The organism is Yoonia sp. SDW83-1 (assembly GCF_046762885.1).
Taxonomy (GTDB): domain Bacteria; phylum Pseudomonadota; class Alphaproteobacteria; order Rhodobacterales; family Rhodobacteraceae; genus Yoonia.
In genome coordinates this window covers 53,091-166,535 of record NZ_JBKQXO010000004.1, presented here as the reverse complement: position 1 = coordinate 166,535, position 113,445 = coordinate 53,091, and the positions used below count along the sequence as shown (strand labels likewise).

General features: G+C 59.0%; 108 protein-coding genes, 2 tRNA genes, 1 other RNA gene and 1 pseudogene (2 of these 112 running past the window's edge). 55 read left to right on the top strand and 57 right to left on the bottom strand.

The annotated features are described in order from the left end of the window. The 6 genes from ACFWW4_RS06805 to ACFWW4_RS06780 form a co-directional block, all read left to right on the top strand. On the top strand, nt 1-2,374 hold the 3' portion of the coding sequence (locus ACFWW4_RS06805) for an HWE histidine kinase domain-containing protein (RefSeq protein WP_411890148.1). Its footprint begins 206 nt before the window's first position; the window shows 2,374 of its 2,580 coding nt (coding positions 207-2,580); its start codon lies beyond the left edge, outside the window; the stop codon is at nt 2,372-2,374. Between the two features lie 217 nt (nt 2,375-2,591). Further along, complete coding sequence (locus tag ACFWW4_RS06800; RefSeq protein ID WP_411890147.1) at nt 2,592-3,191, top strand: TetR/AcrR family transcriptional regulator; 600 nt, start codon at nt 2,592-2,594, stop codon at nt 3,189-3,191. A gap of 101 nt (nt 3,192-3,292) precedes the next feature. Further along, entirely contained in the window at nt 3,293-3,973 is a 681-nt protein-coding gene (locus tag ACFWW4_RS06795; protein WP_411890146.1) for a PspA/IM30 family protein, read from the top strand. A 41-nt stretch (nt 3,974-4,014) separates the two neighbouring features. Beyond that, the gene (locus ACFWW4_RS06790) at nt 4,015-4,296 is read left to right on the top strand and encodes a hypothetical protein (protein WP_393930584.1); all 282 of its coding nucleotides are present in this window, start codon (nt 4,015-4,017) and stop codon (nt 4,294-4,296) included. 88 nt (nt 4,297-4,384) lie between these two features. Further along, entirely contained in the window at nt 4,385-5,026 is a 642-nt protein-coding gene (locus ACFWW4_RS06785; protein WP_411890145.1) for a lysophospholipid acyltransferase family protein, read from the top strand. Further along, on the top strand, nt 5,023-5,964 hold the full coding sequence (locus ACFWW4_RS06780) for a phosphatidate cytidylyltransferase (protein ID WP_411890144.1): 942 nt from the start codon (nt 5,023-5,025) through the stop codon (nt 5,962-5,964). The genes ACFWW4_RS06785 and ACFWW4_RS06780 overlap by 4 nt, the downstream gene beginning before the upstream one ends. On the opposite strand, the gene ACFWW4_RS06775 is transcribed toward ACFWW4_RS06780, so the two are convergent. The 7 genes from ACFWW4_RS06775 to ACFWW4_RS06745 are packed head-to-tail and all read right to left on the bottom strand — an operon-like array spanning nt 5,955 to nt 12,454. Continuing rightward, a complete protein-coding gene (locus tag ACFWW4_RS06775; protein ID WP_411890143.1) occupies nt 5,955-6,713 on the bottom strand; it encodes a glycosyltransferase family 2 protein in 759 nt (252 codons plus the stop codon). The two genes, ACFWW4_RS06780 and ACFWW4_RS06775, sit on opposite strands and share 10 nt — an antisense overlap. Next, entirely contained in the window at nt 6,710-7,609 is a 900-nt protein-coding gene (locus ACFWW4_RS06770) for a glycosyltransferase family 2 protein (protein WP_411890142.1), read from the bottom strand. Before ACFWW4_RS06770 ends, ACFWW4_RS06775 begins: the two co-directional genes overlap by 4 nt. Further along, nucleotides 7,606-8,148: an acetyltransferase gene (locus ACFWW4_RS06765; RefSeq protein ID WP_411890141.1), complete on the bottom strand. Its 543-nt coding sequence runs from the start codon at nt 8,146-8,148 to the stop codon at nt 7,606-7,608. The genes ACFWW4_RS06770 and ACFWW4_RS06765 overlap by 4 nt, the downstream gene beginning before the upstream one ends. After that, on the bottom strand, nt 8,145-9,281 hold the full coding sequence (locus ACFWW4_RS06760; protein WP_411890140.1) for a glycosyltransferase: 1,137 nt from the start codon (nt 9,279-9,281) through the stop codon (nt 8,145-8,147). Before ACFWW4_RS06760 ends, ACFWW4_RS06765 begins: the two co-directional genes overlap by 4 nt. After that, complete coding sequence (locus ACFWW4_RS06755) at nt 9,278-9,865, bottom strand: acyltransferase (RefSeq protein WP_411890139.1); 588 nt, start codon at nt 9,863-9,865, stop codon at nt 9,278-9,280. Before ACFWW4_RS06755 ends, ACFWW4_RS06760 begins: the two co-directional genes overlap by 4 nt. Then, the gene (locus tag ACFWW4_RS06750) at nt 9,855-11,201 is read right to left on the bottom strand and encodes an oligosaccharide repeat unit polymerase (RefSeq protein ID WP_411890138.1); all 1,347 of its coding nucleotides are present in this window, start codon (nt 11,199-11,201) and stop codon (nt 9,855-9,857) included. Before ACFWW4_RS06750 ends, ACFWW4_RS06755 begins: the two co-directional genes overlap by 11 nt. Then, nucleotides 11,198-12,454: a hypothetical protein gene (locus ACFWW4_RS06745; RefSeq protein ID WP_411890137.1), complete on the bottom strand. Its 1,257-nt coding sequence runs from the start codon at nt 12,452-12,454 to the stop codon at nt 11,198-11,200. The genes ACFWW4_RS06750 and ACFWW4_RS06745 overlap by 4 nt, the downstream gene beginning before the upstream one ends. A 131-nt stretch (nt 12,455-12,585) precedes the next feature. Here ACFWW4_RS06745 and ACFWW4_RS06740 point away from each other — a divergent pair, with 131 nt between their 5' ends. Beyond that, nucleotides 12,586-14,613, top strand: a complete 2,028-nt coding sequence (locus ACFWW4_RS06740; RefSeq protein ID WP_411890136.1) for an AAA family ATPase — start codon at nt 12,586-12,588, stop codon at nt 14,611-14,613. Nucleotides 14,614-14,670: 57 nt separating this feature from the next. Here the strand turns inward: ACFWW4_RS06740 and ACFWW4_RS06735 are convergent, their stop codons facing one another. The 8 genes from ACFWW4_RS06735 to ACFWW4_RS06700 all read right to left on the bottom strand — a co-directional run bounded on the left by ACFWW4_RS06735 (nt 14,671) and on the right by ACFWW4_RS06700 (nt 22,587). Then, nucleotides 14,671-16,287: a hypothetical protein gene (locus ACFWW4_RS06735; RefSeq protein ID WP_411890135.1), complete on the bottom strand. Its 1,617-nt coding sequence runs from the start codon at nt 16,285-16,287 to the stop codon at nt 14,671-14,673. A 3-nt stretch (nt 16,288-16,290) separates the two neighbouring features. Continuing rightward, nucleotides 16,291-16,548: a hypothetical protein gene (locus ACFWW4_RS06730; protein WP_393930560.1), complete on the bottom strand. Its 258-nt coding sequence runs from the start codon at nt 16,546-16,548 to the stop codon at nt 16,291-16,293. Between the two features lie 163 nt (nt 16,549-16,711). After that, nucleotides 16,712-16,918 (bottom strand): hypothetical protein, encoded by a 207-nt coding sequence (locus tag ACFWW4_RS06725; RefSeq protein WP_411890134.1) that lies wholly within the window; start codon nt 16,916-16,918, stop codon nt 16,712-16,714. A gap of 26 nt (nt 16,919-16,944) precedes the next feature. Beyond that, nucleotides 16,945-17,604, bottom strand: coding sequence for a sugar transferase (locus ACFWW4_RS06720; protein WP_411890133.1), 660 nt, complete (start codon nt 17,602-17,604; stop codon nt 16,945-16,947). A 368-nt stretch (nt 17,605-17,972) separates the two neighbouring features. Further along, the gene (locus ACFWW4_RS06715; RefSeq protein ID WP_411890132.1) at nt 17,973-19,319 is read right to left on the bottom strand and encodes an SLBB domain-containing protein; all 1,347 of its coding nucleotides are present in this window, start codon (nt 19,317-19,319) and stop codon (nt 17,973-17,975) included. 137 nt (nt 19,320-19,456) lie between these two features. Further along, complete coding sequence (locus ACFWW4_RS06710) at nt 19,457-19,672, bottom strand: hypothetical protein (protein ID WP_411890131.1); 216 nt, start codon at nt 19,670-19,672, stop codon at nt 19,457-19,459. Between the two features lie 123 nt (nt 19,673-19,795). Then, complete coding sequence (locus ACFWW4_RS06705; protein ID WP_411890130.1) at nt 19,796-20,431, bottom strand: YjbF family lipoprotein; 636 nt, start codon at nt 20,429-20,431, stop codon at nt 19,796-19,798. Further along, nucleotides 20,428-22,587, bottom strand: a complete 2,160-nt coding sequence (locus ACFWW4_RS06700) for a YjbH domain-containing protein (RefSeq protein WP_411890129.1) — start codon at nt 22,585-22,587, stop codon at nt 20,428-20,430. The genes ACFWW4_RS06705 and ACFWW4_RS06700 overlap by 4 nt, the downstream gene beginning before the upstream one ends. Nucleotides 22,588-22,735: 148 nt before the next feature. On the opposite strand from ACFWW4_RS06700, the gene ACFWW4_RS06695 reads away from it, so the two are divergent. Further along, nucleotides 22,736-23,551 (top strand): metallophosphoesterase family protein, encoded by an 816-nt coding sequence (locus ACFWW4_RS06695; RefSeq protein WP_411890128.1) that lies wholly within the window; start codon nt 22,736-22,738, stop codon nt 23,549-23,551. 18 nt (nt 23,552-23,569) lie between these two features. On the opposite strand, the gene ACFWW4_RS06690 is transcribed toward ACFWW4_RS06695, so the two are convergent. Then, entirely contained in the window at nt 23,570-25,441 is a 1,872-nt protein-coding gene (locus tag ACFWW4_RS06690) for a polysaccharide biosynthesis protein (protein ID WP_411890127.1), read from the bottom strand. A gap of 187 nt (nt 25,442-25,628) precedes the next feature. Between ACFWW4_RS06690 and ACFWW4_RS06685 the strand changes: the two genes are divergently transcribed. After that, complete coding sequence (locus ACFWW4_RS06685; protein ID WP_411890126.1) at nt 25,629-27,758, top strand: polysaccharide biosynthesis tyrosine autokinase; 2,130 nt, start codon at nt 25,629-25,631, stop codon at nt 27,756-27,758. Nucleotides 27,759-28,220: 462 nt separating this feature from the next. Here ACFWW4_RS06685 and ACFWW4_RS06680 read toward each other — a convergent pair. After that, a tRNA-Leu gene (locus tag ACFWW4_RS06680) sits at nt 28,221-28,307 on the bottom strand. 94 nt (nt 28,308-28,401) lie between these two features. On the opposite strand from ACFWW4_RS06680, the pseudogene lipB reads away from it, so the two are divergent. Beyond that, nucleotides 28,402-29,058, top strand: a pseudogene (gene lipB / locus ACFWW4_RS06675) (lipoyl(octanoyl) transferase LipB); the annotation flags it as partial. Nucleotides 29,059-29,075: 17 nt separating this feature from the next. Here lipB and ACFWW4_RS06670 read toward each other — a convergent pair. Continuing rightward, nucleotides 29,076-30,821 (bottom strand): ATP-dependent nuclease, encoded by a 1,746-nt coding sequence (locus tag ACFWW4_RS06670; protein ID WP_411890125.1) that lies wholly within the window; start codon nt 30,819-30,821, stop codon nt 29,076-29,078. A 41-nt stretch (nt 30,822-30,862) separates the two neighbouring features. Then, nucleotides 30,863-31,027: a hypothetical protein gene (locus ACFWW4_RS06665; RefSeq protein ID WP_411890124.1), complete on the bottom strand. Its 165-nt coding sequence runs from the start codon at nt 31,025-31,027 to the stop codon at nt 30,863-30,865. Between ACFWW4_RS06665 and uvrB the strand changes: the two genes are divergently transcribed. The 4 genes from uvrB to ACFWW4_RS06645 all read left to right on the top strand — a co-directional run bounded on the left by uvrB (nt 31,026) and on the right by ACFWW4_RS06645 (nt 35,207). Beyond that, nucleotides 31,026-33,212: an excinuclease ABC subunit UvrB gene (gene uvrB / locus ACFWW4_RS06660; RefSeq protein ID WP_411890123.1), complete on the top strand. Its 2,187-nt coding sequence runs from the start codon at nt 31,026-31,028 to the stop codon at nt 33,210-33,212. The genes ACFWW4_RS06665 and uvrB overlap by 2 nt on opposite strands. 709 nt (nt 33,213-33,921) lie before the next feature. Continuing rightward, nucleotides 33,922-34,263 (top strand): hypothetical protein, encoded by a 342-nt coding sequence (locus tag ACFWW4_RS06655; protein ID WP_411890122.1) that lies wholly within the window; start codon nt 33,922-33,924, stop codon nt 34,261-34,263. Between the two features lie 13 nt (nt 34,264-34,276). Then, nucleotides 34,277-34,738, top strand: coding sequence for an excinuclease ABC subunit B (locus ACFWW4_RS06650; RefSeq protein WP_411890121.1), 462 nt, complete (start codon nt 34,277-34,279; stop codon nt 34,736-34,738). A gap of 1 nt (nt 34,739) precedes the next feature. Continuing rightward, nucleotides 34,740-35,207 carry a HugZ family protein gene (locus ACFWW4_RS06645; protein WP_411890120.1) on the top strand — a complete coding sequence of 156 codons (468 nt, stop codon included), beginning with the start codon at nt 34,740-34,742 and terminating at the stop codon, nt 35,205-35,207. On the opposite strand, the gene ACFWW4_RS06640 is transcribed toward ACFWW4_RS06645, so the two are convergent. The 10 genes from ACFWW4_RS06640 to ACFWW4_RS06595 form a co-directional block, all read right to left on the bottom strand. Beyond that, nucleotides 35,208-36,230, bottom strand: coding sequence for a hypothetical protein (locus ACFWW4_RS06640; RefSeq protein ID WP_411890119.1), 1,023 nt, complete (start codon nt 36,228-36,230; stop codon nt 35,208-35,210). Nucleotides 36,231-36,402: 172 nt separating this feature from the next. Next, nucleotides 36,403-36,549: a hypothetical protein gene (locus ACFWW4_RS06635; RefSeq protein WP_411890118.1), complete on the bottom strand. Its 147-nt coding sequence runs from the start codon at nt 36,547-36,549 to the stop codon at nt 36,403-36,405. Between the two features lie 70 nt (nt 36,550-36,619). Next, nucleotides 36,620-36,895 (bottom strand): DUF427 domain-containing protein, encoded by a 276-nt coding sequence (locus ACFWW4_RS06630; protein WP_411890117.1) that lies wholly within the window; start codon nt 36,893-36,895, stop codon nt 36,620-36,622. Further along, nucleotides 36,876-37,109 carry a zf-TFIIB domain-containing protein gene (locus ACFWW4_RS06625; protein WP_411890116.1) on the bottom strand — a complete coding sequence of 78 codons (234 nt, stop codon included), beginning with the start codon at nt 37,107-37,109 and terminating at the stop codon, nt 36,876-36,878. The genes ACFWW4_RS06630 and ACFWW4_RS06625 overlap by 20 nt, the downstream gene beginning before the upstream one ends. A gap of 250 nt (nt 37,110-37,359) precedes the next feature. Beyond that, nucleotides 37,360-37,977, bottom strand: a complete 618-nt coding sequence (locus ACFWW4_RS06620; RefSeq protein ID WP_411890115.1) for an NYN domain-containing protein — start codon at nt 37,975-37,977, stop codon at nt 37,360-37,362. A 75-nt stretch (nt 37,978-38,052) separates the two neighbouring features. Further along, nucleotides 38,053-38,439 (bottom strand): Cu(I)-responsive transcriptional regulator, encoded by a 387-nt coding sequence (gene cueR, locus ACFWW4_RS06615; RefSeq protein ID WP_393926645.1) that lies wholly within the window; start codon nt 38,437-38,439, stop codon nt 38,053-38,055. Then, the gene (locus ACFWW4_RS06610; protein ID WP_411890114.1) at nt 38,436-40,862 is read right to left on the bottom strand and encodes a heavy metal translocating P-type ATPase; all 2,427 of its coding nucleotides are present in this window, start codon (nt 40,860-40,862) and stop codon (nt 38,436-38,438) included. The genes cueR and ACFWW4_RS06610 overlap by 4 nt, the downstream gene beginning before the upstream one ends. A gap of 131 nt (nt 40,863-40,993) precedes the next feature. Next, nucleotides 40,994-42,226 carry an ABC transporter permease subunit gene (locus ACFWW4_RS06605; protein ID WP_411890294.1) on the bottom strand — a complete coding sequence of 411 codons (1,233 nt, stop codon included), beginning with the start codon at nt 42,224-42,226 and terminating at the stop codon, nt 40,994-40,996. A 101-nt stretch (nt 42,227-42,327) separates the two neighbouring features. Then, a complete protein-coding gene (locus ACFWW4_RS06600) occupies nt 42,328-43,131 on the bottom strand; it encodes a taurine ABC transporter ATP-binding protein (RefSeq protein ID WP_393926647.1) in 804 nt (267 codons plus the stop codon). A gap of 129 nt (nt 43,132-43,260) precedes the next feature. Continuing rightward, on the bottom strand, nt 43,261-44,268 hold the full coding sequence (locus ACFWW4_RS06595; RefSeq protein WP_411890113.1) for an ABC transporter substrate-binding protein: 1,008 nt from the start codon (nt 44,266-44,268) through the stop codon (nt 43,261-43,263). A 484-nt stretch (nt 44,269-44,752) separates the two neighbouring features. Here ACFWW4_RS06595 and ACFWW4_RS06590 point away from each other — a divergent pair, with 484 nt between their 5' ends. Both ACFWW4_RS06590 and ACFWW4_RS06585 read left to right on the top strand, forming a co-directional pair. Then, nucleotides 44,753-46,135, top strand: a complete 1,383-nt coding sequence (locus tag ACFWW4_RS06590; RefSeq protein WP_411890112.1) for an aspartate aminotransferase family protein — start codon at nt 44,753-44,755, stop codon at nt 46,133-46,135. A gap of 186 nt (nt 46,136-46,321) precedes the next feature. Then, nucleotides 46,322-46,948: an FMN-binding negative transcriptional regulator gene (locus tag ACFWW4_RS06585; RefSeq protein ID WP_411890111.1), complete on the top strand. Its 627-nt coding sequence runs from the start codon at nt 46,322-46,324 to the stop codon at nt 46,946-46,948. On the opposite strand, the gene ACFWW4_RS06580 is transcribed toward ACFWW4_RS06585, so the two are convergent. The 3 genes from ACFWW4_RS06580 to ACFWW4_RS06570 all read right to left on the bottom strand — a co-directional run bounded on the left by ACFWW4_RS06580 (nt 46,945) and on the right by ACFWW4_RS06570 (nt 48,138). Further along, on the bottom strand, nt 46,945-47,109 hold the full coding sequence (locus tag ACFWW4_RS06580; RefSeq protein WP_411890110.1) for a hypothetical protein: 165 nt from the start codon (nt 47,107-47,109) through the stop codon (nt 46,945-46,947). The genes ACFWW4_RS06585 and ACFWW4_RS06580 overlap by 4 nt on opposite strands. A 75-nt stretch (nt 47,110-47,184) precedes the next feature. Continuing rightward, nucleotides 47,185-47,598, bottom strand: a complete 414-nt coding sequence (locus ACFWW4_RS06575; protein WP_411890109.1) for a hypothetical protein — start codon at nt 47,596-47,598, stop codon at nt 47,185-47,187. Nucleotides 47,599-47,712: 114 nt separating this feature from the next. After that, nucleotides 47,713-48,138, bottom strand: coding sequence for a hypothetical protein (locus ACFWW4_RS06570; protein WP_411890108.1), 426 nt, complete (start codon nt 48,136-48,138; stop codon nt 47,713-47,715). A 184-nt stretch (nt 48,139-48,322) separates the two neighbouring features. Between ACFWW4_RS06570 and ACFWW4_RS06565 the strand changes: the two genes are divergently transcribed. The 10 genes from ACFWW4_RS06565 to ACFWW4_RS06520 all read left to right on the top strand — a co-directional run bounded on the left by ACFWW4_RS06565 (nt 48,323) and on the right by ACFWW4_RS06520 (nt 60,209). Continuing rightward, nucleotides 48,323-49,780, top strand: coding sequence for a PLP-dependent aminotransferase family protein (locus ACFWW4_RS06565; RefSeq protein ID WP_411890107.1), 1,458 nt, complete (start codon nt 48,323-48,325; stop codon nt 49,778-49,780). A gap of 159 nt (nt 49,781-49,939) precedes the next feature. Continuing rightward, the gene (gene xsc / locus ACFWW4_RS06560) at nt 49,940-51,712 is read left to right on the top strand and encodes a sulfoacetaldehyde acetyltransferase (protein WP_411890106.1); all 1,773 of its coding nucleotides are present in this window, start codon (nt 49,940-49,942) and stop codon (nt 51,710-51,712) included. A 3-nt stretch (nt 51,713-51,715) separates the two neighbouring features. Continuing rightward, nucleotides 51,716-52,462, top strand: coding sequence for a sulfite exporter TauE/SafE family protein (locus ACFWW4_RS06555; protein WP_411890105.1), 747 nt, complete (start codon nt 51,716-51,718; stop codon nt 52,460-52,462). 1 nt (nt 52,463) lies between these two features. Next, nucleotides 52,464-53,399 (top strand): phosphate acyltransferase, encoded by a 936-nt coding sequence (locus ACFWW4_RS06550; RefSeq protein WP_411890104.1) that lies wholly within the window; start codon nt 52,464-52,466, stop codon nt 53,397-53,399. Beyond that, nucleotides 53,396-54,460 (top strand): acetate/propionate family kinase, encoded by a 1,065-nt coding sequence (locus ACFWW4_RS06545; RefSeq protein WP_411890103.1) that lies wholly within the window; start codon nt 53,396-53,398, stop codon nt 54,458-54,460. Before ACFWW4_RS06550 ends, ACFWW4_RS06545 begins: the two co-directional genes overlap by 4 nt. Before the next feature lie 3 nt (nt 54,461-54,463). Next, nucleotides 54,464-55,225 carry a TSUP family transporter gene (locus ACFWW4_RS06540; RefSeq protein WP_411890102.1) on the top strand — a complete coding sequence of 254 codons (762 nt, stop codon included), beginning with the start codon at nt 54,464-54,466 and terminating at the stop codon, nt 55,223-55,225. A gap of 12 nt (nt 55,226-55,237) precedes the next feature. Then, complete coding sequence (locus ACFWW4_RS06535) at nt 55,238-58,063, top strand: molybdopterin oxidoreductase family protein (RefSeq protein ID WP_411890101.1); 2,826 nt, start codon at nt 55,238-55,240, stop codon at nt 58,061-58,063. Further along, on the top strand, nt 58,060-58,425 hold the full coding sequence (locus ACFWW4_RS06530) for a hypothetical protein (RefSeq protein WP_411890100.1): 366 nt from the start codon (nt 58,060-58,062) through the stop codon (nt 58,423-58,425). The genes ACFWW4_RS06535 and ACFWW4_RS06530 overlap by 4 nt, the downstream gene beginning before the upstream one ends. Before the next feature lie 150 nt (nt 58,426-58,575). Further along, nucleotides 58,576-59,337, top strand: a complete 762-nt coding sequence (locus ACFWW4_RS06525) for a 4Fe-4S dicluster domain-containing protein (protein ID WP_411890099.1) — start codon at nt 58,576-58,578, stop codon at nt 59,335-59,337. Beyond that, nucleotides 59,337-60,209 (top strand): dimethyl sulfoxide reductase anchor subunit family protein, encoded by an 873-nt coding sequence (locus ACFWW4_RS06520; RefSeq protein ID WP_411890098.1) that lies wholly within the window; start codon nt 59,337-59,339, stop codon nt 60,207-60,209. Before ACFWW4_RS06525 ends, ACFWW4_RS06520 begins: the two co-directional genes overlap by 1 nt. Nucleotides 60,210-60,242: 33 nt before the next feature. Here the strand turns inward: ACFWW4_RS06520 and ACFWW4_RS06515 are convergent, their stop codons facing one another. The 3 genes from ACFWW4_RS06515 to ACFWW4_RS06505 form a co-directional block, all read right to left on the bottom strand. Next, nucleotides 60,243-61,454 (bottom strand): threonine ammonia-lyase, encoded by a 1,212-nt coding sequence (locus ACFWW4_RS06515; RefSeq protein ID WP_411890097.1) that lies wholly within the window; start codon nt 61,452-61,454, stop codon nt 60,243-60,245. An 88-nt stretch (nt 61,455-61,542) separates the two neighbouring features. Continuing rightward, nucleotides 61,543-62,604 (bottom strand): ABC transporter ATP-binding protein, encoded by a 1,062-nt coding sequence (locus ACFWW4_RS06510; RefSeq protein WP_393926667.1) that lies wholly within the window; start codon nt 62,602-62,604, stop codon nt 61,543-61,545. A gap of 3 nt (nt 62,605-62,607) precedes the next feature. Next, entirely contained in the window at nt 62,608-63,402 is a 795-nt protein-coding gene (locus ACFWW4_RS06505) for an IclR family transcriptional regulator (protein WP_411890293.1), read from the bottom strand. A 171-nt stretch (nt 63,403-63,573) separates the two neighbouring features. On the opposite strand from ACFWW4_RS06505, the gene ACFWW4_RS06500 reads away from it, so the two are divergent. The 10 genes from ACFWW4_RS06500 to ACFWW4_RS06455 all read left to right on the top strand — a co-directional run bounded on the left by ACFWW4_RS06500 (nt 63,574) and on the right by ACFWW4_RS06455 (nt 74,800). Continuing rightward, nucleotides 63,574-64,839: an ABC transporter substrate-binding protein gene (locus tag ACFWW4_RS06500; protein ID WP_393926668.1), complete on the top strand. Its 1,266-nt coding sequence runs from the start codon at nt 63,574-63,576 to the stop codon at nt 64,837-64,839. 101 nt (nt 64,840-64,940) lie between these two features. Then, entirely contained in the window at nt 64,941-65,897 is a 957-nt protein-coding gene (locus tag ACFWW4_RS06495; protein WP_411890096.1) for a carbohydrate ABC transporter permease, read from the top strand. Next, nucleotides 65,897-66,745: a carbohydrate ABC transporter permease gene (locus ACFWW4_RS06490; protein ID WP_393926670.1), complete on the top strand. Its 849-nt coding sequence runs from the start codon at nt 65,897-65,899 to the stop codon at nt 66,743-66,745. Before ACFWW4_RS06495 ends, ACFWW4_RS06490 begins: the two co-directional genes overlap by 1 nt. Nucleotides 66,746-66,752: 7 nt before the next feature. Next, on the top strand, nt 66,753-68,834 hold the full coding sequence (locus ACFWW4_RS06485; RefSeq protein WP_411890095.1) for an alpha-galactosidase: 2,082 nt from the start codon (nt 66,753-66,755) through the stop codon (nt 68,832-68,834). After that, complete coding sequence (locus tag ACFWW4_RS06480) at nt 68,831-69,589, top strand: SDR family NAD(P)-dependent oxidoreductase (protein ID WP_411890094.1); 759 nt, start codon at nt 68,831-68,833, stop codon at nt 69,587-69,589. The genes ACFWW4_RS06485 and ACFWW4_RS06480 overlap by 4 nt, the downstream gene beginning before the upstream one ends. Continuing rightward, a complete protein-coding gene (locus ACFWW4_RS06475; RefSeq protein WP_411890093.1) occupies nt 69,586-70,485 on the top strand; it encodes a 2-dehydro-3-deoxygalactonokinase in 900 nt (299 codons plus the stop codon). Before ACFWW4_RS06480 ends, ACFWW4_RS06475 begins: the two co-directional genes overlap by 4 nt. A 3-nt stretch (nt 70,486-70,488) precedes the next feature. Beyond that, nucleotides 70,489-71,094, top strand: a complete 606-nt coding sequence (locus ACFWW4_RS06470) for a 2-dehydro-3-deoxy-6-phosphogalactonate aldolase (protein ID WP_411890092.1) — start codon at nt 70,489-70,491, stop codon at nt 71,092-71,094. Further along, a complete protein-coding gene (locus tag ACFWW4_RS06465) occupies nt 71,091-71,912 on the top strand; it encodes an SMP-30/gluconolactonase/LRE family protein (RefSeq protein ID WP_411890091.1) in 822 nt (273 codons plus the stop codon). The genes ACFWW4_RS06470 and ACFWW4_RS06465 overlap by 4 nt, the downstream gene beginning before the upstream one ends. Before the next feature lie 24 nt (nt 71,913-71,936). Beyond that, on the top strand, nt 71,937-73,838 hold the full coding sequence (locus ACFWW4_RS06460; protein ID WP_411890090.1) for a beta-galactosidase: 1,902 nt from the start codon (nt 71,937-71,939) through the stop codon (nt 73,836-73,838). After that, on the top strand, nt 73,835-74,800 hold the full coding sequence (locus ACFWW4_RS06455; protein WP_411890089.1) for an aldose epimerase family protein: 966 nt from the start codon (nt 73,835-73,837) through the stop codon (nt 74,798-74,800). The genes ACFWW4_RS06460 and ACFWW4_RS06455 overlap by 4 nt, the downstream gene beginning before the upstream one ends. A 15-nt stretch (nt 74,801-74,815) precedes the next feature. On the opposite strand, the gene uraH is transcribed toward ACFWW4_RS06455, so the two are convergent. Then, the gene (gene uraH, locus ACFWW4_RS06450; protein ID WP_411890088.1) at nt 74,816-75,160 is read right to left on the bottom strand and encodes a hydroxyisourate hydrolase; all 345 of its coding nucleotides are present in this window, start codon (nt 75,158-75,160) and stop codon (nt 74,816-74,818) included. A gap of 191 nt (nt 75,161-75,351) precedes the next feature. On the opposite strand from uraH, the gene ACFWW4_RS06445 reads away from it, so the two are divergent. The 4 genes from ACFWW4_RS06445 (at nt 75,352) to ACFWW4_RS06430 (ending at nt 79,567) form a co-directional block, all read left to right on the top strand. Continuing rightward, nucleotides 75,352-76,740, top strand: coding sequence for a cytochrome ubiquinol oxidase subunit I (locus ACFWW4_RS06445; protein ID WP_411890087.1), 1,389 nt, complete (start codon nt 75,352-75,354; stop codon nt 76,738-76,740). Nucleotides 76,741-76,745: 5 nt separating this feature from the next. Continuing rightward, nucleotides 76,746-77,756 carry a cytochrome d ubiquinol oxidase subunit II gene (locus ACFWW4_RS06440; RefSeq protein WP_411890086.1) on the top strand — a complete coding sequence of 337 codons (1,011 nt, stop codon included), beginning with the start codon at nt 76,746-76,748 and terminating at the stop codon, nt 77,754-77,756. Between the two features lie 115 nt (nt 77,757-77,871). Then, nucleotides 77,872-77,948, top strand: a tRNA-Met gene (locus ACFWW4_RS06435). Nucleotides 77,949-78,154: 206 nt separating this feature from the next. Continuing rightward, the gene (locus ACFWW4_RS06430; protein ID WP_411890085.1) at nt 78,155-79,567 is read left to right on the top strand and encodes an FAD-binding oxidoreductase; all 1,413 of its coding nucleotides are present in this window, start codon (nt 78,155-78,157) and stop codon (nt 79,565-79,567) included. 73 nt (nt 79,568-79,640) lie between these two features. Here ACFWW4_RS06430 and hemC read toward each other — a convergent pair whose 3' ends face one another. Continuing rightward, on the bottom strand, nt 79,641-80,576 hold the full coding sequence (gene hemC / locus ACFWW4_RS06425) for a hydroxymethylbilane synthase (protein WP_411890084.1): 936 nt from the start codon (nt 80,574-80,576) through the stop codon (nt 79,641-79,643). An 81-nt stretch (nt 80,577-80,657) separates the two neighbouring features. Here hemC and hemE point away from each other — a divergent pair, with 81 nt between their 5' ends. After that, a complete protein-coding gene (hemE, locus tag ACFWW4_RS06420; RefSeq protein WP_411890083.1) occupies nt 80,658-81,692 on the top strand; it encodes a uroporphyrinogen decarboxylase in 1,035 nt (344 codons plus the stop codon). 49 nt (nt 81,693-81,741) lie between these two features. Further along, complete coding sequence (locus ACFWW4_RS06415; RefSeq protein ID WP_411890082.1) at nt 81,742-82,131, top strand: hypothetical protein; 390 nt, start codon at nt 81,742-81,744, stop codon at nt 82,129-82,131. Nucleotides 82,132-82,143: 12 nt separating this feature from the next. Here the strand turns inward: ACFWW4_RS06415 and hemF are convergent, their stop codons facing one another. Next, nucleotides 82,144-83,022, bottom strand: coding sequence for an oxygen-dependent coproporphyrinogen oxidase (gene hemF, locus ACFWW4_RS06410; protein ID WP_411890081.1), 879 nt, complete (start codon nt 83,020-83,022; stop codon nt 82,144-82,146). A gap of 116 nt (nt 83,023-83,138) precedes the next feature. Between hemF and ACFWW4_RS06405 the strand changes: the two genes are divergently transcribed. Together ACFWW4_RS06405 and ACFWW4_RS06400 are read left to right on the top strand one after the other, a co-directional pair. Further along, nucleotides 83,139-83,525, top strand: a complete 387-nt coding sequence (locus ACFWW4_RS06405; protein WP_393926685.1) for a hypothetical protein — start codon at nt 83,139-83,141, stop codon at nt 83,523-83,525. Between the two features lie 223 nt (nt 83,526-83,748). Further along, nucleotides 83,749-84,138: a hypothetical protein gene (locus tag ACFWW4_RS06400; RefSeq protein WP_393926686.1), complete on the top strand. Its 390-nt coding sequence runs from the start codon at nt 83,749-83,751 to the stop codon at nt 84,136-84,138. On the opposite strand, the gene ACFWW4_RS06395 is transcribed toward ACFWW4_RS06400, so the two are convergent. From ACFWW4_RS06395 to clpS, 3 genes are read right to left on the bottom strand one after another with little or no spacing between them, the layout of a single operon-like run. Next, nucleotides 84,139-84,942, bottom strand: a complete 804-nt coding sequence (locus tag ACFWW4_RS06395) for an SDR family NAD(P)-dependent oxidoreductase (RefSeq protein WP_393926687.1) — start codon at nt 84,940-84,942, stop codon at nt 84,139-84,141. Between the two features lie 21 nt (nt 84,943-84,963). Further along, on the bottom strand, nt 84,964-85,935 hold the full coding sequence (locus ACFWW4_RS06390; RefSeq protein ID WP_411890080.1) for a class I SAM-dependent methyltransferase: 972 nt from the start codon (nt 85,933-85,935) through the stop codon (nt 84,964-84,966). 24 nt (nt 85,936-85,959) lie between these two features. Next, nucleotides 85,960-86,301 (bottom strand): ATP-dependent Clp protease adapter ClpS, encoded by a 342-nt coding sequence (gene clpS, locus ACFWW4_RS06385; RefSeq protein WP_393926689.1) that lies wholly within the window; start codon nt 86,299-86,301, stop codon nt 85,960-85,962. 338 nt (nt 86,302-86,639) lie between these two features. Between clpS and ACFWW4_RS06380 the strand changes: the two genes are divergently transcribed. Further along, on the top strand, nt 86,640-88,088 hold the full coding sequence (locus tag ACFWW4_RS06380; protein WP_393926690.1) for a D-alanyl-D-alanine carboxypeptidase family protein: 1,449 nt from the start codon (nt 86,640-86,642) through the stop codon (nt 88,086-88,088). Between the two features lie 27 nt (nt 88,089-88,115). On the opposite strand, the gene ACFWW4_RS06375 is transcribed toward ACFWW4_RS06380, so the two are convergent. From ACFWW4_RS06375 to ACFWW4_RS06350, 6 genes are all read right to left on the bottom strand, one after another. Then, nucleotides 88,116-88,772 carry a hypothetical protein gene (locus tag ACFWW4_RS06375; protein ID WP_411890079.1) on the bottom strand — a complete coding sequence of 219 codons (657 nt, stop codon included), beginning with the start codon at nt 88,770-88,772 and terminating at the stop codon, nt 88,116-88,118. 120 nt (nt 88,773-88,892) lie between these two features. Continuing rightward, a complete protein-coding gene (locus tag ACFWW4_RS06370; RefSeq protein WP_411890078.1) occupies nt 88,893-90,491 on the bottom strand; it encodes an ABC transporter ATP-binding protein in 1,599 nt (532 codons plus the stop codon). Next, on the bottom strand, nt 90,488-91,687 hold the full coding sequence (locus ACFWW4_RS06365; RefSeq protein WP_393926693.1) for an ABC transporter permease: 1,200 nt from the start codon (nt 91,685-91,687) through the stop codon (nt 90,488-90,490). The genes ACFWW4_RS06370 and ACFWW4_RS06365 overlap by 4 nt, the downstream gene beginning before the upstream one ends. Continuing rightward, nucleotides 91,687-92,760: a microcin C ABC transporter permease YejB gene (locus ACFWW4_RS06360; RefSeq protein ID WP_393926694.1), complete on the bottom strand. Its 1,074-nt coding sequence runs from the start codon at nt 92,758-92,760 to the stop codon at nt 91,687-91,689. The genes ACFWW4_RS06365 and ACFWW4_RS06360 overlap by 1 nt, the downstream gene beginning before the upstream one ends. A 12-nt stretch (nt 92,761-92,772) precedes the next feature. Beyond that, a complete protein-coding gene (locus ACFWW4_RS06355; protein ID WP_411890077.1) occupies nt 92,773-94,698 on the bottom strand; it encodes an extracellular solute-binding protein in 1,926 nt (641 codons plus the stop codon). 166 nt (nt 94,699-94,864) lie between these two features. After that, nucleotides 94,865-95,380, bottom strand: a complete 516-nt coding sequence (locus ACFWW4_RS06350) for a c-type cytochrome (protein ID WP_411890076.1) — start codon at nt 95,378-95,380, stop codon at nt 94,865-94,867. 119 nt (nt 95,381-95,499) lie between these two features. Here ACFWW4_RS06350 and ACFWW4_RS06345 point away from each other — a divergent pair, with 119 nt between their 5' ends. Next, nucleotides 95,500-96,348 carry a prephenate dehydratase gene (locus tag ACFWW4_RS06345; RefSeq protein WP_411890075.1) on the top strand — a complete coding sequence of 283 codons (849 nt, stop codon included), beginning with the start codon at nt 95,500-95,502 and terminating at the stop codon, nt 96,346-96,348. A gap of 63 nt (nt 96,349-96,411) precedes the next feature. Here ACFWW4_RS06345 and ACFWW4_RS06340 read toward each other — a convergent pair whose 3' ends face one another. Next, nucleotides 96,412-96,876: an SRPBCC family protein gene (locus ACFWW4_RS06340; RefSeq protein WP_411890074.1), complete on the bottom strand. Its 465-nt coding sequence runs from the start codon at nt 96,874-96,876 to the stop codon at nt 96,412-96,414. A gap of 46 nt (nt 96,877-96,922) precedes the next feature. Further along, nucleotides 96,923-97,873: an NAD(+) diphosphatase gene (nudC, locus tag ACFWW4_RS06335; protein WP_411890073.1), complete on the bottom strand. Its 951-nt coding sequence runs from the start codon at nt 97,871-97,873 to the stop codon at nt 96,923-96,925. Between the two features lie 95 nt (nt 97,874-97,968). Here nudC and ACFWW4_RS06330 point away from each other — a divergent pair, with 95 nt between their 5' ends. Both ACFWW4_RS06330 and ffs read left to right on the top strand, forming a co-directional pair. Continuing rightward, the gene (locus ACFWW4_RS06330; RefSeq protein WP_411890072.1) at nt 97,969-99,837 is read left to right on the top strand and encodes a bifunctional 2',3'-cyclic-nucleotide 2'-phosphodiesterase/3'-nucleotidase; all 1,869 of its coding nucleotides are present in this window, start codon (nt 97,969-97,971) and stop codon (nt 99,835-99,837) included. Nucleotides 99,838-99,876: 39 nt separating this feature from the next. Continuing rightward, nucleotides 99,877-99,975, top strand: an RNA gene (gene ffs, locus ACFWW4_RS06325) — signal recognition particle sRNA small type. Nucleotides 99,976-100,312: 337 nt separating this feature from the next. On the opposite strand, the gene ACFWW4_RS06320 is transcribed toward ffs, so the two are convergent. Then, nucleotides 100,313-101,884: a hypothetical protein gene (locus tag ACFWW4_RS06320; protein WP_411890071.1), complete on the bottom strand. Its 1,572-nt coding sequence runs from the start codon at nt 101,882-101,884 to the stop codon at nt 100,313-100,315. Between the two features lie 552 nt (nt 101,885-102,436). Here ACFWW4_RS06320 and rsgA point away from each other — a divergent pair. After that, complete coding sequence (gene rsgA / locus ACFWW4_RS06315; protein WP_411890070.1) at nt 102,437-103,468, top strand: ribosome small subunit-dependent GTPase A; 1,032 nt, start codon at nt 102,437-102,439, stop codon at nt 103,466-103,468. 19 nt (nt 103,469-103,487) lie between these two features. On the opposite strand, the gene ACFWW4_RS06310 is transcribed toward rsgA, so the two are convergent. Further along, complete coding sequence (locus tag ACFWW4_RS06310; protein ID WP_411890069.1) at nt 103,488-103,802, bottom strand: DnaJ family domain-containing protein; 315 nt, start codon at nt 103,800-103,802, stop codon at nt 103,488-103,490. 262 nt (nt 103,803-104,064) lie between these two features. After that, a complete protein-coding gene (locus ACFWW4_RS06305; RefSeq protein WP_411890068.1) occupies nt 104,065-104,778 on the bottom strand; it encodes a DUF6502 family protein in 714 nt (237 codons plus the stop codon). A gap of 80 nt (nt 104,779-104,858) precedes the next feature. On the opposite strand from ACFWW4_RS06305, the gene ACFWW4_RS06300 reads away from it, so the two are divergent. Continuing rightward, nucleotides 104,859-105,587, top strand: coding sequence for a hypothetical protein (locus ACFWW4_RS06300; protein ID WP_411890067.1), 729 nt, complete (start codon nt 104,859-104,861; stop codon nt 105,585-105,587). 18 nt (nt 105,588-105,605) lie between these two features. On the opposite strand, the gene ACFWW4_RS06295 is transcribed toward ACFWW4_RS06300, so the two are convergent. Continuing rightward, on the bottom strand, nt 105,606-106,097 hold the full coding sequence (locus ACFWW4_RS06295; protein WP_411890066.1) for a protein phosphatase: 492 nt from the start codon (nt 106,095-106,097) through the stop codon (nt 105,606-105,608). Further along, the gene (locus ACFWW4_RS06290) at nt 106,084-107,619 is read right to left on the bottom strand and encodes an ankyrin repeat domain-containing protein (protein ID WP_411890065.1); all 1,536 of its coding nucleotides are present in this window, start codon (nt 107,617-107,619) and stop codon (nt 106,084-106,086) included. The genes ACFWW4_RS06295 and ACFWW4_RS06290 overlap by 14 nt, the downstream gene beginning before the upstream one ends. Nucleotides 107,620-107,804: 185 nt before the next feature. Here ACFWW4_RS06290 and ACFWW4_RS06285 point away from each other — a divergent pair, with 185 nt between their 5' ends. Both ACFWW4_RS06285 and ACFWW4_RS06280 read left to right on the top strand, forming a co-directional pair. Continuing rightward, nucleotides 107,805-108,167, top strand: a complete 363-nt coding sequence (locus ACFWW4_RS06285; protein ID WP_411890292.1) for a YidH family protein — start codon at nt 107,805-107,807, stop codon at nt 108,165-108,167. A gap of 66 nt (nt 108,168-108,233) precedes the next feature. Continuing rightward, a complete protein-coding gene (locus tag ACFWW4_RS06280) occupies nt 108,234-109,979 on the top strand; it encodes a DNA polymerase III subunit gamma/tau (RefSeq protein ID WP_411890064.1) in 1,746 nt (581 codons plus the stop codon). An 8-nt stretch (nt 109,980-109,987) separates the two neighbouring features. On the opposite strand, the gene ACFWW4_RS06275 is transcribed toward ACFWW4_RS06280, so the two are convergent. Further along, nucleotides 109,988-110,593: a histidine phosphatase family protein gene (locus tag ACFWW4_RS06275; protein WP_411890063.1), complete on the bottom strand. Its 606-nt coding sequence runs from the start codon at nt 110,591-110,593 to the stop codon at nt 109,988-109,990. Between the two features lie 130 nt (nt 110,594-110,723). Between ACFWW4_RS06275 and ACFWW4_RS06270 the strand changes: the two genes are divergently transcribed. Beyond that, nucleotides 110,724-111,068 (top strand): YbaB/EbfC family nucleoid-associated protein, encoded by a 345-nt coding sequence (locus ACFWW4_RS06270; RefSeq protein ID WP_411890062.1) that lies wholly within the window; start codon nt 110,724-110,726, stop codon nt 111,066-111,068. 75 nt (nt 111,069-111,143) lie between these two features. Beyond that, nucleotides 111,144-111,737, top strand: a complete 594-nt coding sequence (gene recR / locus ACFWW4_RS06265; RefSeq protein ID WP_393926849.1) for a recombination mediator RecR — start codon at nt 111,144-111,146, stop codon at nt 111,735-111,737. 4 nt (nt 111,738-111,741) lie between these two features. Here recR and ACFWW4_RS06260 read toward each other — a convergent pair whose 3' ends face one another. Further along, on the bottom strand, nt 111,742-112,635 hold the full coding sequence (locus ACFWW4_RS06260) for a LysR family transcriptional regulator (RefSeq protein ID WP_411890061.1): 894 nt from the start codon (nt 112,633-112,635) through the stop codon (nt 111,742-111,744). Between the two features lie 120 nt (nt 112,636-112,755). On the opposite strand from ACFWW4_RS06260, the gene ACFWW4_RS06255 reads away from it, so the two are divergent. Continuing rightward, entirely contained in the window at nt 112,756-113,370 is a 615-nt protein-coding gene (locus ACFWW4_RS06255; protein ID WP_411890060.1) for a class I SAM-dependent methyltransferase, read from the top strand. A gap of 37 nt (nt 113,371-113,407) precedes the next feature. Here the strand turns inward: ACFWW4_RS06255 and ACFWW4_RS06250 are convergent, their stop codons facing one another. Beyond that, nucleotides 113,408-113,445: the 3' end of a DUF1013 domain-containing protein gene (locus ACFWW4_RS06250; protein ID WP_411890059.1), read on the bottom strand. Its footprint extends 718 nt past the window's final position; only the last 38 of its 756 coding nucleotides appear in the window; its start codon lies off the right edge, out of view; it ends in the stop codon at nt 113,408-113,410.

Genomic DNA, 113,445 nt, shown 5'->3' with positions numbered 1-113,445 from the left:
TGACTTGCTGCCTGAGAAGACAGTTCACGATCTACGTACCAAACTGCAGTTACTGAACGTAGAGACCAGTTCGTCCCGGCTGTTTGGATACGACGCACTGGGCGACGGCAAGTTGTTCGACGTGTCGGTGCACATGTTGGATCAAACCTATGTCTTCGAATTTGAACCCAAGATTCACACCGAAAATCGCGACGAAATGAGCTTGGTCCAGCCTTTGATCGCGCGGGTAAGGCGCGCCAATGACATTAAGGCCGCTTGTGATCAGGCCGCGATGGCTGTTCAGGTCATGTCCGGTTTTGACCGTGTGATGGTCTACCAATTTGACGAAGACGGCACCGGTGAGGTCATCGCGGAAAAGCGTAAGTCGAGCATGGAGCCCTTTCTTGGGCTTCGCTATCCCGCCAGTGACATCCCGAAGCAAGCACGCGCCTTGTATTTGCGCAGCACGCTGCGACTTATTGCCGATGTCGACGGGATGGTATCGCCGATTACGCCGCCCACGAATGTGCAGGGCATCCCAATGGACCTGTCGTTGTCTGTCATGCGCGCCGTGTCGCCCATCCATCTGGAATATCTACGAAATATGGGTGTGGCAGCCTCTATGTCAGTCTCGATCATCAAAGATGGAAAGCTTTGGGGTTTGTTCGCCTGCCACCATGAAACGCCTCACCACGTCGATTTTGAGCGGCGCACTGCAATCGAGCTGTTCGCCCAGTTCTTCTCTTATGAGCTGGTTCAGAAGATCGACATAGCATCCCGCGTTCAGAGCAGCGAAGCGCGGCAGATGCATGACAATTTGATGATCCAACTCTCCGGCGGGACAAATCTTATTAATGGGTTTGAGATGATCGCGGACGAATTGCGTGGCCTCATCGCAAACGATGGTGTCGCGGTCTACTCTGATGGGCGCTATGCATCCGTTGGGAACGCACCTGACGAGGTGGAATTCAAGAAACTGGCACGATTCCTCAACACGGCTCCGACAGGTCAGGTATTTGCAACGCACAGGCTTGCGGCGCTGTACCCGGATGCTGCGGATTTTTCTGCTGATGTTGCGGGTGTCCTTGCGGTTCCGATTTCGCGCACGCCACGGGACTATATCGTGTTTTTCCGGCGTGAGGTCGCCAAATCGGTTAAATGGGCGGGTGACCCGAACAAACCGGTCGAAGTCGGCCCCAACGGGATACGTCTGACACCACGTAAAAGTTTTGATGCGTGGTCGGAAATGGTCAGGAACACGTCAGCGCGCTGGACCGATAGTGAGGTTCAAATAGGCGAGTCGTTGCGGGTGTCGCTGATCGAGATCGTGCTGAAACTGACTGATAACGCGAATGAAGCCCGCCAGAAAGCCGCTGACAAACAAGAACTTTTAATCGCAGAGCTTAACCACCGTGTCCGCAATATTCTCAATCTGATCCAAGGCTTGGTCTCTCAAAGCCGGGCGGGCGCGCAAGACGTCGCAACTTACACCAAAGTGCTGGACGGTCGCGTGCAGGCGCTGGCGCGCGCGCATGATCAACTCACACGGCATGAGTGGTCACCCAGTTCCTTAAGACAGCTGATTGACGTCGAAGTGAACGCCTTTCTGACGGACGCGAAGGATCGCGTGTCGATCACAGGGGACGCGCCTATGCTCAGGCCTGATGCGTTCTCAACGATGGCATTAGTGATCCACGAAATGGTGACAAACGCCGCCAAGTACGGCGCGCTGACGGACCGTTCTGGAAAAATTTCAATTGACCTTCGCATTCAGGATGACGGGGCGTTGCAGATCGAATGGCGCGAAATTGGTGGGCCACCGGTGCAGGCCCCATCCCGTCAGGGGTTTGGAACGACAATCATTGAAAAAACGATACCCTACGAACTCAAGGGGACAGTCAAAACGCGCTACCTGATGACCGGATTTGAAGCAGACATCATGATCCCATCCACCGCCATTTCTGATATCCAGGAGGTTGTTGCGGACGACAGCCTGAGTATCGTTGACAACAAAGAAAGCCGATCATTAAACCTGAGCGGCGACGTCCTGGTGGTTGAGGACAATATGGTGATCGCGCTGGATGCTTCTGATATTCTCAAAGACAATGGAGCGGACAGTGTTCACATGTCAGGCTCTGTCGCTGATGCGCTGGCTGTTCTTGAGGCCAACACAATCACATTCGCGCTGCTTGACGTAAATTTGGGTGACCAGACGTCTCTTCCAGTCGCGGAAGTTTTGGCGGATCGCAACATCCCCTTTGTGCTTGCGACTGGCTATGGTGACACCGAAAGTATAACGGCCAGCTATCCACCTGCGATCATCGCTAAAAAACCTTTCACTGCCGAAAGTCTTGTCGCAGCGATCAGTTCTGCTCTCTCAAGTCCAGATCATTAGAACCAGCTTTCGCCGACTGCCCTGGATCACGGTCTTCCGAAAAGTCGATGGGCAGCTTGCTCTGAACAGATCGACGCTCACCATCCGACTTCGAAAAACGGTCATTGGTTTCGCCGTAGCGAAGGTTCTTTTTGTCCCGCGAAAGCCGCCATCTACGCCACTCTTCCCATCTTGAAAATCCTCTCCTATAACTGAACTACGTTCAACTGAGGGTGACATGGCAGGTAAAGTGGCAGAGCGGCGCGCGGCGTTGCGTGAGAATTTGGTTTTGATTGCAGAGCGGACGATTGCGGACCACGGGCTGGGCGCCTTGCGCGCCCGCGATCTGGCGTCTGAGGCGGGATGTGCTGTTGGGGCCATCTACAATGTCTTTGGTGATCTGACCGATCTGGTTCTGACCGTGAACGCCCGAACCTTTCACCGCTTGGGCGCGGATGTCGCCGAAGCCCTGGCCGATGCCCCGCAGGACCCGGTGGAACAACTGGTGGTCATGGCGCAGGCCTATCATCGCTTTGCTGCGGAAAACCACCAAAGCTGGCGGGCGCTGTTTGATGTGGAACGCGCCCCGGGCGAAGCGGCGCCGGATTGGTATCTGGAAGAAATGGGGCGGCTCTTTACCTATATCTCTGACCCGCTGGCGGTGATTTTCCCGGATCGCGATTCTCAGGAACATGCGCTTTTGACCCGCGCGCTGTTCTCATCGGTGCATGGAATCGTGCTTTTGGGGCTGGATGAGGCCAGCGCTGGTGTGCCGTCTGATGATATAGACCGCATGATCGCCCTTGTTTTAAGGCAGTTGACGGCCTCTCGGAAATAATTTGAACATTGTTCAAGTTTTCTCTTGATCGGTAGATCACTAATTGCTATCTCTATTTCATGAACAGTGTTCACACACTGAAGCGAAACGGAGAGACACCAATGTTCAAGACACTCGCCACCCTGATCCATGGGCAGAATGCACGGGCCGAAGACCGCGTACGCGACGCCTTTGCGATTGAACTGATTGACCAGAAAATCCGCGAAAGCGAAAACAGCCTGCGCGCCGCCAAGGCCACACTTGCCAGCCTGATCCAGCGCCAGCGGTCAGAGCAAAAGCAGCACAGCGCGTTGAAATCGCGGATCACCGATCTGACGAAGCGCGCCAAGGAAGCGTTGGACAATGACCGCGAGGATATGGCTGCCGAGGCTGCCCGCGCCATTGCGTCGATGGAAAACGAACTGACCGTGCGGACCGAAACGCTGGACCGTCTGGACCAGAAGGTGATGCGCCTGCGGTCATCCATCGAAAGCGGCCACCGCCGGATCATCGATCTGAAACAGGGTGCTATTCAGGCCCGGGCCGTGCGCCGCGAACAGAATATCCAGATGCAGATGTCGCGCACTGGCGTCACATCGGGCAGCGTGGAAGAGGCCGAAGAGCTGATTTCCCGGGTGCTGGGCAAGGATGACCCGTTCGAGCGCAGCGAAATTCTGGCCGATATCAACCGCGACCTGAACAACGACACGCTGACCGATCGGATGGCCGATGCTGGCTTTGGCGCTGCAACCCGGTCCACTGCTGACGATGTTCTGGCCCGCCTGAAGGCCGGCAAGAAGTAACCCCACAAACCAAGACAATACGCATTAAAAGGAATAGAAAAATGGCTGTAACGAAATCCGACAACTCACTGATCATGTTCGTCAATGGCGCAGGTGTCGCCGTGGCTTACGGTATGCTCGGTATCTCTCTCTGGCTGTCGACGGAAGTGCCGCTGTCAACCAAGGGCTTTTGGGGCATGGCCGTTCTGATGCTGACGCTGGCTCTGGTCAACTTTGTCAAATACCGCTTCGACGACAAGATGTCCGAGGACCGCATCCAGCGGATCGAGGACGCCAAGAACGAAAAGCTGCTGTCGGACTATATTGGCGACGACAAAGCCTAAACAGGTCCCTCCCCCGAACCCTGCCCGTGATCGTCACGGGTGGGGTTCTCTCTTTTCAAACACCGCGCGCTTCGTCAAAGTTGATCCCATGAAGTATCTTCGCCAGTTTGCCGCCCGTATCGTTGGCCAGTCCATCCGCATCTTTGCCCGCGCGATCACGGCTGTCCGTGCAGACTGGCAGGGGATCGAACCGGTTCCGAAACAGCGGGTCTATTTTGCCAACCACACGAGTAACGGCGACATGCCCATGATCTGGGCTTGCCTGCCACCTGCCATGCGGCGGACCGTGCGGCCCGTGGCCGCGGCTGACTACTGGCTGAAAAACAAGATCCGCGCCTTTGTCGGCCCCGAAGTGTTTAACTGCGTGCTGGTCGACCGGCGGCCCGAGGTCAAGGACAAGCCGATGGACAAGATCATCGCCGCCCTTGACGAAGGATCATCCCTGATCATCTTTCCCGAGGGCAACCGCAATATGACCGACGATCTGTTGCTGCCCTTCAAGGCCGGCCTTTACAACATGGGCGTCGCACGGCCGCATGTCGATCTGGTGCCCACATGGGTGGCAAACCTGAACACGATCATGCCCAAGGGCGAGGTGATCCCCCTGCCCCTGATCTGCACCGTAACCTTCGGCGCGCCGATCCATGTGCAGGAAGGCGAAAGCAAGGATGAGTTCCTCAAACGCGCGTCCAACGCGCTCGCCGCCCTGGCACCGGAGGATCGGTCATGAATGAGACCACAAGTGATATCCTGCTGCTGGCGTTCGGAAGTTTTGGCATCCTGTTTGCCCTAACCTTTGTGGGTGAGGTCTTGCGGGCCCGCGAAGAGCCCGGGTTCAACAACCCCGTGCTGGATACCTACATGACCCGCGTGCAAAGCTGGTGGGGCATGGTCGCCTTTGTCGGAATTGCCCTGCTTTTGGGCCGTCACGGGGTGATGTTGCTGTTTGCCTTGACGTCCTTTGCAGCGCTACGCGAATTCCTGACCCTCACGACAAAGGCGCAGGCGGATCATATCTCGCTCGCGCTGGGGTTCTTTGTGGTGCTGCCGTTGCAATACATCTTTGTCGGCTTTGGCTGGGACGGGCTTTATACCGTTTTCATCCCGGTTTATGCGTTCTTGCTACTGCCCATCGTGTCGGCCTTGCGCGGCAACTCCGAACGGTTCTTGGCCCGCGTCGCCGAAACGCAATGGGGTCTGATGATTGCCGTCTTTTGCGTCAGCCATGTGCCTGCGTTGATGACGCTGGATGTTGACGGCTATCAGGATCGTGCGGTGCTGATGATCGCCTTTCTGGTCATGGTGGTGCAGTTGGGCGATTTGCTGGAGTATTTCTTTGGCCGCCGCATCGGCAAGACCCGCATTGCCCCCGGTCTGTCCCCCAAGACATGGGAAGGGGTCGCCTGCGGTGTGGTCAGCGCGATGCTGATTGGTGGGTTGCTGAACTGGATCACGCCTTTTGGCCTGCTCGGGGCCATGGCGATGGCTGGGGTCGCCTCACTGGTGGGCATGCTGGGCAGCCTTGTCTTTGCCGCGATCAAGCGCGAGCGCGGCGTCAAGGACTGGTCGCATCTGATCCCCGGTCAGGGCGGGTTTGTTGACCAACTGGACAGCGTGATCTTTGCCGCCCCGATCTTTTACCACTTCACCCGGTATTTCTATACCTGAGGCGGGCGCGCCCCGAATTGCGGCAGCTTGGACAGGTTCTTGGCCAGTAGTGTGCCCATGCCCCCGACCTTGTGCCGCCGGATCGCGCGATAATCCTCGCGGCTTTTGCGCAGCATCTGGGCGAATGATTTGTTGCTCGCCCCGCCGATCTGCATCCGCACCATGACATGGGGGATATAGCCCAGTCTGATCTGCCCGGTGGTCAGCCAGCGCAGCATCCCGTCATAATCGCCGGAAATCCGGTAGCTGGTATCGTAAAGCCCGGCCCGTTCGAAAACGGTGCGACGCAGGTAAAGCGTGGGGTGCGGTGGCATCCAGCCGCGCCTGAGCCGCGCCACCGCATATTCGCCCGCCTTCCAATAGCGGATCACCTGCCTGTGGTCGGCCCGGGCCACATATTCCAGATCACCATAGACCCCGTCGATATCCGAGTTTTTCATCGCCTCTGCCACGCGCGCCAGCACGTCGGGTGCGGCCAGATAATCATCGGCATGCAGCAGCCCGACCACGTCACCCGTGGCCCGCGAAATCCCTTTGTTGATTGCGTCATAGATCCCGGTGTCGGGGGTCGATAACAGCGCCATGTTCCGGTGTCCGTTGGCCCGCAAGTAGTCCAGCGTTCCGTCCGTCGAACCGCCGTCTTGCACCACATGTTCGATATCCAGGTGGGATTGGGATTTGAGGCTGTCCAGCGCACGCGGCAAGGCATCGCCCCCATTCATCACCGCTGTCACGACCGAGATTTTCATGCAGCCGCCTTTGCAGGGATGACCGGCGTTGGAGCGATGTCGATCCCCAGAACATCCCGGATTGCATCACGCGGTGCTGCCCCCGTATCAGCCATATGGCGGCGCACCTCACCCAGCTTGGCATCGACCAGATACCGGTACCAAAACCCTTGCAGCACATGAAAGGCCCGCGCCTGCGGCCCATCCAGCACACCAAGCCGCAAAAAATACCGGTAGGCGAAATAGGCCCCGGCCCGCGCCCCGCCCGGCAGCCGACCATAAAGATGATCCTTGATCCAGCGTTTTGCCCCCCGCTGCCGGGTTCCAGCGATCAATCCATATTCCCGGTTCAGGATATCCACCACTTCTCGGCTGGCGTAACCGTTATGCTTGGCAATCCACCAATCCAGCGGTTTGTGATTGTCGTCGACGATTTCGCCTTTCAACCGCGCAGTCGGTCCGTCAACGACGATATGTTCATCCATCCAGCGATCCTCGCACCGGCCTGCCCCGTTACGAAACAACCGCAGGATGGGCACGGGAAAGACACCACCATGGCGCACAGGCTGACCCATGAAGTGAATGCGCCGGTTCACATAAAGGCCTGTCACATCTGGCAGGCCGGTCGCGATCTGATCGGCCAGTTCGGGTGTCACATATTCATCCGCATCAAGCCGCAGCACCCAGCCCGGATCATCCGCGATCTGATCCAGCGCCCAGTTGAATTGGGCCGCATGCGTCGTCCAGGGATGCCGCAATACTTCGGCCCCTGCCCCATGCGCCAGCGTCACGGTGTCATCTGTTGACCCGCTATCCAGCACCAGCACCCGCTGCGCAAATCCACGCACCGAAGCGATAGCGCGGGTGATATGGCGCGCCTCGTCCCGGGTGAGGATGATGACGGTGATATCGGTCATGGTCGTTCCTTGATTTGCATCGGGTTGCCCAGCCCGGTTTGACCGGCTGGCAGGTCCTTCATCGCCACGGCCCGGGCGCCCAGCACAGCCCCTGCCCCGATCCGCACACCGGGACCGACAAAGGCATCGGCACAGACCCACGCATCTGCGCCTATGCTGATCGGGGAACGGACCAAGGCGCGTGCCGGGTCCGACAGTTCATGACTGCCTGCGCAAAGATGCGCGTTCTGGGACACGGTGGCGCGCGCGCCGATATGGATAAGCCCCAGTGCGTAAAGGATAGCCCGGTCACCCACCGCAGCCTGATCGTCGATGCGCAGATGCCAGGGCATCATGATCCGGACGGTGGGGTGGACATGGACACCCCTGCCGATCTGCGCGCCAAAGCACCGCAACAGCCAGACCCGCCAGGCCCAGAACGGTCTCGGGCTGAGCCGGAACAGCGGATGGCACAGGCCCCACAGGATGCGGGCGATCTGGGCGCGGTGGTCCCACTCCCGCCGCGCCCGGTTGGCGCTGACATCGACGCGCGCTGTCATGCCAGCACCGGGTCATGTGGATGGGCGGCAAGATCCCGATAAAGCTTAGCAAATGCGCTAACCATTGCATCTGTAGAGAAATCGCGGCGCATCCAATCGCGCCCGACCACCCCCATGCGGCGCAGGTCGGCGCATGCCATATCCATGATTTCCGCGGCCAGATCAGCACGATAAAGGTCAATGCATCGCCCGCAAACCTGATGATCCAGACCGTGCCAGGGCGTGCCCGTCGTGGTGAGAACAGGCAGCGCATGGGCCAGTGCTTCGGCCACGGCGATCCCGAAATTTTCGGAGTGGCTGGGCAAGACAAAGATATCGGCGGCCGCAAATGCGCCGGCCTTGGCCGCCCCTTCGACATGGCCATGCAAGGTGATGCGCCCGCCCGATTGCACAGCGCGTCTGTGCAACGTGGCGGTATAGTCGGGTGCGCCGGTGCCATAGACATCCAGCACCACATCTGTGGGCAGTTTCGCCATTGCGTCAAACAGCAGATCAAGCCCCTTCTTGGGGTGAAGCCGACCCAGATAAAGCAGCCGCAGGCGGGTGTCCGGCGGCATCGGGCGCAGGTTCAGCGCGGGGATATCCACCGCATTGGGGACAAGCGCGGTTGCGATCCCGGGCAGACGCGCAACGCTCTGCGCCGCCTCGGCGGTTGAGGTGACATGCAGCACCGTGTCGCGCGGGCGCAAGGCCTGCGCGGCCCGTTCGAACAGATGCTTGGCGCGTTTGCGCGGGGCGTCGGCCCAGTCTGCAGTGGCCTGGAGCGCACCGCGCGGGGACCAGACGACCGGGCGGCTCATGGCGCGGGCCAGTGCAAGGGTCGGCAAGGTCGGAAAACTGTAGGTGGCGGTCAGATGCACCACATCCGCCCAGGCGACAGCATCCGGCAGGCGCGCCAGCAGGCCTGGCGCAATCGCATGTCCGGCCCGTCTGCGGGCGTAATGCACCGGGTAGGGCAGATCGGCCGGACCGGTCCGATCACTCCGGTCGGGGCTCGCGGCATCGGTTGTCAGCACCCGCACTGACATACCAGGCAAACCCGCGACACCATCGCAAATCGCCTTGGTCGACCGGATCGGTCCACCCCATTTGACCGCCGGATAGAACGAGGGCACAACATGCAGGATCTTCATGCCGCCACCTCTGCCAAAAGTGGTTTTTGGCCGATGATCCGCGCCGGATTGCCCGCGACAATGGCGCCCGGCGGCACGTCATGGACTACAATGGCCCCCGCCCCGATCACGGCACCGCGCCCGATCCGGCGGCATTGCGGCATGATGATTGCGCGCATGCCGATCCAGGCATCGTCAGAAATAGTCTTGGGCATCATCTGCGGAGCCGCACGCGGATCAAGCCCGTGATCATGGGTATAGATCACCGCTCCTTCCGAAATCAGAACACCGCTGCCCAGCGTCAGCCCCCCGGTCGTGTCCAGATGCACATCTTTGTTGACCTGCACCCGGTCGCCAATGATCAGCGGTGCGTCCGCCACCTCGGCCGAGGCATTGCAGCCGCGCCAGAAATAGCATTCATCCCCGATACTGACGGTGCGGGGCTGGGCAAAACGCACCCCTGCCTGAAACCGCGACCCCGGCCCGACCGAGGCGAGCGTCGCCTGATGCAGCCGGGTCGCCGCCATCATGCCGACCCGGCGACAGATCGCACCGCAAATGCGCAATGCCCAATAAAGAGCTTTCAACAAGAGGTTAGGCAACATGAAGCAGGCTCCGGTTTCTGGTGTGGGACGGTATCCAAAGGCTGTAGCGGGCCACAAAGACCCAGATCATCACAGCCAGCAGCACAAACTGCGCCGCCGCCCCCACGATAAAGGCACTGAAAGATGATTGCAGGGTGGCCTGCACGAAGGGATAGAACAGGATCGGGTAAAGCAGGCAGGTCCCATGCCGGAACGTGCCACGGGCCGACAGCAAAAATACCTCGCCCTTGCGATAGACCCAGCCCAGTACGAACCCGATGCCAATACCAGCCCAGCCGAAATTGATAAACGCTTCGCCCGGGCCGGTGACGTTGAATGCGCCGCCGGTATGCACGCCCATAATGTCGCGCTTGAAAAACACGCCAAGGTCGATGGCAGGCTTGTCCGGCCAGATGCCGCGCGGCACCCAGCCGAATGACCACCAGGTATAGCTTTGGCCAAGCAGCAGATCGGGTGGCGTAACCCGGTCGGTGACCATGATGGCGGCATTGATGTCCAGAAAATAGGTTGAGCCGACAACCTGATCGGCGAGTGCCGCCCAAATCGGCCCGCCCCCCAGCCGCAATTGGGTCATATAGGCCGACACCCCGCCCAGCAGCATCAGGGCAAGCGCGCCGAACGCAAGAAGCCGCAGGTTCACCCGGCCAACCAGCATCATATGCACGACCAGCGCAAAGACCGTCAGTTCAACCAGTTCAAAACGGTCACCCGAGATCAGGGCGATCACGATCAGCAAAAGCCCCAACAACCCCGCCTGCACCATCACCCGGCGCTGCCGGGTGGCTATCGCACTGGCCAAAAGCAGGACAAAGGCGAATTTCGGGATGATGAAAAAGGTCTTGATCCCGGCCAGCGTCGCGCCGATTCCGTTGGCATCGACATTGATCTGCTTGGCGGTGTTCAGCGATGTCAGCAAGGCAAGGTCCAGCCCTGTCGCACCGCGTGCCCGCAGAATCACGATGATCGTCGCCAACGCGACACCCAGTGCCACAACAAACAGACTGCCCTTGCGTGTGATCCCGGCGGATACCAGCCGCGCCGCGACAATCATATCCGCCCGGCGGCTTGCCCGGCAGGCAACCCGGTAGCCCGCGCAGAGCAGCAGGATGAACAGCGCCAGATAGATGGCGCCCAATTGATCCCCCCACGGGTTTTCGACAAAGCGCCGATAGAACGCCAGTTCAGGTCTTGCCGCGTAAACCGTCACCTTGAGCAAAAAACCGAAAAAGCAGAAATAGGCCACCAGATGCATCGGCGATACCAGCCGCACCAGCCCATATCGTTGCCCCAACATGAAAGGGACTGCCGTGCAAAGAAGGGCCAGAAGGATGATCACGACAGCCTCCAACTTGCCGTGCGGGCGGTGATCAGGGCGAAAAAGGATGTGTCGATGCCCATGCGGCGCAGCACGATGACCCACAAGCCGACACTGCCCAGCGCCATGGCCATGGCATAGGCCGCCGCGTTTGTGACAGGGCTGAAGACTGGCATCAGCCCCACAAGCCCCAGATAGGCGATGATGCTGCCCAGCCGGGCGATAGCGGCGAAATGGGCCAGCCCGCATAAGGTCGCGACGGTAAAGGTCGCGGCAAATCCGACCTGGACCAATGCCCCTGCCAGCAGGATCAGGAATACCAGATCGCCCTCTGCCCCCCATACCCTCAAACCGGGGAGCTGCATGATCGCCAAACCAGCCAACGCCACCGCAGCTAAGATCAGCCCGGGGATCAGCGCGATACGGCTGCCACTGGCGCTGGCGTGCGCAAGGCAGGCCCGGTCGCCTTTGCCATGGGCCGCTGCGACGGGAACCGATGTGACCCATGTTGCCACGCTGACCGGCAAGACCACCAGATTGGTGATCCGGCGCAGCAACGCATAAAGCCCGGTCTGCCCGTCAGTCAGAAACGCGCCGCCGATGATGATATCGACCTGCGCCAGCGCCATACCCAGAACCGACGTGCCCCACAGGCCAAACGGCATACGCGCGGCACGGCCCGACGGATGGATAATCGTCGGCCATGCGGGCTGTCGCCAACACCAGATGGTGGCCAAACCTGCGACAACAGCCAGAACGACAGCGGTGATTTCAAGTATATTCATGTGGACCATTGCCAGTACCGCACCCACCCCAAGGGCCAGTTGCGGCCCCGCATCACGCAACGCCATCGACACATGGACCGAGCCAAGCGCGCGCATAATGGTGGCCAAACAACTGACCAAGTGAATGCCGAAAGCGGCCACAAAAATCGGCACCCATGGCAGCGTCGCAAACAGGGCAGGCAGCGCAATCAATCCGATCACCACCAGCACCACCGGATAGACGATCACGTGCTGCGCCAGCGCCCGGCCCGTCAACCGCCCACCATCGGACAAGGCCTGGAACAGCAAGAGCGGGGCACCAGCGGCGATGATGCTGGAGAACACCAGCGCCAGCCCCCAGATCACTGCCAGACGGCCAAAATCCGCAAGCCCAAGCAGCGCGGCCAGCCCCAGCATGACAGCGAAATTAACCGCAACGATACCGGCGCGCAGCAGCATCGCCGGGGCCGCGCTTCCTTTCGTCAATCCTTTGAAAACCGATGCGGTCATGACCCTCGAAACTCTGGATGGCGCGCTGTTAACCACGTGCCGGACCGCTTCAGTCGTCATTCATTGTGATCAATTTAAGGTTAACCCCTCTGTGGTGGATTGAGGTCAACGTAACGAAGGCAGCACCACCCATGGCAAAATTGGTCGACGACAAGACGCTGAAGATACCAAACCTGTCCGCGATCGAGATTGAGCGCATAGAACCTCTTGATATCATGGGGCTTTTGCGGTCTCTCTGGTATGGCAAAAGCCTGATCACGGGCTGCACGATCCTCGCCCTTTTGGCCGCGGCCTACTACGCTTTTGCCATCGCCCAACCACGGTTCGCTGCAGTCACAACCCTTAAGATCGAGACAACATTTTCGCCCGGGCTGGACCTGGATCAGGCCCTTGCCAATCCCCCGACCGACCAAAGCAGCCTGAATACAGAGGTCGCTGTCTTGCGGTCGCGCCACCTGCTGGAACGCATGGTGCATGAACTGGATCTGACAAATGATCCCGCCTTCAACCGGTATCTGACCCCAGTCGCGCCATGGTCGGTGACGGGCATGCGCACACGGGCGCGCAACCTGCTGAGCGGTACGGTCGCAGCACCGCCTGATAACGCCGCCATTCTGGACAAGACGGTTGATAACCTTGCCGCTGCCCTGTCGGTGGACAAGCCGCGCGACACCTATGTTTTCCGGATCACGGCCACGACAGGCGACGCAGACATGTCCGCGCGGATCGCTGACACACTGGCCCGGCTTTATCTGGCCGACCAGGTGGCCGCAAAGCAGGCGGCAACCGAAACCGCATTCAATTGGCTGTCTGAACGGGTCTACGCCCTGCAACTGGAACTGGAAGCCAAGGAAACCGCCGTCAACGATATTATCATGGCCGACCGGGCCAGTGATGCAGCCACGCTCGACACGCTCAGCCGCCAATCCATCGAAGCACAGGAACGTCTGCTGGATATCCAGCGCGCCTTGGAAGAGGCCGAGGTCAAGCTGACCAGTTTCGACGCAGCTGTCACCCCGGCCAGCCAGCCAGCCCGCCAACGTGTACTGGCCGATATCCGGCATTACACCGATCAGGCGGCGGCGCTGGAAACCTTTCAATCCGGCGTCAACAGCCAGTTGGCCACACAGTCCGCAAGCATGGTTCGGCTGCAGCAATTGCGCCGCGAGGCCGAGGCGACACGCGTGCTTTACGAGGCGTTCCTGGCGCGGCTGCAACATACGAATGTGCAACGCGGTCTCGGCCAGGCCGATAGTCGCATTCTGGCCCTTGCCGCCCCCGGCAAATACGTCGCGCCGCGCAAAATGTTGATCCTGCTGATTGCGGCGATGCTTGGCATGGCCTTGGGGGTGTCGCTAGTTCTAGGACGGCAAGCGATGCGCAAAGGGTTCAGCGGCACAGAGGCACTTGCCGATGCCACGGATGTGCCTGTGCTGGCCCAGATCCCGCGTGTCAAACTGCGCAAACCCGCCGCCCTGTTGGATTACCTGAACGCCAAACCCACATCCGCCCTGGCCAAGGCCATGCGCAACCTGCGCACATCGCTGTTGCTGGCTGATCCGGGTAAGGTGCCGCAAGTCATCCTGTCCACCTCCAGCGTGCCGGGCGAAGGCAAAACGACCCAATCCATCGCCCTCGCCCATAACCTCGCCAGCCTCGGCAAATCCGTCCTGCTGGTCGAGGCGGATATGCGGCAACCCAGCTTTCGATCACATCTGAAATGTCAGGGCGGTGATCTGGCGCAGGTTGTGACTGGGGAAATTCGGTTGGAGGACGCCATCGCCCGCGACCCGCGCTTGCCTGCCGACGTCTTGTCCAGCCATACCATGCAACAGAACCCGGCCGATCTGTTTACCAGGCCAGATTTTGCGGCTTTCTTAGATCAGGTGCGGGACCGCTATGATTTCATCGTCATTGACGCCCCACCGGTGCTGCAAGTACCCGACACGCGCCTGCTGGCGCAGCATGCGGACGCGGTGCTCTATGCAGTGCGTTGGGAAAAGACGGACAAGCGCCTTGTTCTGGCAGGGCAACGGGCCCTCGCAGACATACGTGCGCCGATCACCGGCATGGTGCTGTGTCAGGTCGATATCCGGCGCATGCGGCGCTACGGTGCGGTGCCCATGGCAGCCTACGAGCAACCCCATTATCAGAACTGAAGTGTATGCACGGTAAGAGCCGCCCGATCATCCGGGGCGGCTCAATACTGTGGTTCGTCAGGATGCCGGTTGGTCAACCCGCATCACATGACGGCTGAAAAAGCCCAGGTTATCGCCAGTGCCAATCGTCAATCCGCCACCCGCATCACCGGTGATATAGGCCTTGGCCTGCCAGTCCAGACCGCCACCGGATGTCGTCGCGTTCAGATTTGGCCGCAAGAACGCATCGAACTGGCTGACGATATTGCCGGGCACCGCCAGCGCACCAGCCTCATGCCCATAGCGCAGGGTGCCGCCATCAACATCAGCCGTCATGCCGATGCGGTCGGCACCGGCAAAGGCGATATTGGGTGGATTGATCCCTTCGTAATCGGACAGCACAACCGGAACACTGCCCGCAACCTCAACCGTCTGCGCGACAGCGCTGCGGCTTTCGCCATCCCATGCCACCATGGGCAGCATACCGGCATAGAACCATTCGAACGTAGCCGTCGCCCCCGTGCCAACCACATCAACACTGTGAAACACCGCGCCAGGTGTGACCGTGCGGTTGAGGATGCAATCGGCCAAAGGCGCTCCGGTGCCGGATTGCCACTCCGTCGTTTCGACAATGGCAACCGCACTGCCCACGCTCAGGCCATTGCCAGTCGCCTGCGGCACCCACGGCACATCATCCAATGTGATCGTGCGGCTTTGCAGGGCCTCGTTCCCATGGGTCTGGCCACCAATCTCGGTCGCGGACCCGCCGACATTGACCCGGGCGGCATATTCGCGCTCGGACGCATAGTCGATCGCCACGAATTTCGGATAGGTCGGACGATTGTCCACCCGCCAGTCCAGCGCCCCGTCAGAGGCGATGCCACCGGTATGGGTCGGGCCGGTTGTCCCGCTGATACCATTGGCCCGCGCCGAATAATAAAGGCCACCCAACTGCACCTCGTCCCCCATCTCATAGGCCGTACCGGGCTGCCAGATCGGTGGCAGAATACGCGGGTCGGCAAGGCTGGCGGAAATCGCCACAGCTTCGATCAGGATCGCATTGCCGCCGGGGGTGGCCGCACCCCCATTGCTGATCGTGATCTCATGGGCGCCGGTCAGACCAGTGGCAATCTTGACCGACTGGCGGCGCTGCAAATCGACAGACGCATAGGTGGGAAATGCCTTAAAGCCCAAGGCTGCGGGATCATCAATCTCGGTCACAAGGGTCTGGGCACCGTCAATATCCACCCGGGCATAGCCGCCATTGGTACGGCCCGTGTAATGGATCCAGACATCATAAGGCGCAGCACGGTCCACGGTCACCGATGCGGTCGCCGTCAATGACGACGTGCTGATCGCGCGATTACCGGTATAGCTGCCGGCCAGACCGGACCCTGACGATTGCAGCTGTGACCAGCCTGACGACAGTGTCAGATCGCCAACGGGATAGATATTGCGCAACTCGGCCACGAGTGTTTCGCGCCATGACCAGCGGGTCGCAACGCTGTTGGCATCCAAGCTCATCCAGGCGGCATGGCCCGGACCGATCTCGGTCCAGACCGATACGTTGTCATCGGGGCCTTGGGCAAGGGCAACATGCTGACCGGCCACGGGCACGAAAAAACTTGCCAACGGCTGTGGTTGCGCGCCTTGCCCGCCCCGCGCGGCCCCGGGGGAAAGCGTCAGACCCAGCATGGATCAGTACCACGCCACAAGCTGGGCAGTCGTGCCGGTCGCCAGAACACGGGTGGGGCGCAGAGTCAGCACAGCACCGGCAGTCACCTCATAGCTGACGCTTTCACCATCCTTGTCCTGCAAGACAGCCGTACCGGCACCGTTGACATACAAGGCCCGCGGACGCACCGGCAGATCGGCACCGTCCGATGGGATCACCACATAATGCGCCACGGCAGGCGAGGTCAGGTTCACATAGTCGGAATCAAAGGGATCAGGCATCGGGTTCTCCAAATTCGGGTTGAACCTGATAACTAGCGGGCCATGCTTACCAATCACTTGGCGCAGCGTGCGCTGGGTCGGGGCCGCGCAACAGGCATCCACCGATGGTCATGCACAGCACCCCCGTGCTACATCCGCACCCATGACATTGCTCAAATACCGGTCATTCCGCCACGGCCCGCCTTGTATCTGACGCACCGGCGATATCATCGTCGTTCTTGCGGGGGCCGACCCGGATATGCCGCTGGATGCCCAAGACGTCACCCGGGTGATCTATGGCCACACCGTTTTGCCCGAAATCCAGATCAGCGAGGGACGTGTGGGCATCGACACCGGGGCCTACGCCACCGACAGGTTTAGCGCGGTCCATGTGACGGACGGTGCGATCACATTGGTCTAGGCCCCCCGGCGGGTCAGCACAACGACAATGGTCCGCCAGACGATCCACAACTCCAACCGGAAACTGCGGGAAGTGATATAGCGCAGATCAGCATCAACCTTGCGCCGTACACCCTCCAGCCCATCGACATAGCCGACCTCGGTTTGGGCCAGACCACTGATGCCCGGCAACACATCGTGGCGGCGGCGATAACCCGGTATGGAAGTCAGATAGACCCTGGCATGGTCATAGGCATCAGGGCGCGGGCCAATCAGGCTCATCTCACCGCGCAGGACATTGATGATCTGGGGCAACTCATCCAACCGGATTTTGCGCATGAAACGGCCCAGCATCGTGATCCGCTCTGTCTCAAGCGCATCAAACGCGCCGCGATCCGGACCGCGCGGAGCGGTCATGGTACGAAACTTGATCGCGGCAAACGATTGGCACCGATAGCCCATCCGCTCCTGCACAAACCACAGGGGGCCGCGGTTAAAAAACGGATTGAGCATGATCAGCACAGCCGCAACAATGGCAAGCAGCACCAGAAGGATGATCGCAACCACCACATCCAGAAACTGCTTTGCGGCTGTGCGCGGTGGTAAATCATGCGGAGCATCAGCAAACCCCACATCCCTCGCATTAACGTCCATCAGGGACGTGTGAAAGTCCAGCATCGTCGCAACCTCTTCCCAAAAGTTAACTAAATAACAATGCCTTACGACACTGCATGGTTAACAAACCTGAAACAGTTGCAGTTAATGGGACCTTAATGATCGCTGCCCGATCGGGTGAAATTCGGGGCTGTTTTGAAGATTTCTTGCATTTCGAATTAACGAACACACGGCATGCGTGCTTCTTGAAATCGAACACACTTTTAGATGAATCTCGGCACTTCGAGGTCGCAACAGCAAGTTAATGAGTGCATCAGTTCCCGGCCCCCGAAGAATCAGGTCAATACATCACCGGTCACGGCCAACAACCCAGGTGCAGGTCGCATGGTAGCCGCATTTCATCGCACCACCATACTATGGGATCAATAAACCTAGTTACTGGCGATCGAAGCACCTGATGTGAGAAGTGATGGAACCAGCTGCTGCACAACGCGGTTCCAGCGGGTGACCGGCTGTTCCGCGACAAAGATGATATCATTGGGCGTCAATTCAAACTTCGTCGCCAGTACAAGGTTTGTCACGTTACGTGCGTCCAGATGCCATGCGGTGACGGCCCCGAATTCGGCTTCTGATCCCCTGAGAATGTAGATCTGCGCCGGGTTGCCAGTTTCGCTGGAAAAGCCGCCATCTGCATAAAGCGCATCAGCCAGTGTTGCCTGTCGTCCGAACGGCAAGGCGAACCGGCCGGGCCGCGCAACCTCACCGGTGAGATAAACGTAATCGCGGTCTACCGCATCAAGGGCGATACGTTCTTGAAAGTTGCTGCGCCCTTCGATGAGCGTCGCGCGGCGCAGTTCTACCTCTGCGGTGAGTTCGGCCAGCGCCTGAACCCGGCCCTGCTGTCGAAACTCAGCGAGGGCGATCTGCTCCTCGAAATAGGCCCTGGCCTTGTCCAGTTCGAACGCTGTATCGACAAAAACACTGTCGCCCGCAACAAGCAGTATCTTCTGCAGATCAGGTTCGCTCAGATACCGGACCAACGGAATCTGATAGAGATTTCCAGCGCGGTAAATCCGGATTGACGCAAAATCCGCATCCGCCGTGGCGATCCCGCCGGCACGGGTGATCGCTTCATCCAGGCGAAGTGGGGTAAGCGTGATCGGAACCACCGTGGGGTTCGCAACAGCGCCTCCTACAGATACCCGCTTGGAATTGAACTCCGCAATTTCGAGGCTGAATGTTGGGTCAATCTGGCTTTCCACCAGGCTCTGGAAAAGCTGTGCATCCGCTTCTTCGAGCGTCAGCCCCCCGAGGAACACGCGTCCGACATCTGGCAAGGCAATCGCCCCATCATCCTGCACGGTATAGCCTTGACGGCTGTTCTGCGCGGCAAGAAGGCCGCTGAGTTCTTCTACGGTCCCACCAGATGTCTTGGTTGCAAGCAGAACCACATCACCTACCCCGATGCGATATGGCCCAGGGGTCTGTTCAGGTGGAATGCGGGTCGACAGTGCCGCAGGCCGCCGCTGTTCCGACAAGCTGGGCGGTGGCGCCGCACCGGGCCCACGCAGGCCAGAGCCGTCCCCAGCGTTTCGAAAAAATGCATCCGGTATCTGTCTGGGTACATAATTGCTGCGGTTCGCTGCCAAGACCGTTTCGGATGTCACGGGGATGACACGCACGTTTTCGGTCTGCGTGCTAACCTGCGGCGAGATATAGGCGACACCGCAAGCGTTCAAAGAAGCTGCGGCTACAACAGCGAAAAACCACTTTAACATCGCGACCCTTCAATGCACTGTCTGGCGTGTTTCGCTACGTTTCCGTATCGCTGATCTGTCGGCACATGCGGCGCAAACCAAAAAGGGCAGGTCGAACCATCCTGCCCTAGCTTGACGATTTCCGGCGTCCAAACGAATTAGTTTGTTGTCGATGTGGCGCCCGAGGAATCATCGCTGCTTGCGATGATCGCACCAACGACAATAACGCCAGCGATAATGGTAAGTGTTTGCGTTGTCCCCAACGTACCAAGACCCTGCACCCCGGTTACCGGCTCAACCGGCTGGACTTCCTGGGCCATCACAGGTGATGACATCATAGCGGCTGCGATAGCGATTGTAGCGATACGTTTCATCATCATCTTTCCTTGTTGGTTCCATTCACTCTTTGGTTGATTATCACTATACAGTCAATGCCGAAGTTGTAAACGGTTTCGTCGGCCCGCCGGGTCCGCTTAATGGGACCAAAACCATCGGTCTTATTCAACGTGCTCTGTCAGGATCGAGCCAATCTGAGGCGACATCCACTGCCGCGAACTGCGGATTCGCCCTTGTTCATCGACGACGTAGTCATTCACAAACGAAAAATCTGACGATTGACAGGTCTCCGCAATCCGCCGGTCACCCGCTGCGGCATAGCGACACGCAAAGCTACGTATGATCAGCTGGTTTTCGCCATCAAGATAGCGATGCACACGCACCGCACGATCGGCCCGTCCCGTTACGGCAGACAGGGGCTCTGCAATATCGGCTGTCATCAGGTCGAAACCGAAGCCGCGGGTGCCAACGATCATCCCATCACGGGTGCTGATACTGATGCCGTCCGGCGTCAAATATGTGTCGACGCCATTGTTGGAGCCAATCCGCACCATCGCTGCCACGGCATTGCGAGAAGGCACTTGCGCGATCAGCACAGGCTCACCGATTTGTGCGAGCACAGCCGGGGTCAGCCCCGCTCTGAGGGCCCCGACATCCGGTGCCGCCGAGACATCATCCTCTGACGAGGTCAGCCAAGTCCAGATCTGGCTGCTGATGTTGTCATCCGCTTGGCCGGCCCCGCAACCGAACAATGCAAGCAATAGAGACAGACGTAAGCAGAAGCGGAAAAACATCATCTCCAGAACCTGCCCCAATTGCCCCGCAATGCGCTGTCATGATTGTGGCGGACGGTTTCGTAAAGCCGGTTTTCCACACTCAACCGCGCGCCCCCATCTCGCACCAGCGGCCGCAAGGTTGTGCTGTAGACTCGCCGCGTCGGCGTACCAACGAAATGTCCCAGCGGGAACGAGACGCGTAGTCCCTTGTCAAACGATCCCTCACCAAAATCGTCAAAGGACACATCAGTGAATGTGGCAAAGGCACCAATGCGCCACCCGTTATCGAATTCGCGATCAAGCGCGATTGTCGCGCCATAATCACCGGCAAGATAGCGGCCGACGTCAAGCTGTGCATGAAATGAATTGCCTAAATCGTAATACCCCGAAACATGGCCGGTTACGACGTTGTAGTCCTGAAGCCCAAAGAGCTGATCAAAGTCCCGCTTTCTGACATAGTTCAATTCAACGCCAATGCCCAAAGGGCTGTCGACCGGCTTCCACAGCAATTCGGTAGATAATCCACCATACATGCTTTCAAGATAACCAGCTGTCACTCTGCCGTAGAAATCCGTCGCCAGATTGGTTTGAAACGCTGTTGTCAAGCGGGTGATGGCCGGGTCGCCCTCCGCCGCATAGAGCTGTCCGTCAGTTCGAACCCGAGGCAGAGCAGAGGCCGATAACTGCCCGTCACCCTGATTACCGGCAAGCGGTTTGCGCAGCTCGGCGGAAAAGGTCAGGCCCGGTGCCGCATCGTAATCCGCAGATAGCGCGATACCCACATTCGCGCGCACAGGGCTGTCGGGATCAAAATATGATGTGGTAACATAGGGACCCAGACGCCACTGCAAATGCGGGTAAAGATCGGCCTGATAGGTCGGTTGCGCGTCAACCGATGCGGCGTCGCTGATATCGGCCCGCACATAGGATATCCAGGCGTTGTCTGGTTCGAACTCGAGCTGCTCGAGATCGGATCGCATGATGGTCACCGCCGCGGTTCTGATACCGCCTTCCATCGGTATGATTGTAAATGTCTCGACTGATGCAGGCATAGTTCTAGTCAGGATGCGGGCGGTCCGCCCAATCGCTTCGGCCCCTGCCATATATGTATTGTTCCGGATCAGAACAGTGACCTTTTGGGGTCTGATCGTCATGGCTTCCAGCGTCATGCCCTCAGCGGCCAATAGCCTTTTAACATTGTCGCTTAGTATCGCATTCGCGTCGGCCTGCTGCGTCCAACCCAAATCAAGAGCCGCACCGGGCGCGCGCGGCACGACAGGCGTGGGTCGCTGCCCTGTGCCGCCATAAACCGTCGGTTCCTTGGGGTTGATCGTAAAGTTGACAGACGCCCCCAACTCAGAACCATAAAGATAATAGCCCTGCATCGCCACGCTGTCCGACAATGCGTAGGACAGCCCGAAGTTCAATGACGATTTTCGTTCAAACAGATCCCGTCCGGATGCCAATTCCAGATCATAGGCGTCCGAGGAATACTCGGCCTTCAGTGTAAGCTGATCGTTCGGGTTCCAGGCGACACCACCGAAAAAGGCCGCGTCGCCGCGGAACCATCTAGCACTTTCGAATTGCCCGCCAAATCCCGTTGTACCAGTGTCACGTTCTTCGAAATCATCACCCAGAAACCGTAGTGGATTGCGAAACCCTTCATAGGATCCCAATCGTCCCCAGCCGATACCGCCGGTCAGTCCCAGTGTCGGCGTCACTTGCTTGGTCGCGACAATATACTCGCCCGAATAGATGCCAGTGCCGATAATGTCTTGCAGACCGATGGCAATGGCCGGACTGATGCGGCCTTCATCAACCAGGCGATACCGTAAATCAAACGACCGGTCATAGGTGGTGTCGCCGGTCGCGATGGCCCAATCCTCAATCCGGGAGTAGCGAAAACTGCCAGAAAGGCGCGGTGTGACCTGAAAAGTAAGCGTCGTGCGGGTGCTTCCCCCAAAGTAACCGACTGTCGCTGCCAATTCCGCATCAGCGGCGCTTTGGGCCGTAGGCACATCAATCAGCCCCGGTGTGCCGTAAAGCCCGTAGGTATAAGCAGTTGACCCAGCATCGGATTGGGCGAGCGCACCTTGAACCGAAAGGGCCACGAATACCGTGCCCAACAGCGATTCTCGCCACGGTCCGGATTTACTAATTCTTGGACCTGTGAACATGAACGCTCCAACGGGATCACAGGTTTCAACCTAACCCGCGAACGAGGGCTGCACAATGCCTTGCGGCCGATCGTGGGCATATGGCGGAATGATGCAATCATGGACGGATCAAATGTTGGCGCGCAATTGAATTTCCCGATGGAGTATGGTGAACAACCTTGATTTGGTTCCGCGGGAGAAAGCACACGTGCGACAGCTACTGAAGTTTCTGGGCGGTGAATGGCGGACTCCAGCGAACGGCGGCCAGAGCTCATCCAGTCCCAATATATTGAAGCCCACCACCCCCTTTTTCGCTATCGGAGATATCCACGGTTGCGTCGCGCTACTGAAAGACCTTCTTGCACGGATTGATCCAGACAACGACCAGAACCTGATCTTCCTTGGTGACTACGTAGATCGGGGGCCACAGTCCGCAGAAACTCTAAGCCTTCTTTTCAAGCTAAGCCGCGAACGGCCGGATCAGGTGGTTTGTCTGAAAGGCAACCATGAAAAAATGATGTGTGAATTCGTGGATGATCCACTCGACCGGGGCAAGCGATGGTTGCGCAACGGTGGGCTGGACACATTGCGAAGCTATGGCATTGACGGCTTGGGTGAACAGCCGACCCCTGACGAGGCACTCGATGCCTGCGACGCGCTTGAAAAGGCACTGCCAAAAGGCATGCTGGAATGGTTAAGAGAGTTGCCTCTGACATGGAATAGCGGCAACGTCTGGTGTGTTCATGCCGGCATGGACCCCCAAACCACCCCGCAAAGGCAACGCTCTGGCACACTGCTGTGGGGTCATCGCGACTTTATGAAATTATCGCGCGGGGACGCGATTTGCGTCGTCCATGGCCATACCATTGTCGACGCACCAGCAAATGCAAATGGCCGAGTATCAATAGACACGGGCGCCTATGTGACAGGCCGGCTCACCGCGGCACGAATTGCAGATCAGCAATGCACTTTCATTTGCACGTGACGACAACACATCGTCTTTTCAGGCCGTGACGCTTTCAAGGATCTGCTGATGATATCCATCGACCCGAATTTCGATAGTGCGCCGTAAGGCAAGCGCGTCATCATTCGAGATAGCGGTCTGCGTATCGCGCAAAAGTGAGGCCACTTCGATCTGGCTCAATGGTGTTTCCTCCGCACGAAGGATCTTGTGGTGCGGCGTAGCAGCCAGCGCGTCAGTGACCAGCAGTTCTTCATACAGTTTCTCACCCGGCCGCAGGCCTGTAAACTCGATCCCGATATCGCCTTTTCCCGTCTCCGGGTCTTTGACTTCGCGACCCGACAATTTGATCATCCGTTTGGCAATCTCGATAATCCGCTGCGGTTTTCCCATATCCAGAACGAAGACATCGCCGCCTTTGGCAAAGGCGCCCGCCAGTAACACCAGCCGTGCAGCTTCCGGTATGGTCATGAAAAACCGTGTCACCTCCGGATGTGTGACTGTCACAGGACCACCTTCCTCGATCTGTTTTTGAAACAGCGGAAGAACCGAACCCGACGACCCAAGCACATTGCCAAAGCGCACCATCGCGAACTTTGTTGCCTCAGCACGCGTCTGGATATCCTGCACAATCAGTTCCGCCATACGTTTAGTTGCCCCCATTATATTGGTGGGGCGCACGGCCTTGTCGGTAGACACAAGAATAAAGCGCTCAATGCCAGCCTTTTCAGCCACATCAGCGACAATCTTGGTGCCGATCACGTTGTTTCTTGCTCCCTCGATCTCGTTACATTCAACCAAGGGAACGTGTTTGTAGGCGGCGGCGTGCAAAATGATCTCAACGCCGTTACTTTTCACCGTTCGCTCCACGTTTGCGCGGTTTGTGACCGACCCAAGACGTGCAACCAGAGAAACACTGATTGCGCGAGCCACCGGTGCGAGTTCACGCTCGATTGAATAAAGCGCAAATTCGGATTGTTCGAACAGCACGACACAGGCTGGTCTACAGTTCATCAATTGCCGGCAAAGCTCTGACCCGATGGATCCACCGGCACCGGTGACCATAACGGTGCGCCCCGAATATGCAGCCGCTATCTCTGGCGTGTCTAGCTCGACAATGTCGCGGTCCAGCATCTCGTCAGGCTGCACTGAACGCAGCGATGTTTCGATACTGCGGCCCGACATCAGGTCGATAAAGGACGGCAGAACCTTCACTTCAACCGGGAGTGTGCGGAGCTTTGAAATAAGGGCACTGCGGCGCTGGTCCGACAGTGACGGTATCGCCAACAAAACACGGGCAACCCCGTGTCTCTTGATCAATTTCGGCAGTTCCTTCGGAGACCTGACTGGCAGACCCGCAATCATGATATTGTCTAGGTTCAAATTATCATCGACAAAGAGTACCGGGCGCGCTTCCACAGACTGGCGCAAAGCGGACGCAAGCTGAATACCTGCTGCTCCCGCGCCATAGATGATGACCGGCACGCAGGTCGCATTCCGCTGCCCAACATATCGCAATGCATAAAGCCCGAATACACGCATGGACAGCGCCAGCAGGAAGAACATCGCACCAAAGATGAGCGGTACCGAGCGCGGGCCGGACAGTTTCAACATGTAACTGACAACGATCGCAGCAAGCGCCAATGCCGCAGCGGTCAATACGATCCGCATCGTCGCCTCGCTCTCGATAGCGTGCAACTTTATGCGAGGAAGACCACAGAAAATGATGATCAGGGGTCCAACAATCATCATGACCGATAAAAGATCGAAGGATTGCCGCAACATGTCGATAGGAATCAGATTGCCGTATCGAAGCGCCACAGCAAGATAGAGGCTGACAACCATCGCCGCTGTATCTGCGGCCAGAAAGACAAGCTTCTTCTTAGACCGTGACATTTTAAGCAGTAGCTGCATCAGTCTTAAGCCCGTCCATCTTCATGGATACCCAGAACTCTCATTAAGCCCTATGTGGCGAATGAACAACCCCTTCTTTCGCGCAAGAGTAGAGCAAGGAGAGCGCCGATCTCGGTGCAGCAGTCGCAACATTGCCTTTCGATGGTTCCTGTGAGAATGAAACGATATGTTGACGCAGGATGAATGAATGACGCACGCCTCCCATAACAAGCCTGGCCAATTCGCCGTTCAAACTGACGCACCCGCAGAAGAGGTTGATCTGGCGAAGCTTTTTGGGGTGCTCTGGCGCGGCAAAATTTGGATCAGCCTGTGCGGAATTCTTGCGCTGGTAATTGGCTTTTACTATGCGTTCTTCATCGCCATCCCGTATTATACTGCAAACGCAGCGGTTGCGTTGGAAAGCCGGCAAGAGCAGGTCGTCGATATTGAGAGCGTCGTATCCGGGCTGCCGGGTGACCAGGTCGCGATCAATACCGAGTTGGAGGTCCTGAGATCGCGCCGCCTCATCGGCAAGGTGACCGCCGATCTCAACCTCGAAAATGATCCAGAGTTTAACTCCGTTCTGCGGCAAGAGTCTTGGTTTTCGCTCGGTCGCTTGGCGGGCTTCGTCAGAGAGACCGTGCTTGGTCAAGAGGCCCAGCCCGAGGTTCGGTCGGCACAGGCCGTGACCGATGCGGTCGTGGATGCTGTGCTTGCGGCTGTATCCGTATCAAACGTGCGCCAAAGTTATGTTTTTCGAATTTCAGTCGTCACCGAGGATGCCGAGAAATCGGCGGACATAGCAAACAAGCTGGCTGAATTATATATCGAAGACCAGATCGCTTTGAAGTTTGAGAAAACCGTGCAAGCCACGGAATGGCTGACCGAGAGGGTGGCCGAACTGCAGATCGAACTTGAAACGGCCGAAAACCAACTCAAGGATTTCAGCAGCAATACCGACCTGATCAGCCCGGAAGGGCTCATTGCACTGAACCGGCAACTCAAGGATTTACGGGAACGCCGCACAGATTTGACAGCCAGCAACCGTGCCGCTGATAATAGGTTGAGCGCCCTGCAGGCGGCCTTAACTTCAGAAGATGTTGCACAAATGATTGCGGCAGCCAACAGTCCTGAACTTGATCGCTTGGGATCCTCCGATAACGCGTCGCGGCCCAGTGACGCCTTTCGCAGCACCTACGGCGCCATCCTGACGCGGGCCGAACTTGAAAAGTCGCGCCTACAAGCGCAGTTGGACGCTGTTGAGATGTCAATCCGTGAGATATCCAACAGCATTGGGACGCAGTCGGACGAATTGGTCCAACTGCAACAGCTTCAGCGCGAAGCAGAAGCAAGCCGCCTCATTTACGAGTTCTTTCTGGGGCGCCTCAAGGAAACCTCGGTCCAGCAGGGGCTGCAACAGGCCGAGAGCCGCGTCCTATCCTATGCGGTTGTCCCGATCGCGCCTTCGGCGCCACGAAAGCCGATCGTATTACTGCTGTCGCTTTTGCTTGGGCTGCTGTTTGGCTCGGCCCTCATTCTGCTACGCGAGTTTTCGCAAAACACGTTTCGGGTGGCAGAGGATCTGGAAGCCAAAACCGGATACGCCGTCATCGGACAGATTCCCGTCATCCCCTCGCGCAGTCGCAAAAAGCTGCTGACCTATCTCAGAAATAAACCAAACTCCGCAGCAGCCGAAGCTATTCGTAACTTGCGGACCTCGCTCCTCTTGGCCAATCTTGACACGCCACCCAAGGTCATCATGTCAACATCGTCCATCCCGGGCGAAGGTAAAACCACACAATCCATTGCACTTGCGCAAAACCTTGCCGGGCTGGGAAAGAAGGTTCTTCTGATCGAAGGGGATATCCGCCGACGGGTGATGAACGACTATTTTGATATCCCCGAAAAACAGGGTTTTCTGAGCGTCATGCTGGGTGAGGTAGCGCTGGATCAGGCACTGACCCATCTGCCAGACGTAGGCATTGATGTGCTACTGGGTGAAAAATCGCAGACAAATGCCGCCGATATCTTTTCCTCGGACCGGTTTGCAGGTTTTATCAACGGCTTGCGGTCGGACTACGATTACATCATCATCGACACGCCGCCGGTCCTCGCCGTCACGGATGCGCGCATTATCGGGCGGTGGGTCGATACAACGATCTTTACGGTGAAGTGGGACAGCACGTCACACCGACAGGTCCTTGATGCGCTGAAGTCCTTTGAGCAAGTAAACGTAAAGATCGCTGGTCTGGTACTCGGACAGATTTCGGCCCGCGGAATGAAGCGCTATGGCTATGGTGACAGTTATGGAGCGTATCAATCCTATTATCAGAGCTGACAGAAAGCACGCGGCTTTGTGATCAAGCCGCCTATCGAAATCTTAGGGGCTATTGTCAGTCGCCACCGATTTTGGGCCGACACGCCGCCCCTTCAACGCGCCTGAATCAGGCCAAGCGATACGCGCTTTGGAAAGCGACCAGCCCTCTCCAGCCGAGCGCTGTTTTGCGGTGTAGCAAAGCAAGCTCCTTCACACCTGACGTTTCAAACGCATATTCATCAGAATGTCTGCATATCGGACAGCAAAATGACGCCCACAGGTTTCGACAAGTCCCACAAGAAGGCTTAAGCTTGGGATGCCACGCTTGAAGCCGAAGTGGCAATTCCCTGTCGAAAAGCAAGACGCAACAAGCCACGTCGCAGTCTTGATCGCCGTGCTTGACCAAGTCATGGCGGAGTTCAGACTTTGGCTCCAAACTTAGCGCGGTCATTTGACTTATTTTTAGTTACCTACATGAATTTCTGGTGCGGTCGGGGGGACTCGAACCCCCACGAGTGTTACCTCACAGCGACCTCAACGCTGCGCGTCTACCAATTCCGCCACGACCGCATGTCCATAGGCTGGTAAGTGCGGCGTACATAGACGAGGCGGTTTGCTTTTCCAATAGGGAAATCGCGCCCTTGGCAACCGGTCCACGCAGCGTTACCCAAACCCCATGGTAGACTGGATCATCAGCGACGGATTGACCGATTACGCGCATGCGCTGACGGTGATGGAAACGCGCGCCAACGCCATCGCACAAGGCACGGCGGATGAATGTATCTGGCTGCTCGAACACCCCCCGCTTTATACCGCCGGCACCTCGGCCAAGCCTGCCGACCTGATCGACCCGGACCGGTTTCCGGTGTTTGAGGCGCGGCGCGGCGGTGAATACACCTATCATGGGCCGGGGCAGCGGGTTGTCTATGTGATGCTGGACGTGGGCAAGCGCGGGCGTGACGTGCGCAAATTCGTCCAGGCTCTGGAAAACTGGGTGATCGCGACGCTGGAGACGTTCAACGTGAAAGGCGAAATCCGGGATGGCCGGGTTGGCGTCTGGGTCGAACGGCCCGACAAACCATTGCAGCCCGATGGCAGCCCAGCCGAAGACAAGGTCGCCGCCATCGGCATCCGCCTGCGCAAATGGGTGTCATTCCATGGGCTGTCGATCAATGTTGACCCGGACCTCAGCCATTTCGACGGGATCGTCCCCTGCGGGATCAGCCAGCACGGGGTGACCAGCCTTGTAGACCTCGGCCTGCCGGTAACGATGACCGATCTGGACGTGGCGCTGAAGCAGACATTCGCGAAAGTGATGTAGAGGCGGGGCAGCCTAGGCTATTTTGCTCCATCCAGCCCATTTGCCTTTTCGACCATTGCCACCAAATCGCGCACCCTAACTCTAAGGTCAAGTATGTCCAATTGGGCCTCCTTGCTGCAAACAATCCCAGCCGCACCAACCTTGTCGGCGTCAGTATAAATCGCATCCGATCCCTTCTTGCGAAAGTGAAAGGCGTGCTCATAACGGCCGATTCCCACCTGTCCGCCGTACACCCTTGGATGAAGCTGTTTTAACGCTGTATGCAACTGTTCGGGATCAACATAATTCTCGATCTCGCGGCCTTTGGTGATCCAGATCAGGCCAGCACCATCCGCCATCTCTGTCTTTAGCCGCGTCACCGCCGATTTCAGCTTCGCTCGCGGTGCGTGTTTGTCGCTGTCTACAATCATCGCCATATTCCTATTCAACTGGCGCAACCGAATAAACTGCTCCAATGCATCCTCGTCAGCGCTCAAATGGCTGATGAGGCCACCGCCGTAAAACATGATCGTGTAGTGAACGCCCTCTCTCAAATCAGGGTTCACAGAGTTCAACCAATGCCTGACATAAATCCGGTCCGAGGGTCCCTCGACCCAGATCACGGCATTTGACTGCAGTATGTCAGACGCACGACAACCCAGATCATCACAAATCTTGCGTTTGTCCCCTGCATGCACGGCAGAGGTGACATAGGTCTGCACCCCGTCATTGCGCACGTGGAACACAGAGGCGCCGGGCGTGTCGATGAAGGCTGCGGAATGGGTGGCGATGAAATACTGGTTTTTGGTATGTTGTTGCAGGTACTGGATCAACTTGCGCTGCAACACCGGATGCAAGTGAATTTCCGGCTCCTCGATACACATGATCTTCTTTTGGTGAATTGTGCAGAAAGCGGCGATCAAGATCACCTCGTGAATGCCTGTGCCGAGAGAGGACAACGGCAATACTTTGTTGTCCATATGCACCAGCAGATGCTCACGGTGGTTCGGCACCTCAAGTTTTGCGTCGGGTTTGCCTGTAACTACTCTGACGAACTCGTTGATTTGATCAAACTCATCTCTGCGGTGGCGTTCGTCGTGGTCTGGATTTTGAATCTCAGCCAAATGCGAAATCAGGCCCCTACCAGATAAATCACTAAATGAATTGGAGGTTGCATCAAGTTCTCTTTTTGCCGGTATAACAAGCCGCTGAGGTATCGTCACGACTTGCCCGCTAAATAGCCGAGCAGTGGCTGACTTAGCCAAATGCTTTGTATTTGTCATGCCGGATTTAAGTATTGCTTTGTTGATATCTCGCCATGTTCGATCATCGAACAATCGCATCAACCGCTCATAGTCCAATTCCTCGAGATATCCTAATCGCTCTGTTGCGTTCTCACGCTTTGTCCAGATGCAGCCATTCTTCTGCATCGCCTCGGTCAGACGGCCAAATACTTCTTCCGGATCGATCCCAAATCGCGTATCGACCGTTCCCATATTATTGAGGGCATTTTCTTTGAATGTTGTTGTAGCAATACCAATTGATACCAAAAATTCACCAGTCTCTGCACCGCGATATGCATCGACCGAAGTAGGCGTATGTCGCGATGTGTTCCTAACGGCATCAAAGGGCAACCGATCCTTGATCAAATTCAGAACAACCGACTTCCCGGCGTTATTCGCCCCCACAAAGAAATTCATCTCCGAAAACGGCGCGATGTATTGGGTTTCTGGTCCGATGCCCCGGTAGAACTGGACTGCGATCCCCTCCAGATATGTCGGCATATCAACCCGCCTAAAAAGTGTGGAATGAAAACTGAAAACAATCAGTGGCCGCCCAAGCCCGCCCCGTCAAGCGCCGCAATGCCCAACCCGCCGCCACTGCGCCGCGTCAACCAATCCACCCTCCTGACACCCACTGTCAGCATGCGGGGTTGAACCGGACCAAAAGAAGAACAATTATAGACCTCTGCCTCAAGGAACAGTTTCATGTCCGAAGCCGAAGTCTACCTGTCCAACCCCGCCCCCGATATCAAAACCCGCGAAAAGCTGGAAGGCGGTCGGCCATTTGTCCTGTCCACCGATTTCGACCCGGCAGGCGACCAGCCCACCGCGATCCGCGAACTGGCCCAAGGCGTCATGGACGGCGAACAAAACCAGGTCCTCTTGGGGGCTACCGGCACCGGCAAAACCTTCACCATGGCCAAGGTGATCGAGGAAACCCAGCGGCCCGCCATCATCCTCGCCCCGAACAAAACCCTTGCGGCCCAGCTCTACGGCGAATTCAAAGGCTTCTTCCCCGACAACGCCGTCGAATACTTCGTCAGCTACTACGACTACTACCAGCCCGAAGCCTATGTCGCCCGCTCCGACACCTACATCGAAAAAGAATCCCAGATCAACGAACAGATCGACCGGATGCGCCACTCCGCCACCCGCGCGCTGCTCGAACGCGACGACGTCATCATCGTCGCCTCCGTCTCCTGCATCTACGGTATCGGCTCGGTCGAAACCTACGGGGCCATGACGCAGGACCTGCATGTGGGCCGCGACTACGACCAGCGCAAGATCATGGCCGACCTCATCGCCCAGCAATACAAACGCAACGATCAAGCCTTCCAGCGCGGCAGTTTCCGGGTCCGCGGTGACAGCCTCGAGGTTTGGCCCGCCCACCTTGACGATCGCGCCTGGAAACTGTCCTTCTTCGGCGAGGAGCTCGAAAACATCACCGAATTCGACCCGCTCACCGGCGAAAAAACCGACACGTTCGAAAAAATCCGGATCTACGCCAATTCTCACTACGTGACCCCGCGCCCCACGATGCAGCAGGCGATCCAGGGCATCAAAAAGGAATTGCGCATCCGGCTCGACCAACTGGTCGCCGATGGCAAACTGCTAGAGGCCCAGCGGCTGGAACAGCGCACAAATTTTGACCTCGAAATGCTCGAGGCGACCGGCGTCTGCAACGGCATCGAAAACTACTCCCGCTACCTCACAGGCCGCGCCCCCGGTGAACCGCCCCCCACCCTGTTCGAATTCATCCCCGACCATGCCATTGTTTTCGCGGACGAATCCCACGTCAGTGTCCCGCAAATCGGCGGCATGTACAAAGGCGACTACAGGCGCAAATTCACGCTGGCCGAACACGGGTTCCGCCTGCCCTCCTGCATGGATAACCGGCCCCTGAAGTTCGAAGAATGGGACGCCATGCGCCCGCAATCCGTCTTCGTCAGCGCGACACCTGCGGCGTGGGAACTGGAACAGGCGGGCGGCGTCTTCACAGAACAGATCATCCGGCCCACCGGCCTGATCGACCCCGAAATCGAAATCCGGCCCGTGGAAATGCAAGTCGACGATCTGCTGGACGAGGTCCGCAAGGTCGCCGCCGACGGCTACCGCACGCTGGTCACCACGCTGACCAAACGTATGGCCGAGGATCTGACCGAATACATGCATGAACAGGGGATCCGCGTCCGCTACATGCATTCCGATATCGACACGATCGAGCGGATCGAGATTCTGCGCGATCTGCGCCTTGGGGCCTTCGACGTGCTGATCGGGATCAACCTGCTGCGCGAAGGGCTCGACATCCCCGAATGCGGGCTGGTCGCGATCCTTGACGCGGATAAGGAAGGGTTCCTGCGGTCCGAAACCTCGCTGGTCCAAACCGTGGGCCGCGCTGCGCGCAACGCCGATGGCCGGGTCATCATGTATGCCGACCGGATCACCGGCTCCATGGAACGGGCGATGAAGGAAACCGAGCGCCGCCGGGTCAAACAACTGGCCTATAACGAAGAACACGGGATCACCCCGCAAACGGTCAAGAAAAACGTCGAGGATATCCTCGCCGGCCTCTACAAGGGCGACGTGGACATGAACCGGGTCACCGCCAAGGTCGACAAACCAATGGCCGGGGCGAACCTGCAAGCCGTGCTCGACGGGCTACGGACCGACATGCGCAAAGCGGCCGAGAACCTCGAATTCGAAGAGGCCGCGCGCCTACGGGACGAGGTCAAACGGCTTGAAACCGTCGATCTGGTGATCCACGACGACCCGATGGCACGGCAACAAGCCGTGGATAAAGCAGTTGGAGATGCGCAGAAATCTTCGGGGCGGAGCACCGGCGGACGCGGCGGAATGCGCGGTGGAAAATCGCGGTATGGCGGGAAGCGGTAGATAGATGTCGTCCACATTCCCGCTCAACAATTTTGAATTTCCGGATGGTCTAGAAAGTCTCGTAAACCAAACTTGGACCAGCCTAGGAAGCTGGCGTGGCTGGATATTGGCGATTGACGGCAGGGATGGCATCGGAAAGTCCGTATTGGCACGGTACCTTGCCTACCGGCTCAATATGCCCGTCATTGAAACGGATAATTTCCTGCTAGGTGACGGAACTTTCGATCATAACGATTGTCTCAATTTGACCGTTCGAAAACGACATGATCGCAATAACCGACGATTGCCGAAGGGATTTTCGCTGCCAAAACTCTCGAAAAGATTGGCCTGGAAGCCGACCTACTTATACGTTGTTCGCGCAAAGACGAACTAGGCAACGATGAATGGCGTGATGACTTCATTAGATATGAAGACAATTACGAGCCAGATCTGATTTTCTGTCTCGGTCATTCGCTGCAAGTGTGAGCAACGGGAAGCGCCTCGCCCGGAGGCCTCTTTTGCAACGTCACCCTCAAAAACCACCGTCAGTCTATTGGCACACACTCCGCATCACACAACCTGCCCCGAGCGTCCTCCAAGTCGGCCGCTGCCCTCAGCCCTTCAAAAAGTAAGCCTTTCCCTACTCGCCACATCCACCACCATCTGCCACGCTCACGCCCATTGACCCGCCCCGCAGACTATAGCGGAGCTTTCCAGAATGGGCGGATACATGGTGCATATTTTATTTGGTTTCTCGTTCGCATTTCTCACGGCCATTATCGTGATTGTCGGCGACTATCTGATCAAACTGGCCGCCGATAACGGCGAGTCCTTCTGGTCGGGTTATGTCCTCGCCGGTTGCCTGATCTACGGCATCTCCGCCATCTTCTGGTTTTATGCGATGCGGCACGTCACGCTGGCGCAGGCCGGTGTCGCCTATTCCATGCTGACCTTGCTGGCGCTCTGCGGCATGGGTGTAATGTGGTTCGACGAACAGATGGCGGCCCGGGAATATCTGGGGGTCGCCTGCGCGCTGGCGGCCATGGCGCTGATGGTGCGGATCGACGCATAGGGCGACGTGCCCCTTGCTATCCCCACAAACCAGCTACCTTCCCACCATGCGCCTCGCTCTCGCCCTCACCCTCCTCGCCTCTCCCGCTGCCGCGTGGGAGTTCTCGCCCGCCCCGATCTGCACGCTAACCAACACAAGCGACGCCGGCGAAATCACAGTGACCTATGACGCGTCCCTGCCCGAATACACCATCACTCTGACCCTCGCCGACGGCCAGTGGTCAGACGCCCCGGCCTTCGGTATGGCCTTCGACGGGGGCCGGTCCGTCGCGATCCAGACCGACCGGCACACCCTCAGCCCCGATGGCCGCAGCCTGACGGTCAAGGATCGCGGCTTCGGCAATGTTCTCAACGGGTTGGAATTCAACACCATGGCGATGGGGGCGTCCGGCGACACGTTTCTCGCCATGCCGCTGGCAGGCATCGGCCCGGCGATCCAAGCCTTCCGCGACTGCCCGGCGGACCAACTGTCCTGATATGGCCAAGCGCGATCCCGTAAACCCCACCGACGACGAAGCCCGCAATCTCGCCCGTGACCTGCTGACCCAAACCCGCTTCGGCGCCCTTGCCGTCACGCTGCCAAGCGGCGCCCCTTACGTCGCTCGCGTCGCCATGCTGGCCGACCAGGGCAGCCTGCTGACGCTCATCTCCACCCTGTCAACCCACACGACAGCGCTGCAGACCAACCCCGCCTGCGCCGCCTTGATCGGTGAACCCGGCGCAAAGGGCGATCCGCTCACCCACCCACGCCTGACGCTCATGTGCACCGCGACCGAAGCCGACAAATCCGCGCAGAAAGAAAAATGGCTAAACGCCATACCAAAGGCGGGGCTTTACTACGATTTCACCGATTTCCTGATGTTCCGGCTCACCCCGATAGACATCCATCTGAACGGCGGGTTCGGCAAGGCATACCGGTTGACAGCAGACGATCTCACGCCTTGATCAGAACGTGATAGTCAGTGTGCCGCCGACAAAAAACCCACCTTTCACCGGCGTTGCAATCCCGTCAGGCGAGCCGTAAGACGGCATGTCAAAATCGCCAGCCTTGAAATCAAGCGACCCACTGACCTTCACCTTGTCCCGGTCCTTGCCGTAGTATTCCATCAGGCCCTGAATATCCTTGGCCCCCTTCTGCATTTTTGAAACATCCTTTTCGATGGCGTTGTAAAATGCGAACGGGTCGTCAAAGACATCCTTTTCCAGAAAGGCGTCATAGATCTTGTTTCCGGCCTCTTCCAACTGGGCAACAGTCCCGGCAATCTCGCGCTGTGACAGCTTTTGCGCTTTCTTCTTGGGAAACGTGATCGACAATGAATATGCGCTACTGGACACCGCCATATTCACAAAGACCTTCTTGTATTGGCCATTCAGTTGCAGGGATGTCTTGCTCTTATCAAAGTTGTGCGACACCGCACCGGACACCGAAAAATTGCCTGGGCTGTAACCATAGCCCAATGTCGCCGTCTTCTTACCGGGGTCATAGGCTGCGCTATAGACATCCTTGTTGGCTGTATGAACATCGGCCTTGATATCCTTGCCGTACTTGTAGTGCAGACCAGGATTGGCGGCTGTCCCAAGAAATGGACGAAGCACAACGCCCGATTTGGTGATCGCGATCTGCGTTTCGCCGGGGCTGATCTGAAATCCATTCGAAACGAGCTTCGCGGTTGTCTTTGCGATATCGCCAAAACCCGAGAAGTCGGCATCAGCCGGATGAAGCGGTTTCGATTTTTTTGGAAAAGTGATGCTATTGGACCCGGCCCAGGCAAGAATGGCCTTCTTCAGCTGTCCTTCGCCACATGCCTCGTCGACATCCGGAAACGCATTTTGAATTTCACGTGTCACGGCAGCCTCCGAAAGCTGCTTGACCCAGGTCTTACGGTCGGACAACCATGTTTCCAACGCCTTGGTTTCATCAGCTGTCAACGGTCGTGAATTCAGGTTGCCGCCTAGAAATTCTGACAAAGGTGATCTCCTTTTAATATCGTGGCTGTCTAATCAAAACCAATGTGTGAACTACCTACAAACCTGCTCTTCAATAGCAAGCAAACTCGTGAAAACCAATACGACGAAACGACTGACTATTGGCCGAATATTCGCTCCCGCCAGACTGCCACATCGGCTAGCTACTATATTTTTACCAACCCCGGGTTCCCGGTCCGCCTTTGACGATCCCTTCCAGGTTGGCGGTGACCCAGCCGCCATAGAAATCGCCCGGTTGAGGGATCACCTGCTCATCACCCACAAAGCAGGAATCGACCGCACCGGCGTAAAACGCAAGCATGTCGCGGATGCAGGTGAACCTGTCCGTCGGCTCCGGATAAGCCCAGGCGGCATTTCGTACTGCTCCCAGATCAAAATAAACAGCGCACCCTTTTCCATTCGCAAAAACTCGTCCGGGTAGAGCGCGACAAGGTAGTCATCATCACATCATGCGGCGGGATGTAATAGGTTGGTGCATGATGTGTTTCCAGCACCCGCCAGCCATCTGTTGTGTCAGCAATCACCCGATCCTGATTCAGCACTCGCAAGCGCGCAGTCACGCGTTCCAGCGCGGGTGGGCGTGGGTAGTCCTGCACGTTTTCAATAGGTAAGGCCACGCGAAATGACTCAGAAATCAAACAGCTCATCCAGAAAGCCGCCACGCTTTTTCTTCTTGCCGCCATAGGCGCCGTGATCGTCATAGTCGCGGGCGGGCGCGGGTGCCGCTGCCATGGAGCGTTCGATGATCTTGTCCAGCTCGCCCCGGTCCAGCCACACGCCACGACATTGCGGGCAATAGTCAATCTCGACCCCGCTGCGGTCGGAAATGACAAGGGTTGATCCGTCAATAGGGCATTTCATCGGCGCACTCTCCTGTGGGTTGCTGGTGTTTGATATGGGAATGCGCGTGGCGGTTTCAAATCTTAACGGCGTGTTTACGCTTGCGCCGTGCGGGGCGTTAAACCAGTGGTTTCGCAATTAGGGGTCCGACGCTTTGCCGACGCAAATCCGACGCGACGCCGACAGGGTGAAACCACTTGTTTTACTGCGTTAACACATGATTCGGGCTGCCCACGGTTTCCGCAGTGTTGCAGACCCCACCGAACGTTGCTCAGGCCCGGCCCAGACCCAGCAGAATGACGCTGCCTTCTTTCCAGATTCCCTTGATCAGGAACCCCTTCTCGGCCACTTTTGGAAAGCGCTGTTTCCAGTCAAGGAACCGGTCATTGGTCACCACCCGCAGCCCCTCAGAGACCGCCCGTTCCAGCAGCACCTCGTCAGCCGGTGTGCGGCTTGGGGCAAGGGTGACCTGCACCGGCGACAAGTCCAGCTTCGCGGCCAGTTCGTCGGGTTCTACGTGCCGGTCAAACAGCGCATAGCCCACATTCGCGTCGAAATAGACATGCGGTTGCAGGTCGCGTTTTTCCAATTCTTTCAAGACCTTGGACAGAACTTTCAGCGACGGCTCACCCGACCAGTGCATCACGTTTGATCCATCCACGATCACCGCCTTGCCCAACAGCGGCGATTTGGCCGCAGGCACTTGCTGGCGTGGCGCTTTCCGTCTCCAGCGCCAGACATAGCCCAGCATCAGCAGCCCGAAACTGGTAAAGACCCCTTTACCGATCCCGTCAATGATCCGAGCCTTTTCGGCATCCTCAGGCAAGATCACAGCGCAGATGACCATCAGCGCCAGCATGCCAATCACAAGCCATTCCAGAAACCGCACGGCATCACCCAAATCTGCTCAAGATGCTTGGATCACACGTAAAAATTGCAGTCTCAAGGCAGGATCAGGGTGATTTCATGGCCCCTCGAGCCCTTTCAGGATCGGACAATCCGGCCTGTCGTCGCCCGCGCAATCGCGGACCAATTCGGCCAGTGTGTCGCGCATGGCAACCAACCCTTTGATTTTGCTTTCGATATCGTCCAGATGCCCCTTGGCGATGGCGCGGACATCGGCGCTGGCGCGGTTCCGATCCTCCCACAGGGCCAGCAGATCGCGGCATTCGTCGATCGAAAACCCTAGCTGCCGGGCGCGGCCCAGGAAGGTCAGTTTGTGGGCATCGGTATCGCGGAACACGCGGTAGCCGTTGCTGCCCCGCTGCGGTGTCACAAGCCCGATGTCTTCGTAGTAACGGATTGTTTTTGCGGGCAAACCTGTCCGCTCTGCCACGTCGCCGATATTCATGTCACCCCCCTGACCCGCCGCAAGCGCAGCGCGTTTGTCACCACCAATACGCTGGACAGCGCCATCGCCCCTGCCGCCAGCGCAGGCGACAAAAGGACACCCCAAAGCGGGAAAAGCACCCCCGCCGCAACCGGGATCAGAAGCACGTTGTAACCAAACGCCCAGACAAGGTTTTGTTTGACGTTGCGCATCGTGGCGCGGCTGATCGTCAGCGCGTTGAGCACGCCCAAAGGGTCGCCGGACATCAATACCACATCCGCGCTTTCCACTGCCACATCCGTTCCGGTCCCGATGGCGATTCCAACCTCGGCCGCGGCCAATGCAGGCGCGTCGTTGATCCCGTCACCGACAAAGGCGACCTTGCCGCCATTCGCCTGCAGGTCGCGGATCGCGTCGACCTTACCGTCGGGCAGAACGCCAGCGACGACATGCGAAATCCCCAACGCCTTGCCGATGGCCATGCCTGTCTGCACTGCGTCACCAGTGACCATGGCAACCCGCAGCCCCTGATCCTGTAGGCGTTGCACGGTGTCTTTAGCCGTCGGGCGCAAGGTGTCGGCCACGCCGATCACGCCGGCGGGTGTGCCGTCGATGGCCACCATCACCGGCGTCTTGCCCGCCTCGGCCAATTCATCGGCCATGGGCACCAGAACGTCCGTTGCGACACCGCTTTCAGTCATCAGACGAGCGTTGCCGACGATGACGGCCTTGCCGTCCACCGTTCCGCGTAGCCCCTGCCCCGGGATCGCAGTAAAATCCGACGCCGCAGGCACAGGCCCTTCAACCGCCGCCACGATCGCGCGGGCCACGGGATGTTCCGACTTCGCCTCGACCGCCGCCACCAGGCGCAGCAAATCGTCCTTTTCACCCACAATCGGGATCACATCCGTCAATGACGGTTCGCCCATCGTCAGCGTGCCGGTCTTGTCAAAGGCGACGGTGTCTATCCCGCTGAGCGCCTGCAGCGCATCGCCCTGCCGAAACAACACGCCCAAGCCCGCAGCCCGCCCGGTACCGACCATGATCGCGGTTGGCGTGGCAAGGCCCATCGCGCAAGGGCAAGCGACGATCAGGACGGAGACCCCCGCCACCAGCGCGTAGGACAGGACCGGTGCCGGGCCGAAGATCAGCCAGCCGATCACGGCCAGTGCCGCGATGACGATCACGACCGGGACGAACCAGAGCGTGACCCGGTTGACCAGATCCTGCACCGGCAGGCGGGTGCCTTGTGCGTCCTGCACCATGGCCACGATCCGGGCGAGGACCGTATCCGCACCCACTGCCGTCGCCCGCATTGTCAGCGCCCCATTGCCATTGATCGTCCCGCCGACCAGCGCGTCACCGACGGCTTTTTCCACCGGGATCGGTTCGCCGGTGATCATGCTTTCGTCAACGTAGCTGACCCCCTCGGTCACCTGCCCGTCCGTCGGGATCCTATCGCCGGGGCGGATCAGGAGCAGATCATCGCGCAGCACTTCGGCCAGTGGCACGTCCACGGGCGTGCCATCGCGGATCACGCGGGCGGTTGTTGGTCGCAGGCCGATCAGGTGCTTGATGGCCGCCCCAGTCTGGCTTTTGGCGCGGGCTTCGAGCCAGCGGCCCAAAAGGATCAGGGTGACGATCACGGCAGCGGCCTCGAAATAAACCACACGGGTGCCTTCGGGCAAAAGCGCTGGGGCAAAGAGCGCCACGGTCGAGAACAGCCAGGCCGCGCCGGTGCCAAGCACGACAAGCGCGTTCATGTCAGGGGCCATGCGACGCAGGGCCGGAATGCCCTTGATGAAGAATTCCCGCCCCGGCCCCGCCAGCACCAGCGTGGTCAGGATGAACTGGATCGTCCAGCTGGCCGGTGTGCCGATGGTGCGGGCGATCCAGTGATGGAACGGCGGAAAAAGATGCCCGCCCATTTCCATTATGAAAACGGGCAGCGTCAGTGCTGCGGCGATCAGGAAACGCCGGAACCAGGCGGCGGCCTCATCCGCTTGCCGTGTATCGGCGGACTGGTCGGTGCGGGTGGGTGCGGCGCGATAACCCACTCTGGCGACAGCGTCGATCAACGGTTGGGTATCGCCCAATGTGCTGACCTGTGCGGTTCCGGTGACCAGATTGACCTGCGCTGTCAGCACGCCGGGCACCGCAAGCAACGCAGTTTCGACCCGGCCAACGCAGGAGGCGCAGCTCATCCCGTCGATGGTCAGGGAGATGTCATGCGCACGCGCGGGATAACCTGCCGCCTTCAGCGCGTCAGCCACCCCTTGCCCGTTGCCGTCCGTGGCTAGGGTCACCGTCGCAGACGCATCGGCCAGATTGACATGCGCGGCGGCCACCCCCGGCACAGCTGTCAGTGCGCGTTCGGCGCGTCCTACACAGGACCCGCAGGACATGCCTTCAATTCCAAATCTGATTTCAGCGGCCGCGGCCATGATGCACCTATTTCTGAGTTGTGCACCTCACATAAGGGTTCCAGTCACGGGAAGGTCAATACCCTGGCAAAAAAGAACGGGCAGAGGTGACCCCTGCCCGCTTCTCCCGATCTTGTTTTGAGGGTTGGACGTCAGCCCTTGCCTTTCCACGGCACCAGAATCCGTTCGGCCCAGCGCATCAGCATGTCGATGCTGAACCCAATGATCCCGATCAGGATAATCCCCATCAGCACGATATCGGTGCTCTGGAATTTCGAGGCCACCATGATCATCATGCCCGCACCCTTTTCCGCCGCAACCAGTTCGGCGGCCACAACTGTACCCCAGCAAACCCCCATGGCGACGCGGGCGCCGGTGAAGATTTCGGGCAGAGAGTTCGGGATGATCACATGGCGCATGATCTGCCATTTGGACGCGCCCAGCGAATAGGCGGCGTGGACCTTGGATATCCGCACGCCCGATACACCGGACCGCGCCGCAATCGCCATGATCCAAAGTGCTGCCAGGAACAGCAGGATGATCTTGCCGACCTCACCGATGCCCGCCCAGATGATCACCAGCGGGATCAGGGCCAGTGGTGGCACCGGCCGCATGAATTCCACGATCGGATCGAACCAGCCGCGGAACCAGTTGGACAGGCCCATCGCATAGCCCAAGGGAATGCCGACCAAGGCCCCCAGCAAGAAACCGACGATAACCCGGAACAGCGAATACCCCAAATGTTCGGCCAGAGTGGAGTTGCGGTAGCCGGCTGTCGCGATCTCGGTCATACGGACCCAGACAGCTTCGGGTGCAGGCAGCCAGATCGGCTCCATCTGGATGCCAGTTGCCGGGATGATATTCAGCGTCCCCTTGTCAGACATGGCCACGGTGCCGAAATCGACCCTGACTTCGTCGCCGGGTGCAATCGGTTCACCATTGACGGCGGTGATAAAGGTCTCCTCGTCCCGGCCCATGTCATCGTTACGATCGACGCGCAAAAGCTGGCTGCGATAAGCGCCAATGGCCGTGCTGTCGTTCTTGGCAATGCCATCCCCCGGCTCAATCTCGGGTGCTGCGGTTTCGACCGTGGCGGGATGCACGATAACCGCAACAGTCGCATCATCGGTCTGCCCGTCGGGGGTTGTGATCGTGTAGGTAAACGACGCATCACCCGTAAACGGCCCCGGTACATGCAGGAAACCGGGAAGCAGTTTCGACCCGGTGAATGCGCCCCAAAGCACAAAAATCAGAACAACGGAAACGACCGACGCGACAGAGTTCGACGTCACCGCACTTTCGTCGCCGAAGGTCACGGTTTTCAATGAGCTATAGTCGTGTTTCGGGGTCAGGAGACGTTTGATCCCGCTCCAGATGACCATCATCAGCAGGATCAGCAGGACATAGCCAATAATATAGGGGGCTGCGGCGAAAAGCGTTTGCAGGACGGCCCAGAGTTCAGCGCCAAGATTTCCCAGAAGTTCCATTATGCGGTCTCCGTCCGGCCCATGATTTCTTCTTCCATATCCCAGATCATGCCCAGAATTTCCTCGCGGGTTTCACCGAATTGCGGATGTTTCTTAACCTCACGCAGGTCCTGGCCAACGCCCATTTCGGCAAATGGCAGGCGGTATTCTTTGTGGATCCGCCCAGGACGCGGGGCCATCACGATCAGTCGCTCACCCAGCAGCAGCGCCTCTTCGACCGAGTGGGTGATCAGGATGATGGTCTTGCCGGTTTCCTTCCACAGTTTCAGCACCAGGCCTTGCATCTTTTCGCGGGTCAGCGCGTCAAGAGCGCCCAGCGGTTCGTCCATCAGGATCACATCGGGTTCATTGGCCAGACAACGGGCCAGGGCCACGCGCTGCTGCATCCCGCCAGACAGTTCATAAACCGCCTTTTCCTTGAAATCCTGCAAGCCAACGACATCCAGCAGATGATCAACAATCTTGGCTTTCTCGGCTTTCGGCATGCCTTTCATCGAAGGGCCAAAGCCCACGTTTTCACGCACGCTCATCCATTCGAAAAGGGCACCCTGCTGGAACACCATGCCGCGCTCCGCCGCGGGGCCGGTGACTGTGTGACCGTTGAGGATGATCTGCCCTTCGGTGGGCGCCAGAAACCCGGCCACGATGTTCAGCAATGTCGTCTTGCCGCAACCCGATGGTCCCAGCACCGACAAAAGCTCGCCCGCCTTGAGGTCGAGCGAGACATCCTTGAGCGCCTGCACGGATGATCCATTCGGCAAATCGAACCGCATGGACACCTTGTCTAATTGAAGTCCCGACATATCCCGTCCCTTGTTGTTCCGGAAAATACCTGCGCCGTTATCGTCGCGCCGCGCGGCGGCTGGCAGGGATTTTCGGGAACAAGATGGGATGACTGGCGCAGGCCCGCGCCCGCGCCAGTCAAAAGGTCTTTATTGTGCGCTGATCGTGGCCAGCGGACCGGTATTGACGTTGCCGGTGTAGCTGTCCAGCGCACCATCAATTGAACCGGACTCAACGAATACGTCTGCCACGCCTTTCATAAAGGCAGGTGCCGCACCGCCAAGCCAACGTTCTGACAACTGGTCTTCCACGCTGGGGAAGACGAATGTTGCCATGGTCTCGCGCGTGGCGTCCTCGTCCATACCGGCATCCTGTGCGATCACGGGGAGCATTTCCTCGACGCCTGATCCGTCATTCCAGGAGGCATTGGCGGCTGCAGTCACTTCCAGGAATTTGGCAACCAGTTCAGGGTTTTCGGCGACAAAGGATGCTGGTGCCGATGTCACGTCAAAGACCAGAATGCCCAGCTCTTCTTTCTCCGCACCGGTCAGCAGCACATTGCCATGCTCTTTCATGCGGCGCAGCGCGCCACCCCAGCCGCAGGACATATCGACCTGGCCTTGTGCCAGCGCCGCTGCACCTTCGGCAGGAGCCATGTCCACAACTTCGAGCGAGGCCAGATCAACACCGAAATGGTCCATCTGACGCAGGAACCCATAATGGGCCGCTGTACCAAGTGGCACGGCAACCTTCTTACCGGCCAGTTCGTCCGCGCTGTCCTTGTCGATTTCAAGGCCGGAGGACACGACGCAGTTGTCGTTTTCGGCATAGGACACGGCAACATCAAGGATCTGCAAATCCTGCCCGGCAGAGGCCGCAACCACGAAAGGCGGCACACCCTGGCTGACGGAAATCTGCACATCGCCCGATGCCATAGCAGCCGACATCGCTGTACCTGCATCGAAGCTGACCCAGTTGACCTTGACGCCCATCGCCTCGTCATAGGTTCCGTTGACCTTGGCGAACTGGAACGGCATCGGCCATTCGAGGAAATACGCCACCGTGATCTCTTCATGGCCATCTGCAAACGCTTGTGTGGCACCCGCCATCAAGGCGACACCTGCAACTGCGCTCATCAGTGTTTTGGTGAATTTCATTCGTTTTCTCCCGTGTTGCTGACCCTTGTATCGGGCCGGTTCGTGGACGGAGTTTCCCCGTCTTTATGGTGTTAGCTGACCACGATTCTGGCTGGCTTCATAGCCCCCATCGCATTCAGCGTGATCAATGGCCAAAACAATGGCCGACGCGTCCCTGTCGGCGCAAAAACAAAGGCGATGCGCGACAAGTTACCGGAGAGCGAAGGTAATTCCCGACCTCACGTCAATCATAAGAAACCTTCGGAAAATCCGAAAAGGTGACGTGAAACTGATGCTGATTTCCTATTTTTTTTATTTAATTCAAATATTTAGACTGCAATTTGGCTAATTGAACGAACCTGTCCCATCCCGTTTTGGCTATACGCATGCACCCCAACTGGCCCTATTGGTAAAGCGCCCGCTGCAGGCAAAATGCAACAGAACGCGGCAGCTTGCGAACCGGATTCGAACTGTCTGCCCTTCCACATGCTTTTGGAGAAGCCACATGGATACGCAATCATTCGCAAACGATCCCGGACACGTTGTCGAGGCGGACCGCGCCCATGTGTGGCACCACCTGTCCCAGCACAAGCCTTACGAGACGATTGATCCGCGCATCATCGTCGAGGGCAAGGGCCTGCGCGTCTGGGACATCAAGGGCAAGGAGCATATTGATGCCGTGTCCGGTGGTGTCTGGACCGTCAATGTGGGCTACGGCCGCGAGCGGATCAGCAAGGCCGTGGCCGACCAACTGACCAAGATGTGCTTTTTCGGTGGCATGGCGGGTACCATTCCGGGCGCACAGTTTTCCGAAATGCTGACCGACAAGATGCCGGGGCTGGACCGGGTTTACTATGCCAACTCAGGCTCTGAGGCGAATGAGAAGGCGTTCAAGATGGTGCGCCAGATCAGCCACAAGCATCACGGCGGCAAGAAATACAAGATCCTGTACCGTGAGCGGGACTATCACGGCACGACGATCACATCCCTATCAGCCGGCGGTCAGGAAGAACGCAACGCACAGTACGGTCCTTTCACCCCCGGTTTCGTGCAGGTGCCGCATTGCCTGGAATATCGCGCTCAGGACGGCATGGCCGGTGATGCCTATGGAGAAAAGGCGGCCCAGGCGATCGAGGATGTGATCCTGCGCGAGGGCCCCGATACCGTCGGCGCGCTGTGCCTTGAGCCGATCACCGCAGGTGGCGGCATCATTGTCCCGCCCAAGGGCTATTGGGACCGGGTGCAGGAAATCTGCAAGAAATACGACATCCTGCTACATATTGACGAGGTTGTCTGCGGCGTGGGCCGGACCGGAACATGGTTTGGTTATCAACAGTTTGGCGTCCAACCTGACATCGTGACCATGGCCAAGGGCGTGGCCTCTGGCTATGCCGCGATTTCGTGCTGCGTGACCACAAATGCTGTGTTCGAGCAGTTCAAGGACGACACCGATCACCTGAGCTATTTCCGCGATATCTCGACCTTTGGCGGCTGCACGGCGGGGCCCGCTGCGGCCATCGAAAACATGAAGATCATTGAGGAAGAGGACCTGCGCGGCAATTCCACCCGGATGGGCGAGCATTTGAAGGGCAACCTCAATGCCTTGATGGAAAAGCATGACTGGATCGGCGATGTGCGCGGCATGGGCCTGTTTGCAGGCGCAGAGCTGGTGCTGGACCGCGACACCAAGGAGCCTGTTCCGGAAAGGCAGGTGGCGGCGATTGTGGCCGATTGCATGGCGCAGGGTATCATCATCGGGGCCACCAACCGGTCGCTGCCGGGGTTCAACAACACGCTTCTCTTCGCGCCGCCGCTGATAGCGACCAAAGACGATCTGGATCAGGTCACCGATGCGGTTGATCAGGCGATTGGGCGGGTTTTGGGTTAACCTTTTGCTGGCGCAGGGGACGTTTCCACGAAACCCCTGCGAATCAAAGGTTAACGGGCAAATCGGCGTCGATTTTTGCAGTCGGCATCGCGTCGGATTTGCGTCGGCAAAACGTCGGACCCCACCGTACGGTGCCCCCGGATTAATGTAGCGGGCGCCGCGTTTGCACGCTGGAAAGGAGTGCTGATGTACAAACCCGCTGCCTTCGCCGAAGACCGCCCCGATGTGTTGGCGCGGGCCATGGCGGATATTCAGCTTGCCGCCCTTGTCACCCCATCGGCGGACGGGCTGGTGATTACCCATGTGCCGATGGTCGTCCGGCATCTGGCCGACCAGATCGTGCTGGAAACCCATGTCGCCCGGGCCAATCCGCATTGGCGGGCCGAACCGGTCGGGCCGAGTGCGGCGATCTTTCAAGGCCCGCAATCCTATGTGTCGCCGTCCTGGTATCCATCAAAGCAAGAGCATGGCAAGGTCGTGCCCACCTGGGCCTATATCGCCGTCCATGCCCATGGCACGATGGAAACTTGTCAGGATGACGATTGGCTGCAGCAACATTTGAACGCCCTGACAGACGCCAACGAGCGCGACCGCGATGCCCCCTGGCAGGTCAGCGATGCGCCGGATCGCTTTATCGGATCACTGTCACGCGGCATTGTAGGATTGCGTCTGGTCATTGACCGGCTGGAGGGCAGCTGGAAAATCAACCAGCATAAATCAGATGCCGATCAGATCGGAACCGAGGCTGGGTTGCGCAGTGCCGGACCGGATGGCGCGGCGTTGGCCGCAGCGCTGGCCCAGTCGCGGGATTAGGGCTGCGGCACAGGCGAAACGCAAACCGAACTTGCGATGGTCACTTCAGGGGCCGAACAGGTTGCTGGCGGTCCGTCGGCGTGCAGGGTTTGGGATGTCAGAAAGGTCGCAAGGCTGAGCGCGCCTGCGATCAGGATAAAGGCGTAGGCAGATAGTCTCATGGCGATCTCCGACCGGTGCATGAGGCTGATACGTGTCAGCCCCGGCTTTCCGTCGCAGATGCCGAAGATTTGCCGTTACATAGCGATCCGCATGGTAGCCGCCCTGTCATCCTGCGTCTGACGGATGATGTCCTGCGTGGCGGCAAAGGCGGCTTTCGCCAGATCGGTTTGGCGCTGGTCCGCTTGCGCCGCGATATCATCGCGCAGGGCGGCCTGCTGCGGGTCGTCGGTATCGGGAAGCGGCAGCATCCGGTTTTCGACCACGCTGCGCGCGATCTCGGGGCCACGGCTGCTTGGGCCTGCATCAAGTACAATGGGCCGGGCATCCGCATCGCGCGCGGCATTGGCCCGATCGGTGGGGGTCGTGGCGGTTGGTGGCGGCCCTTCGGTGCCCGCAATGGTCGCGCGATCTCTGATCTGGGTGGCCGTTGGCCCGGTGGGCATCATCGCCCCAGCGGCGCGGCTGTCGGCTATACTGTCTGTCAACATGACGAGATTTCCATTCGTACTTCACTGACCCAATCGGTCGCATCAGCGGGTTAAGGGAACCTTAATCCCGACGCCTCTGGCGCTGTGAATCTTACGGGTTGGTTAACGCCGACATTAGGCCGGGTCGAGCAAGACGACCGCGACCGTTCGATAAGTCCAGACCCGTGGACGACCGGTGCGATGACGTTCCAGCAGCGGCCTGATCCAGCGGGGCTGCGGTTTGATCAGTGCATCGAGGTTGCGAACCTGATGGGATACATCCTGTGGAACGATCTGCGTCTGCCCTGCCAGATCGCCGCGCTTGCAAATCACCTGAATGGGGGGAGAGGCCCGCCCGTAATCCGGCACTGTTATCTTGGCAGGCGTCGTGAAGGTCAGCTGGAATACGCTCGTCTGCGCGACGCACTCCGCGCCCTCGACCAGACCACGCCCGGCGATGGTGTCCCAGACCTCTGGCCCTCTGATCTGGGTGGTGACGTTGACCGGCAGCATGCCTTGATAACCGGGCGCTGCCTGGGCAAAGGGCGTGGCAGTCGGCATGGCAGTATATGTCTGCGGACCAGATGTGCAGCCCGAAAGACCGAGTAGTGCGCAGATGAGAAATCGTCTTGGCATCGGCATTTTCAAAATTATGAACTGTGTTCATATCCCTCAAGCACTGTCTTGTAAAGGCTTGCTCTCTGGTGTCGATACGTCCAGTGTGGCCCAACACTAAGGCCAGTCCATGTCGATATCCGTCGAGACCTTTTTTCTTGATCCTGCCGCCGAAGGCACATTGCAGTCGCGCATCCAGCAGATGGTTGCTCAGGGCATTCTGGAGGGCCGTTTTCGCCCCGGTGAACGCCTGCCATCGTCCCGCAAGATGGCGCAGCATCTGGGGGTCAGCCGGATCACGGTCACACTGGCATACACTGAACTGGTGGCAGATGATTATCTGACATCGCGGGGTCGGTCGGGCTATTTCGTGTCGGAAAATGCCCCCGAACCCCCCGCCTTTCCCGCCCAGCGCTTTGGCACGGGCACGGTTGACTGGACCCGGGCCATTGGGCGGCAGTTCACGCCGGGCCTGAGCATGGACAAGCCGGCCGATTGGGCCAGCTATCGTTATCCGTTCATCTATGGGCAGGCGGACAAGACCCTGTTCGATTCCGCCAATTGGCGCCTTTGCGCATTGCAGGCGCTGGGGATGCGGGATTTTGTGGCGCTGACATCGGATTACTTCGATGGTGACGATCCGAAACTGGTTGAATTCATCACCCGTCAGACCCTGCCCCGGCGCGGCATTCTGGCCAGCCGTGATGAGGTGCTGGTGACCATGGGCGCGCAGAACGCGCTGTGGCTCGCCGCACAAGTCCTGCTGAACAGCCGCAGGCGCGCGGCGATCGAGGATCCGTGTTACCCTGCCCTGCGCACGATCCTGATGCAGTCGCGCTGTCAGCTGAGCACAGTGCCGGTGGATGCGGATGGATTGCCACCCGACGCGTTGCCAGAGGGGACGGATGTGGTGTTCACCACCCCCAGCCACCAATGCCCGACCACGGCGACCATGCCCATCGCCCGGCGCAAGGCGCTGCTCGACAAGGCAGAGGCCGAGGATTTCGTGATTGTCGAGGATGATTACGAATTCGAGATGTCGTTTCTGAAATCGCCGTCCCCGTCGCTGAAATCGCTCGATCAGAACGGGCGGGTGATCTATGTGGGCTCGTTTTCCAAATCGCTGTTTCCGGGGTTGCGGCTGGGCTACCTGGTTGGCCCTGCGCCGTTTATCCGCGAGGCGCGCGCGCTGCGTGCCACGGTGCTGCGCCACCCGCCGGGTCATATCCAGCGCACGGTGAGCTATTACTTGTCATTGGGCCATTACGATGCGCTGGTCCGCCGGATGAGCCGCGCCTATCACGAGCGCCGCAAGGTGCTGGACGAGGCGCTGAAGGCGCATGATCTGACCGTGGCGGGGCAAGGCACCTATGGCGGGTCCTCGGTTTGGCTGCGCGCCGCGGATGGGGTGGATACGACGCTGCTGGCCGAAAGATTGCGCGCCGATGGCGTGTTGATAGAGCCCGGTGCGCCGTTCTTTGCAGGCGAAGACCCGCCGCGCGCATACTTCCGGCTGGCCTATTCATCGATTGATACAGGGCGTATCCCCGAGGGCATTGCCAGGATTGCCCACGCCATTCGAAATTGACGATTATTGAGACCTGTATTCTCAAAAAATATCGCTCTGGACTTAATGGCCATCACCGGTTGGACCTAACGCGACTCTGTGGGAAAACCTAGTGTCCGCTCAGCAAAACGGGGCATTTGGCACCGTCATTGACCGATCCACGGGGAAGGGACCATTCCAATGAAGATGACCACCGAAGAAGCATTCGTCAAAACGCTGCAGGCCCATGGCATCCGCCATGCCTTTGGCATTATCGGGTCGGCCATGATGCCGATTTCGGATATCTTCCCCGCCGCTGGCATCACGTTCTGGGACTGCGCCCATGAAGGGTCTGCCGGCATGATGGCTGATGGCTACACCCGTGCGACCGGTGAGATGTCGATGATGATCGCCCAGAACGGTCCCGGCATCACCAACTTCGTGACCGCTGTCAAAACCGCCTATTGGAACCACACCCCTTGCCTGCTGGTCACCCCGCAGGCCGCCAACAAGACCATCGGTCAGGGTGGTTTCCAGGAAATGGAACAGATGAACCTGTTTGCCGATTGCGTGGCCTATCAGGAAGAGGTCCGCGACCCGTCCCGCATCTGTGAGGTGCTGGCCCGCGTGATTGCCAAGGCGCATCGTCTGTCCGGCCCCGCCCAGATCAACATTCCGCGCGATTTCTGGACCCAGGTCATTGATATCGAAATCCCCGAACCGGTGATGTTCGAGGTTAGCCCCGGTGGCGAGACATCCATCGCCAAGGCGGCCGAACTGCTGTCCAATGCCAAGTTCCCCGTGATCCTGAACGGTGCCGGTGTGGTGCTGGCCGAGGGTGGCATTGAGGCATCGAAGGTTCTGGCCGAGCAGTTGGACGCCCCAGTTTGCGTGGGCTACCAGCACAACGATGCCTTTCCCGGCAACCACCCGCTGTTTGCGGGGCCGTTGGGCTATAATGGCTCAAAGGCAGGCATGGAGCTGATCAGCAAGGCCGATGTCGTGCTGGCGCTTGGCACCCGGTTGAACCCGTTTTCGACCCTGCCGGGCTATGGTATCGATTACTGGCCCAAAGATGCGAAGGTCATTCAGGTCGATATCAACCCTGACCGCATTGGTCTGACCAAGAAGGTCACCGTTGGTATCGTGGGGGATGCGGCGAAGGTGGCCAAGGGTATCACCGCTGCACTGGCTGACACCGCAGGCGATGCAGGCCGCGATGAGCGCAAGGCGATGATTGCGCAGACGAAATCGGCCTGGGCGCAGGAACTGTCATCGCTCGATCACGAAGATGACGATCCCGGCACCACATGGAACGAGCGTGCGCGGGCCGCCCGCCCCGACTGGATGTCACCCCGTCAAGCATGGCGTGCCATTCAGGCGGCAATGCCGGAGAACGCGATCATTTCCTCCGATATCGGGAACAACTGCGCGATCGGGAATGCTTATCCGTCCTTCCCGACAGGCCGCAAATATCTGGCCCCCGGCCTCTTTGGCCCTTGTGGTTATGGTCTGCCGTCCATCGTAGGTGCCAAGATCGGTTGCCCGGATGTGCCGGTGATCGGTTTTGCCGGTGACGGTGCGTTTGGTATTGCCGTGAACGAATTGACCGCCATTGGCCGCGATGAATGGCCTGCCATCACACAGATCGTGTTCCGCAACTATCAGTGGGGCGCGGAAAAGCGCAATTCGACCCTGTGGTTCGATGACAATTTCGTCGGCACCGAGTTGGACATGAAGGTGTCTTATGCGGGCATCGCGCAGGCCTGTGGTCTGATCGGGGTGCAGGCCAAGACGATGGATGAACTGACTCACGTGCTGAAACAGGCGATCAGGGATCAGATGGACAACAACAAGACCACGCTGATCGAGGTTATCCTGAACCAGGAACTGGGCGAGCCGTTCCGCCGTGATGCCATGAAGAAACCTGTGCGTGTTGCTGGCATCGACAAAGCGGATATGGCGGCCGAGTAATCGGTGCCATTCGATCTTGGCCCCGGCACGACGGCGGCCCTGGCTATTGCACTGCTGGGGGCCGCGTTCGTCCGGGGCTATTCGGGTTTCGGGTTTTCGGCGATCTTCATTGCCTTCGCGGCTTTGCTGACCAACCCGCTCCCGCTGATACCGGTGGTGTTTTCATGCGAAATGCTCATGACAGTCTTTCAGGCCCGCGGCATTCAAGGGGCTGTGGACTGGCGGCGGGTGTTTGCGTTGCTCGCGGGGGCGGCGGTGGTTTTGCCCGCGTCGGTCTGGTTCATCCTGTCGCTGGGCGAAGGGACCGTGCGGCTGGCGGTATCGCTGATCGTTCTGGTGATGTCCTTGGTCCTGCTCTCGGGCTGGACGTTGCAGCGCACCATCCGCAGCCCCGGTCATATTGGCGTCGGCATGGTGTCGGGCCTGTGCAACAGCGCGGGGATCGGCGGTCTGCCCGTTGCCGCATTCATGACGGCCCAGCCAATGGAAGCCGCCCGATTTCGCGCCACAATGATCGTCTACCTGACGGGCCTCGACCTGATCACCATGCCTCTTCTTTGGGCCGGTGGGTTGGTCACATGGGAAACCGCGTTGGGTGTCGGCCTGGCCTTTCCACTGCTGGGTCTGGGTGTCTGGCTGGGGGGGCGTCAGTTTCTGGCTGCTTCCCCCTCCACATTCCGGCGATTTGCGGTGATGTTGCTGTTGACGCTGTCCGTGCTTGGACTGCTGCGCGCCATGATAGGGATCTGACATGACATCACCGTTTCTTTCCACCCGCGAGGCACAGGCCCCGCAAGACCTGATCGACCGGGCCAAGCGGTTTGGTGCGCCACGGGTGGCGATCGCCCGCGCCGGTGCGCCGCTGCCGATGGAGGCCGCAGAGGACGCGACAAAGGCCGGCATCATGGTGCCTGTGTTCGTGGGTGAGGCGGATATGATCCGCGCCGAGGCGGATAAGCTGGGCTGGGATATTATGGGCTATGCCCTGCACGACACCACGGGTGAGGAGGAAGCGGGCCGCGTGGCCGCCGCCCTGTGTGGTGCGGGTGAGGCGGATGTGTTGATGAAGGGGCAATTGCACACCGATGTGTTCATGAAGGCCGCCGTGTCCCGCGATGCGGGGCTGCGCACAGGGCAGCGGTTTGTGCATATCTTTCATATCACCCATCCGGATGGCGGTCGCCCGATCCTGATTTCGGATGCCGCCGTGAACGTGGCCCCTGATCTGGCGACGCGCCAGTCGTCGATTATCGAGGTGAAGGATCTGCTGAACCGGCTGGGCAATGACCGACCCAAGATCGCGATCCTGTCGGCGACAGAGAGCGCTATTCCGTCGGTGCCGTCTTCGATGGACGGGCAGGCGCTGGCAGGGTGGGCGCGAGAGAATGTGGACGGTGTGGATGTGTCAGGGCCGCTAGCGTTCGATCTGATCATGTCGCCCAAGGCGGTGGCGACCAAGAAGCTGACCGCTGATCCTGTGGCGGGGCAGGCCGATGCGATCATCGTGCCGGATATCGTGTCGGGCAATGCGCTCTTCAAAGCCTTCGTCTATCTGACTGGGGGTTGTGCGGCGGGTGTTGTGACGGGGGCGAAGGTGCCGATCCTGCTGACCTCGCGGGCCGATCCACCAGCCGCGCGAATTGCTTCTGCGGCTTTGGCATCGATCAAATGCGGGTTGCCAAAATGATCCTAGTTCTAAACGCCGGCTCATCCTCATTGAAAATCAAGGTCTTCGACGAGGAACTAAACAGCATCATCAAGGGACGGGTGACCAACCTTGGTACATCCGGGCAGCTGCGGCTGGGCGATGAAGTGAAAGAGGTCGAAACCCGCGATCACGCCGAAGCACTTGATCTGATGCTGAACGCACTGGCCGCTGCGGGATATCCGCTGACCGCGTTCAAGACAGCCGCGCATCGTGTGGTGCATGGCGGCACGATCTTGACTCAGCCGGCCCGTCTGACCCCCACCGCGATTGCCGCGATTGAAAGCGTCATTCCGCTGGCCCCGCTGCATAACCCCAATAACCTCGCCGGTATCTACGCGCTGCAGAAAACAGCGCCTGACATGCCGCAATATTGCAGCTTCGGCACCGCGTTTCATGCCACGAACCCCCCGGTTGCGGTACGCTACGCCATCCCGCAGACCCATCATGATGCGGGCATACGCCGGTACGGGTTTCACGGGTTGAGCTACGACAACATGGTCTCCGATTTCGGTGATGCATTGCCCGAGCGTCTGCTCGCATTCCATCTGGGCAACGGCACCAGCCTCTGCGCCATTCATCACGGCAAATCCATCGCGACCTCGATGGGGTATTCGCCGCTATCGGGTCTGACGATGGGAACGCGTGCCGGTGATATTGACGGGGCAGCGGTGCTGCGGATGTCAAAATCGTTGGGCGAGGATGAGACCGACCGCATGCTCAACAACAACTCCGGTCTGCGGGCGCTGGCGGGTGATTGGAACATGAAACATCTGCTGGAGCGCGAGGACGATGCCGCCAAATTCGCGGTCGAGCATTTCTGCTATTGGGCCGCCCGCCATGCCGGATCGGCCATTGTCGCGATGGGCGGCTTGGATGCTGTCGCATTTACCGGGGGGATTGGTGAGAATGCCGCCCCTGTCCGCGATAGGATCATGCAGCATCTGTCGCTGTTTGGCGACGTGCCGGTGCATGTCATTGAAGCCGACGAAGAGAAACAGATCGCCCGCGATGCGCTGGCCCTGATGGCCGAGGGGCGCTGACGGATGGATGCCCTGCTGACCCTTACCGATCTGACCGGACAGGAGTTTGTGATCCTGACCGTGATCGTGGTGGTCGCAGGCATCGTGCGTGGGTTTTCGGGATTTGCCCTGTCGGCGATGGTGATGGCGACAGGTGTTCTGATCCTGCCTCCGATCCAGCTGATCCCAATCTGCTGGTGTCTGGAGATGGTCGCATCACTGATGATGGCGCGGTCCGGCTGGCGGGAGGCGGACCGGAGCATTGTCATGGGTCTTGTCATCGGCTCCGCGGTCGGTGTGCCGATTGGTCTGGCCTTGCTGACATCGCTGCCGGTGGAGACATCGAAGCTGATCGTGCTGGTGGTCATCATCGTATTGGCAGTGACCCAACTGGCCAAGATCAGGCTGGCGTTTCTGGCGACGCGCGCAGGCCTTTACCTGTCGGGCCTTGTGGCCGGGATCGTGACCGGGGTCGCCCATGTCGGTGGCATGGTTGTGGCGCTTTATGTGCTGTCGCAGGATGCCACGGCGGCCAAGATGCGCGCGGCGCTGGTGCTGTTTTTGTTCATCAGCATGTTCACGTCACTGATCTATTACGTGCTCGCTGATGTCATGGATATGCAGGCCGTCTGGCGTGGCTTGGCTTTTGCGCTACCAACCGCCGCAGGTGTGTTTACCGGCCAATGGCTGTTCACCCCGCGCTTCGCCGCCTATTATCGCCCCTTCTGCCTGTCGCTTTTGTGCGCGCTGGCAGGTGCGGCCCTTGTCCGCACACAATTCGCTTGAAAGGTTTGCCCCATGTCCCTTGATCAGCCCCAGCTTGATACGTCGCCCAAGGTTTCGGACGAGGTGCGCAAGACGACCTGCTACATGTGCGCCTGCCGCTGCGGGATCAATGTGCATATGAAGGGTGGCAAGGTCGCCTATATCGAGGGCAACAAGGATCATCCGGTGAACCGGGGGGTGCTGTGCGCCAAGGGCAGCGCGGGCATCATGCAGCATAATGCGCCGTCGCGGCTGCGGGCGCCGCTGAAGCGCGTCGGCCCGCGCGGGTCGGGCGAGTTCGAGGAGATTTCCTGGGAAGAGGCGCTAACGATTGCGACGGATTGGCTGGCGCCCATTCGAGCCGAAGCCCCCGAGAAGCTGGCGTTCTTCACAGGTCGCGATCAGTCGCAATCTTTCACGTCCTTCTGGGCACAGGGGTTTGGCACCCCGAACTATGCCGCCCATGGGGGGTTCTGTTCGGTGAATATGGCTGCCGCTGGCATCTACACGATGGGCGGTGCGTTCTGGGAATTTGGTCAGCCGGACTGGGACCATACCAAACTCTTCATGCTGTTCGGCGTGGCCGAGGACCATGACAGCAATCCGATCAAGATGGGCATCGGCAAGATCAAGGCGCGTGGGGCGCGGATGATCGGGGTGAACCCGATCCGCACCGGCTATAACGCGGTGGCCGATGATTGGGTGGGCATCACGCCGGGCACCGATGGGCAGTTCATCCTTGCGCTGATCCATTGCCTGATGAAGGCGGGCAAAGTTGATCTGGATTATCTGGCGCGGTTCACCAATGCGTCTGTACTGGTGAATGAAGACCCCAAATCGGATCAGTTCGGCCTGTTTTTGCGCGATGCCGATGGTCAGCCGCAGGTCATCGACCGGCGCACCGGGGCGCTGGCCCCGTGGAACGGACAAGGGGTGGAGCCTGATCTGGCCGCCACCCATCGCGCCAAGGGTGTGACCCACCGCCCGGTGTTTCATCTGATGGCGGATCGTTATCTGTCGGATGATTATGCGCCAGAGGCAGTTGCGGAAAGCTGCGGTATTTCGGCGAAACGTATTCGCGCGATTGCGGCTGATCTGGCCCGCGTCGCCTTTGACCAGGCGATTGAGTTGGATCGGGAGTGGACGGATTTCCGGGGCAAGACACACGAAAAGATGGTGGGGCGACCAGTGTCATTCCACGCGATGCGCGGGATTTCGGCGCATTCCAACGGGTTCCAGACCTGCCGCGCGCTGCATGTGTTGCAGATCATCCTCGGGTCGGTCGAGGTGCCGGGCGGCATGCGGTTCAAACCGCCCTACCCCAAGCCTGCGACCGCCCACCCGAAACCGCATGGCAAGGTCACGCCGGGTGCGGCGCTGGACGGTCCGCATCTTGGCTATACCCATGGGCCGGAGGATTTGCTGATCGACGCGGATGGCAAGCCGACCCGGATCGACAAGGCGTATAGCTGGGAAAACCCGATGTCGGCCCATGGGCTGATGCATATGGTGATCTCGAACGCCCATGCGGGCGATCCTTACAAGATCGACACGCTGTTCATGTATATGGCCAACATGTCTTGGAATTCGTCGATGAATGTCGGCGGTGTGATGAAGATGCTGACGGACAAGGGCGAGGATGGCGAATATGTCATTCCGCACATCATCTATTCAGACGCGTATTCATCGGAAATGGTGGCCTATGCCGACCTGATCCTGCCCGACACGACCTATCTGGAGCGGCATGATTGCATTTCGCTGCTCGACCGTCCGATTTGCGAGGCTGATGGCGTGGCCGATGCGATCCGCTGGCCGGTGGTGGAGCCGGACCGCGATGTGCGCGGGTTCCAGTCGGTGCTGTGCGAACTGGGTGGGCGGCTGGGCCTGCCGGGGTTTGTCAATGACGATGGCAGCCAGAAATACGCCGATTATGCCGATTACATCACCAACCATATCCGCCGCCCCGGCATTGGCCCGCTGGCAGGTTTCCGGAACGCCGATGGGTCCGGCAAGGGGCGCGGCGATGTGAACCCCGACCAGTTGCAGGCTTATATCGCCAATGGCGGGTTCTGGATCGAGCATGTTCCCGAAAACGCCGCCTATTACAAACCGTTCAGCAAGGATTATCAGGACTGGGCGGTGAAGATGGGGTTCTACGATGTAGAACAGCCCTATATCTTTCAGCTTTACGTCGAACCCCTGCGCAAGTTTCAGGCGGCCGCCGAAGGGATCGGCACCCGCCAGCCACCAGAGCATCTGCGTGGCCGTATCAAGGTCACGATGGACCCACTGCCGATCTGGTATCCGCCTTTCGAGGATGGGCATGTGGACCCGATGGAATACCCGATCCACGCCCTGACTCAACGGCCCATGGCGATGTATCATTCCTGGGGCACCCAGAACGCGTGGCTGCGGCAAATCCACGGACATAACCCGCTTTATGTCCCGACCAAGGTGTGGGAGGCGAACGGGTTTGCGGAGGGTGATTGGGCCAAGGTAACATCGGCGCATGGGTCCATCGTGGTGCCGGTTGCGCATCAGGCGTCGCTGAACGAAAACACCGTCTGGACCTGGAACGCCATCGGCAAGCGCAAGGGCGCCTGGGCGCTGGGTGAGGATGCGAGCGAGGCGACCAAGGGGTTCCTGCTGAACCACCTGATCCATGAATTGCTGCCGCCCAAGGGGGATGGGCTGCGTTGGGCCAATTCCGACCCGATCACGGGTCAAGCAGCGTGGTTTGATTTGCGCGTGAAGATCGAGAAATCCGCGGTGCCGAACGAGGCACAACCGGCGCTGCCCCCGATCAAGTCGCCGGTGGGCAAGGGGCCGAGCGCACTGGAATGGAAGGTTGGGGAATGATCGCCAACATTTTGTCCGCATTCGAGGAAGACGGTGCAACCTATGTAGGCTTCGCAACTGACAGCGCGGGCGCAGAGTATGTAACGCTTTCCTTGGCTGATGGGTCAGATCCGCAAGACAAGGCCCTCGGCCTTGGGGGGCTTCACATCGAAGTCAATGATCAGTCGAACAGTGGCTACGATCTGGTGCGCTGGATCAAGATAGAGCCGTCGGCCGTTACACTTACCGTCGACAAGACAGTGTGCTCTGATGCAATCGATGCCTTACGCATCGAAATCCCTCCGCAGGCACCAGATCGCGTGAAGGTGCTAGCTGCACTGCGCGAAATTTGCCGGGCCGCCGCAGTGCCAGTCGAGGGTTAGTAGTATGACCAACCGCCAAATCCTTCTCCTTATCGCTGCATTTGTCACCCTGACATTTGGTAGCTTCATCTGGTTCATTGTCACTTGGGACCCATGTGCCTGTGCACCCTCCGGCCTGACCATGCCGCCCCAATCCGAAAGGGCCTTTGTATGACCCAACTCCCCCCGCCCTCCGCCAAGAAGCTGGGCCTTGTGATTGATCTGGACACCTGCGTGGGCTGTCATGCCTGTGTGGTGTCCTGCAAAGGCTGGAATACCGAGAATTATGGCGCGCCACTGTCAGACCAGAACGCCTATTCCGGGGCCGCGTCTGGTACGTTCCTGAACCGCGTGCATTCCTACGAGGTGCAGCCGGAACAGGGTACCGCACAGCTGATCCATTTCCCGAAATCCTGCCTGCATTGCGAGGATGCCCCTTGTGTGACCGTCTGTCCGACAGGGGCCAGTTACAAGCGGGTCGAGGATGGGATCGTTCTGGTCAATGAAAGTGACTGTATCGGATGTGGCCTATGCGCCTGGGCCTGCCCTTATGGCGCGCGGGAGCTGGACGCCAAGGAGGGTGTGATGAAGAAATGCACCCTTTGCGTCGACCGTATCTATAACGAGAACCTGCCCGAAGAAGACCGCCAGCCTGCCTGTGTGCGCACCTGCCCTGCAGGGGCCCGGCACTTCGGCGATCTGGGCGACCCGGACAGTGACGTGTCACAGCTTGTCGCGGAACGTGGCGGGTTCGACCTGATGCCCGAGCAAGGCACGAAACCGGTCAACAAATACCTGCCGCCGCGGCCCAAGGATGTGGAACCGCAGATCGATATTCTGGCGCCCTATCTGGAGCCTGTGGCACAGGACGGCGCGGGCTTTGCCCATTGGCTGGACAAGGCACTGTCCGCCCTACCCGGAGGCGCGAATTAATGCATCCCGCAGCATCAGTTATCATTTTCAATACGTTTTCGGGCCTTGGGTTCGGTCTGTTGTTCTGGCTGGGCATGGGTGTGCTGGTCCCGACGGGGTGGGACGCGTTTATCTGGTTTGCCATTGCCTATCTCTTTGCAGTCGGCGGATTGATTGCGTCCACGTTTCACCTCGGTCATCCCGAACGGGCGATCAAGGCGTTCAGCCAGTGGAAGACAAGCTGGCTGAGCCGTGAAGGTGTCTGCGCTGTTTTTGCCCTGATCGTGATGGCGATCTATGGGGCCGGGCTGATTTTTGCGGGTACCCGGCTGGGGTTAGTCGGTATCATCGGCGGGTTGGCATCGCTGGGCGTCGTGTTCACAACGTCGATGATCTATGCCCAGATGAAAACCGTGCCCCGCTGGCGGCACTGGACCACCCCGGCGATGTATCTGCTGTTGTCGCTTGGCGGTGGTGCTTTGCTCGCGGGGCAGGTCCGCATCGCTGCGGTTCTGCTGATCATCGGGGGCATTTTGCAGATGTTCGCATGGGGCATGGGCGACCGGCGATTTGCCGAGGCTGGCACGACGATGGCGACCTCCACCGGGTTGGGCCATATCGGCAAGGTTCGCGCGTTCGAGCCGCCGCATACGGGCACCAATTACCTGATGCGCGAGTTCATTCATGTGGTGGGCCGCAAACATGCCGATCAGTTGCGGATCATCACGATTGGACTGGCCTTCGTGCTGCCGGTGGTTTTGCTGCTGCTGCCGTTTCCGCATGTCTTTGCAGCGCTGGCCGTGCTGGCCCATATCGCGGGGGTTCTGACCTTGCGCTGGCTGTTCTTTGCGCAGGCCGAACATGTGGTGGGGCTGTATTACGGGAAGCGGTGAGGTCCCGGATCAGGTCCGGGACGGTGTTACGCATCACAAATCCTGCGGCACCCGCACCTTCAGCCCAGCGTCGCGCAGAACTTTCAGAATACTGTCCACGTGGGCCTGATCGCGGGCTTCGATCACGATTTCCAGTTCCGCCTGTTTCAGCGAAACGCTTTGCATCATCCGCTGGTGGATCACTTCGATCACGTTCGCGCCCGCATCCCCGATGATCCTTGAAATCTTGGACAACTGCCCGGGCGTATCGTCGATTTCGAACACCAGCCGGGTGATCCGGCCGTCGCGCATCAAGCCGCGCACAATCAGGGTGGATAGCAGCCGCGAGTCGATATTGCCGCCGCAGACGACCAGCCCGACTTTCTTACCCGCAAAATGGTCGAGATGTTTCTTGATAACGGCCAGCCCCGCACCGGCGGCCCCTTCCGCGACGAGCTTTTCATAGGATAACAGATCGAATACCGCCTGTTCGATTTCCGGCTCAGTGGCGCTGTCCACCCGGTCGACCAGCTTGCGGATAACGTCCAGATTGCCGGGGCTGGGCTTGCGCACGGCGATACCCTCGGCCAGCGTGGACCCGGCGAAATTGGGGCTGGTGTCGTCGAAATGGGCCTTGGCTGCGTCAAAGACATGGGCCTGCGCGCCGATGATTTCGATCTCGGGTTTGATTGCCTTCGCCGCCACGGCGATTCCCGCGATCAGCCCGCCACCGCCGATGGGCACGACGATGCAATCCAGATCGGGTTGCTGTTCGAGCATCTCAAGCGCGACGGTGCCCTGCCCAGCGGCCACAACAGGATCATCAAAGGGATGGATAAAGGTCATGCCACGCTCTGCCGCCAGATCAAGCGTGAACTGCACGCTGTCGTCAAAGCCCGCCCCATGGATCACCACCTCAGCCCCCAAATCGCTGGTGCGCTGGATTTTGTTGAAGGGCGTGCCTTCGGGCATCACGATGGTGGACGGAATGCCCAGCTGAGTGGCATGGAAGGCAACGCCTTGCGCGTGGTTGCCCGCGCTGCATGCTATGACGCCATGTTTGCGCGCGTCTTCGGACAGGGTCAGCAGCTTGGCAAGCGCACCGCGCGCCTTGAACGCGTTGGTGTGCTGCAGGTTTTCAAGCTTGAGATAAAGGTCGATGCCCAGATGGTGCGACAGCCGGGTGGCGGGCACTGTCGGTGTGCAGATCGTGGCGGATTGGATCGCCTCGTAAGCGGCACGAATATCGTCAACGTGCAATATCACCGGCACCTCCCACTGGTGCGCGCCGGTGCGGCCTGTGCCAAAATTCTTGGTAAGAATTTTGTCCAGAATTTTCGAAAATTCTGGTGCCCTAGCTGCGAATGCGCGCCTCTGTTTCTGCGTCGAACAGATAGATGCGCTTGGGATCGATGTGAATACCCACTTTCGCCCCTTCGGCAGAGCGGTCATCGCCCCGTTCTTCGACAATCACACGCTCGCCGGTGTCGCTGGTCAGATAGGCAAAGGACACGCCGCCCAGGCTTTCTGTCAGCTCGACTGTGTGGGTGTCGCCTGCGGGATCAATCAGAATATGTTCCGGCCGGGCACCGACACTGACCGCTTTGCCGTCATAAGCGGTGCTGATCAACCCATCAAAGCTTGCGCCAAGGCCCGGCGCGCTGACGCTGCCGCCATTGGCGACGCCATTCACAAAGTTCATCGCAGGTGACCCGATAAAGCCAGCCACAAATTTGTTGTCGGGATCGCGATAAAGATCCATCGGCGCGCCCACCTGTTCGATTTTGCCAAGGCGCAGCACCACGATCTTGTCGGCCAGCGTCATCGCCTCGACCTGGTCATGGGTGACGTAGATCATCGTCGCCCCGATTTCCTTGTGCAGGCGGGCGATTTCGACACGCATTTCCACCCGTAGCTCCGCGTCAAGGTTCGAGAGCGGTTCATCGAACAGGAACACCTCTGGCCCGCGCACAATGGCCCGCCCGATGGACACACGCTGGCGCTGACCACCGGACAGGGCCGATGGTTTGCGATCCAGAAATTGTTCCAGTTTCAGAATACGGGTGGCCTCGGCCACTTTCTTGTCGATCTCGGGCTTGGGATGGCCGTTCATCTTCAACCCGAAGCCCATGTTGTCCTTGACCGTCATATGCGGGTAAAGCGCGTAGGTCTGGAACACCATCGCGACACCGCGTTCGGACGGGTCCATGCGGGTCACGTCACGGGTGCCGATATTGATCTGGCCTTCGGTGGTTTCCTCAAGGCCCGCCACCATCCGCAAGAGCGTGGACTTGCCGCAGCCCGACGGGCCCACAAAGACGCAGAATTCGCCGTCATTGATTTCCAGATCGATCCCGTGGATGACCTGCACATCGCCGTAGCGCTTGATCACTTTGTTCAGCGTAACACCTGACATGGTCTAAATCCCCGTTGCTTCTTTTGTTTCATAGTCCGGGAAGCTCCAGTTCTGGGCGTCCCTTGCGATCTTTTCGGCAGTCTCTTTCAAAATCGGCACATAGCCTTCGAGCCCGGCCAGATTGGTGCGCCCTGTCGTGCTGGTGACTGACAAGGCCCCCAGCACCCGGCCACCTTCTGACAGGATCGGCATGGCGATGCAGATGATCCCCGGTTCGTGTTCTTCGCGGTCAAAGCCATAGCCGTTGCTGCGGATATCGGCGAGTTCTTCGCGCAGGGCCTCTGCATCGGTCAGCGTGTGCACGGTAAATTTGTGAAAGCTTTGTTGCGCGATGATCCGGTCCATGCTGTCGGTGTCGGTAAAGGCCAGCATCACCTTGCCTACACCTGTGCAATAGGCCGGGCCAACCTTGCCAGCCTGGCTATACATCTGGACGGGTTTGCCAGCGTTGCGCTTGTCGACGTAAAGCACCTGCGCATTGTCAAGTTGCGCCAGATGCACCGTTTCGCCAACGGCTGCGCTGAGTGCGTCGATATGGGGCCGCGCGATTGGTGCAAGCGTTGACTGTTCCCAGGCGGCATGGGCCAGACGCACCAGCCGGATACCGGGGGCGTAGGTCTGCCGATCCGGGTCATAGGCCAGCATCTGCTGGTTTGTGAGCGTCTGCACGAACCGGTAAAGCGTGGGTTTGGGATAGTCAGACTGGGCCAGCAATTCGGCAAACCGGACAGGCCGACCGAAGGCCGCCACCTGATCCAGCACATGTAGTGCTTTGCCGACTGTGCCGTCACCGGTCACATGTCCCATGATCCCTCCCCGTCCTTTGCGGCCTTTGACACCGTTCTCCTCTCCGGTGCAGCCTTGGACTGTTGACAAGGCTAGCCGAGTCGCGGTTTAGTATCAATATCCAAAACCAAGTTTCAAATAATGAGACAGGGTAACACTATGGAAGCACCTAGGGAGGATACCATGCATTCCATTCTAAAGACGTCGCTTGCGGCGTTCGTTGCTGCTGGCGTGTCGGCGACTGCCGCCTTTGCCGATGCACACGCATCGCTGTCAGGCGATCTGCGCATCATTTCCGACATGTCAAACCCCGCCCCGCGGGCCGTGATGGAGGGCATGGTTGCCGATTTCGGCGCACTGCACCCCGACCTGAATGTCGAGCTAACCATCGTTGACCGCGAAGCGTGGAAAACCCAGATCCGTAACGCGCTGGGTGCCAACCCGCCCGACGTGGTGAACTGGTATGCGGCCAACCGCATGCGTCCTTATGTGGATGCCGGTCTGTTCGCCGATATCTCTGACCTTTGGGCCGAGCCTGAGTTCGAGGCACTGGCATCCACCAAAGGTGCGATGACCCTCGACGACAAGCAGTGGGGTGTACCTTACACCTACTACCAGTGGGGCGTCTATTATCGCAAAGACATCTTCGACCAGTATGGCCTGTCAGAGCCGACCACCTGGGAAGAAGAGATGGCTAACTGCCAGACCCTGCTCGACAATGGTGTGAAGTGCTACACCATCGGCACCAAGTTCCTGTGGACCGCTGGCGGCTGGTTTGACTACATCAACAGCCGCACCAACGGCTATGATTTCCACATGGAACTGGCCCGTGGTGAAGTGCCGTGGACAGATGACCGTGTCCGTCAGACATTCGCTAACTGGCGTCAGCTGATCGACATGGGCGCTTTTATCGATGATCACCAGAACTTCAGCTGGCAGGAAGCCCTGCCCTTCATGCTGAACGGCGACGCCGCTGCTTACCTGATGGGTAACTTTGCTGTGGCGGCGATGCGTGATGGCGGTCTGACTGACGATCAACTGGATTTCTACCAGTTCCCCGTCATCAACGCTGATGTCGATTACGCCGAAGATGCGCCAACGGACACGTTCCACATCGCATCCGGTGCGCAGAACATGGACGCAGCCAAGGAGTTCCTGCGCTTCGTCACATCTGCCGACGTCCAGACCAAGATCAATGGCGGTGACGCCTTGGGTCAGCTGCCGGTGAATGCGAATTCATCCATCGACGCGGACAAGTTCCTCGAGCAGGGTTTTGACATGCTGTCGAACAATGCTGGTGGCGGCATCATGCAGTTCTTTGACCGCGACTTTGACGCTGAAATGGCATCGGTCGGCATGGAAGGCCTGCAGGAGTTCATGGTGTTCCCCGACAATCTGGACGACATCCTTGAGCGTCTGGAAGAGACCCGTCAGCGGATCTATCAGTAATCACGATTTGGGGCGGGCCAACGCGGCCCGCCCTTTTCTTCTCAACCCATCCGCAAGGCCCGCTGGCTTTTCGCATGTGTTGACCCATCAGGAGAAACGCCATGTCGGTATCACCGGCCGTTCCCAGTACGGATGCCACGCAGCCACAACGCAGCTGGTACAAACGCAACGAGATTGCCATCACGCCGTGGCTATTCCTGCTACCCGCAATGCTGTTTTTTGCGGTCTACGTCATCATCCCCATCGGTCAGTCCTTCTGGATTTCCCTTCATGATTGGGACGGGCTGGGTGAAAAGACATGGGTTGGCACGGCGAATTATGAACGTCTGCTGGGCATTGGTGATCAGAATATCGACCGCAAGTTCGAGGTCTCGTTCTGGAACAACCTGCGCTGGCTGGTGTTGTATCTGCTGGCCATTCCGGCGGGTCTGTTCATCGCGCTGTTCTTGAACCAGACGGTCACAGGCATCCGGCTTTACAAGTCGTTGTTCTTCTTTCCCTTCGTGATTTCTCAGGTTGTCGTCGGTCTGGTTTTCTCGTGGTTCTACCTGCCAAACGATGGCCTGTTCGACGTGATCACCGGCTTCTTTGGTGTCGACATTCGCGGTGGTGTTCTGGGCAATCCCAGCACGGCCACCTATGGCATCATCGCCGCAGGCCTTTGGCCGCAGACGGCCTATTGCATGATCCTGTATCTGACCGGCCTGAATGCCGTGGACCCCGAACAAGTCGAAGCCGCACGGCTGGACGGCGCCAAGGGCCGCAAGATGCTGTGGTATGTGATCCTGCCGCAGCTAAAACCCGCCACGTTCATCGCCTTTGTGGTGACGATCATCGGCGCGTTGCGGTCCTTCGATCTTATCAGCGTGATGACCAATGGCGGGCCGTTCGGCTCCACCCGGGTCCTGTCGTTCTACATGTTCGAGGAATCGCTATCCGAATTCGGGTTCCGCATGGGATACGGGGCGGCGATTGCCGTTGTCCTGTTCTTCATCATGCTGGGCTTTATCGTCTACTTCCTGTGGTCCATGTACCAAGATGAAAAGGGAGCCCGCTGATGTTTCCGACACCGATTGAAAAACGCCCTCGCTCCGCGCAGATCACCTATCAGGCGTTCCTGCCTGTTGCCCTGATCGTGTGGCTTCTGCCGCTTCTGGCTGTCGCCCTGTTTTCGATCAAGCCTGATGCCGATTTCACCAATGGCAATTACTGGGGCATTCCCAGCAGTTTCGAGGCGTTCAACAATTACGGCAAGGTGTTCTTTGAATCGAACATGCCGCGCTACCTGATGAATTCGCTTCTGATCACCATCCCCACGGTGATCGGTGCGGTGGCGCTGTCCTGCATGGCCGGGTTTGCCTTGGGTGTTTACAAGTTCAAGGGTAACCTTCTTATCTTTTTCATCTTCATTGCGGGCAACTTTGTCCCCTTTCAGATCCTGATGGTGCCGGTCCGCGACCTGACGGTCAGCATGAACCTCTATGATACCAAGCTGGGGCTGGTTCTGTTCCATGTCGCGTTCCAGACCGGGTTCTGCACGCTGTTCATGCGCAACTTTATCCGCGCCTTGCCCTTCCCGCTGATCGAGGCCGCGCGCGTTGAAGGTGTTGCCGAATGGCGCATCTTCCTGTTTGTCGTGCTGCCATTGATGAAACCCGCACTGGCTGCCCTTGCCGTCCTGATCTTCACCTTCATCTGGAACGACTATTTCTGGGCGGTTGTCCTGACCCAGGGGCCTGACGCCCAACCGGTCACCGCCGGGATTACCGAGTTCAATTCACAGTTCCGCGCCGCCTATCATTTGATGAGCGCGGGTTCCATTGTCGCCGCCCTTCCCCCTGTCGCGATGTTCTTTCTGATGCAGAAGCACTTTATCGCGGGTCTGACCCTTGGGGCCGTAAAGTAAGATCACCATGAACCGGACCTATCGTATTGACGATGGCCGCCAGACGCTTGTCTTGGCGGCCACCAACGACCGCCTGCCCGAGGTGGTATATTGGGGGGCAGTTCTGCCCGCCGATGAAAACCTGAACACGCTACATGCCGCCCACGCGATTGACGTCACGGGCGGGATGCTGGACGAAAACCCGGACCTGTCGATCTGTCCCGAGGCGACGCGCAGTTTCCCCGGCCAGCCGGGGCTGATCGTGCGCGATACGGACGGCACGCCGCTACTGCCAAAGTTCTATTTCGAAAGTGTCGAACAGAACGGCACGCTGGAGCTGACCTATGCCGACAAGGCCAATGGTCTGACCCTGACCGTCAGTTTCGCGTCCGACCCCGAGACCCATATCATCACCTGCCAGACCACGCTGGACGCAACCCGACCTGTGCATCTGCATTGGCTGGCCGCGCCCGTTCTGCCCGGACCGCAGCAATCGGATGAAATGATCGATGTGTCAGGCCGCTGGTGTGGTGAATTTCAGCTGTCCCGCACCGCATGGTCGCCCGGCATGCGCTATCGCGAGAACCGGACGGGGCGCACCGGGCATGAACATTTCCCCGGTCTGATTGTTCCATGCCGTGGGGCCACCAATACCGAAGGGGAGGCTTATGCCTTTCACTATGGCTGGTCAGGCGGGCACAAGATGATCGCCGAGGAATTGCAGGATGGCCGCCGTCAAATCCAGTGGGGCCATGCCGCAAGGATGGAGACCGAGCCTGCGACGCAGTTCAAGACCGCACCCCTTTATATCGCCTATTCCGACCGTGGATTGAACGGCTGTGCCGTCGCGTTCCAGCGCCATTTGCGCGACCGGATCGTGACATGGCCGAAACCCAGCGCGCCGCGCCCGGTGCATTACAATTGTTGGGAAGCTGTCTACTTCGACCACAAGCTGCCTGTGCTGCAGGACATCGCGGATCGAGCGGCGGAACTGGGGGCGGAACGGTTTGTGCTGGATGACGGCTGGTTCGGGAATCGCGATGACGACACGCGCAGCCTATCGGACTGGACGGTGGACCCGCGCAAATACCCTGACGGGCTGCACCCGCTGATCGACCATGTGCATTCATTGGGCATGACGTTCGGCCTGTGGTTCGAGCCCGAGATGATCAACGAAGACAGCGACATCCACCGCGCCAACCCGCATTGGGTGTTCGGGGCAGAGGATCAAACCCTTGGCCGCCAGCAAAAGGCGCTGAACATGGCGCTACCAGAGGTGCGCGATTTCCTTTATGACCGGATGTCGGCGATCCTGCGTGATCATCATATCGACTATATCAAGTGGGATCATAACCGGGTGCTGCCGATGCCGGATGCGGCGCAGACACGCGGGTCATACGCCCTGATCGACCGGCTGCGCGCCGATTTCCCGGATGTAGAGATTGAAAGCTGTGCCTCTGGCGGGGGCCGGATTGATTTCGGGATCATGCAGCGCACGCAGCGGGTTTGGCTGTCGGACAGCAATGACGCGCTGGAACGGTTGCGGATTCAGCATGATGCGGCGCTGTTCCTGCCGTTGGCGGTCACCGGGTCCCATGTCGGGCCGCGTGTATGCCATACCTCGGGCCGCACGCTGGATATTAGCTTCCGCGCCTGGGTCGCCGCCCAGCGCCATATGGGATTCGAGATGGACCCGCGCGAGCTGGACGCACGTGAGACCGCCGTCCTGAAAGAGGTCACAAGCTGGTGGAAACATCACCGCCACTGGCTGCAGACCGCCGATATCCTGCGGCTGGACAGTGCCGATCCGGCGGTGATGGCTGAACAGCAACTGGCCCGCGACAAGGACCGGTTTGTCGTGTTTGCTGGTAAAGCCGCGACCAGCGCCCAGATCGCGCCCCGCCCTTTGCGCCTGACCGGTTTGGACCCTGACGCCACCTACCGTGTCCGCCTGATCAACCGTGAAAGCGCCCCGCGCCTGTCGCGCGGCAACCCGATCCTGAAATCGAGCGCGATGGAGGTCACCGGCACATATCTGATGCGCCATGGTGTGACCTTGCCGTGGTCCTTCCCCGAGCGGATGTGGGTGTTGGAGGGGGAGCGGCTATGAGCGCGACATTCCACGATTTGAAAGGTGCGTCGGTATTCATCACAGGTGGGGGCAATGGCATTGGGGCGGCCCTGACCGAAGGGTTTCTGGCGCAGGGTGCCAAGGTCGCCTTTGTCGGGCGGTCGGATGCCAGCGCTTTTGTGGAGGCGATGGACAAGGCTTATGGCAATCGCCCGCTATTCATTCAGTGCGACATCACGGATACCGCTGCTTTGCAGGCAGCGATGGAACAGGCGGCGCAGGCGCACGGCCCCTTCGCGGCGCTGATCAACAACGCCGCCAACGACATGCGTTACGACGCGATGGAGATCACGCCGGAGGTCTGGGACGACAGCCAGGCGGTGAACTTCAAGGCCTATTTCTTTGCCTGCCAGAAAGCAGCGGAGTTAATGGCCGATAAAGGATCAATCATCAACTTCTCCTCCATCACTTACATGATGGGGGCTGCTGGCATGGTTCCCTATGTCAGCGCGAATGCAGGCATCACCGGCATGACCCGCGCGCTGGCCCGCGAATGGGGACCGAAAGGCATCCGGGTCAACGCCATCGCCCCCGGCTGGGTGTTCACCGAGAAACAGGAAACCCTGTGGGCCACGCCAGAGGCGAAAGTGGCCTTCCTCGAAAAACAATGTCTCAAGGAATTCATCCAGCCTGCGGATATGGTTGGCGGAACCCTCTTTCTTGCCTCCGACGCATCGGCCATGATGACAGGACAAGTCATGGTGATTGACGCAGGGGTGGTGCACGCAGGATGAGCGATATCAAGCCAGACTGGATCGCGGTGGATTGGGGCACGTCGAATATGCGGGCCTGGGCAATGTCGGCGTCTGGCACGGTGTTGGCCGAGGCCCGGTCTGACAAAGGCATGGGTGAGCTGGCGCGCGATGCGTTCGAGCCGGAGTTGTTGCGTACCGTGGGTGACTGGATCAACGGCCCGGTGACGGTGATTGCCTGCGGCATGGTCGGATCGCGCCAAGGCTGGGTCGAGGCGCCTTATAGCGCGGTTCCCTGCCCTGCCTTGCCCGAAGGGTTCGCCCGCGCCCCGGCGCAGCATCCTGATCTGCAGGTCTATGTCATTCCCGGGGTCAAGCAAACCAGCCCGGCGGATGTGATGCGCGGCGAGGAAACCCAGATCGCGGGCTTTCTGGCCCGCAACAAGAACTGGGACGGTGTGATCTGCCTGCCCGGCACCCATACGAAATGGGTGCATGTCAGCGCCAATGAGGTTGTCAGTTTCCAGACCTTCATGACGGGAGAGTTGTTTGCGACGATCAGCGAACATACGGTTCTGCGCCATTCTATCGCTACCGAGGGCTGGGATGATGACGCATTCGCCGCGGCTGTGGCTGATGCGATGGCCCGGCCCGAACGGCTGGCTGCGCGCCTGTTCTCGTTGCGGGCCGAGGGGCTGTTGAATGACCTGTCCGGTGCTGCCGCCCGCGCCCGCCTGTCGGGCCTTCTGATCGGTGCGGAACTGGCCGCTGCGAAACCCTATTGGCTGGGTCAGCAGATCGCCGTGATCGGGGCTGGCGGCCTCTCAAAACTCTATGTCGATGCGCTCGCCGCGCAACATGCCCCGGCCACGCAAGTGCAGGGCGACGCTATCACCATTGCGGGCCTTACCGCTGCTTATCGCCGTCTGAAAGGATAGCCCATGTCACGCCCATTGATCGCCATTTTGCGTGGTATTACTCCGCCTGAGGCGGCACCCACGGCGACCGCACTGATCGATGCCGGGATCACCAAGATCGAGGTGCCGCTGAACTCACCCACCCCGTTTGAAAGCATCAAGCGGATGGTCGATGCCCATGGGAATGACGCGCTGATCGGGGCGGGCACGGTTCTGTCGACCGACGATGTGGGCCGGGTCGCTCAGGTGGGTGGCAAGCTGATCGTGTCGCCCAATTGCGACCAGCGGGTGATTGTGGCGACCAAGAATGCGGGCATGCAAAGCTGGCCGGGCGTGATGACCCCAACCGAGTGTTTCGAGGCGCTGAAGTGGGGCGCGGATGGGCTGAAAATTTTTCCGGCGAGCTTGCTTGGCCCCGACGGGATCAAGGCAATCCGTGCGGTCCTGCCGCCGGGTACGCAGGTTTATGCGGTTGGCGGTGCTGGGGCCGATAATTTCGCCGAATGGATGGCAGCGAGTGCTGATGGGTTTGGCATCGGCTCCGCCCTTTACAAACCTGGGCTGTCGGTGGCCGAGGTCACCGCCCGAGCGAAAGACATGGTTGCCGCCTTTGATGAGGCTGCCGGATGATCTTTGACGATACCCAATGCCAGTTGGGCGAAGGCCCGCTTTGGCATCCCGAACGCGAACAGCTGTTCTGGTTCGATATTCTGGGGCACCGACTTCACACCAAAGGCCAGCACTGGCAGTTCGATACCTATGTCAGCGCGGCCGGCTGGGTTGACCGTGATACGCTGCTGGTCGCGTCGGCCCGCGCGCTGCATCGGTTTGAAATCACGACCGGGGATCACGAAGAAGTCTGCCCACTTGAAGCCGACAATCCTGTCACACGCTCCAACGATGGCCGTGCCGACCCGCAGAGTGGGTTCTGGATCGGGACCATGGGGATTGAGGCCGAGAAGGGTGCAGGCGCAATCTATCGCTACTACAAGGGCGAGCTGCGGCAACTTTTCGCGCAGATTACAATCAGTAACGCAATCTGCTTTGCCCCGGATGGCAAGACCGCCTATTTCACAGATACGCCGACCCAGCAGATCATGCGCGTGGCGCTGGATGCCGATGGTTGGCCTGATGGCGACCCTATATTGCATATCGATCTAACCGGCACCGACTTCCGGCCTGATGGTGCGGTCGTCGATGCGGCTGGCAACCTGTGGAATGCGCAATGGGGCACCGCGCGGGTGGCAGGATACAGGCCTGATGGAAAATTCATCAGGGCGCATGCGTTCCCCGCACGGCAAACCTCTTGCCCCGCATTTGGCGGACCGGATCTGCAGACACTCTATTGCACCTCTGCCGCTGTCGGGCTTAGTGGAGACGACGAAGGCAAGACATTCGCCATCCCAACCAACATCACTGGCCAGCGCGAACATCAGGTCATCCTGTAAGCGCCCGCACCCATAGGTTCCGACATGAAACGCACGCTTGGCGTCTGTTATTACCCCGAACACTGGCCCGAGGATCAATGGGCCGATGATGCCGCGCGGATGGTCGACACCGGCCTGTCATGGGTGCGGATCGGCGAATTCGGGTGGAGCCGGATGGAGCCGACCCCCGGCACGTTCACATGGGACTGGCTGGACCACGCGATTGATGTGCTGGGTTCAGCCGGTCTGAAGATCATTCTTGGCACGCCGACAGCGACCCCGCCGCGCTGGATGGTGGATAAACATCCCAACATGCTCGCCGTCGATGCGGAAGGACGGCCGCGCAAATTCGGCTCGCGCCGCCATTATGATTTCAGCCATCTGGGCTATCGCGAGGAATGCCGTCGCATCGCCCGGCTGATGGGTGAACGCTATGGCAAGACCCCCCATATCGCGGCCTGGCAGATCGACAATGAATATGATTGCCACGACACAACGCTGAGTTATTCCGATGCGGCCCGGCGGGGTTTTCAGGATTGGCTGGCGCAGAAATACCAATCCACCGATGCGCTGAACCGGGCCTGGGGCAATGTGTTCTGGTCGATGGAATACGACCATTTCGACCAGATCGACCTGCCCAACCTGACGGTGACCGAACCCAACCACCCGCATCAACTGGCCTTTCGCCGCTACAGTTCCGATCAGGTGGTGGCGTTCAACAAGGTGCAGGCGGATGAACTGCGCCGCCATACCGATGCACCCCTGATCCACAACTACATGGGCCGGATCACGACGTTCGATCATTGGAAGATCGGGGCGGATCTGGATATCGCGTCGTGGGATAGTTACCCGATTGGCTTCCTTTCAGATCGGCTCGAAGGTACTTCAAAAGAAAAGAAAAAATTCCTGCGGCAGGGGCATCCGGACTTTCAGGCGTTTCATCATGACCTCTACCGGGCGGTCGGCAAGGGTCGCCTTTGGGTCATGGAACAGCAGCCCGGCCCGGTGAACTGGGCGCCCTACAATCCGGCCCCCCTTCACGGAATGGCCCGGCTCTGGGCGTGGGAGGCGTTTGCCCACGGCGCCGAGACCGTGTGCTATTTCCGCTGGCGGCAGGCGCCGTTCGCGCAGGAACAGATGCATGCGGGGCTGTTGCGGCCCGACAGTGAACCGGCTCCGGCGCTGGCCGAGACGCGGCAGGTCGCCGACGAAATCGCAGCCCTGCCAGATGTCGGCACAGCGCAGGCGCAAGCCGCGCTGATCTTTGATTACGAAAGTGCCTGGGCGTGGGATGCCCAGCCACAAGGTGCGGATTTCGACATGTTCCGGCTGGCCTTCTATGCCTATCGCGCGCTGCGCCGGGCGGGTTTGAACATTGATATCCTGCCGCCGGATACCAACGACCTTTCGGCTTACAGGCTCGTACTCGCCCCCGGTATCATGACGTTGTCCGATCCGCTTCGTGCGGCGCTGGCACGGTTCGAGGGTATCGCCCTCGTCGGGCCGCGCACGGATACCAAGACCGATGAGCTGAACATCCCGACGCCTCTTGGCCCCGATTTGCCCGACATCGATATCACCGTTGCACTAACCGAGAGTATGCCCCCAGATGCGATGGTCAAACTACAGGGCGGCGGACGGTTCTGGCATTGGTTCGAACATCTGGACGGATCCGCGCCGGTGCATCTGAGAACCAAGGCGGGCCAGCCCGCGATAATGGGCGGCGACCACATCCGCTACCTGGCGGGCTGGCCGGATGACGCGACGTTTGACACGATCATCCGCGATTTGTGCGATGCGCTGGACCTGCCGCGCCAATCGCTGCCGCAGGGGCTGCGCATTCGTGAAACGGACACGCATCGATTTGTTTTCAATTATGCGCCCAAGGCCCAGCAGTGGAACAATGTGAGCATCCCGCCCGCCGGTGTGCATTGGGAACCGCTGTGATCCTTTTCGGAACAACTGCGGATGGCCAGGATGTCCGTAAGATCACGCTGTCCGCTGGCGACCTGACCGTCAGCCTGCTGACCTGGGGCGCGGTCCTGCAGGATGTGTGGCTGGCAGACGTTGACCGGTCGCTGACGCTCGGCTCGGGCAGCCTGTCCGACTATGAAGGCGACATGCGCTATCACGGCAGCCTGATCGGCCCGATTGTTAACCGGATCAGTACCGCGCGCGTGCGGCTGGAGGGGATGGTGTACGAGCTGGAGCGGAACGAGAAGGGCTACATCCATCTGCATTCGGGGGCGCAAGGCACGCATCTGCAAGTCTGGGATGTTGTTGAGGTAACCGAAAACAGCGCAACACTGTCGATCACCCTGCCCGACGGCATGTGCGGGTTGCCGGGACATCGTCAGGTGACAGTGACATTCGCAGTGACAGCCCCCGCAAACCTGACAATGACCGTCACCGGTCAGACAGATACCAAAACGCTGATGAATTTCGCCAATCACAGCTATTGGAACCTTGATGGAACCGACACATGGGCGGGTCATCAGCTTTGCATCGCCGCCGAGCGCTATCTGCCCGGCACCGACAATGCATACCCCACCGGCGAGATTGCGGATGTGAACGGAACAGAGATGGATTTCCGTACGGCCCGCAAGATCGCACCGGGCAAACCGCCGCTCGACAACAATTTCTGCCTGTCGGACGAGCGCACAGGTTTACGCGATGTGTTCTGGCTGACCGGTCAGTCAGGTGTGCAAATGACCATGGCCACCACAGAAACCGGTATCCAGATCTATGACGGGCGGCAGGCAAAGCGGCCGGGGCGCGGCACTTACGAAGGGCTGGCAATCGAGGCGCAAAGCTGGCCGGACGCGCCAAACCACCGCGGTTTTCCGTCAATCATGCTGACACCTGATGCACCTTATCAGCAGATCACACGCTGGCGGTTTGGCAAGTGAACCGTGTCGATGCTATCAGCTTCCCCGATATGTCGAAAAGCTGAAGGGCGAGACCAGAAGCGGGACATGATAATGCGATGTCGGGTCGTTGATGCCGAACCGGATCGGGATGTCATCAAGAAAGGCGGGTTCGTCATCTCGCCCGAAATAGGCGCCCGCCTGAAATATCAGTTCATAGCGTCCCACGGCGAAATCGGCGGCGGGCAGGATCGGGCTGTCGGTGCGCCCGTCATCATTGGTGACCATCGTGACGATATGTGCGCGGCTTTCACCTTCCAGCCGATAGAGGTCGATCTTCATGCCCTTTGCAGGCAGACCGCTGGCCGTATCCAGCACATGTGTCGTCAAAAATCCGGTCATACTACCCTCCTGTCTTGCCGTCCTGACCCTTTCGGAAGTTGCGTGACAAGTCACGCAAAAATCACATAATTTCGCCCACCTTTAGAACAATTCTAACGATGCGCGCCCTGCTGTCGCACCCCCGTGAACTATTCCGAAACCGGGCTATATGAGGACCAAGCGGATCAGACCGTATGTAACACGAGGGCCAAATGGAAACGCTCCTTCTTTCCCGCATCCAGTTTGCGGCAAACATTTCGTTCCACATCCTGTTCCCGACGATCACCATTGCGTTGGGCTGGGTGCTGCTGTTTTTCAAACTGCGCTACAATAGCACCGGTCAGGAACGCTGGATGGAAGCCTATCGCTTCTGGGTAAAAATCTTCGCCCTGTCATTTGCGCTGGGTGTCGTATCCGGCATCACGATGTCCTTCCAATTCGGGACCAACTGGCCCGGTTTCATGGAAAAAGTCGGCAATATCGCGGGGCCATTGCTGGCCTATGAGATTATGACGGCCTTCTTTTTAGAGGCTGTATTCCTCGGCATCATGCTATTCGGCTTTTCCCGCGTGCCCAACTGGTTGCACACGTTGGCCACTTTCCTTGTCGCCTTCGGGACCATGATGTCGGCCTTCTGGATCATCGTGCTGAACTCGTGGATGCACACGCCGCAAGGCTTTGAAATGATTGATGGTGTGGCACATGCGACCGATTGGTCCGCCATCATCTTTAATCCATCGATGCCGTATCGGTTTGCCCATATGGTGCTGGCCAGCTTCCTGACGGTCAGCTTCCTGATCGCTGGTGTCAGCGCCTTCCGCTGGCTGATCGGCGGGCGGACCGCAGGTGTGCGGGTGGCGCTGAAGACGGCTGTCTATGCTGCTGCACTGCTGATCCCGCTGCAAATCCTGCTGGGTGACCTGCACGGTCTGAACACAAAAGAGTATCAGCCAGCCAAAGTCGCCGCGATGGAAGGGAACTGGGAAACCGATACCGGCGTGCCCCTGATCCTGTTCGCCCTGCCGGATGAAGATGCTCGCGAGAACCGGTTTGAAATCGGCATTCCCAACCTCGCCTCTTTCATCCTGACACATGATTGGAATGGCGAAGTGCAGGGTTTGAACGACTTTGTCACCGCCGACGGTGAGGTGCAGCACCCGCCGGTCAATCCGGTCTTCTGGTCGTTTCGCGTGATGGTCGGAACGGGCCTGCTGATGCTGCTGATCAGCTGGACCGCCTCTGTCATGATGATACGCAAGCGGCGCGGGATCGAGGGGCTGCCGAAGCCAATGCTCTATGCCCTGGTCGGCATGAGCTTTAGCGGCTGGGTCGCGACACTTGCCGGTTGGTACACGACCGAAATCGGGCGGCAGCCCTGGCTGGTGCAAGGCGTGATGACCACCAAGGAAGCGGTTGCTGATGTGCCCGCCCCGATGGTCCTGTCCACGCTGATTGCCTATCTGGTTGTCTATGCCGTGTTGCTTGTCGCCTATATCGCGGTCATCTTCTATCTGGCCCGGAAAATGTCGCGGGGTGAACATATCGACACACGGGTGGCCCCATCACCGGCGGCCCAACCCAAAGCAGTTCCAGCGGAGTAGAGACTATGAATACCTTTGGTGACCCGACCATCTGGCTGCCTTTTGTCTTTGCAGCCCTGATGGGGGTTTCGATCCTGATCTATGTTGTGCTGGATGGGTTCGATCTGGGTGTCGGCGTGTTGTTTCCCTTCGCCGATGATGAGGAAAAGGACCGCATGATCGCCTCAATCGGGCCGTTCTGGGATGCCAACGAAACCTGGCTTGTCTTGGCTGTGGGCCTGTTGCTCGTCGCCTTCCCGGCGGCGCATGGCGATATCCTGACGGCGCTTTACCTGCCGGTTGCGATCATGCTGATCGGGTTGATCCTGCGCGGAGTCGCGTTCGAGTTTCGGGCCAAGGCCCCGGCCCCGCACAAAGATGCGTGGAACAACGCCTTCTTTGCGGGGTCCTTGATGACTTCGCTCAGCCAAGGCTTCATGCTGGGCATGTATATCATGGGTCTGGAATGGAGCTGGATGAATGCAGGCTTTGGCGTATTGACGGCCATTTTCCTGACCGTCGGCTACAGCTTCATCGGCGCCACATGGGTAATTCACAAGACCGATGAGCATCTGCAACGCAAGGCGGTGGATTGGGCCAAAGGTGGCATTTGGGGGCTGGTGCTGGGGATCGGCGCAATCTCTCTGGCCACCCCGTTCGTGAGCGAGCGGATTTTTGACAAATGGTTCAGTTGGCCGTCATTCCTGTATCTGTCGCCACTGCCCATCATCTCGGGCCTGTTGGTAGTGTGGCTCTGGTGGATGCTGCGGCGGATGCCGTTCTATCAGGACCGCCGATCATGGCTGCCCTTTGCTGCGGCCACGGCGCTTTGGGTGATGGCCTTTGGCGGGATGGCCTACAGCTTCTACCCTTACGTCGTGCCCGAACAGCTAACGATTTACGAGGCCGCGAGTGCACCGGAAAGCCTGTTTATCATCCTGATCGGGACATGCATCGTGCTGCCGACAATCATGGGCTACACCATTCTGGCCTATACAATCTTTCGCGGCAAAGCGACCGAGCTGCGTTATGACTGACAGATGCCGCACCGTAAGATGGGTTTAAACCCATCTTACGTCGTTGGAACGTTGTGATTGTCCAGAATCGGTTTGACAGTGTTGCGCCCTTTGCGTAATCGGGCGCACGTGGTGCGGCGCGGTAGCTCAGCTGGTTAGAGCGCGCGACTCATAATCGCGAGGTCGGGAGTTCAAGTCTCCCCCGCGCCACCATTTGCCTCTCTCAGCTCCTAGTTTCGATGTACCGCCTATCGGATGGCCCGACTTGTGGGCGTTTGCTGCGCAAGCCACCCTGAGGCGGGAGTTCAAGTCTCCCCCGCGCCACCATTTTCTTCTCCTAGCTCGATTGCGATCAGTGCTTCGATCTTTCGTCCCTCGTGTTTTCGCTTTAGCTTCTGCGCGAGGCGACGGGAGGTATCATGGCTATTTTGGACAATATTGCAGCAGAGATCGGCAAGGATCGTGTGCTGACGGGCAAGGATGCCACGCCTTATGTCACCGACTGGACCGGCGCCTATGTGGGCCAGCCGCTTGCGGTCTTGCGCCCCGGCGACACGCAGGAGGTGTCAGCGATCCTCAAGATCGCCAATGACACTGGCACACCTGTCGTTCCGGTGTCCGGCCATACCGGGCTGACCGGGGCCACCATGGGGCAGGACGCCCTGATGCTGTCTGTTGACCGGTTGAACACCATCTTTGATATCGACCCACGCGGGCGCACTGCCACTGTCGGGGCTGGCGTGATCCTGAGCAATCTTCACGCGGCCGCCGACGCCCATAACCTGATCTTTCCGCTCACATTCGGCGCGCGCGGCTCCGCCATGATAGGCGGCGTATTGTCGACCAATGCGGGCGGGTCCAATGTGGTCCGCTACGGCAATACCCGCGAACTCTGTCTGGGGGTTGAGGTCGTGATGGCGGACGGGCGCATCATGAATCTGATGACAGCACTTCACAAAGATAACTCAGGCTTAAACCTGCGGGAACTGGTGATCGGTGCCGAAGGCACGTTGGGCATCATCACCGCCGCGGTGATGAAGCTGAAACCCAAGCCCCGCGCCTACGCCACGGCCATGGTCGCCGTGCCGAACCTTGAAGACGCGCTGAGCCTCCTGAACACGCTACAGGATGAAACCGGCAGCGCGGTCGAGGCCTTTGAATACATGCCACGCAGCTATATCGCCCGCCACATGGAACTGATCGATGGCGCACAAGAGCCGTTCGACACACCCTATGACGTCAACATACTGGTTGAGGTCGGGGCGACCGCCCCCCGCGACGCGACGCCTGGTCCCGACGGGCAAGTGCCGATTGTGAACACGCTTGAAACCATTCTGGGCAGGATGATGGAAGATGGACGCGTGCTGGATGCTGTCATCGCTCAGAACGAGGCGCAGCGCGGTGCCATGTGGGCGCGCCGGGAAGCGGCAGGTGAAGTCATGGTGCAGGGCGGCGTTTTCGTGAACACCGATATCGCCGTACCGCTGGACAAGGTCGGCGCGTTCCAGGCGCAGATCACCCCCAAGCTCAAGGCGATCGACCCCGACTGCCACGAATGCATCGTCTCGCATCTGGGCGACGGGAATGTCCACCACACCACGTTCCTCAAACGCAATGATCCCGATGTCATGGCCGCCATGGTCGAAGCGGTCGAAGATGTGGTGCAGGATCTGGGCGGTACGTTCAGCGCCGAACACGGGATCGGCCTGTCAAAGTTGGAAACGATGCGGCGGCGCAAGGACCCGGTCGCGCTTGATGCGATGCGGGCAATCAAGGCCGCCCTTGACCCCAACAACATCCTGAATCCCGGCAAAGTTATTCCCGCGCCATAACAGCGCAGAATTCTCGTGACGAAAATTCTGCATGGCTTGAGGAAATTCGTAACGAAATTCCTCTACGAATTCATCAGAAAAACCCCGGCCCCGCCTGCTCCAACAGCTTTGTGGCCATGACTCGCCCCATCTCCACCCCGTCCTGGATCGACCCAGTCACGTCATCGCTGAACACCGCCGTGCCATCTGTGCGCAATATCTCACCGCGCAAGCGCAGAATGCCACCATCCAGCTCGGCAAGCCCGCCAATCGGCGTCTCGCAGGACCCGTCTAGCGCCGCCAGAAACGCGCGTTCTGCTGCCAGCCGCTGGCCGGTCGGCCCGTCATGGATCGCGGCCAGCATCTCTGCCGCACGGGTATCATCACCTCTGCGTTCGATCCCGATCGCCCCTTGCGCTATTGCAGGCAGCATATCTTCCGGTTCAATCGCAAACCGCGGCACATCCGCCAGACCCAACCGGTTCAGCCCGGCCATCGCCAGAAACGTGGCCTCTGCCACACCATCACCCAGTTTCTTCAACCGGGTCTGCACATTGCCCCGAAACTCCACCACATTCAGATCCGGACGGCGCGCCAGCAATTGCGAGCGGCGGCGCAAGGACGAGGTGCCAACCGTCGCCCCTTCGGCCAGATCATCCAGCCCCGTGGCGTGCAACGACACGAAGGCATCGCGCACATCCTCGCGCGGCAGATAGGTGTCCAACACCAGCCCGCCCGGCTGCTCCACCGGCATATCCTTCATCGAATGCACGGCGATATCGATGGAGCCGTCCAGCAGCGCCTCTTCAATCTCGCGGGTGAACAGACCCTTGCCCCCGATCTCTTTCAAGGGGCGGTCCTGAATGGCATCGCCAGTCACCTTGATCACGCAGATGGTGAAAGCCTCCTGCGGTAAATCAAACGCCGCCATCAGCCGGTCGCGGGTCTCATGTGCCTGCGCCAGCGCAAGCGGCGATCCACGGGTTCCGATGTTGAACGGGGCGGTGCGGGAAGGCTTTTTAAACGTCATGTTTGGATTGTTAGACCTGTCAACCTAGCTTGACAACACCAAGCGCAATTGGGACCAAGGGAGGGTAGCAAAGGACACCCCATGACGCAGAACAAAACCATCCTTCGGGCCCTCCGGGGCGAGACACTGCCGACCCCCCCGATCTGGATGATGCGTCAGGCGGGCCGCTACCTGCCCGAATACAAGGCGACCCGGGCGCAGGCCGGGGATTTTCTGTCGCTCTGCTACAATCCAGAGCTTGCCGCAGAAGTGACACTGCAACCGATCCGGCGTTATGGCTTTGACGCGGCGATCCTGTTTGCCGATATCCTGCTGGTCCCGCAGGCGCTGGGGGCAGATCTGTGGTTCGTCACCGGCGAAGGGCCGCGCCTGTCGACGATCACCACCGCCGATGATTTCGCCAAGCTCAGGATCGTTGACGATATTCACGAGACGCTACGCCCAGTCTATGAAACCGTGCAGATTCTATCGCGGGAACTGCCCGCCGAGACGACGCTGATCGGTTTCGCCGGAGCGCCATGGACTGTGGCCACCTATATGATCGCGGGTCAGGGCACGCCTGATCAGGGCCCCGCCCACGCACTTAAGGCCGAAAACCGGCCGGTCTTCGAAGGGATCATTCACCGGCTGACCGAGGCAACAATTGAATACCTGTCAATGCAGATTCAGGCCGGGGCCGAGGTGGTCAAGCTATTCGACAGCTGGGCGGGGTCATTGCAGGGCGAGGACTTCACCGAATTCTCGATCCATCCGATGCAAAAGATCACGCATGCGATCAACGACCGGCACCCGGGCGTGCCAGTCATCGTGTTCCCGCGCGGGGCGGATCACCGCTTTGCAGGCGTTCACAAGGCCACGGGGGCGGATTGTGTGGCGCTTGACGATGGTGTGGATCCGGCATGGGCCGCTGAACATGTCCAGATCGACGGCTGCGTGCAGGGCAACCTTGCCTCGTCTCATATGGTCACGGGGGGTCAAGCCCTGATCGACGAAACACGGGCGATCTGCGATGCGTTCGGCAAGGGGCCACATATCTTCAATCTGGGCCACGGGATCACCCCAGACGCCAACCCCGACAATGTGCAACTGATGATCGACACCGTGCGCGGGTCCTAGTTTTGCCGTATTGATCAGGCAGACAATATGGGCCTTTTCGGAGCCTGCCATGCCACTCACCCTACGCCTGATCTTTCACAGTGTCCGCAGCGCCTGGGCCGCGGCCCTCATTGCGCTGACGGCCTGGGTTGGCCTTGCCAGCGCTACACCAGAGGAGCGGTCCGCATTGGGCGCGCAAGTCGGCAGTGAACGGCCCACCGGGCTGGTCCAGATGCGCATCGCCCGTGCGATGGTTCACTTTGCGCCCGACCGCGCCGCACAGATGGTCAGCGACGCCAGCAAAGGCGAGATTTCACCGGAACTGGCTGGCATGCTGCTGCGCGATATGGCGAAAGGACCGGTGGCAGGACAGGCCGCCTTTGATGAAATGTCTATGCCGGCCTCGGATGGATCACCGCAGCGGCCGGATGGGGCGAAATTCATCCGCCCGGGAAACTGAAATCAGCCATCATCATATCCATTTTGCCAATGGCGGCAGGCTCATCAGCACGGCATTGGCGTCATGGCCCGTGGCCAGCCCGAACTTGGTGCCACGGTCGTAGACAAGGTTGTATTCAGCATAAAGCCCGCGATGGATCAGCTGGGTGTCCTTGTCGGCATCGGTCCATGGCGTCCCCCGCCGTTTTTCGACCAGCGGCACATAGGCTGGCAGAAAGGCGCGGCCAATATCCTGCGTCAGGGCGAAATCAGCCTCCCAATCGCCGGTGCAGTAATCATCCATGAAGATGCCACCAACACCCCGCGCCCGCTTGCGATGCGGGACATAGAAATACTCATCCGCCCACGCCTTGAGCTTGGGGTAATGCGCCGCGCCATGCGGATCCAGATTGGCCTTCTGGACGCCATGAAAATGGGCCGTGTCCTCATCATATTCGATACAAGGGTTCAGGTCGGACCCACCGCCAAACCACCATGCATGAGGTGTCCAGAACATGCGCGTGTTCATATGCACAGCCGGGGCGTGCGGGTTCTGCATATGCGCGACCAGTGAAATGCCCGACGCCCAGAACCGTGGATCATCTGCCATGCCAGGCACACCGCGGGCCGCCATCGCCTTTTGCGCCGCCTCACCCAGCGCGCCATAAACGGTCGAGACGTTGACGCCCACCTTCTCAAACACCCGACCGCCGCGCATTACCGACATCAGGCCACCGCCCGCATCCGTTCCGTCGTCAGCATGCCGCTTGGTTTCGGTCACTTCGAAGCGACCGGCTGGCCCGTCAGACTTGTCTGTATCCTCAAGCCCTTCGAATGCGGCGACGATATCGTCCCGCAATGTGCGAAACCACGCCGATGCTTTCGCCTTTTCGGCTGCAAACCCCTCTGACATGACTGCCCCTGTCCCCTGATATTGCATAACACTCTCGTGTTACTTTCCTTGCACCATATCAATCACGTATAGATGATCCAGACCAAACCCATTCGTTTCACCCTTCGGAGACAGCCATGCGCCCCGCCCTTCTGATTCTGCCACTGCTTGCACTGACCGCCTGCGCAACACCTCGCGAACAATGCATCAACGAGGCAAGTCGTGAGGCGCGGGTACTCAGTGCGCTGGTCAATGAAACACGGGCCAATCTGGCACGGGGCTATGCGCTGGAGGAACGCCAGGAAGTCCGCTCATTCACCCGCATGTGCAGAGGTGAAAACTCCGACGGCACGACATTCCGCTTTCCCTGCAGCAAGACGGACACGATTACTGTGACGGAACCTGTCGCCATCGACCTGAATGCAGAAACCGCCAAACTTGCCTCTTTGGAAGAACGGCTCGCGCAAGTTCAAACCGGAACTAACGCCGCCGTCGCCCAATGCATTGCGATCCATCCTGAATAGACCTCTGCGCCAATCAAGATTTTCATCCGGTTAGGCCATTTGTGCGTGGCTTACTCTATCTTCCGGCGCTTCGGATGGTGCAAACATACAACAGCGCCCACCATTTCAAAAAGTGAGCTGCGCGACCACGGTTGCCACCGAAAAGATCGATACGTACAACGCATCGCATACATAAAATGCGGCATACTTGAACCCTACGTATTCGCAAAACCCTGGAGAAACCATGCGCCACTCGATCTTACTCTTGCTTCCCGCCCTTGCCTTAGCGGCATGTTCCACGCCCCGCGAAGACTGCATCTACAACGCCAATGATCAGCTACGCACATTGGAAAGCAAGATCAAAACGGCGCAGGGCAATGTCGACCGCGGCTTCGCTATCAGCACGAGCAGAAACACTCGGACTGTTGAAGCCACTTGCACAAACACACTGCCCGACGGCACGGTCGAACGGTATCCCTGTGATCGTACCGAGACGTTTACAACATCGGATCCGGTCCAAATCGACATCGCTGACGAACGCAGAAAACTTGCTGAATTCAAGCGTCAACTGGCTCCACTTCAGGCGGCGACGAATACTGCAGTGCAACAATGCATCGCCATTCACCCTGAATGATCAGTGCGCAGACACGTCTGCAGGGTCGATTAGCGTACGCCCACCATCGACAGTAATGATCTGGCCGGTGACAAAGCCGGCCGCATCTGACGCCAAATACTGCACCGCATCCGACACCTCACCGGGGCTGGCGATGCGGTGTAGCGGCGTATTTTCCACAATCGCCTCGCGCGTCTCATCGTGATCCTTCAGCGATCCTTTCAGACTGGCGCTCATCACGCTGCCAAACGCCACAGCGTTTACCCGGATACGGTGGGGGGCCATGGCCACGGCCATCGACCGGGTCATCTGGTCCAATGCCGCACAGCTGACCGAATAGGCCAGCAGATCAGCATGGGTGCGGCGGGCGGCAATCGAACTGATATTCACAATCGCGCCAATCGGACTGTCATCATCGCCATCGGCCTGTTTGATCATGCGCCGCGCGGTGGCCTGGCTGAGCCTTAGGGCCGTCAGCAGGTTCTGGTTCAGCAATTCATCGACCGAATTGTCATCGGGGTTCAACGGGTCGGTTGTCATCACCTGTCGCGATGCATTGACCAGGATATCCACCCGTTCAAACGCATCCACAGTTGATGACAGCAGATTGGTGACCGTCAGCTTCTTGCGCAGATCACCGGCAAAGATGCGAATATTCTCTTCCTTCTCCGCCTCTTCGCCGATCTCGTGACACAGTTTCTTTTCATCCATATCAGCGAAAACCACATTGGCACCCTGTTCGACAAAATGCCTCCCGATGGCCAGACCGACGCCGTTGGCTGCTCCGGTGACGATGGCCGTCTTGCCAGCGATGGAAAAGGACATGTGGGTCTCCCTCAGCGCGCCTTAGCGGACAGGCCGGTTGGCGTGAAACAGTTTGAACGCACCGTTACCGCCAATCATGTCCACATTACGGAAACTTTCGGTCAAGGTTGTTTCATAGGGCAAATGCCGGTTGGCGACCATCCACAGCTTGCCATGCGGGGCCAGCAGGCGTGACGCCGCCTGAATAAAGGCGCGGCCCAGCCCCGGATCAGACGCGCGGCCGGCGTGAAAGGGTGGGTTCATGACGATCCCGTCAAACGGGGTGTCCGGCTTGAACCGGGTTGCGTCCGCCCAGTGAAACCGGACCTTCGGATCAGTAACATTCAAACGGGCGCAGGCAACGGACAGCGCCTCGGCCTCGATCAGATCCAGCGATGTGACACCAGCACGGGCCAGAACCGGGGCCGCCAGATACCCCCACCCGGCCCCCAGATCAGCCATGCGGGCGGGAAGCTTGGCAGGCAACGCATCGGCCAGCAGGGCAGAGCCCGCATCAACCACCCCGTCCGAAAACACACCTGCGGTCGTGTAGAATCCATGCGCGCCCTTCTGAGGCGGAGGTGCCTCCCAATCGGCAAACGCATCCGTCGCCGCAAACCAGAATATCCGACCATGTGATTTGGTGATCGAGGGCAAATCGCCCAGCCGTTTGCGACATGCCTTGAAGATGCTGTCGATCCCGTCGGTCTTTTGACCGTCAACTATGACAAACGCGGCATTGTCACAGGCATCAGCGATCATCGCCCGCGCCAGCAGTTTTGCACGCGGCAGAACCACGATGGCGGTCTTGGTGTCTGCCACCGACTGCGCCATGCCGTATCCCGCATTCTGCCACGCTATGTAGTCGGGATAGAACCCATGCACGATCTCTGTCGCATCCCTTGGCAGCGCTGACACATCATAGCCCGCCGGTGGGCGCATTACGGAAATGTTGCCATCGGGCAACGCCAAAAGACCATCATCCAGGGCCGTGCTGAGGCGGGATTGGGACATGTGGCGGGGAACAGCGCTGCTGCGCTATTCCTTCTCCATTGTGCATTGCAGCGGGTGCTGATGACGCTGGGCAAAGTCCATGACCTGCGCAACCTTGGTCTCGGCAATCTCGTGGCTGAAAACACCGACCACCGCGACGCCCTTCTTGTGAACGGTCAGCATCAGTTCAAATGCCTGCGCATGGGACAGGCCAAAAAACCGTTCCAGAACATGCACGACAAATTCCATCGGCGTGAAATCATCGTTCAATATCAAAACCTTATAAAGCGGCGGGCGCTTGGTCTTGGGCTTTGTCTCAAGCACAACACCGACGTCACCGTCGTCATCATCCTCTTTGTCAGCCATCATGATCAGGTCAGCCAGCATCAATATGTCCCGTGTGATAGGCGTTATATATAAGGCACACGCCCCCAGTGAAAAGGCCAAGCTGTCGCAAACCACAAAAGAGGCGACAGGGGGCCGCAAGTCACCCATCTTGGGGGCCGATCCATCCGGTCCACCACATGTTGCTATATCGACCTGATCATCGCCTGCAAAGTCTTTGAATTTAGGGTATTTTCTGAAAATCGAAGCTGTGTTAGCCTTGCCTCATAATAACAAGACCACCGGAAAAATCCGGGGTCAGAGGCAGATAAAAAGAGGCAAGCGACGTGGCAAGTCGTCCGGGACAATTGGCCCTCAACGGGCTATTTCTATTCGTATTAATGATATCTTTGCTTGTGGCGCCCCTGCGCGGCACGGCGGCACCCTACGCAGCAATGGTGATGGACGCGCGCACGGGCGAGGTTTTGCATTCGCGCAACGCCGACACCCGGCTCCATCCAGCATCGCTGACCAAGATGATGACGCTCTATATTGCCTTTCAGGCGATCGAACGGGGTGAGATCACGCTGGATACCGAGGTGACTGTCAGTCGCCTGGCCGCCAGCGAACCGCCCTCCAAATTGGGCTTGCGCGCCGGGCAACGCATACGACTGCGCTATCTGCTGCGCGCGGCGGCCGTGAAATCCGCCAATGATGCCTCAACCGCCATTGCCGAGGCGATCTCGGGCTCCGAAGCTGCGTTTGCCACACGCATGAACCGGACCGCCATCGCCATGGGCATGCGCAACACCACCTTCCGCAACGCCCACGGGCTGACCCAGAACGGGCATATGTCGACCGCCCGCGATATGTCGGTGCTCGGTCGTCACGTGATCTATGATTTCCCGCAATACTATAACCTGTTCTCGCGCCGCACCGCCGATGCAGGGATCGCCACCGTGCGCCATACCAATCGGCGCTGGCTGAACAGCTACCAGGGCGGCGATGGAATCAAGACCGGCTATACGCGCGCCGCTGGCTTCAACCTTGTTGCCTCTGCCCAGCGCGGTCAGGAACGGATCATTGCCACAGTGTTCGGCGGGTCCTCGACAGCCGCCCGAAACGCGCGCATCACTGAACTGATGGATATGGGTTTCAACCGCGCGCCGTCGCGTGCACGCATCCGCCAGCCAAACCCGCCTGCGGCGATGCTGTCGGGGACACCAAGCAATCAGGGTGCCGCCGTGCGCGGCAGCGCTGGCAAGACAGTGCGCGTCAACGGGCTCGTCTCCACCAGCATACGCCCCCTGGCGCGGCCGCTGCCGCAAGCACCAGAGCCTGAACTGCTTGTCGCAGCCATCGATCAAAGCGTGATCGACGAAGTTGTCGCCAGCGCGGTCGACGCGGCCGTGGCAGAGGCGCTCGCCGATGTGCTTGGGGAACCGGCACCGGAAACGACGCAAGTCGCCAGCGCCACACCTGCGGTCACCCCGCAACCACGTCCGGCCCCTTCCACCGAAACCGTCATGATGGCCGCCGCCGCACCTGATCTGGCAACGGCCCCTGTGGAAACCGGACCAGAGGTCGTGACCCGCATCTCTACCTCGGGCGGACGGCACTGGGGCGTCAATGTGGGCCGCTACAACACGCGCTATGACGCCGAACGGGTGCTGCTGCGCGTCGCCCTGAACGAGATGAGCACGCTTGACGGCTCACTCCGCCGGGTCGTGCAACGCTCTGGCGGGTTCGACGCCAACTTCATGGGCCTGACCCGCGAAGGGGCCGATCTCGCCTGCCGCAGGCTGCAGGCGCGCGGCACGACGTGCTTCATGATCGGGTCGGATGGTTAGACAGTCAGTCATCTGTCCCGGCAACAGTCACTTCCAAGGTACGCTGACTTCGAGCACGCTAAACAATTGCGGCGTCCGGCCCAGCCGATCCGTCAGATGGTCGCGATCAACTGTCAGCATATCGAAAGTTGCAAGCGTGCCGGTCTCGCCATATTGACCGATCACTGTTGACCACCGACCCAGCCGCACCGCTGGCGTTGGCTGGCCGGGCAGCAACGATGCTGCATCGCGGAGTCCCATTTCGGCACCAATGCCCAACAGGCATATCTGCCGAACAGGTTGGGCGCTGGTCCAATCACTTACAACCAGAATGGCAGGCGGCTCTGTCGGCCTCACCATGATTGCGAAAGGTCCCGACCTCGTGCCGGTCTGCGTGTCGATCCAATAATTCACGATCAATTGCTGGCGCACCGGTTGCATTGGCCTGAGTGGGTATTGGGGAAGAGAGCCATGCGCGTTATCAAGGGTCGCCAGATCTTCCAAAAGCGGGCGTTGATCTTCGGCGGCGGGCACCCAACCTGCGTTGGACAGAAAGCTGGCAATGTCCCCACGTGTTTCAAACTGCCCGCCGCAGGCCTCCATGACCTCGGTCAGGGCTGAATCGGCAAGGGCCGTCACAGCAAAGAGTGATACACCCAACGATAATGCTGCCATTCTTATGCGGCGGGCAATCGGTTTGGTCATCACGTCAGGTCTCCTCATTCGGCGCAAGATGCAGCAGCATCCTGCGCTCTATTTTCATATAGGCAGACTTCTCGAGATTGCATGGCGAAAGGAGATGTGCCTTCGCATAACGCGCAGTCCTCAGGCAACCTTGCCTTCAAACGCCGCAGCCATCAGTGCGCGTGTGTATTCGGTCCGTGGCGCATCGAAAATAGCGTCCGCGTCCCCCGCCTCGACCACATCACCCTGCTTCATCACCATCACCTTGTGGGACAGCGCGCGCACCACCTTCAGGTCGTGACTGATGAACAGATAGGCCAGCGCGTATTTCTGCTGCAGATCACGCAACAGCTGCACGATTTGCACCTGCACCGTCATATCCAGCGCCGATGTAGGCTCGTCCAGGATCAAAAGCTTGGGGCGCAGGATCATTGCACGGGCGATGGCAATCCGCTGGCGCTGCCCGCCCGAAAACTCATGCGGATACCGGTCCATCAGGTCAGGGTTCAGCCCCACCTCGCCCATGATTTCGGCCACCATCTCGCGCCGGTTGCGCCCGGGTTCCACCCCATGCACACCCAGCCCTTCCGAGATAATCTCGGCCACTGTCATGCGCGGTGACAACGATCCGTAAGGGTCCTGAAACACGATCTGCATTTCACTGCGAAGCGGGCGCATCTGGCGCTGGTTCAGATGGTGAATATCGGTACCCTGAAACGCGATCCGGCCTTCCGACCCGATCAGACGCATCACCGCCAGCGCCAAAGTGGTCTTGCCTGACCCGCTTTCACCCACCACGCCCAGCGTCTCACCCGCGCGCAATGTCAGGGTCGCGGCATTAACTGCCTTGATATGCCCTACCGTCCGCTTCAGCAGCCCGCGATGGATGGGAAACCAGATCTTGGTATTGTCAGTTTCCAGCACGACAGGCGCCTCAGCCGGAACAGCCGCAGGCACGCCGGTCGATTCAGCGGCCAGCAGCATCTGGGTATAGGGGTGCTGCGGATTGGCAAAAATCTCTTCAGTGGGGCCGGTCTCGACAATTTCGCCATCCTTCATGACACAGACCCGGTCGGCGATCTTGCGCACAATGGTCAGGTCATGGGTGATGAACAGCATCGACATGCCCACATCCCGTTTCAGATCGGCCAGCAGGTCGAGGATCTGCGCCTGAATGGTAACATCCAGCGCGGTCGTCGGCTCATCCGCGATCAAGAGGTCCGGTCCATTCGCCAGCGCCATGGCAATCATGACCCGCTGCCGCTGCCCACCGGACAGCTGGTGCGGGTACGCGTTCAGGCGGCTTTCCGCATCCCGGATCCCCACCCGATCCAGCAGTTGAATGATCCGCTTGCGCACCTCAGGACCACGAATGCCCTGATGCAGCTCGATGCTTTCGGCCAGCTGCTTTTCCAGCGTGTGCAGCGGGTTCAGCGATGTCATCGGCTCCTGAAAGATAAAGCTGATATCGTTGCCCCGCACCCGGCGCAGTTCAGCCTCATCCGCGCCGACCATCTGCGCGCCGTCATAGGTGATGGACCCGGCCATGACAGCGCTGTCACCCAACAACTGCACGGTCGACAGTGCCGTCACTGATTTCCCCGACCCGCTCTCGCCGACAATGGCAACCGTTTCGCCTTTCTGCACCTGAAACGACACACCGCGCACCGCATGTGTCGTCTCACCATCCTGGCGAAAGGCCACGCGCAGGTCACGCACATCCAGCAGTGGCGTACTCATCGTTGATCCGTCCCTGTCTTGGCCAATGTCACCTCTTTGGCAAAGGGCAGATCGTCTGTCTCAACCTTGCCATCGGCTACAAAGGTCTTGCGCGGATCAAAGGCATCACGGACCCCTTCAAAGATGAACACCAAGAGCGACAACATGATCGCAAAGGTGAAGAAGGCCGTGAAACCCAACCACGGGGCCTGCAGGTTCTGCTTGGCCTGCAAGGTCATCTCACCCAGCGACGCCGATGATGACGGCAATCCAAAGCCCAGAAAATCGAGGGCTGCCAACCCGCCAATTGCCCCTGTCACCAGGAATGGCAGCATGGTCACCGTCGCCACCATCGCATTGGGCAGCATATGGCGAAACATGATCGTCCGATCACTGACGCCCAGCGCCTTGGCAGCACGCACATATTCCAGATTGCGGGCGCGCAGGAATTCCGCGCGCACCAATCCCGTCAGCGCAGGCCAGCCAAACAGGACGGTGATAAAGACCAACAGCCAGAAACTTCGCCCGAAAATGGCTGTCATGATGATGATGACATAAAGCGACGGGATGCCCGTCCAGATTTCGATAAAGCGCTGGAACAACAGGTCAGTCCAGCCACCGCGATAACCCTGCACAGCCCCGGCGATAATGCCGAGAACTGACGCCATTACCGTGACGATCAGGGCAAACATCACCGACAAGCGGAAGCCATAGATGATCCGGGCGACCACATCGCGCTTGGTATCGTCGGTACCCAGCCAGTTCTCACCGCTGGGGGGCGACGGGGCGACGCCGGGGACATCCACGATCGTGTTGTAGGAAAACGGGATGACCGGCCACAGGACCCAACCGGGCTCAAACCCTTCGATATCCACCGTCTCGCCAGCATCGACCGCGGCAATCAATTCCTCTGGTGTGTCAAAACAATCGACCAGTCCACCCGTGACAATCAGGCACTCGACCTCGACATCCTTGTAACCGGCCTCTGTCGGGAAATCGCCGCCGAAATCCTGCTCGGAATAAAAGCTAAAGATGGGCATCCGCAGCTCATCGCGGTAGCTGACAAGGATCGGTTTGTCATTGGCAATGAACTCAGCCAAAAGCGACAACCCGAACAGGATGCCGAAAATGACAAGCGACCACCAGGCCCGGCGGTTGCGGCGGAAATTGCGCCAGCGGCGCTGGTTCAGCGGGGACAGGAAGGGTCGTTTCGCCATCAGCCCCGCGCCTCGAAATCAATACGCGGATCGATGAACACATAGGTCAGATCGGTCAGAATACCGACCACCAGCCCGATCAGCGAAAACGCAAACAGGGTGCCAAAGACAACCGGATAGTCGCGGGCGACCGCAGCCTCGAACCCCAGCCGACCCAACCCGTCCAGCGAAAACAGCGTTTCGATGATCAGCGAGCCTCCAAAGAAAACCCCGATAAACAACGCCGGAAAGCCCGAGATCACAATCAGCATGGCGTTGCGGAACACATGGCCGTACAGCACCCGGCTTTCCGACAAGCCCTTGGCCTTGGCGGTAATCACATACTGCTTCTTGATCTCGTCGAGAAAGCTGTTCTTGGTCAGTAGGGTCAGGGTCGCAAAGGCGGAGATAGTCGAGGCAATCACCGGCAATGTGATATGCCAGAAATAATCCAGCACCTTGCCGATCAGGCTCAGGTCCTCCCAATTGGCAGATGTGAGCCCTCGCAGCGGAAAGATGCGCCAATAGGACCCGCCAGCGAACAACACGATCAGCAGGATGGCAAACAGAAAACCCGGGATCGCATAGCCCACGATGATCGCACCTGACGTCCAGGTGTCAAAGGGGCTGCCATCGCGCACGGCCTTGCGAATACCCAAGGGGATCGACACCAGATAGGCAATCAGGGTGGACCACAGGCCCAGCGTGATGGAAACAGGCATCTTTTCGATCACCAGATCGAAAACGCTGATCTTGCGAAACCAACTTTCGCCAAAATCAAAGCGCATGTAGTTCCACATCATATTCAGGAACCGTTCAAGCGGCGGCCTGTCAAAGCCAAACTCGCGCTCCAACTCCTCGATAAACTCTTTGGGCAGACCCTGCCCGCCCAGATACCCGCTATCCTCACCACCGCCAACTTCATTGCCACCACCGGCGATCCCCTCAAACACATCGCCGCTGCCCTCAAGCTGGGCAATGATCTGTTCAATGGGGCCGCCCGGCACAAACTGGATCAGGGCGAAGTTGACAATCATGATGCCCAGCAAGGTCGGGATCACCAGCAACAGTCGTCGGAGGATATAGGCGCCCAAAGCTAACGATCCTTACTGGAATGCGCCTGCTGCACGCAGGGCCTCGCCTGCTTCTTCGTCATACCACCAGAAATCCAACTGCCCCAACGCGTAAGGAGGCATGTTTTCGGGATGCCGGAACATGTCATAATAGGCCACTGTGTGCTTGTCCTTGAACCATTGCTGAACCCAGAACCCTTCAGCCCGCAAGGCGCGGTCAAGCGCGTGAACCGCCGGCGTCAACCCCTCCAGCGTCTTGGCCTCAATGACCACCTTCATCAGCCGGTCAATCGCCTCGCTGCGCAACCGCATCAGGTTGCGTGAACTGTCATCTGCCGTTTCAGACCCGTACCACTGGCGCAAGCCACTGCTGGGCTCGAAGGTCATGCTGAAACCATGCCCCACCATATCAAAATCGCCGCTGCGCCGGCGGTCGACATATTGTGAACGGTCCACGCGATCCAGTTTGGCATCAACGCCCAGCCGTGTCAGGTTTTCGATATAGGGGTTGATGATCCGGTCGAATGCGGGACTGAAAGACAGGATCTCAAGGCTCAACGGCTGACCATCCTTCATGCGGACACCATCGTCACCGGCAACCCAGCCCGCCTCATCCAGCAAGGCCGACGCGGCACGAAGGTTGCGACGGTCAAGGGGGCGGTCGGCGGCGCTTGAAGTCGGCGCCATGACAGGCTCGCTTGTCAGGATGCTTTCATCCAGCAATCCGTCATCGACCAAGGGCTGTAGAATGGCCACTTCCTCTGGCGTCGGCACGCCTACAGCTTCCAGATCTGAGTTCTCCCAGAACGAATTGACCCGCTCATAGAGCCCATAAAACAAGGTTTCATTGGACCACTCAAAATTGAACATCAGGCCAATCGCCTGCCTCACCCTCAGATCCTGCCACTTCGCGCGATCCAGGTTGAAAACAAAGGCCTGTGCATAGCCGATCGTGCCATCGGCAAATTCTTTCTGCACGGCCTGCCCGTTATCGATTGCGGGGAAATCATAGCCGGTCGCCCACTCCTTGGACGAATTCTCGATGCGGAAGGTGTAAGCGCCCGATTTAAACCCTTCCAGGGCAGCGGCCGCATCGGCAAAATACTCGATCCGGATACTGTCGAAATTGATACGGCCCGTGTTGATCGGCAAATCCTTTGCCCACCAGTTGGGGCTGCGTTCATAAATGATCTGGCGACCAATATCGACATCACCAAGCACATAAGGACCGGTCCCAAGGAAGGGTTCGACACGGGGTTCATCAAGCCGGGCACCGGTCTCCTCAAACCATGACTTGGAAAAGATCGTGCTGCCACCGCCGGCAATACCGATCACGTCACGGCGCGGGGCCTCGGGGTTGAAGTTGAACTTGACCTCATAGGGGCCAAGAACCTCGACACTGTCGACATAGGTGCTGACGACATTACGATATTCGGCAATGCCCTGCTCCATGAACAGTTCATGGGTGAACTTGACATCCTCGGCGGTCAGCGGTCGTCCATCGGAAAACGTCACATCGTCGCGCAGGTTAAAGATGACCCAATCGCGGCTTTCAGGATATTCCATGGTCGTACACATATAGCAGTAGGAGCCATAGGGATCATCTGCCGTACTGGCCAATATCCCCTCATAGGGCAAGCCGGGCAACGATGCCGCGACACCCTTACGTGAATAGTTGTTGAAACTGTCAAACGTGCCTTGCGCCCAGAGGGCAATCTCGCCGCCCTTCGGGGCATCAGGATTCACATAGTCAAGGACCTCGTTCGGGCCATATTTCACCTCACCGAAATTCGAATAGGCGTGACTCTCGATAATCGTCTCATGGCTATCCGCCCAGACGCCGTTGGCGGCGATGGCCGCGCCCACGCCGATCACCGATCCCATCAACCAGTATTTCAACCGCGCCACCGTTTGGTGCTGTGCCGCGGCGATGGCTCTGGATCGGGGGCGATACTGCATTACTGTCTCCGGATTGAAAAACATCTGATCGTGCTTACATAAAGTAAATGGATTGTTTCATCGAGTTTCAAGTTGAGTTTACGTGATCACCAAGTGACCACACGATACCGCGCATGAAAAAGCCGCCCGTACCGGGGCGGCTTTGGTTTTTCAGCGATATCGGAACTCAATCATCCAGACTGTCAAGATAGGCAATCAGGTTCGCCCGGTCCTCGACACTGCGCATCCCGTTGTAACCCATTGCGGTGCCGGGCGCCCAGCTGCGGGGATTCTCCAGGAACCCGTTCAGGTTCTCCGGTGTCCATACATCGGCCACCTCGACCAAAGCGCCGGAATAGTTGAAATCGTCATAAAAAGCGACCTCACGACCAACAACACCATAAAGAGCAGGACCCGTGCCATGGACACCCGCCTCAAGCGCATGGCACGACCGGCAGTTGCGCCACAAGCCTTCGCCATCAGCAGCACTGGCCGAGGCCATCACAACCGGGAAATCAACCTCTTCAACGACCTCAACTTCGCCATCTTCGCTCTCGACTTCGATCACATAAGCCTGCGCATGGTCGCCATGCCCGTCACCGCTGTGATAGATCAACTCCGCGACCCAGGCACCCAGCAGATAGATCAGCAATGTGCCGCAAAGTGCCCCAACCGTCTTGGTCATCGTCATTGTGTCGAACATGTCGCGTTCCATTCCGTTCAAAGTTTTGCGGTATCTATCCGCTTCCCACGCCGGGTTGCAAGGTGTACTGGCGCGACGAAACGCCCATTTTTGTCGTATCTGACGGGGAGGACACGATCATGTCGCAAAAAATCGCGTTCCAGGGTGAACTGGGAGCTTACGGGCACGAAGCCTGTGCCGCGAATTATCCGGATTATGAGCCCCTGCCCTGCCCTACCTTCACTGCATCGATCGAGGCCGTGCGCAATGGCGACGCCGATCTGGGCATGATCGCGGTTGAAAACTCGACCTATGGACGCGTCGCTGACGTACACTCCCTTTTGCCCAAAAGCGGACTGCATATCGTCGATGAAAGCTTTGTGCGGGTGCATATCAATCTGCTGGCGCGCAAAGGGGCCAGCCTGGATGATATCAAGACCGCATTCGGGCATGTGGTGATCCTGCCGCAATGCACGGGCTTCCTGCGGGAACACGGGATCACGGGCCGGGTCAAATCCGACAATGCCAAGGCCGCCCGCGATGTCGCCGAAGGTGACGACATGACAATCGGCGCACTGGCCTCGGAACTGGCGGCGGACATTTACGGACTTGATGTGCTCGCCCGCAATATCGAAGACACCGATAACAACACCACCCGGTTTCTGGTCATGGCGCGTGAACCTGACTACCGCAGACGGGGTGAACATGGGATGATGACCAGCTTTGTGTTTCGGGTGCGCAACATCCCCGCAGCGCTTTACAAGGCCATGGGCGGGTTTGCCACCAACGGGGTGAACATGACCAAGCTGGAAAGCTACATGGTCGGCGGCGCTTTCACGGCGACGCAGTTCTATGCCGAAATCGAAGGGCATCCTGATGACCGCAACGTGCAACTGGCACTGGAAGAACTGCAGTATTTCACCGATCTTCTGCATGTGATGGGGGTCTACCCCGCCGCCGCCAGCCGACGCGAACCCGCAAAGGACTAAGCGCGCGGCAAAGGAATTTCTCGAAATTCCTTTTGCACAAAAATATTCTGGAATTTTTTTGCCTCAGCTCGCCTTGCGGTAAGCGTCCTCGATATCTTCGGCAAATTCCACCACGCGCGCTTTGAACCGCTTGGTCAGCTTGACCTTGGCCAGCTTCATGGATTGCAACAGCAACCGGGCGGTCAGCGATTTCGCCCGCAGATCCATCGCCACTGCAACGCGGGTGCGCCCACGGGACAAGGGGACCAGTTCCACAGTCGTGGCCACGCTCAGCCCATCCGACACCGTATCGATCCGATAATGATGGGGCGGGTCAAGCTCACTCACCGTTGCACGCATCCGGCGCTCCCGCTGGCGAAAGGTAAAGACAATGTCCCAGGACGATCCGACCCGATAGGGTCCGCTATCAATGCGCGTAATGTCGGCCCCGTGGCGCAGCGCGCGCCGCTCAAACCCGGCAAAATCGCTGACCTGCGCAAAGACGTGATCGACCGGGGCTTCGATATCTTCGCGCGTGCTGAATTTCATGTCATCTGCCCCAGTTCGAACACCAACAGTCTAACAAGACAAACGGTTAATCAAGCCTGTCTGCCAGCCAATTCTGCAGTAGAAAATGGGCAATCGCCCCCTTGCGGGCCGGCAGGATGTCAGGATGTTGCCCGGCAAAGGCCTGCGCCATCTCCTCCCGACTGACCCAGCGGGCATCCTCGATCTCCGCCGGATCAAGGGTCAGTTCTGTGCCCAATGCCTCACCCATACAGCCAAACATCAGTGACGCCGGAAACGGCCAGGGCTGGCTTGCCAGATAGGTCACAGGACCGACACGCACACCAACCTCTTCGAAAACTTCGCGGCGCACGGCGGCCTCCATCGTCTCGCCGGGTTCGACAAACCCCGCCAGACAGGAATACATGCCCTCAGGCCAACCGGGCGACCGACCCACCAATGTCGCGTTGCCATGAGTGATCAGCATGATCACAACCGGATCGGTGCGCGGATAATGGTGCCCGCCACAGGCCGGGCAATCACGCTGCCAGCCCGCCATCGCCAGCACGCTTTCTGCACCGCAAAGCGCACAAAAGCGGTGGGTCCGATGCCAGCCAAACACCGCTTTGGCCGTCGCGGCCAGTTCCGCATCACGCAGGCTCAGCCGGGTCATCACGCCGCGCAATTCGGCAAAAACCACGTCATCCGGCATCGACGGGTGGTGCTGTTTGGTCCGGTCCAGAAAACTGTCCATCTCCGATGCATCCAGATCAGGCGGTTCCCAACCCGATATGTCAGCCGCAAAAATAGCTGACCCACCGTCACGGCCCAAAAGGACCAGACCTTCGCTTGCATCCTTTAGGATAGGGTGGTCCATAGGGACATGGAAAAGACCCTCGTCCGCGATCATCGGTTTGCCCCGCCACAACACAATGGATTGACTGTCAGGACGTTTGGCCAAATCCTGTGCCTGGCTGCGCCATTCTGCCGCACGATCAAGGCCGGAGCCACCAAATGTAACTGTTTCAGCAATTTTCATTACGCCGCAATGACATGTCAGCCAACCGAGTTCAAACTTTTCCGTCGTTGGGCTGTGGCAATCACATCGATTCACCTTATAGTTGAAAAATGATCATGAGTTCGCCTGAAGATGAGGCTGTTGAAGTTCAAGGGAGTGACCCGAAAGCACGTCTGCGTATTCTCGAAACGACTGACCTGCACATGCAGCTGCTGGCCTATGATTACTTCGCCGATCACAGCGACAGCGACACCGGGCTGATCCAACTGGCCGACAGGATCGAAACACTCCGATCTGACACGTCCTGCACCAGCGTACTTTTTGACAATGGTGATTTCATTCAGGGCAATCCGCTGGCCGATTACGTGGCCAGCAACGGCACGGACGGCCAACCGCATCCGATGATCGCCGCCTTCAACACCCTGCAATATGACGCGATCACGTTGGGAAACCATGAGTTCAACTACGGACTCGATATGCTGCGCGCGGCGCTCGCCGATGCCAGATTTCCCGTGACCTGCGCCAATACCCACCAGATCAAGGGTGATGCGCTGGCCCTGCCTTATGTCATTCTCGACCGGGATATGCCCTGCGACGACGGCAAGACCCGCACATTGCGGATCGGCGTCACGGGCTTCGTGACGCCACAAATCACGGTCTGGGACCGGGTCGCCCTGAAGGGTGAGCTTGAAACCGAAGACATTGTCTTTGCGGCAGAGCGGGTGGTCCCGCAGATCAAGGCCGACGGGGCGGACATTATCATCGCGCTCTGCCATTCCGGCATCGGCGCCGCTGATCATTGCGAAACCATGGAAAACGCCGCCGTCCCACTGGCCGCCATTCCCGGCATTGATGTCGTGCTGACCGGTCACACACACGAGATGTTTCCGGGTGATGATCAGCCCAGGACCAACTTCGTTGATCCGGTGAACGGCACCCTGCATGGCAAACCCGCCGTCATGGCCGGGTTCTACGGCAACTGGCTGGGGGTCATTGATCTGCAGCTTGGCTGGCACGACGGATCATGGACCATCCAGACCCATCAGTCGCGGCTTGAACCGTGTTCAGCCCGCGACAACGGCCCAAGCCCTTTGCAAAAACAGCTTAGCACGCATCTGCAAACCGCCCACAGCGCGACGATCAGGCATATCCGGCAGCCCATCGCCCTGACCGAGGTGCCGATCCACAGCTATTACGCCAATATCGTCCCTGACCTCACCCAGCAGCTTCTGGCGCGGGCGCAACAGGGTTTCATCCGGCGCGTCATGGCCGGTAGCCAGTATCATGCGCTCCCTGTCCTGTCATCGACCTCACCCTTCCGGGCGGGCGGGCGGGCCGGGCCAAGCCATTACATCGACATCAGCCCAGGCGCGATTGCGCTGCGTGATGCAGCGGCGATCTATCCTTTTGCCAATACGCTCTGCGGGATCAGGCGCAGCGGGGCGCAGATCAGGCAGTGGCTGGAACGGGCAGCCTCGCATTTTGCCCAGGTCATCCCCGGCCAGCATGACCAGCCCATGATCAACCCGCACAGCCCGGCCTATAATAGCGACACGATTTTTGGCCTTAGCTATGAATTCGACCTCTCGCAGCCCGCACATTTCGCCCCTGATGGCAGCGTGATCAACGCACAGGCCGGGCGGGTGCGGGCGCTGAAGTATCAAGGGCAGCCTGTGGGGGACAATGACAGCTTCATCGTCGCCGCCAACAGCTACCGGACCCATGGCGGCGGCGGGTTCCGCGGGGCGGTCGAGGCCGACATTCTCTACCAATCGACCAAATCCGCCCGGGACGTGCTGATCGACTATCTGCGCAGCAACGAAGTTGTGACGCAACCGGCCAGCCACACCTGGTATTTCACCCATCTGCCCGACACCAGCGCCATTTTCCAATCCGCCCCCGCCGCAAGCAAATACACAGCACCCGGCGTTAGCCATGTGGGGCCAGGCACAGGCGGCTTTGACCAATACCGGTTTACCTTCTGACCGCTTGCACTGATGCGGACGGCCCCTTATATGGAACCTTGAGAGGTTGGCGCGGGCGAGCGCCTCGCCAACCTGGTCAGGTCCGGAAGGAAGCAGCCATAACGAGCCCCGCTTGGGTCGTTGTCCAACCTCTCACCTCAGGCGAATGTGCCAAAGGCAAGATCGCCGTCAGGGACACCGATGTATCCAGCCATAGAGCTGGCATAATCGATAGAACGTCTACTGCCTCATGCCGATCTGGCGCACCGTCTCAACAATCGTCGCACCTTGTCCTTGCAGAACTTTAACTTGCCGGAGCTTTGATGCTATGCCTCCCGCCCTCGCTCGTTTTCCAGCCATCGCTGATCTTCCAATTTGCAGAACAAAACTATCCCAGTTGGTGCACCACTTTCGGGAGGTACTTTGGGGTCAGACCAAGAAGCTAACTACCATTAACGCTGTTCCTGCCAAAAATGGTGAACCGCAGCGTAAGCTTTTAAGGGCTTGGGCGAAAGGTCAGCAACAATCCACTGTCGTTTTGTGCCACGACCTCGGCGACGGCTCTGACGCCGTAATTCTCCTCTAGTGCGGTAAGGATCAGAGTGATCTTGGCGTCAGCGCCGGCATCCGCAAACAACAATAATGCGGCGTCCTCTGCCAAGAGGCTTTGGTGGCTTTCGTAAGCTGAGTTGTCGGGGTGCAGCGTCATCCAACCGGCAAAAAAAACCTTGCCCAGGAGCGGGTCCAAGTCGTTGGTGAAAAGTCGGGAGTATTGAACGCGCACAGCGTTAGCGTAAACAAAGACTGAGCCGTCCCACATCTGAATTATTTCTGACTGTGCAAAAAATTGTCCGTGCACCCGCAAATTGCTAATAAGTCTGTCTTTTGATTCAAGCAAAAAGAACAGTGATACCCAGATGAGCGAAAGATATGCCATCCACGCAGTCCGTTTTGCCACCAACTGAAGGTTGAGAAAGAAAAGCCCCGAGATAACAGATGCGACCGCCGCAAGCACAACACGTTCTTTTAGAAGGGCGAATACACTGACGTAGAGCAACGGTGCAAGAAATGTGATGCAGGCGGCGAGCAACACTAACTTTTGTATGCGCCCGGGTACCACGCTCACCAAAACTAACAGCGTCACAACCACCAATTGCACAGTGGTGCGAGACAGCAGTTTTTTGAAGGCATGAAACCAATCACCCAATGTCAGGCTTTGCTCTTTCTGAATGACAGCTGCATGGATCGCTTCTAGGTCTGCTTGATTAATTTCCAATGGATCCGGAAAAAATTCCACCAATAATGCAAAGTCATTGGCAGAAATTTCATCGGGTAATATTTCAGACGCCAACACCGCATTTGGATTATCATTCACTTTTCCGCGAACATCGTTGAACGCGACATACGCCGGATTGAGCGACTGATACGCGCGTTCACTGTACACATGAAGACCAAGACCTATGACGACAAGACCGGCAAGACCTAACCAGCATCGTAACACATTCGTCTGGCGCCAGATGGCCAACACAAAAAATGGAGACCCCACCAAAAGAACCAGCATCGCTGCATCAAACCGCAGCAAAAATCCGTATAGGACCAGCGCGGCCCCAATCAGCCGCAAAGTGCGTGTCCTTCCAGTCAAAACCACCCAAGCCCCAACAGCCCCTGTGAACGCCGCGGCTGTCGTGAACTGCATCTGAATGATTATGCATAGCGCTAGACCTCCGAAGACCGTAAATGCAAAAGTGTTGACGGCTTGTTTTGTGCGGAACCGGTCAATAGCCGTAATGGCGCCAAGTGCGCAGCAAGCTGAAAGCGCAAAAAGCATCGTTCCCGGGTACCAATCCAACTCGGGCATAACCTGATATAGACTGCTTAGCGCAACACCCAGGATGTAGTTAATGAATACCAAATTCGAAGACGGCTCGCCGCTGTACACACCGCTGGCGAGTAGCATCATGACGATGTCGTCATTTTCTTCGAAGCGCATAGGTAGAAATAGGAAAGTCAGCAAAAAAATCATAGCGCTGAGGGCTAAGAATTGGATTGGCAAAGAAAATATCTTCATTATCCTCCATTAAGCGAACAATCTAGATCTACACAAGCAAGTATTCTGGGTGTTCGTGGTCGTGGCATTCGCGTCGCATCATTCCAGCAAGCGTAGGATGGCTGACTTCATCCTCCATCCCGTTTCAGAATTGCTGCCACCACCCCTTCAAACCCGCCCCCAATCCTTAACACCGCATTCACACTTCCACCGCTCGCCCCGTTAACCCCGCCAAACCCGCCCAATGGGTCCGACGCAAGTCCGACGTTTTGCCGACACATCGCCGACCGCCGATTTGGCCAATAACCCTCGCGTTAACTGGCCTTGATCCGATTCGCGCCAACAGGGGTGTTGCGCGCCCCTCTTCACATCACCGAACTTTGCGCACCACTTGTTGCACCGCCCTCGTAAAGATGGCATTCTGCCCCCGGCAACTTCGAAAAAGGAGGACAAAAATGATTGTGCGATCCATCCTCCCGGCCCGGGTGCGCTGAAGCTATTTCCGTCCCCTCGTCCGGCCCCCGCTGACGCATCTGCGCCAGCAAACGCATTTCCTTTGACGAGGATAACCCATTGAATACCCTGACACGCGACGCACTTGGCTGGTCGCCTTTCTACATGTCCCAGCTCGAAATCGAAGAGCTGGAAAACCTCACCCCTGCCCGCATCTCCACGGTCCATCGCGACCGGGTCGTGGCGCTTTCCGAAATCGGCCCGCTGGAACTCACGCTCGATCCCGGCATCACGACCGGCGCGGTCGCGGTCGGCGATTGGGTGCTTTGCAACCCGGCCCAACACCGGCTGACCCGCGTGCTGGATCGCAAGACCGAGCTTAGCCGGGGGACCGAATACCACACCGGTGAAAAGCAACTGATCGCCGCCAATATCGACACGCTTTTCATCACCACATCCTGCAACAATGATTTCAATCCGGCCCGGCTGGAACGCTATCTCGCCCTCGCACATGATGCGCTGATCACGCCCGTCATCCTGATCACCAAGGCAGACCAGACCGACGATCCAGAGACTTACGTCGATCAGGCCCGCAGGCTTGGCCGGGATCTGGAGGTACTTGCGATCAACGCCAAATCCCACACGGTAGGCGAAACCCTCGCCCCCTGGTGCGGCAAGGGGCAAACGGTCGCCTTCGCCGGCTCTTCCGGCGTTGGCAAAACCACCATTGCCAACGCGCTTACCGGCGAGCATGCGGCCACGCAGGACATCCGCGAGGATGACGCGCGTGGGCGTCACACCACCACGGGCCGCTCCCTGCACCAGATCCCCACCGGCGGTTGGCTGATCGACACGCCGGGCATGCGCGGGCTGGGCGTGGCCGAGGTCGCATACGGGATCGACGCCACATTTCCCGAAATCTCGGAACTGGCCGAACAGTGCAAATTCCGGGATTGCGAACATGACAGCGAACCGGGCTGCGCGGTGCAGGCCGCCATTGCCGCCGGTGATGTGGATCCTGACCGGCTCAGGCGGTTCCAGAAACTCAAACGGGAAAACCAATACGCGACCGAAACCATCGCCCAGGCGCGGGACCGGTATCGCAAATTCGGGAAAATGGTCAAAAACGCCCAGAACAAGAAAAAGCGGTAGGGTGGGGGTTTACCCCACCTCAACCGAACCGCTTGACCGCCTCTATCTCCAGCGCAAGGCGCATTTGCAGATCTGCAAGGGTCTTCATTTCCGCCTTGCGCGCGGCCTGATTGGTCAGGCCTTTCAGCCGGGTCTTTGACGCCGCGATCTGTTCCTTCAGAACCACCATCGGGGATTTGACATCGGCCTCCTTCGCCATCCGGTCGAGCAGCGCATCCTTCGGTTTGCCAAGATGCTCCAACGGCTTGCCCGCCCCCGGCAGATTGTCGAACTGGCCTTGTTTCTCGGCTTCGGCGATCTTCTGATCAATCAATGAAATAAGCGGGTGATCCATAAGACCCTCAATCGGATGACACTGCGTTCGTATAAGATGATGACCCGTCAATTGGTAGCGCAATGACCAGACCGTCGAAATCAGACCGACTTCACCAACAGTCTGCCAATACATCCGTATCAACAAGACATTTGCTGAATATCCTAAACAGCCATCTCCTGCATCACCGGTGCGCCGGTGCCACCGATCCCGCCATCCTGTTCGGTGGGTGCGGCGCAGGCTGCAAGGCCCAGCAACAAAACGATTAGAACCACACGCCGCATCACGCCTCATCCTCTTTGTAGAAATACCCGCCCGCGCGGAACCGCATATGGCCCGGCTCGGTGGCCTGCAATGCGGCTGCGCGCGCGTTGATCTGCTGCAAGACCAACATCTGGGCCTCCCTGTACTCGGCCTCCAGCACGGCCACAGCGTCTGCGGACAGTTGGTTGTAATGCACCGCACGTTCAAAAAACGGGGCCGGGTCCTGCATCACGTTCGCAGTCGCTGCTGTCAGGAAATCGCCCCCATTGCGCGCCAGATAATCCAGTTGGGCGCCCGTTCCGGGCAGCGGCTGATAGGACCGCGCCAGTAGCTCAACCATTTCTTCATCTGCGACTGCGACAGTGCCCGCATCCCGTAGCTGCGCCAACATCGTGGCCGGGTGCACATCGCGGCGAATCTCCTGCGCGAGCGAATCAAAGGATTTGCGCGTTAATGCATCCCCGCCCTGTGCGACCCATTGCGCAACGAGGCGTGACAGATGATTGACGGGCGGCTGCGCATCATCCGGCTCTGCCCGCAGACGCACGATGTCGCGGCGTTGCAAGCCTGTCATGACGCTCAGGCGGCTATCAGTGACCTTGCCGTCAATCTGGCCAATCGCGGCGCGGACAAACTGTGCCTTCAGCCGCTCGGCCGCTTCTGCAAACAGGACGCCACGCGCGACGCAAAGGCGTGCAATCGGGGCAAGCAAGGCATCAAGAACGGTTTTCATATGTGCAAATTGCACATTTTAAGTTGACAGCACAAGCAGATTCAAAATATGTGTAATTTGCACATTTTTTGGAGAACCCTATGACGCGCCCCCTCATCGCACTTATCCTTCTGGCGCTTGCCGCCTGCGGCCCCAGCATCCAGACAACATCCGGCGCCGATTTCATCGCTGCCACACCGGCCAGCTTTATCGACGAAGACATCGCCAAGGCCGCCGCTGTCGAACCCAACCTGCGCTTCCCGGCCCGCATCGGGATCGCACGGATCGTTAATGGCAGTCTGACCCTGCCGCCGGCAGAGGAAACGGCGCTCTTCGCCGATATCGCCGAACGCAACAGCCGCTATGGTGAATTTGTCCCGGTCAGCCCGCTGATCATGGCGATGACCGGCAGTAATGCGACCGGCATCAACCGGCACCAGTCCGACACAGCAGCGGCGGCGATCCAGCAGATACGGCTGACCTCCGCCCGCCAACATCTTGATTACGTGATCATTTACGAGATCGGGGCTCGCAGCCGCACCGGCAACACCCCCTTTGCGCTGGCCGATGTCACGCTGGTGGGCGGAATGCTGTTGCCAACCCGGAATATCAGCGTCGCGGGCATCGGTGCCGCAGCCTTTGTTGATGTGCGCAACGGATATCCCTACGGCACCACGCAGGTCACGGCTGATCTGTCGGGTTTTGCCCGCACCTTTCAAGCCGACCGGCGCAGCAATGAATTGCGCGCGCAAGCCACCCTGAAAGTGGCCGAAGCGCTGGTGCCGGATATCGAAACGATGCTGTCAGAGCTTGCGGCCCGCGCCCGGTAGGATGGGTCAAGACCCATCTTACGCCGTGGCACCGCCGCGTGCCCATGCCATTTGCGGTGCTGTCTCCACCGCGCATGGGCGCACCCGGCGCAGCCTTGCCAGGGCTGCGTCGGGATCTTCACCTGCCGCAATCATCAGCCGCAGACACATCATGCCCGACCGCCCGCAACCACCAAAACAATGGACCAGCACACGGTTCCCCTGCCCCAGCGCGCCCAGCGCCTGATCCCGCACGATGGGCCAGTCCAGATCATCGTCGGGAACGCCAAAATCGGGCACCGGCAGATGCAGCCAGCCGATCCCTTCATTCGCCAGATCGCCGCCAAGGCTCCCCGCCCCTTTCCGGTCCAGCTCCACCTGCGACGTCATGGAAATCACCAGCGACGGTCGCCACTCCATCAGCCGCAGCCAGTCGGTATAGTAATGCCGCGTGCGCCCGGGCATGGGGGTGATGGCCAGTTCACCACCCCCCACGGGCAGGCTATGGATCACAAACTCAAGCAATCCCATGCTCCACAATCTGGCCCGGATGCGCCTCTGCCCAATCGGCCAGAAACGCGGCCACGTCCGGTTCACCGGCCAGATCAATCGCCCGTTTCGGCAAGGCCACGCCATGCTCCAGCGCGAGCGTCAGACAGGCAATGTGATCCCGTTCCGCACGGGCCGGGCAGTTTTCCGATCCGTGGATGATGGTGCTAAGCAATGTACCGCCATACCCATTGACATGACTCAGGTCCGGACCAAGCCGGAGGAAACAGGTCACCATATCTGGCAGGCCCAGCCAACCGGCCATCTGAACAGGCGTCATGCCCTGCGCATCAGGGGCATCCCACGGCAGTCCAACCGCAACCAGCGCCTCTACATGTGGCAAAGGGTTTGGCAGCGACAATATCTCGGTGATGATATTGGTGAAGGCCGGCGGAATCTGTGCGATATCAATCCAGCGACCTGGCACCACTTTTCCTTGCGCACAATCAGCCAGAATTTGCTCGGTCTGCGTAAGGCGCCGCATATTGCCTCGCTTTTGCAAAAGCTCGCACAGGCTGTCATTGCCAAAAACGCAAGCCGCGGCATAGGCGCTGCTGCCCTGCCAGCTCAGCCCCGGATTGGCACCCGCATCCAGCAACAGTTCGACCATATCCGCCCGCGCATGCCGACGCGCCGCCTGAAAAAGTGCAGGCACAACGAAAGGGGCCTCGCCACCCACCTCATCGGGCGTAAATTCATTGGGATCGGCCCCGGCATCCAGCAACATGCGCACCGCCGCCACATCGTGAAAATCCATCGCCCGAAGCAGCGCATTGGTACCTTTCGGATCAGCCCCATGCTCCAGCAGCAGTTTCAGACCTTCTTGGTGACCCAGTTCCGTCGCGTGATAAAGGCTTTCGCCATCATTCGGATCCGCCCCATGATCCAAAAGCCAGCGGCCCAGCGGCATATTCCCCGCATGGCCAATCGCGCCATAAAGCGCCGAAAGCCTATGATCACTGCCCGGTTCATGCGGAAAGCCGTCATTCACATCCGCCCCATGGGCGACAAGCAATTCAGCAATCGCCAGCATGTCCGACTCCTTCTCGGGCCAGGCCGTCAGCATCTTTGAAAAGGCCAGATGCAGGATCGGGCGACGCGGCCCGACCGCCCGGGTCGCGGCCTTCGGATCATCGGCCAGAACGCGGCGCACGGCGGCCAGATCAAAAAGTGCCACCTGCAGGCCAAAGGCACCCTCTGCCAGATCGGGCGTGTCCCAGATCATCTGCTGGACAACCTGCACCTGCCCATGAAAAATCGCGATCTTCAGCCGTTGCTGCTTGGCCGCACGGTCCATCCCTTGGGTCTCAACCGCAATCTTCATCTGCGGCCAGCTGGGAAAATTCTGTTCGCGGGCAATCACATGCAGAAAATCGGCGTGTTTCAGATCGCCCTTGCGGGGATTGACCACATCAACACGGGCAATGGCGGGTTTATCGCCGCTTTCGTAAAGTCTATGAAGGGTTTTCGCCTGCCTGCGCAAGGCATCAAGTGGGTCTGTCATTGGCTTCCTCACCATGTCTCCCGCCGGTTCGCTGATCCGGGAAAATGAGAAAGACCATGATCGGTCATCCAAAGGTCGTCATTGGGTGCATCACGCTGTCCGCGAACCTGGGTGCCGCCCAACACGGCTCGCATTTCGTAAACCAGACCCTCGCCTTATGCAAGTATCCGGCTATTGTCATGGTCATGAGTGACAGCAACGAACTTGCCGAAACACGCACCGATTGGGCCGAAGACCGCACCATTCTGGCCAACGAACGCACATTCGCGGGGTGGATGCGGACAGGCATGGCCTGTCTGGGCGTGGCGCTGGGGCTCAAGGCGGTGTTCTCGGGGTTCTCGCCCACATGGGTGCCGAAACTGGTGGCCAATGTGTTCGTCATTGTCGCCATCTTCATCTTCTGGTCGGCGCGTAACAAATCCTGTCAGACGCTCAGGCGGATGCAAGACCACGCAACCACCCCGCAACCAACCACCAACATGACACTGATCGCCGTTGTCATGACCGTCGGGGCGATTGCCACCGGGGCCATTCTCTGGTGGCTCTGAGCGCGGTGGACCTTGGTGCAACCCGCCCTTAGTCTGACCCACGTTCCGAATCCCACAAGGGCCGCCATGACCGACCAACCCCGCTATCAAGTGCTCGCCCGGAAATACCGGCCCGAAACCTTTGCCGATCTGGTGGGGCAGGATGCGATGGTGCGCACGTTGAAAAACGCGTTTGAAGCGGATCGGATCGCGCAAGCCTTTATCATGACGGGCATCCGCGGCACCGGGAAAACCACGACAGCCCGCATCATCGCCAAGGGCATGAACTGCATCGGCCCAGACGGCCAAGGCGACCCAACGACCGATCCATGCGGGCAATGCGAACATTGCGTGGCGATCATGGAAGGCCGCCATGTGGACGTGATGGAAATGGATGCCGCATCCCGGACCGGTGTGGGCGACATCCGCGAGATTATCGACAGCGTCCATTACCGCGCCGCTTCTGCCCGCTACAAGATCTACATCATCGACGAAGTGCACATGCTGTCGAAAAACGCCTTTAACGCCCTGTTGAAGACGCTGGAAGAGCCGCCCGAACACGTCAAATTCATCTTCGCCACAACCGAAATACGGCAGGTCCCGGTGACTGTGCTGTCCCGCTGCCAGCGGTTCGACTTGCGCCGGATCGAACCGGAGGCGCAGATTGGCCTGTTGCGCAAAATCGCAGATGCCGAAGGCGCGGCCATCACCGATGAAGCGCTCGCACTGATCACCCGCGCCGCCGAAGGGTCCGCCCGTGACGCGCAATCGCTGCTGGATCAGGCGATCAGCCACGGGGCGGGAGAGACAACCGCAGAACAGGTGCGCGCCATGCTCGGGCTGGCCGACCGTGGCCGCGTGCTCGACCTCTTCGATATGATCCTGCGGGGTCAGGCGGCCGACGCGCTCACCGAACTCAGCGCGCAATATGCTGACGGCGCCGATCCGATGGCGGTCCTGCGTGATCTGGCAGAGGTCTGCCATTGGGTCAGTGTCGTGAAAATCACGCCAGAGGCGGCCGAGGACCCGACGATCAGCCCCGATGAACGCACCCGCGGTCAGGCCATGGCGGGAGAATTGCCCATGCGGGTGCTGTCACGCATGTGGCAGATGCTGCTCAAGGCGCTGGAAGAGGTCGCGATGGCCCCCAATGCCATGATGGCCGCCGAAATGGCCGTGATCCGCCTGACCCATGTGGCCGACCTGCCCAGCCCGGACGAATTGGTGCGCAAGCTGCAAGACGCCACACCGCCGCCAACCGCCCCCGCAGCACCACGCGCGGCCCCGTCCGGCAACGGCACCAGCGCGGTCTCTGCCACCCCTGCCCCGACCCATTCCGCCCCAGCCGGTCCAACCGCATCTGGCGCGCAAACAGCCGTGGCTTTGGCAACCGACGCCCTGCATCATTACGCCCGGTTCGAGGATGTGGTCGAACTGATCCGCGCCCACCGCGATGTCAAACTGCTGGTAGAGGTCGAAACCGGGCTGCGTTTGGTCAGCTACCAGCCCGGCCGGATCGAGGTGAACCCGACCCCTGACGCCGCCCCCGACCTGATCGGACGGCTGGGATCACGGCTGCAAGCCTGGACCGGCAATCGCTGGGCGATCAGCGTTGCCGATGGCGGCGCCGCCACAATTGCCGAGTTCCGCGACGCCGCCGAAAACGCCATCCGGTCCGAGGCCGAGCAACATCCGCTGGTCCGGGCAGTGATTGCCGCATTCCCCAAGGCCAAGATCACAGAGATCCGGACTGAGGCGGAAAAGGCCCAGGACGCCCTTGAAGACGCCCTGCCTGAAGTGGATGAAGAATGGGACCCGTTCGACGACGATTGAGGCGCGATTTACATCGCGCCCGCCCAGTCATCCGGCCCGATACGGCCCATCACTTCGAACCCTCCATCACCATCTGGTGCTATCACGTAAGCCACACCTTGCGGTTCAGGATAAATCCCGGTGGCCGCCTCGAACGGATCGTCGTGGCCGACAATGACCAGGTTACCGGCCTCCGGCATCTGTGAGATCAGCGGCGTGACCCCATCGCGCATCATGGCAATGTCCGCATCGGTGTAGTCTTCCGCCGGGGCAAAGTTCAACTTTTCGGTCATCTCGAACCGGCCAAAGGCCAGATCAGCCGTCTGCCAGGCCCTGCAGTATTCTGACGAAATGACATCACCCACAGGGATCTCGAGCGCTGCAATCGCGTCTCCGATGGACTTCGCCTGTGCCCAACCGGCAGCACTCAGCACCCTTTGGGTGCCGCAATCACCCAATACCGCCTCGACCTGATCGGCATAGTCTCGTTCGGTCTGGGCGTGGCGCAGATAGATCACATGACCGCCCTCTTGCAGCGCGGCGATCAGGTCCTCTAGCGGCATGTCGGCAGCCGCCGATGCAGTTGGCAGGGCGAGCCCAAGAGACACCAGAATAACGGAAGAGAATCGAAACATAAGAGGTCCTTTCAATACCTGAGTGATTCTGTCAGAAATAATACCTGACTTGGCGACGATGACAATGCGGCGCTTGCGGGCACGCGGCCAAACGCCTATCTCTGACGAAACTTCATGTAGGAGAGATGCGATGCTCAAAGGACTTGGCGGGCTTGGCGATATGGCCAAGATGATGAAACAGGCACAGGAAATGCAGGGCAAGATGGCCCAGATGCAGGAAGACCTGGAAAACGTGATGGTCACGGGCGAAAGCGGTGCCGGGCTGGTCAAGGCGACGGCAACGGCCAAGGGTGAATTGAAGGGTCTGGATATCGACACGTCGATCTTCAACGGCGATGACAAGGAAGTTGTCGAGGATCTGATCCTGGCCGCGATCAAGGACGCCCAGTCCAAGGCCAATGAAAGAGCACAGGAAGAAATGGCGAAAATGACCGAGGGGCTCGGGTTGCCGCCGGGCGTAAAGTTACCTTTCTAAGCGCAAATGAATTTTCTCGAAAATTCATGTCACAGAACAAATTTATAGAAATTTGTTCGCCGCCACCGGAACGACATGAGCAACAGCACCGAAGACCTTGAAAACCTGATCGCGCTGATGGCCAAACTCCCCGGCCTTGGGCCGCGCTCGGCACGCCGCGCGGTTCTGCATCTGATCAAGAAACGCAGCCTGCAACTGATCCCGCTGGCCGAGGCGATGCACCGGGTCGGCACAACCGTGCGTGAATGCCTCAATTGCGGTAATGTCTGCACCAGCGATATCTGTGACATCTGCCAGTCGGAAAAGCGGGCTATCGGACAGATCTGCATTGTCGAAGATGTGGCTGACCTTTGGGCGATGGAACGCAGTGGCGTGTTCAAAGGACGCTATCATGTGCTGGGTGGCACGCTATCCGCGCTCGACGCGGTCGGACCGGACGAATTGCGCATTCCGAAACTGATCGACCGGATCACGACCGAACAGATCACCGAGGTCATCCTTGCCCTCGGCGCCACGATCGATGGTCAGACCACGGCGCATTACATCGCCGATCAGTTGCCTGATGTCACCGTCACCTCACTGGCCCAGGGTGTGCCCGTTGGCGGCGAACTGGATTATCTGGATGACGGGACGATTACCGCAGCACTCAACGCCCGCAAGGCGCTTTAGGCCGCTAATGCATCTCCTGCAGGGCCTCTGCCAGTGTATCGAACACGATCCGGATCCGGCGGCTGGTGCGCAGTTCGCGATGTGTCGCCAGCCAGACCGGGAATGAGATATCGGGATGATCAGGCAGAACCTTTTCGACCAGTGGATCAGGTGCGCAAAGGATCACCGGCAAAACTGCGATACCAAGATCAGCTTTCATCATCTCCCACATGGCGACGCCGCTGTTGCTTGCGGCCCTGAACTGATGCGGTGCGACGGGAAAACCGAATTCAGCCAAGGCCATGATCAACCGCGGGATATCTTCGGCACCGATAAAATCATGTATTGCCAGATCATCGACACTCTCGGGCCGCCCCTTGGCATCCAGATAAGCCTTTGATGCATAAATGTTTCCGGTAAAATCCGCCACCCGGCGGGCAATCAGGTCCGGCTGATCCGGCTGCACATGCCTTATCGCGATATCGGCATCGCGTTTCGTCAGGTTCTCAACCTTGTTGGACGCGACAAGATTGATATTGATGCCAGGTGCAACCTCGCGCAGCTTGGCGATAATCGACGGCATCATCCTGGCCGAAAACAAATCGCTTGCGGTGACCGAGACCGTGCCCGCAACATCCTGCGACTGGCCGGAGGCTACCATGGAAATCCGGCTTGCCGCGTCGCCCATCGCCTGCACATGTTCCAGCAGATCCTGACCCGCGCCGGTGATCGTCAGGGTCCGCCCGGCTCGCTCGAACAGGGTGACGCCCAGAGATTCCTCAAGCGCTGCCACTTGCCGGCCCAATGTGGGTTGCGTGGATTTCAAAGCGCGAGCGGCTGCACTCAACGATCCTTCCTCTGCGGTCGCGAGGAAAGCGCGCACTTGATTCCAGTCGAATGAAACAGCCTGCCAATTCATACATTTCTGTATATCGAAACGACGATATTAGGCAATTCATATTATATTTCCGCATGGATATTGTGCTGGCGAAACTTAATGCAAATGACGATGCAACCCATGCACAAAGGAAATGACGATATGACCGCCGCAGCCTTCTGGGACAAAATAGCCCCGAAATACGCCAAGCGCCCCATCGATGACGTGCCCGCCTACGAGGAGACGCTGGACCGCACCCGTAGCTTTCTGCACCAGAATGACCGCATCCTTGAAATCGGTTGCGGCACAGGCAGCACCGCCCTTTTGCTTGGCCCCAGTGTGCAGCATGTGACGGCGACTGATATCTCACCACAGATGATCGCCATTGCACAAGACAAGCTGGCTGACGGGCCGGACAACATCACATTCCAGCAGGCCACGGCCCTGTCACCGCTAGCCGGTGCCCCTTATGACGCGATCTGCGGGTTCAATATCCTGCACCTGCTGGGCGATCTGCCACGAGTGCTGGCCCATCTGAAATCATCCGTCAAGCCGGGCGGATTTGTCATCACCAAAACGCCCTGTCTGGGCGAGATAAATATCGGGCTGCGCGTGATCGTCCGGCTGATGCAGCTGGTGGGCAAGGCCCCTTATGTCAACAGCTTCACAATCAAGGAACTGGAGGCCGCATTCAAAAAGGCGGGCCTTGATCTTGTCGAAACCGGGCACTTCACCACCCACACCAGCAACAGGTTCATCGTCGCACGGCGACCCTGAAGAAAAGGCCCGGGGCGATGACCCGGGCCTTTTCTGATCAATCGTCGTCTTTGCCGTCATCATCCGGCAGATTGA

What these genes read in the sequence shown, in the direction of transcription:
- ACFWW4_RS06800 (WP_411890147.1), top strand. Translation starts at nt 2,592, where the DNA reads ATGGCAGGTAAAGTGGCAGAGCGGCGCGCGGCGTTGCGTGAGAATTTG.
- ACFWW4_RS06795 (WP_411890146.1), top strand. Translation starts at nt 3,293, where the DNA reads ATGTTCAAGACACTCGCCACCCTGATCCATGGGCAGAATGCACGGGCC.
- ACFWW4_RS06790 (WP_393930584.1), top strand. Translation starts at nt 4,015, where the DNA reads ATGGCTGTAACGAAATCCGACAACTCACTGATCATGTTCGTCAATGGC.
- ACFWW4_RS06785 (WP_411890145.1), top strand. Translation starts at nt 4,385, where the DNA reads ATGAAGTATCTTCGCCAGTTTGCCGCCCGTATCGTTGGCCAGTCCATC.
- ACFWW4_RS06780 (WP_411890144.1), top strand. Translation starts at nt 5,023, where the DNA reads ATGAATGAGACCACAAGTGATATCCTGCTGCTGGCGTTCGGAAGTTTT.
- ACFWW4_RS06775 (WP_411890143.1), bottom strand. Translation starts at nt 6,713, where the DNA reads ATGAAAATCTCGGTCGTGACAGCGGTGATGAATGGGGGCGATGCCTTG.
- ACFWW4_RS06770 (WP_411890142.1), bottom strand. Translation starts at nt 7,609, where the DNA reads ATGACCGATATCACCGTCATCATCCTCACCCGGGACGAGGCGCGCCAT.
- ACFWW4_RS06765 (WP_411890141.1), bottom strand. Translation starts at nt 8,148, where the DNA reads ATGACAGCGCGCGTCGATGTCAGCGCCAACCGGGCGCGGCGGGAGTGG.
- ACFWW4_RS06760 (WP_411890140.1), bottom strand. Translation starts at nt 9,281, where the DNA reads ATGAAGATCCTGCATGTTGTGCCCTCGTTCTATCCGGCGGTCAAATGG.
- ACFWW4_RS06755 (WP_411890139.1), bottom strand. Translation starts at nt 9,865, where the DNA reads ATGTTGCCTAACCTCTTGTTGAAAGCTCTTTATTGGGCATTGCGCATT.
- ACFWW4_RS06745 (WP_411890137.1), bottom strand. Translation starts at nt 12,454, where the DNA reads ATGACCGCATCGGTTTTCAAAGGATTGACGAAAGGAAGCGCGGCCCCG.
- ACFWW4_RS06740 (WP_411890136.1), top strand. Translation starts at nt 12,586, where the DNA reads ATGGCAAAATTGGTCGACGACAAGACGCTGAAGATACCAAACCTGTCC.
- ACFWW4_RS06735 (WP_411890135.1), bottom strand. Translation starts at nt 16,287, where the DNA reads ATGCTGGGTCTGACGCTTTCCCCCGGGGCCGCGCGGGGCGGGCAAGGC.
- ACFWW4_RS06730 (WP_393930560.1), bottom strand. Translation starts at nt 16,548, where the DNA reads ATGCCTGATCCCTTTGATTCCGACTATGTGAACCTGACCTCGCCTGCC.
- ACFWW4_RS06725 (WP_411890134.1), bottom strand. Translation starts at nt 16,918, where the DNA reads ATGGACCGCGCTAAACCTGTCGGTGGCGTAGGCCCCGGTGTCGATGCC.
- ACFWW4_RS06720 (WP_411890133.1), bottom strand. Translation starts at nt 17,604, where the DNA reads ATGCTGGACTTTCACACGTCCCTGATGGACGTTAATGCGAGGGATGTG.
- ACFWW4_RS06715 (WP_411890132.1), bottom strand. Translation starts at nt 19,319, where the DNA reads ATGTTAAAGTGGTTTTTCGCTGTTGTAGCCGCAGCTTCTTTGAACGCT.
- ACFWW4_RS06710 (WP_411890131.1), bottom strand. Translation starts at nt 19,672, where the DNA reads ATGAAACGTATCGCTACAATCGCTATCGCAGCCGCTATGATGTCATCA.
- ACFWW4_RS06705 (WP_411890130.1), bottom strand. Translation starts at nt 20,431, where the DNA reads ATGATGTTTTTCCGCTTCTGCTTACGTCTGTCTCTATTGCTTGCATTG.
- ACFWW4_RS06700 (WP_411890129.1), bottom strand. Translation starts at nt 22,587, where the DNA reads ATGTTCACAGGTCCAAGAATTAGTAAATCCGGACCGTGGCGAGAATCG.
- ACFWW4_RS06690 (WP_411890127.1), bottom strand. Translation starts at nt 25,441, where the DNA reads ATGCAGCTACTGCTTAAAATGTCACGGTCTAAGAAGAAGCTTGTCTTT.
- ACFWW4_RS06685 (WP_411890126.1), top strand. Translation starts at nt 25,629, where the DNA reads ATGACGCACGCCTCCCATAACAAGCCTGGCCAATTCGCCGTTCAAACT.
- ACFWW4_RS06670 (WP_411890125.1), bottom strand. Translation starts at nt 30,821, where the DNA reads ATGCCGACATATCTGGAGGGGATCGCAGTCCAGTTCTACCGGGGCATC.
- uvrB (WP_411890123.1), top strand. Translation starts at nt 31,026, where the DNA reads ATGTCCGAAGCCGAAGTCTACCTGTCCAACCCCGCCCCCGATATCAAA.
- ACFWW4_RS06665 (WP_411890124.1), bottom strand. Translation starts at nt 31,027, where the DNA reads ATGAAACTGTTCCTTGAGGCAGAGGTCTATAATTGTTCTTCTTTTGGT.
- ACFWW4_RS06655 (WP_411890122.1), top strand. Translation starts at nt 33,922, where the DNA reads ATGGTGCATATTTTATTTGGTTTCTCGTTCGCATTTCTCACGGCCATT.
- ACFWW4_RS06645 (WP_411890120.1), top strand. Translation starts at nt 34,740, where the DNA reads ATGGCCAAGCGCGATCCCGTAAACCCCACCGACGACGAAGCCCGCAAT.
- ACFWW4_RS06635 (WP_411890118.1), bottom strand. Translation starts at nt 36,549, where the DNA reads ATGCTTGCGTTTTACGCCGGTGCGGTCGATTCCTGCTTTGTGGGTGAT.
- ACFWW4_RS06630 (WP_411890117.1), bottom strand. Translation starts at nt 36,895, where the DNA reads ATGAGCTGTTTGATTTCTGAGTCATTTCGCGTGGCCTTACCTATTGAA.
- ACFWW4_RS06625 (WP_411890116.1), bottom strand. Translation starts at nt 37,109, where the DNA reads ATGAAATGCCCTATTGACGGATCAACCCTTGTCATTTCCGACCGCAGC.
- cueR (WP_393926645.1), bottom strand. Translation starts at nt 38,439, where the DNA reads ATGAATATCGGCGACGTGGCAGAGCGGACAGGTTTGCCCGCAAAAACA.
- ACFWW4_RS06610 (WP_411890114.1), bottom strand. Translation starts at nt 40,862, where the DNA reads ATGGCCGCGGCCGCTGAAATCAGATTTGGAATTGAAGGCATGTCCTGC.
- ACFWW4_RS06605 (WP_411890294.1), bottom strand. Translation starts at nt 42,226, where the DNA reads ATGATGGTCATCTGGAGCGGGATCAAACGTCTCCTGACCCCGAAACAC.
- ACFWW4_RS06600 (WP_393926647.1), bottom strand. Translation starts at nt 43,131, where the DNA reads ATGTCGGGACTTCAATTAGACAAGGTGTCCATGCGGTTCGATTTGCCG.
- ACFWW4_RS06595 (WP_411890113.1), bottom strand. Translation starts at nt 44,268, where the DNA reads ATGAAATTCACCAAAACACTGATGAGCGCAGTTGCAGGTGTCGCCTTG.
- ACFWW4_RS06590 (WP_411890112.1), top strand. Translation starts at nt 44,753, where the DNA reads ATGGATACGCAATCATTCGCAAACGATCCCGGACACGTTGTCGAGGCG.
- ACFWW4_RS06585 (WP_411890111.1), top strand. Translation starts at nt 46,322, where the DNA reads ATGTACAAACCCGCTGCCTTCGCCGAAGACCGCCCCGATGTGTTGGCG.
- ACFWW4_RS06580 (WP_411890110.1), bottom strand. Translation starts at nt 47,109, where the DNA reads ATGAGACTATCTGCCTACGCCTTTATCCTGATCGCAGGCGCGCTCAGC.
- ACFWW4_RS06575 (WP_411890109.1), bottom strand. Translation starts at nt 47,598, where the DNA reads ATGTTGACAGACAGTATAGCCGACAGCCGCGCCGCTGGGGCGATGATG.
- ACFWW4_RS06570 (WP_411890108.1), bottom strand. Translation starts at nt 48,138, where the DNA reads ATGCCGACTGCCACGCCCTTTGCCCAGGCAGCGCCCGGTTATCAAGGC.
- ACFWW4_RS06565 (WP_411890107.1), top strand. Translation starts at nt 48,323, where the DNA reads ATGTCGATATCCGTCGAGACCTTTTTTCTTGATCCTGCCGCCGAAGGC.
- xsc (WP_411890106.1), top strand. Translation starts at nt 49,940, where the DNA reads ATGAAGATGACCACCGAAGAAGCATTCGTCAAAACGCTGCAGGCCCAT.
- ACFWW4_RS06550 (WP_411890104.1), top strand. Translation starts at nt 52,464, where the DNA reads ATGACATCACCGTTTCTTTCCACCCGCGAGGCACAGGCCCCGCAAGAC.
- ACFWW4_RS06545 (WP_411890103.1), top strand. Translation starts at nt 53,396, where the DNA reads ATGATCCTAGTTCTAAACGCCGGCTCATCCTCATTGAAAATCAAGGTC.
- ACFWW4_RS06540 (WP_411890102.1), top strand. Translation starts at nt 54,464, where the DNA reads ATGGATGCCCTGCTGACCCTTACCGATCTGACCGGACAGGAGTTTGTG.
- ACFWW4_RS06535 (WP_411890101.1), top strand. Translation starts at nt 55,238, where the DNA reads ATGTCCCTTGATCAGCCCCAGCTTGATACGTCGCCCAAGGTTTCGGAC.
- ACFWW4_RS06530 (WP_411890100.1), top strand. Translation starts at nt 58,060, where the DNA reads ATGATCGCCAACATTTTGTCCGCATTCGAGGAAGACGGTGCAACCTAT.
- ACFWW4_RS06525 (WP_411890099.1), top strand. Translation starts at nt 58,576, where the DNA reads ATGACCCAACTCCCCCCGCCCTCCGCCAAGAAGCTGGGCCTTGTGATT.
- ACFWW4_RS06520 (WP_411890098.1), top strand. Translation starts at nt 59,337, where the DNA reads ATGCATCCCGCAGCATCAGTTATCATTTTCAATACGTTTTCGGGCCTT.
- ACFWW4_RS06510 (WP_393926667.1), bottom strand. Translation starts at nt 62,604, where the DNA reads ATGTCAGGTGTTACGCTGAACAAAGTGATCAAGCGCTACGGCGATGTG.
- ACFWW4_RS06500 (WP_393926668.1), top strand. Translation starts at nt 63,574, where the DNA reads ATGCATTCCATTCTAAAGACGTCGCTTGCGGCGTTCGTTGCTGCTGGC.
- ACFWW4_RS06495 (WP_411890096.1), top strand. Translation starts at nt 64,941, where the DNA reads ATGTCGGTATCACCGGCCGTTCCCAGTACGGATGCCACGCAGCCACAA.
- ACFWW4_RS06490 (WP_393926670.1), top strand. Translation starts at nt 65,897, where the DNA reads ATGTTTCCGACACCGATTGAAAAACGCCCTCGCTCCGCGCAGATCACC.
- ACFWW4_RS06485 (WP_411890095.1), top strand. Translation starts at nt 66,753, where the DNA reads ATGAACCGGACCTATCGTATTGACGATGGCCGCCAGACGCTTGTCTTG.
- ACFWW4_RS06480 (WP_411890094.1), top strand. Translation starts at nt 68,831, where the DNA reads ATGAGCGCGACATTCCACGATTTGAAAGGTGCGTCGGTATTCATCACA.
- ACFWW4_RS06475 (WP_411890093.1), top strand. Translation starts at nt 69,586, where the DNA reads ATGAGCGATATCAAGCCAGACTGGATCGCGGTGGATTGGGGCACGTCG.
- ACFWW4_RS06470 (WP_411890092.1), top strand. Translation starts at nt 70,489, where the DNA reads ATGTCACGCCCATTGATCGCCATTTTGCGTGGTATTACTCCGCCTGAG.
- ACFWW4_RS06465 (WP_411890091.1), top strand. Translation starts at nt 71,091, where the DNA reads ATGATCTTTGACGATACCCAATGCCAGTTGGGCGAAGGCCCGCTTTGG.
- ACFWW4_RS06460 (WP_411890090.1), top strand. Translation starts at nt 71,937, where the DNA reads ATGAAACGCACGCTTGGCGTCTGTTATTACCCCGAACACTGGCCCGAG.
- uraH (WP_411890088.1), bottom strand. Translation starts at nt 75,160, where the DNA reads ATGACCGGATTTTTGACGACACATGTGCTGGATACGGCCAGCGGTCTG.
- ACFWW4_RS06445 (WP_411890087.1), top strand. Translation starts at nt 75,352, where the DNA reads ATGGAAACGCTCCTTCTTTCCCGCATCCAGTTTGCGGCAAACATTTCG.
- ACFWW4_RS06440 (WP_411890086.1), top strand. Translation starts at nt 76,746, where the DNA reads ATGAATACCTTTGGTGACCCGACCATCTGGCTGCCTTTTGTCTTTGCA.
- ACFWW4_RS06430 (WP_411890085.1), top strand. Translation starts at nt 78,155, where the DNA reads ATGGCTATTTTGGACAATATTGCAGCAGAGATCGGCAAGGATCGTGTG.
- hemC (WP_411890084.1), bottom strand. Translation starts at nt 80,576, where the DNA reads ATGACGTTTAAAAAGCCTTCCCGCACCGCCCCGTTCAACATCGGAACC.
- hemE (WP_411890083.1), top strand. Translation starts at nt 80,658, where the DNA reads ATGACGCAGAACAAAACCATCCTTCGGGCCCTCCGGGGCGAGACACTG.
- ACFWW4_RS06415 (WP_411890082.1), top strand. Translation starts at nt 81,742, where the DNA reads ATGCCACTCACCCTACGCCTGATCTTTCACAGTGTCCGCAGCGCCTGG.
- hemF (WP_411890081.1), bottom strand. Translation starts at nt 83,022, where the DNA reads ATGTCAGAGGGGTTTGCAGCCGAAAAGGCGAAAGCATCGGCGTGGTTT.
- ACFWW4_RS06405 (WP_393926685.1), top strand. Translation starts at nt 83,139, where the DNA reads ATGCGCCCCGCCCTTCTGATTCTGCCACTGCTTGCACTGACCGCCTGC.
- ACFWW4_RS06400 (WP_393926686.1), top strand. Translation starts at nt 83,749, where the DNA reads ATGCGCCACTCGATCTTACTCTTGCTTCCCGCCCTTGCCTTAGCGGCA.
- ACFWW4_RS06395 (WP_393926687.1), bottom strand. Translation starts at nt 84,942, where the DNA reads ATGTCCTTTTCCATCGCTGGCAAGACGGCCATCGTCACCGGAGCAGCC.
- ACFWW4_RS06390 (WP_411890080.1), bottom strand. Translation starts at nt 85,935, where the DNA reads ATGTCCCAATCCCGCCTCAGCACGGCCCTGGATGATGGTCTTTTGGCG.
- clpS (WP_393926689.1), bottom strand. Translation starts at nt 86,301, where the DNA reads ATGCTGGCTGACCTGATCATGATGGCTGACAAAGAGGATGATGACGAC.
- ACFWW4_RS06380 (WP_393926690.1), top strand. Translation starts at nt 86,640, where the DNA reads ATGATATCTTTGCTTGTGGCGCCCCTGCGCGGCACGGCGGCACCCTAC.
- ACFWW4_RS06375 (WP_411890079.1), bottom strand. Translation starts at nt 88,772, where the DNA reads ATGACCAAACCGATTGCCCGCCGCATAAGAATGGCAGCATTATCGTTG.
- ACFWW4_RS06370 (WP_411890078.1), bottom strand. Translation starts at nt 90,491, where the DNA reads ATGAGTACGCCACTGCTGGATGTGCGTGACCTGCGCGTGGCCTTTCGC.
- ACFWW4_RS06365 (WP_393926693.1), bottom strand. Translation starts at nt 91,687, where the DNA reads ATGGCGAAACGACCCTTCCTGTCCCCGCTGAACCAGCGCCGCTGGCGC.
- ACFWW4_RS06355 (WP_411890077.1), bottom strand. Translation starts at nt 94,698, where the DNA reads ATGCAGTATCGCCCCCGATCCAGAGCCATCGCCGCGGCACAGCACCAA.
- ACFWW4_RS06350 (WP_411890076.1), bottom strand. Translation starts at nt 95,380, where the DNA reads ATGTTCGACACAATGACGATGACCAAGACGGTTGGGGCACTTTGCGGC.
- ACFWW4_RS06345 (WP_411890075.1), top strand. Translation starts at nt 95,500, where the DNA reads ATGTCGCAAAAAATCGCGTTCCAGGGTGAACTGGGAGCTTACGGGCAC.
- ACFWW4_RS06340 (WP_411890074.1), bottom strand. Translation starts at nt 96,876, where the DNA reads ATGAAATTCAGCACGCGCGAAGATATCGAAGCCCCGGTCGATCACGTC.
- nudC (WP_411890073.1), bottom strand. Translation starts at nt 97,873, where the DNA reads ATGAAAATTGCTGAAACAGTTACATTTGGTGGCTCCGGCCTTGATCGT.
- ACFWW4_RS06330 (WP_411890072.1), top strand. Translation starts at nt 97,969, where the DNA reads ATGAGTTCGCCTGAAGATGAGGCTGTTGAAGTTCAAGGGAGTGACCCG.
- ACFWW4_RS06320 (WP_411890071.1), bottom strand. Translation starts at nt 101,884, where the DNA reads ATGAAGATATTTTCTTTGCCAATCCAATTCTTAGCCCTCAGCGCTATG.
- ACFWW4_RS06310 (WP_411890069.1), bottom strand. Translation starts at nt 103,802, where the DNA reads ATGGATCACCCGCTTATTTCATTGATTGATCAGAAGATCGCCGAAGCC.
- ACFWW4_RS06305 (WP_411890068.1), bottom strand. Translation starts at nt 104,778, where the DNA reads ATGAAAACCGTTCTTGATGCCTTGCTTGCCCCGATTGCACGCCTTTGC.
- ACFWW4_RS06300 (WP_411890067.1), top strand. Translation starts at nt 104,859, where the DNA reads ATGACGCGCCCCCTCATCGCACTTATCCTTCTGGCGCTTGCCGCCTGC.
- ACFWW4_RS06295 (WP_411890066.1), bottom strand. Translation starts at nt 106,097, where the DNA reads ATGGGATTGCTTGAGTTTGTGATCCATAGCCTGCCCGTGGGGGGTGGT.
- ACFWW4_RS06290 (WP_411890065.1), bottom strand. Translation starts at nt 107,619, where the DNA reads ATGACAGACCCACTTGATGCCTTGCGCAGGCAGGCGAAAACCCTTCAT.
- ACFWW4_RS06285 (WP_411890292.1), top strand. Translation starts at nt 107,805, where the DNA reads ATGAGTGACAGCAACGAACTTGCCGAAACACGCACCGATTGGGCCGAA.
- ACFWW4_RS06280 (WP_411890064.1), top strand. Translation starts at nt 108,234, where the DNA reads ATGACCGACCAACCCCGCTATCAAGTGCTCGCCCGGAAATACCGGCCC.
- ACFWW4_RS06275 (WP_411890063.1), bottom strand. Translation starts at nt 110,593, where the DNA reads ATGTTTCGATTCTCTTCCGTTATTCTGGTGTCTCTTGGGCTCGCCCTG.
- ACFWW4_RS06270 (WP_411890062.1), top strand. Translation starts at nt 110,724, where the DNA reads ATGCTCAAAGGACTTGGCGGGCTTGGCGATATGGCCAAGATGATGAAA.
- recR (WP_393926849.1), top strand. Translation starts at nt 111,144, where the DNA reads ATGAGCAACAGCACCGAAGACCTTGAAAACCTGATCGCGCTGATGGCC.
- ACFWW4_RS06260 (WP_411890061.1), bottom strand. Translation starts at nt 112,635, where the DNA reads ATGAATTGGCAGGCTGTTTCATTCGACTGGAATCAAGTGCGCGCTTTC.
- ACFWW4_RS06255 (WP_411890060.1), top strand. Translation starts at nt 112,756, where the DNA reads ATGACCGCCGCAGCCTTCTGGGACAAAATAGCCCCGAAATACGCCAAG.